The sequence below is a fragment of the Gallaecimonas kandeliae genome (assembly GCF_030450055.1).
Classification (GTDB): Bacteria; Pseudomonadota; Gammaproteobacteria; order Enterobacterales; family Gallaecimonadaceae; genus Gallaecimonas; species Gallaecimonas kandeliae.
This window is the reverse complement of record NZ_CP118480.1, coordinates 1506991-1619546: the sequence shown is the minus strand read 5'-3', so window position 1 is coordinate 1619546 and position 112556 is coordinate 1506991. Positions and strand designations below refer to the sequence as shown.

Sequence of the window (112556 nt, the reverse complement as noted above, 5' to 3'; positions counted from 1 at the left end):
CCAGCGGCGCAGGGAAGGAAAAGCAGAAACCAGGGCGGCAACTAGGCCCAACGCCAAGGACGCCACCAGCAGGGAGGCCCCCAGGCCCAGCAACAGCTCAGCCATGGTCATCCTTCTTGAGCAGCCGTTCCAGCTCCGCCAGCTCCGCCTCGTCCAGCAGCTGGCTGCCGGCGAAGAAGCTGGCCGGCAGCGGCGATTCCATCTCCAAGACCCGCTTGGCGAAGTCGCGGGCGAAGGTGGCAAGGGTCTCGACCTTGGCCACCTTGACTTCGAACACCTTGAGACCGTGCACATCCAGCACCGCCAGCAAGCCCTTTTCCTGCATGCGTTCCAAGGTCTTGCGGGTGGAGGAATAGGACCAGTCCAGCTGGGCCTGGATCCGCTGGTGGATCTCACGGCCACTCAAGGGGGACTGTTGCCAGAGGGCCTTGAGGATGGCCAGCTCCGAGGCTGAGGGTTGGGGCGTCATGGGCTTTCATCCTTGTGACAGATGACACCATCACGCGACAAGTGTCACATGATGACAAGCCGGCGCCCTTCACGGGCTCAGGTCAGGGGCCAGCCCAGCAGCAGGACGGTGACAGTGGTCAGCCCCACCAGCAGGTTCATGGGGATCCCGACCTTGAGGAAGTCGTTGAAGCGATAGCCCCCCGGCCCCAGCACCATCAGGTTGGTCTGGTAACCGAGCGGCGTGGCGAAGCTGGCCGAGGCCGCGATCATCAGGGCGAACACGAAGGGGGTGGGGTCGAGGCCGGCCTTGCCGGTCACTTCCAGCACTATGGGCAGCATCACCAGGGCGGCGGCGTTGTTGGTGACCAGCTCGGTGAGCAGGGATACCGCCACGTAGACCAGGATCAGCAGCAACCAGGCCTTGCCGCCGGACAGCCCCAGCAGTTGCTGGGCCAGCCAGGTCGCCACCCCCGTCTTCTGCATGGCCGCTCCCAGGGCAAAGGAAGAGGCGATGGTGATGATAAGAGGCAAGTCCAGGCTCTTTTCCGCCTGCCCCACCGACATGCAGCCGGTGACGAGCATCAGGGCGGCGCCGGCCAGGGCGGCGTTGAGCATGCTGATGAGGCCAAAGCCCGCCGCCCCCACCAGGCCCAGCAGTATGGCCCAGGCCAGCAGCGCCTTCTTGTGCCGAGGCGGCTCCACATCCAGGTCATTGACCAGCAGGAAATCCTTGTTGTAACGCTGTCGGCTGACAAAAGCGGGCCGCGCCTCCAGCAGCAAGGTGTCCCCAGCCTCGAGGCGGATCGAGCCCAGGTTGCCCTTGATGCGCTCGGCGCCCCTGGCCACCGCCAGCACTATGGCGCCGTAGCGGGCCCGAAAGCGCGCGTCCCTGATGGTCTGGCCCACGGCCGCGCAGTGGGGCGAGACCACCACTTCCACCAGGCGGCGCCCGTCCCTGGGCTGGCGCAGATCCTCGATGCTGTGGTGCTCGGCCGAGGCCACTATGCCGTTGATGCGCAACAGCTCCGAAATGGCCTCGGTGTCGCCGGCGAAGACCAGGCGGTCACCGCCCTTGAGCCGCTCTTCCGGCGCCACCGCCGTCATCATCTGGCCGCTCCGCTCTATCTCCACCAGGAAGACCCTTTTCAGCTCCCTCAGGCCCGCCTCACGGATGCTCTTGCCCACCAGAGGACCGTCCGGGGCCACGGCCACCTCCAGGGTGAATTCGCGCAGGTTCTCAAAAGGGGTGTCGTCGGAGCGGTTCGGCAGCAACCGCGGAAAGGCCAGCCAGATAAAGGCGATGCCCACCAGCGCCACGGGCAGCCCCACCAGGCTGATGGAGAAAAGGCTGAAACCGGCCTGGCCGGTCAGGCTCTGGTACTGGCCGTTGACGATGAGGTTGGTGCTGGTGCCGATCAGGGTCAGGGTACCGCCGAGAATGGCGCTGTAGGAAAGGGGGATCATCAGCTTGGACGGTGCCAGCCCCAGCTTGCGGGACCAGCCGTGGATGGCCGGGATGAAGGTGGCCACCACAGGGGTGTTGTTGAGGAAGGCGCTGAGCACCAGCACAGGCGCCATCAGCTTGCCGAGAGCACCGCGCAGGCCCTGGGGGCGGCCCAGCAGCTTGTGCACCAGGTAGTCGACACCGCCGCTGGCGTTGAGGCCCCCGGCCACCACCAGCATGGCCGCCACCGTGATAAGGCCGGCGTTGCTGAAGCCAGCCAGGGCCTCGGGGCCGGACAGCACGCCGAACAGGCTCAGCAGCACCAGCACCCCCGCCATCACCAGATGGGGTGCCAGCCGGGTAAAGACCATCAACAGCAGGGCCGTTATCGTCAGCCCCAATACCAAGCAGCCCTGCCAATCCATCTATACGTCTATCCGGCCAAAACATGATTGACTGGCATTCTGCCTCGGCCCTTATAGAACGTATAAGACTGTTTAAGCATTTTAATATGCTTATTGGATATGGTGCTGCGGCCACCTTACTTGCGGGTCCAGGCCCCGAACCCACGCTTTTGCCTGTGCGCTAGCGGCATGACGCCCGGTATTGGCTGGCCGTCAGGCCCGTCCATTGCTTGAAGGAGCGCAGGAAGGCGGTGTTGTCGGCAAAGCCCAGCAGGAAGGCGATCTCCTGGAGACTGAGGCTGGAGGCTTCCAGGTAATGACGGGCCAGGCGCTCGCGGGTATGGCTGAGCTCGGCCTGGAAATGGGTGCCGGCCTCGGCCAATTGGCGCTGCAAGGTGCGCTTGCTGATGGCCAGGCCCTTGGCGGCCTGCTCAAGCTGGGCGCTGCCGCTCGGCAGCAGCTCCAGCAGCAGCGCCCGCAGCCGCTCCACCAGGCCGGCGCTGTCCGACAGCTCGGCCAGGCGCCGCTTCAGCTCGGGCTCGAAGAAGTCCCACATGGCGCTGTCGTGGGTCAGGAAGGGCCGGCGGGCATCCTGGGCGCTGAAAAGGAGGCTGGGCACCTCGCCTTTGACGGGAAGGACCCCAAAATAATCGTGGTAAGGCGCCAGATCCGCCGGCAACTGCGGCAGCGAGACGGCCAAGGGCTCGACACGGTGGCGGGTGGCCAGCCGCGCCAACTGGGTGAAGAAGACCATCTCCGCCGCCCCCAGGCCGCCGGGTATGGGCAGGCCCAGGGCGTCGCAGTGCAGGGATATGGCGGTGCCCTGCTCCCCCACCTCAAGCTCCAGGTGCATGGGGCAGATCAGCGGCTTGTATCTCTGCAATCGTTGCAGGGCCTGGTTGAGATCCCGGCTGCAAAGGCTGGCGAAGATGGGCGGCGCGAAGCTCTCGGTGGAAATGGCCTGGCCCAGGCGCAGTGGCGCCTGGGGGCCGGCCAGGGCTTCCACCGTCTGCCACAGGCGGAAGTATTCGGCCACCCCCAGGCTGGCGCCGGGCCTGCTGAAGAGATCCGCCGGCAGGCCGGCCTGACGGAGTACCACCTCGCTCTCCAGCCCCATGTCGGCCAACATCAACCGCCAGCCGGGCTGCACCCAGAACCCCTTCATGACGCTCACGCCTTCTTGAACTGGCCGCTGTCGCGCATCTGCACGAAGAAGTCTTCCAGGGTCTCGGCCAGGGGCCTGTAGTGCATGCCAAGGGCCTGGACGCTCTTGCTGTTGTCGGCATGCCAGGGGTGGCCGACGTTGCGCGACACCATGGCGCGGGTCATGGCCTTGTTGGTCAGGGGCCCGGCCAGCCACACCAGCCATTTGGGCAAGGTGTTCCTGGGCAGCGGGAAGTCCTTGCCGAAGCGCGGCGCCAGTACCTTGGCCATGCCCATGAAGCTGGTGTCGTGGCCACTGATGATGTGGCGGCCCTCGGCGTCCGGCAGGAAGGCGGCACGCAGGTGCGCCTCCGCCAAGTCGCGCACGTCCACCACGCCGATGGGCCAGTCCGGCACCCCGGCCTTCATGGTGCCGTCCCCCAGTTGGCGCATCAGGCTAAAGCTCTCGGAGGTGGCGAAGGGGCTTATTCCAGGGCCCATCACCAGGGAGGGGTTGACCACCACCAGCTGCCAGCGCTCCTGTTGCTTGGCCAGGGCCCAGGCGGCCTGCTCGGCCACCGTCTTGGAGTAGCTGTAGGCCTGGTGCTTCAAGCTGGAGCTGGTGTTCCAAACCGACTCGTCGAGGGCCGCCAGGCCCTTTTCCTTGAGGTCGAGGTTGTCGCCGTAGATGGCGGCGCAGCTGCTGGTCAGCACCACCCGCCTTACCGACGCCGTCCTGTTGACGGCCTCCAGCACGTTGCGGGTGCCTTCCAGGGCCGGGCGCACCAGGTCGCGCTCCGGATCTTGGATCTTGGAGGTGAAGGGGGAAGCGGTATGGAAGACGACGGCACAGCCGGCCATGGCCTCGTCGAAGCTACCCTGGTCCAGGAGATCGGCCTTGAAGAATGTCAGGGTGCCTGGGGCCTCGGCCGCGGCGGCGTCCAGGTAGCGGAGCCTGTCCTTGTCGGCCGGGTTACGGACAGTGGCGTGGACCCTCAGGCCCTCTTCGAGCAGGCGTTTCACCAGCCAGCCGGCCACGTAACCGGTGGCGCCAGTGACCATGACGGGCTGGGACTTGTCTATCTCGAACATGGGCGACCTCGCTGCAGGGTGTTATTGAACAGGGTTCATCTTGCCCCGCTTTGAGCAGGCGCGCACTGACAATTGGCGCCATAGGGTTTGCGGATAGCGCCACTCAGCTTAACGCAGCGACAAAAAAGCCGCCCTTGGGCGGCTTTTTCTTACTCGGGATCGTAGCCGAGGATGGGGGCCAGCCATTTCTCGGCCTCGGCCACACTCCAGCCCTTGCGGCGGGCGTAGTCCGCCACCTGGTCGCGGTCGATGTCGGAGACGCCGAAGTAGCGGGCTTCGGTGTTGGCGAAGTACCAGCCGGAGACGGCGGCCGTGGGGTACATGGCGAAGCTCTCGGTGATGTTTAGATCGATACGCTGGTCGGGCCTCAGGATCTGCCAGAGCAGGCCCTTCTCGGTGTGGTCCGGGCAGGCCGGGTAGCCCGGCGCCGGGCGTATGCCCTTGTAGCGCTCGCGGATGAGGTCTTCGTTGTCCAGCTGCTCGTCGGCGGCGTAGCCCCAGAACTCCTTGCGCACCCGCTCGTGCATGCGCTCGGCGAAGGCCTCGGCCAGGCGGTCGGCCAGGGCCTTGAGCATGATGGCGGAATAGTCGTCCCCTGCCCGTTCGAAGGCCTCGATATGGGGCTCTATGCCGATCCCCGCCGTGACGGCGAAGGCGCCCATGTAGTCCTGCACAGTGCCCTTGGGGGCCACGAAGTCGGCCAGGGCGAAATTGTGGTTGCCGGCCCGCGCCATCTGCTGGCGAAGGTGATGCAGCCGCACCAGGCCCTCTTCGGTCGCCACCTCGATGTCGTCATGGTCGACGCTGTTGGCCGGGAAGAGGCCGATGACGGCGCGGGCGGTCAGCCATTTCTCATCCAGGATGCGCCCCAGCATGGCCTGGGCGTTGTCGAACAGCTCCTGGGCCTCGGCGCCGACTGTGGGGTTCTTGAGGATGTCCGGGTAACGGCCGTGCAGCTCCCAGCTCCGGAAGAAGGGCGTCCAGTCGATGCGCTCGATAAGATCGCTCAAGGGGTAGTCGTCGAACACCTGGATGCCGAGCCGTTTGGGCACGGCCGGCCGGTAGCTGGCCCAGTCGCTGGCGGCGCGGTTGGCGCGTGCATCAGCAAGGCTCACCAGCTCCTTGCGCCGGCCCTGGCTGAGGCGCTTCTCGCGCATCTGGGCGTAGTCGCGGTACTCGAGGTCGATAAGGGCCTGCCAGCCCTCCCCTACCAGCTTGCTGACCACAGGCACGGTGCGGGAGGCGTCCGCCACGTAGAGGGCGCCGTGCTCATAATGGGGGGCTATCTTCACCGCCGTGTGGATCTTGGAGGTGGTGGCGCCGCCGATGATGACAGGCAGGGAAAGGCCCGCCTTCTTGAAGGCCTTGACGTTGTGGATCATCTCGTCAAGCGACGGGGTGATGAGGCCGGACATGCCGATGACGTCCGCCTGGTGCTCTTTGGCCGCCGCTATGATTTTTTCCACCGGCACCATGACCCCGAGGTCTATGACCTCGAAGCCGTTGCACTGCAGCACCACACCGACGATGTTCTTGCCGATGTCGTGGACGTCGCCCTTGACGGTGGCCATCACCACCCGGCCGTTGGACTTGCCGGGCTCCTTCTGGGCTTCGATGTAGGGGGTGAGGTAGGCCACGGCCTTCTTCATCACCCGCGCCGATTTCACCACCTGGGGTAGGAACATCTTGCCGGCGCCGAAGAGATCCCCCACCACGTTCATGCCGTCCATCAGGGGCCCTTCGATGACGTCCAGGGGCCGGCTGGACTGCTGGCGCGCCTCCTCGGTGTCGGCGTCGATATGGTCGGTAATGCCCTTGACCAGGGCGTACTCGAGGCGCTTGGCCACGGGCCATTCGCGCCAGGCCTGGACCTCGGCCTCCTTCTCGGCGCCGTCGCTGTTGTAATCCCCGGCGATGGCCAGCAGCCGCTCTGTGGCGTCCGGCCTGCGGTTAAGCACCACGTCCTCCACCGCCTCGCGCAGCTTGGCGTCTATGTCGTCATAGATGGCCAGTTGGCCGGCGTTGACGATGCCCATGCCGAGCCCGGCCTGGATGGCGTGGTAGAGGAAGGCGGCGTGGATGGCCTCGCGCACCGGGTTGTTGCCGCGAAAAGAGAAACTGACGTTGGACACGCCGCCTGAGAAACGGGCATGGGGCAAGGTCCTGCTCAGGGTCCGGCAGGCCTCGATGAAGGCGACGCCGTAACCGTTGTGCTCCTCGATGCCGGTGGCGATGGCGAAGATGTTGGGGTCGAAGATGATGTCTTCCGGCGGGAAGCCCACCTCGTCCACCAGGATGCGGTAGGCCCTGGTGCAGATCTCCACCTTGCGCTCGTAGCTGTCGGCCTGGCCGTCCTCGTCGAAGGCCATCACCACAACGGAGGCGCCATAGCGGCGCACCAGCCGGGCCTGGCGGCGGAAGGCCTCTTCCCCCTCCTTCATGGAGATGGAGTTGACTATGCCCTTGCCCTGGATGCACTTGAGCCCCGCCTCTATCACCTCCCACTTGCTGGAGTCGATCATCACCGGCACCCGGCTGATGTCGGGTTCGGAGGCGATGAGGTTCAGAAAGCGCACCATGGCGGCCTGGGCATCCAGCATGCCCTCGTCCATGTTGATGTCGATGACCTGGGCGCCGGCCTCCACCTGCTGGCGGGCCACTTCCAGGGCCGTCTCGAAATCCCCACCCTTGATGAGCTTCAAGAAGCGGGCCGAGCCGGTGACGTTGGTTCGCTCGCCGACGTTGACGAAGAGGCTGTCGTCGAAGATGTTGCAGGGCTCGAGGCCGGAAAGCCGCGTCGCCACAGGTATCTCGGGGATGGCCCGGGGCCTGACCCCTTTGACCGTCTCCGCTATGGCCTGGATATGGGCAGGGGTGGTGCCGCAGCAGCCCCCCACCAGGTTGAGCCAGCCGTCCCGGGCCCAGCGGCCTATGGTTTCGGCCATCTGGCCCGGGGTCTCGTCGTAGCCGCCGAACTCGTTGGGCAGGCCGGCATTGGGGTGGGCCGAGACGAAACAATCGGCGATGCGCGCCAGCTCTTCCACGTAGGGGGCCAGTTCGGTGGGGCCCAGGGCGCAGTTGAGGCCCATGGCCAGCGGCCTGATGTGGCGCAGCGAGTTGTAAAAGGCCTCCGTGGTCTGGCCGGTCAGGGTACGGCCGGAGGCATCGGTGATGGTGCCGGAGATCATCACCGGCCAGGTCCTGCCCCGGCGCTCGAAGAGGGCGTCGATGGCGAAGAGCGCCGCCTTGGCGTTCAGGGTATCGAAGATGGTCTCCACCAGTATCAGGTCGGCCCCCCCTTCCAGCAGGGCTTCGGCCGATTCGGTGTAGGCCGCCACCAGATCGTCGAAATGGATGTTGCGAAAGCCGGGATCGTTGACGTCCGGGCTGATGGAGCAGGTGCGGTTGGTGGGGCCCAGGACGCCGGCAACAAAACGGGGCACGCCGGTCTCAAGGGCCACCTCGTCGGCCGCCTCCCTGGCCAGGCGCGCCGAGGCCAGGTTGATCTCCCTGGACAGGGCCTGCATCTCGTAGTCGGCCATGGCCACAGGGGTGGCGTTGAAGCTGTTGGTCTCGATGATGTCGGCGCCGGCCAGCAGGTACTGGCGGTGTATGCCTTTGATGATCCCTGGCTGGGTCAACACCAGCAAGTCATTGTTTCCCTTGAGATCGCTGGGCCAATGGGCGAACCTGTCGCCGCGGTAGTCCGACTCAATCAGCCCATAACCCTGGATCATGGTGCCCATGCCCCCGTCGATGACGAGGATGCGGTCTTTAAGGGCGGTCTGGAGAGCGTGGGACATCGGACACCGTTGGACGTTTATACGTTTGGACGTCCATAATAGCCAAAAGAACCCAAAACAGGTAGCCCTAATGTCACACCAGCAGCGCCAGCAGAAGTTGAAGGAAAAGGTAGACGCCCGCATCGAGGCGGCCCGGGAGGAAAAAGGCCTCCTGCTGGTGCTGACCGGCAACGGCAAAGGCAAGAGCACGGCCGCCTTCGGCACCGTCTGCCGGGCCGTCGGCCACGGCCTCAAGGCCGCCGTGGCCCAGTTCATCAAGGGCAGCTGGGATTGCGGCGAGCGCAACTTGCTGGCCGGCCATGGCGTGCCCTTCGCGGTGATGGCCACCGGCTTTACCTGGGAGACCCAGAGCCGCGAGCTGGACACGGCGGCGGCGCAAACAGTCTGGCACCAGGCCAAGGCCTGGCTGCACGATCCCGGCATCGATCTGGTCGTACTGGACGAGCTCACCTACATGCTGAGCTACGACTACCTGGACTTGGATGAGGTGCTAAACGCCATCAGACAGCGCCCCGCCCGCCAGCACGTCATAGTCACGGGCCGCGGCGCCCACCGGCGGCTTCTGGAGCTGGCCGACACCGTCTCGGAAGTGCGCAGCGTCAAGCACGCCTTCGACGCCGGCATCAAGGCCCAGAAGGGTCTGGATTACTGAGCCGGCTTCCGACTGAGGTTTAAAGTGGGGGGATGGGAGAGGGTCTGGAAGACGACGCAGTAACGTTCTGTGAGGCGCAGCAACGTCGCGATTTCTTCATCGGTGGCGTCGGTGTCGAGCTGCACTTTCAGGCGGATCGCCTGGAAACCGACGGGCGCCGTCTTGTCGACCCCCAGGGTGCCGCGAAAGTCGAGATCCCCTTCGGCCTCGAGCCTGGCGTCCTTCAAGGTGATGCCGAGGGCCGTGGCCACGGCGTTCAGGGTAACGCCAGCGCAGGCCACCAACGCTTCGAGCAGCATGTCGCCTGAGCAGGCGGCAAGGCCGGTTCCGCCTGTGGCAGGGTGGAGGCCGGCTTCCACCAGGGCCTTGCCCGTCTCAATCTTGCAGCTGACGCCCTCCCCCAGGCTGCCGGCGGCGCGCAAGGTGATGAGGGCGGCTTCTGGCTGCTGGCGGTAACGATCCTTGAGGGGGTTCTGGAGGTGGCGCAGCTCGTCGGCGTTCATGGCTCGGCTCTCGGTGTGACTGATGAGTACAGTCTAGGCCGGGTCTTCAGAGCCGCAGCTGCCAGTAGCCGACATCCACCCAGCGGCCCTGCTTGAAACCCACCTCCTTGAGTTCCCCAACCTGGGTGAACCCCAGGCGCTCGTGCAGCGCTATGCTGGCCGGGTTGGGCAGGGCTATGCCGGCCAGCACCGTATGGCAATGACGGGCCCGGAGCTGGTCCAGCAAGGCGCCGTAGAGGCCCTTGCCCACGCCCTTGCCGGCGTGCAGCGGGTCCAGGTAGATGGTGCTTTCCAGGGAAAAACGGTAGGCGGAGCGGCTCTTCCAGGGGGTGGCGTAGGCGTAGCCCAGCAGGCCCTCTACCCCTTCGGCCACCAGCCAGGGCAGGTTCTGCCCCATTACCTCGGCCAGCCGCGCCGCCATCTGGGTCGGCGTCACCTCCTTTTCCTCGAAGGTGATGACGCTGTCCCTGACATAGCCGTTGTAGATGTCGGCCATGGCCTCGCAATCATAGGCAGTGGCGGGTCGGATCTTCAGGTTTTGCATGGCGGCACCCTCGGCTGTCTTTCTTCAAGCTTGTCGCCAGATGGCCAGGCTGGCAACCCTCAGCAGGCGCTCATTGCCGCAAGCCCCCGGCTTCAGTTGGCCACGCAGGCCAATACCAGCGTCACCTCCAAATCGGGCCAGCCCCCCTGGTTCTGGGTAGCCAGGCACTGGGGCCGCTGCAAGGCGGCTGGGTCCAGGGGTGAAAGGCTGGCTTGCCAACGGCCCGTCAACTTGCCGTTCAGCAGCTCAGTACTCTCCCCCGGCGCCAGGGTCACGGGGCCGCGCAGGGGATCGCCGCCGCTCAGCACCAGGCTGTGGCCGCTGCTGTTGCGGGCCAGGACGATGCGGACGTGTTCGGACGCCAAGGCGTTCAAGTCCACCGCCTGCCAGCCCGGCGTGGCACCGTTGCAACCGAACAGGAAGTGCAGCACCTGGGTATCGGCGCCGGGCTGGATCAAAGTGGCGCTTTGGCTCCGTTCAAAGGGCTCAGCCCCCAGTTGCGCCAGGTGCAACAGGAAGTGGGTGGTGCTGTCGGGGGTAACACTGATCTCACCCTGGATATGTTGATCGCCGTCCACCAATGGCCTGGCCGAGGTGTCGCTGGTGATACTGAGGTTGAAGGGTGGGTAGCAGCCGGCAGCGGTGGGACAGGCTCCTTGGTTGTCGCTGAACACCTCGCCTGGGCAGCAGTAGCCGTCCAGGCAGGTCCCGCCGCTTGGGCAGCTACGGTCGTCGGCACAGGCGACGGGTCTGCGGTAATCCCGGCCCAACAGGGCGCAAAGGCCAGGGGAGCGCGCCATGCTCCTGGCATCCCAGGAAACCGTCAGGCTGTCGCCTGGACAGAACAGCGAGGGGGAGACATGCAAGGTGGCGGGCGGGATGATGGGCGTCCTATCCAGCGTGCAGGCGGCAATGCTTAAGGCGGCCGCCAACAGGGCTATACGGCTGAGCAGTTCCATAGGTCCTCCCTGGACTCAAGGTGCTCACACCAGTATAGGGTCCCTGCCCTTGGCCGCCAGGATGGGGGCGACGATCAGGGCAGCGCCGGGTTTTGCTGCTGCGCCTTGAGGGCCTGCAACAGCGCTTCCCAGCGCTCGGTGGCTTTCTTCTGGTAGGCGGCGGCCATCTTGCCCTGGGTCAGGGCCGCCTTGTGGGCCTCGAGGCGGGTGTAATGGAGGGCCACCACGGCGTAGTCCTTGCTGTCCTCAAAGGCCGCTTCCACGTCCTTGACGTTCTGGTTGGTGTCGTCGATGAACACCACCTGCTTGATGGGCGCAGCCCCGGCCTGGCCGTTGTAGCTGTCCAGCATGCATTTCAGCACTGTGCCCTTGTTCTGGCCGGCCAGGTACATGACGCCCTGGCGGTAGCTGATGGGCCTGGTGCCGCTGGTGCAGGGCTGGTAGGGGCCGGCCAGGCTGGCAAGGCCGTTGAAGGTCAGGCTATGGCCGCTGACCAGCCCCAGCAGGGTCTGGGACTTGCCAGCCGGCAGCGCCGAGAACTGGTGCTCGGTGGCGGATAGATTGCTGTCGCCGCGGGCCGTTTCTACCAGCAGCCGCACCCCTTTGCCGCTGAGATCGCCCAGCACGGTCGGGATGGCCGGGTCCGTGTAGGGCATGTCGTTGGTCGCCAGCAGCAGCGCCGAGACCGTCAGCAGATCATTGAAGCTGTTGGCGACCCTGGGCTGGGCCATGGCATTGAGCTGGTCCTGCTGCCAGGAGAACCAAGCCGGGCCGCCCAGGTACTGGCAGGTCTCAAGGTCGTCCTGGTTGGGGCAGCTCATCATGGTCAGGGTGTCGTCATCGTCCATCACCACCAGCGTAGCGGCGGGATCCTTGGCCTTGGCCACCCACTGCTGCATCTCTTTGAAACTGGCGACGGTGTGATATTCGGACTTGGCCTGGCCGGCCAGGGGCGACAGGGCCAGGGCGCACAGCAGGGCGGAAAGGGGTTTGTTCACGTTGACTGTCCTTATGCCATTGGTGCCGGCAAGCCACCGGCGAAGAGGGGTTCAGGCCTGGGTCGGCAGTGGCAAGACCAGGCCGGTGGCGGCGCTGATGGCGCCGTTGATGGCACCCCAGATGGCCCCCACCATGGCGTTCCAGAGCTTTTCGATGGTCACCACCACCAACCCTTCCAGGGTGGCGAGGAAGTTCTTGACCATGTCCTTGAGACTGTTCAAGAAAAAGTCGCGGGTGGCTTCCGTTATCTGGCCGGTGGTGATGCCTTCTGCCACTGTGATGGCCTGCTGGCCTATGTCTTTGAGTTGGCGGTCGGAAAAGCCCTTGATGGTGGCGATATCCTGGTTCAACACCTGGTTGGTGGCGGTCTTGATGCTGGTCAGCAGCTGGTTGATGTCGATGGCGGCCATGGGTCTCTCCCTGGGTTAGCGTTTGAGGGCGGCTTCGTAGGTCAGGGCCTGGTCCAGGTAGATCACCACCTGGCCCCGGAAGGCCTTCACCTCCAAGGGGGTCAAGCCCTGGGCCTTGTCGGTATCGCGCATCATGGCGAAGGTCCTGGCCAGCTTGTTAAGGGCGGTGGCACTGGGAATGGCGGGGGCCTGACCTGTTTTGTCCCCGGCAATCTTGCGCACATCGGCCAGTACGTCATTGCTCGGCACCGGCCTGGCCGCCGACTGCAAGGACAAGGCGTCGAAGCGCCCGATCAGCTGGTTGTAGCCGGGCTCCCGGGTGCCGAAGCCGGCCTTGTCGGTGCCCCCTTCGGCGCTGGCCAGCAGCTCCATGGCGCTGCTGTTGACCGCCGTCAGACCGTCCATCAGCGCCTTGTCGTACAGGGGGGCCAGTTGGGTGGCGCAGCCGCTCAACAGCAGCAGCACCAGGCCCAGTACAGAGCCCTTGCCTGTGAGGCATTTCAAGATACCCATGCTTATCCTCCTTCCTTGGTCGGCCCTTTGGCCGCCAGGCATTGGGACCTCAGCCGAGGTCGGCTTTTTCCCGGTTTTTCAGTTCCACCAGCAGATCCCAGGAGCTGGCCGTGACCAGCGCCAGGTTCCAGATCACCAGCCCCACCACCAGGTAGAGGGCGCGGGTCTCCCCCAAGAGCAGCAGCAGGGCTACCACCATGAACATCACGTAGGTGAGCAGGGAGAGCAGGTAGATCTTGCGGGCGCCGCGCACCCGCACCTGGTCGGCACCCTCCTCCTTGGCGTCTTCCACCCAGATCCTGGCCGTGGTGCCCAGGGCATAGAGGGCCACCGCCAGCAGCGGCACGGCCACGCCCAGGGCTCCCGCTTCCGGGATCAGCAAGATCAGGGAGAAGATCACCAGGAACAGGAAGGCCTTGAAGGTGTGGCGGGCCAGCCGCTTGACGGCCCCGAAGCCTTCCTGGTTGAGCAGGGCATAGCGCAGGGACAGGCTGACAAACAGGAGTCCGGCGAAGGTGGCACTGACCTGGGACAACACCGTATAGAAACCGGCCCAATGGGCCAACACAGTACCAAAATCTTCCACTGATCTATCCTCGTTCCCTGCCCGGTTTCATCTTAGGTGCGGGTTGTTCGGCGCTTCTTCGAAGGTAATGGGCTTGGGCTTGTACCCCGACTTCCCCCTCCTTGCCGTAGTGCAGTTCCCCACACCTTGCCCAGGAGGTCCCTTCGTCCATGTCGCCGTAATCGGCAAATACATATCCAGCAGAGCCTAATGCATCGGAATAGGGCGCCGCAAGCGGCCCGCCACGACTCCGAGGGGTCAACAACGGCCGACGCCATCGGCAAGTTCACTGCCGAGCCGCTGGATCTGCCCAATGATGTCGACCAACTGCCGACCTGACGGCGTCAAGGCATACTGGGTGCGCGGCGGCACCTCGGCAAAGATCTGTTTCTGCAACAGGCCGTAATGGGTCAGCTTCTTCAGCCGCTCCGAGAGCACTTTGGCGGAAATACCGGCGATATGGCGCTCCAGTTCACCTGGCCTGATGACACCTTCATTGATGGCCAGCAGCACTGAAACAGACCACTTGCAACCCACGACGTCTTCGAGCTTACGGTCGTTGTTAATTTTTTTCTCCTTAGCTTTCGACAAGTTACACCAAAAAGTGCCTACCCCACCAAATTGTACCCGCTTTTTGGGGCCCGCCTATGACGCTAGCTTGGCGGGGTGCGCACACCAACGAAGATACCAATACTGGAGAGAAAGGATGAACACCAAAGCCATTTTTTACCATGCCGGATGCCCTGTCTGCGTCGCTGCGGAAGACAGCTTGGCCAAAGCCATAGACAGTTCCCGTTACCATCTGGAGGTGGTGCATCTGGGCAGTGACAGGGCCAGGATCGCCGAGGCCGAAGCAGCAGGAGTCAGGTCGGTTCCGGCCCTGGTCCTCGACGGCATGCCCTTCCACATCAACTTCGGCGCCAAGCTGTCGGACCTCTAAAGTCGTCAACGCCTCCCCATCGCGGGGGGCGTTGTTCCCAGCCAACGCCACAGCCGTTGCAGGACCTTTAGTAAAAGGCTAAGGGATGCCGATAGGGCCTCATCACCCTGGCGCCCCTGTGCCTCCATCACCTGTACGGGGGCGACAAGCCTGTAACCCCGCTTGGGGATAGTCTCGATGACCAGGGCAACAGCAGGGTTCATGGAAAGTTGATCTTTAACCGCGGAAAAGATGAAGGCGGCCAAGTCATTCAGGTGGAAGGGCAAATGACCCATAGCCGCCCGAGGCCGGCTCAGTCCTTGGCCCGGATCACCCTGTACATGTACCAGACCACGGCCAGGTTTATAGCCAGGACGGCGGCACTGAGCAGGTTGGCCTTAGTCACCAGTTCATAGAGTTCGAAAGGCAGGTAGAGGCCGCCGCTGATAAGGGCGAACCACTCGGTCCAGACCAGGGCATGCCAGAGGCCGTAGGCCTCGACTAAGCGCACGCCGGCATAGAGGCCGCAGCCGGCCAGCACCCACTGCAGGTTGGAGGGGGTGACCATGGCCGCTTCGTCAAAGGCCTTATGGACCAGGTGGTTGGCGGGGTTCAAATGCAGCTGGCCGGCAGCCATCTCGAGGAAATGCTGGAGGTTGTGTCCGACCAGCTTATGCAGGCCGAAACAGACCAGCAGTGCGATCAAACCCTTGGACGCCTCCAAGAGCGCCACCAGTTTCAGCCCTTTTTTTACCGATGCCATAACCACCTTTGATGCGGACAACAGAGATCCCGCCCGGACAGAGGCAGAGCATGCCGCAAAAGGGCGGCAGGGGAAAGTGGCCAGCTTTGCCTCGTTTCTTTCGGCGTCATAAAAAAGGCGCCTAAAGGCGCCTTTTTCGAGTCACGAGACGGGTTGTCACTTGCCGGCAGGGGCCGCGGCCTCGGCCTGGGTGTGCTTGGCCATCCAGGCCAGCACTTCCTTGTACCAGACCTTCTGGTTCTCGGGGTGCAGCACCCAGTGGTTCTCGTTGGGGAAGACCACCAGGCGCGAATCGATGCCTTGGCGCTGCAGGGCTGTGAAGCTGCCCAGACCCTGGCCGATGGGTACCCTGAAGTCCTTCTCGCCGTGGATCACCAGCATGGGGGTCTTCCAGTTCTTGACGAAGTTGGCCGGGTTCCAGCGGTCATACATCTCGCCGTTGTCCCAGGGGGTGCCCTGCATGTCGTGCTCGGGGAACCAGAGTTCCTCGGTGGTGTAGTACATGGACTTGAGGTCGAAGAGGCCGTCGTGGTCCACCAGGCACTTGAACTTGGAGGGCCAGTTGCCGGCGATCCAGTTGATCATGTAGCCGCCGTAGCTGCCGCCGAGGGCGCAGGCGTTGTCGGCGTCGATCCAGGGCTCCTGCTTGGCGATGAAGTCCAGGCCCTTTTGCAGATCCTCGAAAGGCCTGTCGCCATAGTGGCCGGTGATGGCGTCGGTGAAGGCCTGGCCGTAACCGGTGGAGCCGTGGAAGTCCACCATCACCACGGCATAGCCGGCGGCGGCCCAGAGTTCGGCATTCCAGCGGCCGTGCCAATGGTTGGAGAAGCTGCCCTGGGGGCCACCGTGGATGAGGAAGGCGACGGGGTATTTTTTACCTTCCTGATAGCCCACCGGCTTGATCCAGTAGCCGTAGACGGTCTCGTTGTTCCAGCCGGGAAAGCTGAACTGGGCGAAGTCGCCCATGTCGAGATCCTTGAGCTTGGCTTCGTTGGCGTGGGTGAGCTGCTTGAGGCCGAAACCGTCCTTGTCCACCACGTAGAGGTCGCTGGGGGCGTTGAGGGCGTCACGGGAGAAGAGTACCCGCCCTGCCCCTTCGCTGACGGAGCCGACGGTGCCGTCACGGCTCAGCACCTTCATGTCGCCGAAATCGACGTTGAAGGCGTAGAGGCCGTGCTGGCCTGTGTCCTGGGCCGTGACCAGCAGGGTCTTGGCGTCGGAGGCGAAGCGGATGGAGTCGGCACTGCGGTCCCACTGGGGGGCCAGCTCACGGACCTGGTTGGTGCGCAGATCTTTGAGCATGATGCGGTAGCGGTCGGACTCGTAGCCGGGGGTGGACATGGCCAGCCAGGCCATGTAGCGGCCATCGCTGCTGAAGGCGGGCTGGGCGTCCCAGGCCTTGTTGTCGCCGGTCAGATCCGTGGTCTGGCCGCTGGCGACATCGTAGGCGTAGAGGTCGAAATTGGTGGACCAGGAATGGTCCTTGCCCGGCGCCTTGGCGGAATACACCAGTTGGCTGCCGTCGTTGTTGAAGCTCACTTCTTCCATGCCGGAGAAGGGCTTGGCGGGGCTGTCGGTATCCAGGCCCTGCATGATGTCCTTGACGTCACCGGCCTTGCCGTCTTTGACCTCGGCCAGGAACAAATGGTTGACGAAATGGTTGTCCCAGGTGTCCCAGTGACGCACGAACAGCTTGTCGAAGGTCATGTCGGTGGACTTCTTGGCCTTGAGCTCGGCCATCTTGTCCTGGGTGCATTTGAGGTTGTCGCAGCCCGGCCAGACGGACAGTTCCACCACCAGCTTGTCGCCCTTGGGGCTCAGCTTGTAGCCCTGCACGTCCAGGGGCAGGCTGGTGACGGAGCGGGCTTCGCCGCCGGTGAGGTCCAATTCAAAGACCTGGCTGCCGTTGCCACGGTCGGCCAGGAAGAAAATGGCCTTGCCGTCGCTGCTGAAGGTGACGTCGCTCTCTGTGCCCTTGGCGCTGGTGAGCTGGCGGGTGGTGCCGCTGTTGAGATCCTGCCAGTAGAGGTCGGACTCGCCGTCCTTCTTGAGGCCGTAGACCATGGCCTGGCCGTCGGGGCTGATGACGGCGTCATGGACCTTGTTCATATTGATGACGTCGTCGATGGTCAGGGGCTTGGCCAGGGCCTGCCCACTCAGGGCCAGGGCGCTCAATGCCCAGATGCGTTTTTTCATTCTTATCTCCCTTCAATAAACAAAAAGGGCCAGGCAAGCGGCTGACCCTTTTTCCCAAAGTGCTTAGGCCTTGGCGGCTTCCTGGATGCGCACTTTCCATTCGGCCGGGCCCTGGTCGTGGGCGTTGTTGCCCAGGCTATCCACGGCCACCGTCACCGGCATGTCTTCCACCTCGAACTCGTAGATGGCTTCCATACCCAGGTCGGCAAAGCCCTTGACCTCGGCCTTCTTGATGGCCTTGGCCACCAGGTAGGCGGCGCCGCCCACGGCCATCAGGTAGACGGCCTGGTGGTTGCGGATGGACTCCACGGCGGCCGGGCCGCGCTCGGCCTTGCCGATCATGCCGATGAGGCCGGTCTGCTCCAGCATCATGTCGGTGAACTTGTCCATGCGGGTGGAGGTGGTGGGACCGGCCGGCCCAACCACTTCGTCGCGCACAGCGTCGACTGGGCCGACGTAGTAGATGAAGCGGTTCTTGAAGTCCACCGGCAACTCTTCGCCGTTTTTGAGCATCTCCTGGATGCGCTTGTGGGCGGCGTCGCGGCCGGTCAGCATCTTGCCGGACAGCAGTACTGTCTCACCCATCTTCCAGCTGGCTACCTCTTCCTTGGTGACGGTGTCGAGGTTGACGCGGCGCACGTTCTGGCCCACTTCCCAGGTGACTTCAGGCCAGTCAGACAGCTTGGGCGGGGTCAGTTCGGCCGGGCCATTGCCATCCAGGTGGAAGTGCACGTGGCGGGTGGCGGCGCAGTTGGGGATCATCACCACCGGCTTGGAGGCCGCATGGGTGGGGGCGGACTTGATCTTGATGTCCAGCACAGTGGTGAGGCCGCCGAGGCCCTGGGCGCCGATGCCCAGCTGGTTGGCCTTCTCGAAGATCTCCAGGCGCAGCTTTTCTTCGGTGGTTTCGGCGCCACGGGCTTTCAGCTCATGGATGTCCACCGGATCCATCAGGGATTCCTTGGCCAGCACGGCGGCTTTCTCGGCGGTGCCGCCGATACCGATACCGAGCATGCCCGGGGGGCACCAGCCGGCGCCCATGGTGGGCAGGGTCTTGAGCACCCACTCAGTGATGTCGTCGGAGGGGTTGAGCATGGCCATCTTGGACTTGTTCTCGGAGCCGCCGCCCTTGGCGGCGATGGCCACTTCCACGTGGTGGCCGGGCACCATGTCGATGTGCACCACGGCCGGGGCGTTGTCCTTGGTGTTCTTGCGGGCGCCGGCCGGGTCAGCGACGATGCTGGCGCGCAGCGGGTTGTCCGGGTTCATGTAGGCGCGGCGCACCCCTTCGTCCACCATCTCCTGGACCGTCAGGTCGGAGTCCCACTGCACCTGCATGCCTATTTTGACGAAGCAGGTGACGATGCCGGTGTCCTGGCACAGGGGGCGGTGGCCTTCGGCGGCCATGCGGGAGTTGATCAGGATCTGGGCTATGGCGTCCTTGGCGGCCTTGGACTCTTCGCGGTCGTAGGCTTCCTTCATGGCCTGGACAAAGTCCAGGGGATGGTAGTAGGAAATGTACTGGAGGGCGCTTTCGACGCTCTCGATAAAGTCTTCTTTACGGATCACGGTCATTTGCTCACCTGGACTGGCGTCCTTATCGGTATAATGTGCCGCTAATGATACTAAGCCCCGGCCACGGAAACCAAGCCTGATGGAACTCAAAAGCCTGGCCCTGCCCTATCTGGACAGAGACGCCCTCGCCGCCCGCTTCGCCCCCCTGAGCGCCAGGCCCTGGGCGGTACTGCTGGACTCCGCCGCCCCTGCCCATCCCCACAGCGGCCTGAGCCTCTTCAGCGCCGAGCCGCGCCACCGGCTCACCGCCAGCGGTGAAAAGGTGTTCAAAGACGGCGAACCGCAGCCAGGCATATCGCCCCTGGCTGCCCTGCAGGCCATGGTGGCGGACTGGCCCAAGGTCGAGACGGAGCTACCCTTCGCCACCGGCGCCATCGGCGCCTTCGCCTACGACCTCGGCCGGACCCTGGAAAAGCTGCCCCGCCTCGCCGAACACGACATCGCCCTGCCCGACATGGCGGTGGGCTTCTACGACTGGGCCGTCCTTTCCGACCACGACAAGGGTGAGAGCTATCTGGTGAGCCTGGACGACCCCTATGAGCGCCTGGCCTGGCTGGAGCGCCAGCATGCCGAGGCGCTGCCGGACTTTCACCTCACCGGCCCCTGGCAGTCCAACATGAGCCGCGAGCAGTACGGCGAGAAATTCCAGCAGGTCCAGGCCTACATCCAGAGCGGGGACTGTTACCAGATTAACCTGGCCCAGCGCTTTGCCGCGCCCTATGAGGGTGACGAATGGCAGGCTTATCTCAAGCTGCGCGGCCAGAACGCCGCCCCCTTCTCCGCCTTCCTGCGCCTGGAAGACGGCGCCCTGCTGTCCATCTCCCCCGAGCGCTTCTTGAAGGTCGATGGCAGGGCCGTGGAGACCAAGCCCATCAAGGGCACAATGCCCCGTGACCCGGATCCGGCAAAAGACGCGGCCAACGCCGAGCGCCTGCGCCACAGCCCCAAGGACAGGGCCGAGAACGTGATGATCGTGGATCTGCTGCGCAACGACCTCGGCCGGGTGGCGGCGCCGGGCTCGGTCAAGGTGCCGGCGCTGTTCGAGATAGAATCCTTCCCGGCCGTGCACCACCTGGTGTCCACCGTCACCTGTGAGCTGGCAGGCAGCAAGACGGCCGTCGATCTCCTGGCCGCCGCCTTCCCCGGCGGCTCCATCACAGGCGCCCCCAAGGTGCGGGCCATGGCGATCATCGAGGAGCTGGAGCCCCAGCGGCGCAGCTTCTATTGCGGCTCCGTCGGCTACCTCGACGCCGCCGGGCGCATGGACAGCTCCATCACCATCCGCACTTTGGTGGCCTGGCAAGGCAAGCTCTACTGCTGGGCCGGCGGCGGCCTGGTGGCCGACTCCGATGAGGAAGCCGAGTACCAGGAGACTCTGGCCAAGGTGTCCCGCATCCTGCCGCTGCTATGAGAAGAAGTTTCACCACCGACTTCCTGCTGCGCCCCCTGGAGCCCAGGGCCCCAGGCCTGCAGCTGGCCACGCCCCGCGAAGCGGCGGTGCTGATCGCGGTGTTGGACAAGCCAGAGCCCAGCATCCTCCTGACCCGCCGCACCAGCACCTTGCGCCACCACGGCGGCCAGGTGGCCCTGCCCGGCGGCAGGGTGGATGCCACCGACCCCGACCACGCCGCCGCCGCCCTGCGCGAGGCCTGGGAGGAAGTGGGGCTGCCACCGTCCGAGGTGCAGCCCCTCGGCCGGCTCAACCCCTACCACACCGTCTCCCGCTACCGCATCACCCCCGTCGTCGGCCTGGCGCCGGCCGATTTCCCCTGGCAGCTCAGCACGGAGGAAGTGGACGCCGTCTTCGAGGTGCCTCTGTCGGTGGTGCTGGATCTCAACGCCTACCAGGTGCTGACCATTCCCCGCCTTGGCCAGAGCCACGACGTCTATTTCCTGCCCTGGAACGGCTGGCTGATCTGGGGCGCCACCGCCGCCATCTTCCAGGATCTGGCCCTGCACCTCCGATGAGACAAAAGTTGACGTTTTGGTAAGCTGGGTTGCCTTGTCAAAATTGACGTACAGGTTCACACTCAGCCCCCAAATCAAGGACCCAGCAGGTTTTTTGCCATGATCTCCGTATTCGACATGTTCAAGGTGGGCATAGGCCCCTCTTCTTCCCACACCGTCGGCCCCATGAAGGCGGCCAAGAAGTTCACGGAGATCCTGGAAGAACAAGGCCTGCTGGACGGCGCCACCGAAGTGCAGGTGGAGCTCTACGGCTCCCTGGGCCAGACCGGCATAGGCCACGGCACCGGCAAGGCGGTGATCCTGGGCCTCTGGGGTGAAGATCCGGACAGCGTCGACGTGGACAGCATCCCCGCCATCCTCGCCGCCACCGAGAAGGAAGAGAAGCTGAGCCTGCTGGGCAAACACGAGGTGGCCTTCCCCAAGAAGGGCGCCATCGTCTTCCACCACCGCAAGACCCTCAAGAAGCACTCCAATGCCATGAAGCTGGTGGCCTTCAAGGGTGAGGAAGAGCTGCTCAGCAAGATCTACTACAGCATCGGCGGCGGCTTCATCGTCGCCGACGAGGACTTCGACGCCGAGAAGGAAGCGGCCATAGTGGCGGCCGACGCCACCCGCGAGCCCTACCCCTTCGATTCCTGCGACCAGCTGATGGCCAAGTGCAAGGAGCATGGCCTGTCCATCTCCAGCCTGGTGATGCAGAACGAACTGGCGCTGCGCTCCAAATCCGAAGTGGAAGACGGCCTCTGGAGCATCTGGGAAGTGATGAAGGCCTGTATCGACCGCGGCTGCAAGACAGAAGGCATTCTGCCCGGCGGTCTCAAGGTCAAGCGCCGCGCCCCTGGCCTCTACCGCAAGCTGGTGGCCGAGGGTGACCGCAATGTCGACCCCCTCAACACCGTCGACTGGGTCAACCTCTTCGCCCTGGCGGTGAACGAGGAAAACGCCGCCGGCGGCCGGGTAGTGACGGCCCCCACCAACGGCGCCGCCGGCATCATCCCGGCCGTGCTGGCCTACTACGACAAGTTCATCCAGAAGGTGGACCGCGAAATCGCCACCCGTTACCTGCTTACCGCCGCCGCCATCGGCAGCCTCTACAAGAAGAACGCCTCTATCAGCGGCGCCGAAGTAGGCTGCCAGGGTGAGGTAGGCGTGGCCTGCTCCATGGCCGCCGGGGCCCTTGCCGAGATCCTCGGCGCCAACGCCGGCCTGGTGGAGAACGCCGCCGAAATAGGCATGGAACACAACCTGGGCCTGACCTGTGACCCTGTCGGCGGCCTGGTGCAGGTGCCCTGCATAGAGCGCAACGCCATGGGCGCCGTCAAGGCCATCAACGCCGCCCGCCTGGCCCTGCGCGGCAGCGGCGAGCACAAGGTCAGCCTGGACAAGGTCATCAAGACCATGTTCGACACCGGCAAGGACATGAAGGCCAAGTACAAGGAAACGGCCCGGGGCGGGCTTGCCGTCAACATCATCGAGTGCTGATCAGCCAGCACTGCTACTTACTAAAGTAAAAAACCACCTTCTTAGAAGGTGGCTTTGCAAAAAGGCCCCCTAGAAGGGGGCTTTCGTATTTATGAGATCTTCTAGGACTTTGATTGCTGCTGCACTCATCAACAGGTCTTGCCAGACCCTGCCTCTCTCAGCTGGAGCCCTCGTATTACCTCGGTTAAAAGACAACTTCGTCTTCTTACGAGACAGAGAGAAAAAGTTACATGGTGTCTAGCGACGGCTCTCTACGGGCATAGCCCCGACTTGATGATCACCACCTCCATAGGAGGTGGTTTAACGCTGAAAACAAGAAGGGGCCAGAGGGCGCCTTTTTTAGTCGTTGAATACGGCCACACAGCCCCGGCCGGCCTGCTTGGCCTTGTACATGGCAAGGTCGGCATCGCGGATGAGGGTCTCGGGATCCAGCCGCTCGAGGCCCAGCAGCCGGATACCGATGCTGGCCCCCACCACCAGGGCCTTGCCGTTGAAGGTCAGGGGCTCTTGGATGGCGGCGATGAGCTTGATCGCCACCAGCCGTGCCTTGTCCTGGGCCCGCTGCCGGTCCGTGTCCGAGCACTGCATGAAGACCACGAACTCGTCGCCCCCCAGGCGGCTGACCACGTCTTCACTGCGGACAGAGGCCAGCAATCGCTGGGCTACCGCCACCAGCACGGCATCACCGGCGTCGTGGCCATGGTCGTCGTTGATGGGCTTGAAGTCGTCAAGGTCGATGAGCAGCAGCGCCTTGTGCAGGCTGTGGCCGGCGCTGCTGGCCATATCCCGCTCCAGGCATTTGGCCAGCAGGCGCCGGTTCGCCAATTGGGTCAGGGGGTCGACATGGGCCAGGTGGCTTACCTTGGCCAGCGCCTCGTCACGGGCCTGCACGAAGGGCCGGATCACCCAGAGGTAGATAAGGGGGCTGGACAGCAGCGCCAGCCAGGTGACATCGAGCGCCGCCTCCAGGTAGATCCCCAGCTTGTGAGGAACCAGGCCCAAGACCAACATGATGGTCAGTTCCACCGAGGCGATGATGGCGGTGATCCTGAGCACCACCTGTGCGGGCGTGAGTAGCTTGATCATGCTGCTGGCGACACCGAGGCAAGACTGACTCCTTATAAATTAACACGCTTTGCCGCCGTACAGGCCCTGCCACTCAGGTAGCGCCGGCAATATCGCCTCGAAGAAGAAGCGCCCTTTGGGAAAAGTCGGCGCCAATTGCCCGAAGGCTTCGGGCGTCACCCAGCGGGCCTCGGCCACCTCGGCAGCGGCCGGTCGCAACTTGCCTCCCACAGCTTCAGCCAGCCACCAGTGGAGCTCATAGTCGGCGCCGTCCGCCACACATTGCCAGACTTCGCGCAGCGGTTGCACAACAAGGCCCAGCTCCTCCCGCACTTCCCTCACCAGGGCCTCGGCCTGCGTTTCCCCGGGCTCCAGCTTGCCCGCCGGGGGCGTCCAATACCCCGCCCCCGGCACCTGGCCGGCGCGCTTGATCGCCAATACCCGGCCCTCATTGATGATGACGGCCACCACCGCCCTGCCCTGTCTGCTCTTCATCCCATGCGCTCCTTATCGCTGAGCCCGCCGGCGCTCCCGGCTGGCCCCAAAGCCAAGCATGGGCCAGGCCGGGATCACTTCGCCAAGGGGGAGTCGAGGAAGGCAGCCACCATCGCCGCCAAGGCGCCGTGGCTCGTCACCTGCATATGGTTCGTACCGGGCAGTATGGCCAGTTGTGCCTGGGGAAGGCGCCGGAAGCTCTCCACGGCATGCTCGGGGCGGATCACGTCGCTGTCGCCGATCACCACCAGGGTCGGCGCCCTGACGGCGCGGACGGTATCGGCCGGGATGTCCTTGAAGTCGCGCACGCGCTGGGCCGCCTTGTCGTGCATCAGCCGCAGGTTACCGGGCTCGGGGGCCACGGCCAGGTAGGCCTGCTGCAGCTCCTTTGGCATGTTCTCCAGCCTGGCGTTGTCCATCGCCTCCCAGAGCCAGGGGTAGGCGCCGTCACGGCTGAGGAGCGCCGAAAGAAGCACCAGCTTGCGTACCCGATGCGGATACCGGCTCGCCACCAGCAAGGCGATGGTGCCGCCGTTGCTGAACCCCAGCAGATCGGCCTGCTCGACGTGCAGGTAGTCGAGCAGCGCCGCCGTATCGTCCGTGGACTGTTCGAAGCTGAAGGGCCGCTCCTTGATGTCCGCCGTATGGCCATAGCCCTGCTGCTCGAAGGCGATCATCTGCCGTTGCCGGGCCAACGCCGGCAGCAGCTGGCCGAAGGAGGTCTGGATGGTGTCGCCACCGCCGTGCAGCAGCACCAGCGGCGGCTGGGTTGAGCTGGCGGCGCCGTGGATCTCGAAATAGAGCCGCAGGCCGTTGACGGGGGCGTAGCCGGTGCGGACAGGCTGTTGTTTCTGTTCCATCTGATATTGCTCCAGGCTCGGTGCTGCCCTTGCCAGGGCTATCCCCAAAATAAAGAGAAGTGCCGCTGCGACCAGCGGCAGTTTGGAGGCGACACTGCGCCCTTTTCCCACTGTCAAAGCCATGAGGCTCTCCTGTCGTCCGGGCCAGGGCGCCGTTTCGCCATGGCCTACTACAGCTGGTCGAACGGGGAGCACCGGGATCGACAGCCGCCGAAAAAAAGCCAAAAAAAGGGCACCCTGGGGCGCCCTTCTTGGCTCAGCCTTCTACCGATACCGGCTGGGGAGGCGCCGGCTGGCTGCTCAAGCGCTCCAGGGCCGGATCCAGGCAGGCCCAGCTGGGCGCACTGTCAGACCAGATGTTGGCGCCGGGTTTGATGGAGGAGGGCTCGTCCAGGTTACCGGCGCGGACAACCCTGAACTGGGGCCGGGCCGACGACTGGGCAAAGAGGTGGCAGCCGCAGCCTGGGCAAAACTGGCGGGTGATGGTGTTGCCGCTATCTGCCGTGCTGCTGTACTCGGCAAGCGTCCCTGAAACGGCCAGGCTTTCCGCGGGAACCACCAGGTTCACAGTACCATTGGCCGCTATGTGCTGGCAGTCACGACACCAGCATACCCTGGCCGCCAGGGGCTCGGCGGCCAGCCTGAAATGCACAGCCCCACAAAGGCAACGCCCTGTTCTTTCCGTCATTTTCCCTTCCCTCTTGGTGTTGATGCAGCCCAAGACCGGGCTGCCCTGCATTAGCGACGAACGTACACTTCCTGCCAAAGGGTTATCAGCCCCCTGTCATCAAACTTCAGCAGCAGCATGGCTTCAAAGGCGTCCAGGTAACCGGCCAGCCTGCGGACCTTGGCCCCCATCACTATGACCACCCTGTCCTCGTCACAGAGGTATTCCTGCACCTGGTAATCAATAGCGGCGATGGTCGACTTGAAGCCGTTGAGAAAGGTCAGGTAGGTGGCGCGGTCGGCCTCGTATTCCCGCCCATTGGCCTTCACCACGAAGGACTCGGCAAAGCATTGCGCTATGTCTTGCTCCGATATCGCCACCGTCGCCACCAGGTGCCGGCGGTTCCACGCCAGCAGCCGCTCTGCCAGTTGTTGGGTCCTGCTCAATTACAGCTTCCTTTTCCTTCAATCTTGTTAAGGCCGGCTCCGTCACCCGGCTTAAAGGGCGGCCGCACCGGCCGCCGCCACTTGCAGATCCTGCTCCGGCAACATGCCCGCCACCCCTATGGCACCTATGATCTTGCCGTCCCGGACCAGTGGAATACCGCCCGCTATGGGCGTGGCATCCCCAATCGCCAACAGCCGCAGGTGGACGCCCCCTTGCGAAAGGGCCCCCTCGAAAACCTGGGTGGGCCTCTTGAACTTGACGGCCGCCTCGGCCTTGGCTGTCGCCACCGCTATGCTGCCGAACTGGGCATGGTCCAGCCGGTGCAGGGCAACCAGTTGGGCGGCGCTGTCGACGATGGCGATGATGACCGCAAGGCCATTGGCCACCGCCTCTTCTTCGGCGGCGGCCAGCACCCGCTTGGCCTCATTCAGCAGTATGGGATTGCCATATTCGATAACCTTTGCCGATGTCATCTGGGATCTCCTTATTCGAAGTGGCGCCGGTGGCTAAAGACTGCCTGCCATGACCATCCGGGCGCGGTGGAATTTCGTGGCCTCTGGAGCCAGGCAGCCCCCAAAGACAGTCAAGATGGGGCCAAGGCCCCGTCTGGTACTAAAGAATCGCATGCACCCATCGGCATGCCGTTGTCAGTCCCTTGGGTTCGCGGTCAGGCCTCATCCGGGTCCGGCCAGACATTGGCGTTTTCCTCGAAATCGGCCCGCTGGGGCCGCACCACGCAGAACCGCTGGCCCGTAGGCGCCTCCATGATCCACCAGGTCTTCAGCTTCTGGACACGCTTGGCCCCCAGCTTTTCTAGCCGGCATGCCTCCGCTTCGACGTCGTCGGTCTCGATATCCAGGTGCACCCGGCTTTCATGCCGCACCGCCTGGACCAGGATCTTCATCTCCTGGGGCGGTCCTTCAAGCAGCCGGTAGGGCTCGGCCGGATCCGCATCGGCTTCGGCCGTCCGCCCTATGGCCGCCGCCCAAAAGCGGGCTGCGGCGTCGATGTCATCGGTCTGGCAATCGATGATGATGTTGCTCAAGCGACTCTTATGCATGATGGCTCCCTGAGACGAGTGGTGTTCCGGTGCCATGACGCCGTCAGCGGCTGTGGTGGCATACCGCTTCGAGATTGCGTCCGTCCAGACCAACGACGAAGGCGGCGTAGTAGTTGGCGTGGTAGTGGGGACGGAGCCCGGGCGCGCCATTGTCCCGGCCCCCCGCCGCCAGCGCGGCCCGGTACAAGGCGTCCACCTGCTCCCGTGTCTCGGCAACGAAAGCGACATGGAGCGGCGCCGGTTGTACTGTGGCCTGGTAGAGGCAAAGCGACGCATCGCCCCTGCCACACAGCTCCATGCCGTAGGCCGGAACCCCTCCGCCCCGGCCTCGACGCCCAGGGGCGCCAGCGCCTTTAGAAAAAAGCCCTTGACCGCACCGTGATCGCTGACACCGAATTTGACGTGATCAAACATGCCACCTCCGTTTCGGGTTGCCATCAGGCATCAGGCCACAGCAATGCCGGGCCTGGGGCGCTCTAAAAAAACCTGTCACCCCGGATAATCCAGCGCCCCCTGGTAGTAGTTTGAAAACACCTCGTTGACCTGGGCATAGAGGTTGCCCGGCATGAACTTCACCCTGGTGATAAAAAGATAGAAACAGTTTAGGGGCTGGTCGGCGGGGCCCAGCTTGCAAAGCTGGGTGCCAAAATCATCAAGCAACGTCTGCCCGACCAAAGGTCCGAAATTGCTGTAAAGATTGTCCCGCTCAAAGCCATTGACGAAATTTTCCATCGCCGTCAGCATCGCCATGCTGTCGATTGGTGATGATCCCATTCTCGCTTTCACCTCTTCAGTTTCATAATCAACATCAAGGGCAACAAGGCCAGGCAGCGCCGCCCCAAAGTGGTCAGGAGGCGTCGCCGGGTAAAGGCCTAGTCGCCGGCCTCGGTCCAATAGTCATTCATGAGCGCCTTGGACCACTCGGACTGACGAAGCTCCTCCCGGGTAATAAATCGGGGGTTTTTGGCATAAGCGTTATTGGGTGCCGGTAGTGACGTAGCGCACTATCTGGTCCGCATGATCTTCAATCAAACCTCTGGATGTAAAGAGGGCCGAGGGATTTTTGGACTCAACCGTAAAGGTACCCAGGACAGTGTCCTTCTTGCCATCATGGATGGTGACGGTGCTTTGCATGTTGTCCGAGCCGGCCATGGCGCCAACCAGGGCCCGGGCGGCACCAGGGCGCATGTAATAGTGCGTTATCACGATGTCGATGGTGCGGGCCGGATGCTGGCCATCGGCCAGCTGGCCGCTGGCGCCAAGCTTGGCATTCAGGCGGTCTTTGAAAATGCCCAGCGCCTTTTCAGGCATCTGCCCGCTCGCTTCCACCTGATAGGAAATGCTTGCAGTCGGATCAGCGGTATAGGGGCCTTGCGCATGCATCCTTGTGCCTGCACATCCGGCAAGCAAAAAAAGCACAGAGAAGAGAGAGGACTGAATAATACGCTTCACGATAAGAAATCCTTTTGAAATGGTTTACCCATGCCGCTTGAGGTCAAAATAGCGCTGTCTGGCATCGCCTCTAGCCGTTGACGGCCCCCCCAGAGGGCAGGCATCTTTGTTAAAAGAAGGTACCTGAAAAAGAAGCCGGTGAATAGGACGCGGCCTCAAAAGACTCGATAAAGAAGATGATTCATACGGACAGCGCTTTGAGTCCAGGTGAAAGGAAAATAAAGCCAACGCAAACCCGATAAAAGGTCCTACGCCGGCCACTTTCTTTCTCGCGGATATTTTCACAAGATTTTAATCGGCACGGTCAAAGCGACACACATCCGAGCTAAAAACCACCTAAAGCACCAAACGTTTCGGCTAAACCATAAAAAGCGTCAATTCACTCTCACCTTACTTGAATATCTTTGAAAATGTCTGGCTGATAAACCTTGACATGTTGTCTTTTTGGTAGTCCTCCATTGTGGCATAAAAAACCAAGCCACCGATGACCAAAGCCGCGACGACATACAGGGATACTTTCCTGGCCTTACTGTTCATTGGGTATTCCTCTCAGTGAGTGAGGCGTGTCCGTTAAAGCGGGTGAGGTCCAAAAGGCAACAACACCGCCTTGTTAGGTGACGACATTCGCAAACTCCTTCTCCCCAAGTGGAAAAATTCGGTTATTGAAGTCTTTTGGTGACAGCACTTTTGAAGCCACTTGCTGTGCACCCTGATCACCCTCCCAACAAAGAAACACTTGGAGTTTGCCACCCTCAGTAAGAATGTTACCTAAGTATGACGAGAGTTCTTGAATACTTTTATCACGGGCTTCTTTTTCAATGCGCCCATCTTTCTCTGTGGACATGAAGCCACAGCTGCAACCTTGATGAGAGCCAAGATACATGACGTATGGCAGAGAGAACTGCGCCTTCACCGGCGCCTCTTCAGGGGTCAATTCCTGGGTGTTGAATGAGGGGTTTTCTTCGTCCCAAAACACACGGTAAAGTTCTTTGTCTGAAGCAAGATAGAGTGCCCAGCACATAAATCACCTAACGACCAGTTACACGGTGCAAACGAAGCGTAGAAAAGTTTGCGTCCGAACGAGCACCTTGTTATGTTATTTATTCATTCGGAAACTGAAAATCATTGGACACTCTCTCTGTTGTATATTTATTCCCGGAGCTATAGTTCTCGTATTCAAATACCTTTTTGTCCAGTTTAATTATTTTATACGCATCATAATTATATGGTTCTGCGGGGTTCGACGGAAAAAATTTATTACCCTCAACAAAACCACGAAATATGGTGAAGTAGACTGGACCCGAAACCCCCCACTGTCCAGCTTCGGTTTGTTCTTTAATTTTTCCGTCTTTGTCGTGAATACGAAAAATGGTCTTGTAGGTTCCTTGAGGAAACCTTTCGACTATCTCCTGTTTCTTACCCCCATCCTTGGTCGGTTGGCTCCCATACCATTTACCGATCATAAGGTTCCAGGTTTCTTCCTGCGATACCGTGAGTGACGGTTTTTCTGATGTTACTGGCGCAGAGGATGTATTGGCGATAGCACATCCTGTAGCTATGAGCGTAATAAAGGCAGTGAAGCCGCTTGCGATTCTCATGATTCTCCTTTCACATAACGCCCTGTTAAAAGGCTAAATATAGTTATCCAAAATTAGCGACAAAGAAGCAAAAAGCCAACTGAATTTTGCCCCTTTTTTAACAGTTTGTTATATTTTAAACTCCACCGTTTCTTCTCGGTATACCTTTACTGTTTTACCGTTTAAAAGTGCAGGTTTATAAACCCATTTACAAAAAGCCCTTTTGGCTTCTGTTTCAAATACACCTTTTGGTTGAGAATCAATAACTTTAATTTCTGTTACTTTACCATTTTCAGTTATAACGGCTGACATTTTTACCCAACCTTCTACTTTTTCTTCAAGCGCTTTTTTAGGGTAAATGGGAGAGATATGAATAATCCACTTCGAGGGAGCATCTACTTGCTCAAGTTGATACACATTTGGATCAGTATTTTGAACTGCCTGATTAGAGGCACAGCCAATTAAATTAAAACAGAGTAGTATAGTTAGAAATTTACGCACGAATCATCCTTAAAATATAACGCCGCCAACAGCGGCCGAGCGTAGCGAGGTCCAGCCCCGCAGGGGCGATGCTGATTGGCCTTGTTAGTGGCCTACGCAACTTGAACCTCTTTAAAATTGGGATTTTCCTCGAACAGCTCTTTGAAGAACAAAAAGCAGCCATCAGATGCACTCATTTTGTTTTTTCCAAATAGCTTTTCTTTGAAACTTCGCTGTTTATCAACTTGAAATACCCACTCCAATTCGTGATTCGGATCATCACCTTCTTCAAAATAGGCGCATGAACCAATTAGGTAGTTATTACCCTCATACGATAGTTCGCAATACCAACCCCAATCTTCTGCATCTGGCTCGGTAATCTCAAGATTCCCTTTAAGTTCGTTTCGCAACCATTCCAATAACGATAGGCCATATATTGGATTGATAGGATTCTCTCTTTCCTTAGAAACATCAAACATTGACGTCTTGAAATGTATTGTCTGGTTCATATCTATCCTAAGCCACTAACGCCGCCAGCAGCGGCCGAGTGAAACGAGGTCCAGCGACCAACGGGAGCGCTGCTGGCTGGCCTTGTTAACTGTTGAACTCCTCAACCCATTCTTTGTGCTGCTCGATAAAGTTTTTCCAGTAACATTTTTCACCTGATATCTCATTCAGCTTTTTCTCAATGGCTGAAAGCTCTTTAGTATCTGTGATTGTATTTTCATCTGGGTCTATGCGTGCGGACTCTTGTTTGCTAAGGCAGCTTAAGTAGGAAAGAGTTTCGAGGAATGAAGGCAACGAAGCAGAAACTAGCTCCGCGCTCCACTCACCCATGCCGTGCATTGAAGTATAAACGGGTAGCAATGGTTGGTTTGTATCTACGAAGAACGGATCTCCAACTACTGTGTCCGTTCCGATAACAATCCAACCCTTTTTCCAATCACCTTCGTTTGAGCCAGTTAAATCAGTACCGTCTGGATGTAAGCTAAAGCCTAGCTGAAGGTCATTAATACTGTTCTCATCCGCAATACTGAAACCATTGGCGCCAAAGTAAACCTCTTTGAGGCCACTCAATTTTATTGCGTCAATAATTTTTTGCACCGAAATCTCCTAGAGCAGTTAACGCCTAAAGCAATCGCGCGCGCTTTTTTGCGCGTCGGTTTGCCTTTACTTGTTAGTACTTTTACCACCATTTTTCGAAATTCCCTAATCTCTCTGCTATTTCAGATAACTCTGTAGAATAGCCATTTACCTTTAATGAGATTCGACCAAGATCAGACGAGTCTTGTGTAAAAATTTGTGTAATGAATTCATTTCCAGACTTGGTAAAGATAACAACCGGGTTATAACTCAAATCTGACAGCGTTGCGGTACCATTCTCTAGGCTCACCAAAGTCTTAAGTTCTGAATGAAAATCATCTATAGCTGAACACTCAAACCAACACTCTAATATTTCAATGCTTGCCTTTTGAAAGGGCATGTTCCATGTAACACCTATATTAAAAGCTACGGATGGGAGATGATCATCTACGCCCGAAACATTAAGAGTTACTTCCAGCTCAGAATTTCTTATTAGATGGAACATATTTTCCTTGAGTACTAACGCTCAGTTAAAACGAGTGTGCTTTTCTGCACTTCGTTTTTCAACGACTTGTTAACTACTTTGGGGGATATTAAATGATTTTTCAAAGCCATTACCTTTTACTCTGATGATTCCATCATTCTCATTCCATAAGGCGGATTCAACTAGCCCGATAAAAGTATCTGTTACCCAAAGCTTCTCGTTACTTTCCGCGTAGACAAAGTAAAGATTGCCCGTTGGTGCATCTTGTATAAGAGCTAATTTACCTGAAGAAGCAACAGACATAAAACCGCATTGACCTAAATCTAATTCGTCATAGAAGCAATGTTGAAAATGGCCAATAGACTCAAAACTCGAAGCACTCGGCTTGGAAATGATGTATTGATGGAACCCTGCACCAGCGCTGCATCCACTAAGTGTCAAAGTTAATAGCAAAGGCCAATTATGTCGCATATGTAGTTAACGCCACACATCAGACGACTGAAAACCGCGCAGCGGCTTTTGGGTCGGCTGAATGTGATTGTTATACCTTTTCATGACTCAGCTTTGGCTTGAGGTATTTTTCAATTTCCTCGATCGCCCTAATAAGATCTTGTTTGTATTCATCGGGCTCCTCGCTCAAATTGTCGTACATAATGTCGCGAGCTTTCTTATCTATGTTTCTTATGGCCCCTTTTGACGCTTCATCGGTATCGGGGTTTATGAGTTCAACGTAATGGCGAATTCGCGTAAATAATTCATGCTCGAGACCGAATACCCCTTTAAACAGTTCTTTAAGCTCCGTGCCCCAAATGGCTTCCGCTTCAAGTAGGTCAGCATATAGCGTTGTTCTTTCAGCTTGAACTTTGTCCCATCTTGCTTGATAAGCCTTCGAAGTGCCGTAGAAACGTATTTGTTCGCGGGACATTGTTTTAGCTTCTTCCTCTGGCGGAGAAGGCATTTCGTGCGCCCACATTGCAGGATGACGAACACCATTAATCGCGTCTCTGTATTTGAATACAGACACCAATATTCGGCGCGAAAGCTCGTATTCAGATTGCCCCTTCAATTGGCGCTGCCAAGTACCTAGGCCTTTCACGGCCACAACCGCGCCAGTAATTGCAGCACCAGAAAGCACAAGATCCTTTAGCAATGTGACTATTTCAGTGCAGGTCACCTGATTCTCCTTAGGTATAACGCCCGCAGCACGCGCGGCTTTGTAGTGAAGGCGAAGCCGCAACGGAAAAGCCGTCGCTGTGACTGCGATTGTTATGCATTTTTGTCATCGAACACTTCTTTCCTAAGGTCCTCTTTGACCTCTTGAGGTTCGAAGGCGTGGCGCAATATGTCCGCCGGGTAGATTTTCCCAGCCTTACGAGCCTGGATAATTTTCTCTATATCAGCGGGGGATGTGTTTTGGTTTGCTAGCGCTACCGAGACACTTGATATTTCCGCACGCCTAACCATGAACACGTGCATTTTCTCAACACTCAGTCCGGCGTAATACCCAGCGGCGATACATGAGGCCATATCCCTTGGGAATGCGCCTTCAAATTCAGCCGCCAGGGTCTTTCTGTACTCTTCGAAATATTCATCGAGTTTCAATGCTTACTCCTGATGCATAACGCCTTTGTTTAATTGTGAGGGGCTTTTTCCGAGTCAATTACAACAACTTGTTAGTTTTCATTTATACGGCCAGTACTACTCAAGGTTTGAATTAACTCTTTAAAGGCATTCGCGCACCTTACATGCGAAGATGCATTGTATGAATTTTCATATTCTCGACCATCTAGCAAAAATAAGTGCATGTTATTCCGCATATCCCAAACCCAATTTAAATCATCATGCAATGTTTGCGTAATAAGATCGTTTTCTAAAAGGTATTCAGTTCTTTTCTTAAAAGAACGCTGCCTACCGACAACACCTGAAAGGTAATCGGAAAGGATACCCTCAATCAATGCCCCTCCAAGGAATATAAAGACCTTTATTAACATGTCTTTCGCTGTTGCAGCTATATCCGTTCTGACCAGTAACCAAAGAATGCTATCCGTTAAAATTAAGGTGTACGATAAATTCGATTTTAGATCTTGAGATTGAACGAACTCTAGCCGACTACGCTGCTCACTAGCAGTCCTAAGATAGCCACGAGGAAAGCGAACCTTTGCGTCTTGCCGATTTTCGCGACCACAATAATCTTGAATTTCTTGAAGGATTTGACCAGCCTTTCTGACAGCAACGGCAAGTTCTTCATCTGTTTCAATAGGCATCCATATTTCCCGAAAACTAACAGCGTAATAGTGCGCATGCGCGCTTTGTCTCATTGGACCAGTGCCTATAAGGTTGTACAAGGCGCTGATCCCCCTATGTATTTCACCAGTGTCATAATATGTCCAAGGATGAAAACGAGCATGCGCGTTATCATTCCAGCCCTGGCTCGACTATCTACTCATCGGATCACGATAAAACCCGCCCCATCAACCACTTACTACTGGTTGGAGGTGAAAAACGCGCATTGGCCGGGGAGGATAGTGCGCATCTGTCTGCGTCCAATGCCGTTCATACTGTATGCCCATCCAGAAAACTGAACGACGCAGGCCATCCTTTCACACCCAGCCAAACCTGCAGATAAGGCCCCGGAGCCCCTTTTAAGTGGAGCGCCTTACTGCCGGGAGTGAAAGGCCAGCCGAGACAGGACGTCGAGGCAGGCGAATACGTGCCGGGAGCGCGTATGAGCCGGTGGCCTCCGAGCGACCAGAGGTAAGGACATCGCGTAACGTCAGGGGCGGTGCCTTTGGATACTTTGTGCGAAAACAAAGTATCACGCCCGCCGGTGCGGGAACCGGCATGTAAAGCAACTCGCAGTTACAAAGGAAATTCAATAAATACAATGAACTAAGACGGGAATCTGTCTTTCGAAGAGCCAAGCTACCGCCCCTGGAATGCACTAATCCAGTCATCCGTGACTCGTTGTATTCTTCCTAAACAGTCCCCCCTTAGGAAACCGTCCCTGGCGGGGCACCCGGCTCGTACATCCTGTGTACTCGCGTTCGCCTGCGTCAAAGCAGCACTTTGACTTCGAGGCTCCCCACCCTTGAGTCACAGCTCCCAATTGCTGATCGCTTCCCTATCATCAGTCTTGCTTTGAGGCGCCATCTGATGATCCCCCCTTGGGACACCGTCCCTGGCGGGGCACCCGGCTCGTACATCCTGTGTACTCGCGTTCGCCTGCGTCAAAGCAGTGCTTTGACTTCGAGGCTCACCCACCCTTGAGTCACAGCTCTCAATTGCTGATAGCATCCCTGTCATCAGTTTCGCCAATAGGCTCCCCTAATGAGGTCCCGACTCCCGACCCATCCCTGGTGGGCCTTCCAGCTCGGCCATCCGGTGATACTCAGACCTTCCTTGGTCTTCGCCCTGCGGGCCATCGTCGCTAGCTCCAATGTTCAAGCCTCGGCGGCCCCAACCGTTCCCAACGATTTTGTCGCGTAAAACTGCGTCAAAGCGGTGCTTCAACTTCGAGTTTTACCTAACTCCCGACGCTAACAGAGGGTTAACTATCTGTAAAGCAAGGCATCAGGGTAGAAGCGCTAAGCGGCCACCACACAGTTGCGGCCTTTCTTCTTGGCCTGGTAGAGGGCCTGGTCGGCGGCCTTGATCAGCACCTCGGGCTGGCCCTGACCTTTTTGCTTCTCGGCGACGCCGATGCTGACGGTGATCTGCACCTGCTTCCGGCCCTTGGCTCCCCTGCCCCGCTGCTCGGCACTGCCCTGCTTGCGCTTGGCTTTGTCGCGGATGATGAAAGGGGTATTGGCGATCAGCTCCCGCACTTCCTCGAGGTATTGGACGGCGCTGTCACGGCTACGGCCGGGGAAGATCAGGGTGAACTCCTCGCCGCCGTAACGGAACACCTCACCGCCACCACCGACCTGGGCAATCTTGGCGGCCACCATGGCCAGGACGTCGTCCCCCACGTCGTGGCCATAGCTGTCGTTGAAACTCTTGAAGTGGTCGATGTCGAGCATAGCCAGGCTGTAGTGGCGGGACAGGCCTGCCAGCCGTTCGAAGAGCTTGCGGCGGCCGTTGAGGCCGGTCAGGGCGTCACGGTAGGCGAGATCATGGGAGGTCTTGATGCCGGTCACCAGGGCTATGGTCAGGGCGGCACTGGCAAAAAGGCTGGAGACGAAGGGCCAGTCCAGAAAATAGAGGGGCAATAGATTGGCCAGCATGACGAACAGCAGGCCGGCGCCGAGGGTGTCTTTCCTGCGCAGAAAATGCACAGCACCGGCCAGCAGCGCCAGGGCGCCGAAGACCAGGGCGGCCAGGCTGACCACCAGCCCGTCAAAGGCATGGAGGGCAAAATGCTGGTCCAGCCAGGTGACCAGGACGGTGCCAGCCAAGGGGTAGGCGGCGACCGCCAGCAGCAAGGCCAGCACCACCAGGCAGTAGAGTAATAAGGCCTGGGGGTGGCCCAGGCCCCGCTCGCTCAGCAGCTGGTTACAGAGCAATGCCAGGGGTAGCCCCAGGCTCAACAGATCGTAGCTGTAACGCACCAAGGGGTCACTGATGGGGGCCTGCAACAGGCCCTGGATCAAGCCATAACCCAGCAACGTCAGGGCCACGCTCAGCAGCAACTGGCGCTTGGCAAACTGCAAGGCCAGCCAGAGCCCCACTGCCCCCAGGGCATAGGGCAGCCAGGCCAGGGCCGGCAACCATTGGCCGGGGATCCGGTCGCCATAAAGGGTGGCGGCAGTGGCCAGCACCAGTATGACCAGGGGCGTGGTGAGGGTAGCGAAGAGCGGGCGCTGCGCCATCAGGATTGTCCTTCAACTGCGGTTGCTGGGGCGACGGTAACCTTGCCAGAAAAAGGCGACCATAACCTGTCGCTAATGAAGGGGCCAGGGAAGACAAGGCGGCTTCGCCTTGCCTATCCCTGCTCAGTTGGCAAAGAGCTTGAGCTCGGCGTCCGCCCCCGGAGGCAGCACCCTGCCCTGCTCGGCGAGGCCCAGCTTGCGCAGCAGCCTGCCCGAGGCCTGGTTGTCTTCGGTGGTGATGGCCAGCACCTTGGTGATGCCCTGGGCGCGGCCCTGGGCCATGACGGCCTGGGCCGCTTCCAGGGCATAGCCCTGGCCCCAGTGGTCGCTATGGAGGGCAAAACCGATGTCAGGATGGTCCAGGTAGTCGCGCTGCAGGAAGCCGCAGAGGCCGAGAGGGGTACCATCGTGAAGGCTGATCAGGTAGAGACCAAAGCCGTGCTGTTGGTAGCTGGTGCGGGGGCCGTCCTGAATATAGGCCTCGGCGCCCTTGAGATCCCGGATCCCCCGGTCACCGATGAAACGGATCCAGGCCGGCTGGTTGAGCATCTCGAGCACGAAGGGGGCGTCATCGAGGTTCAGCTCACGCAGCGCCAGCCGCGCCGTCTTCAGCTTGGCCCGCCTATCCGCCAGCCAGGTGCCGGCCGCCTTGGCTTCGGCCTCGTGGCCGGGTTCGCGCCAAGTCTCCAGCAGGGCGGCCTGCTCCCATTCCTGCATGGCGGGCAGGGCCAACAGCCGCTGCACATAGGCCTCGGCCTGGGGGCTCAAGGCAATGCCGTAACCGCAAAAGCGGAAAGCGACGGGGGCGAAGAAGGCGTCGACGGCGCTGAAGGCCGGGCCAGCAAGGTAAGGGCCGCCGAAGCGCTCCAGGCCTTCCAACCAGAGCTCTTCGATACGCTTTATTTCGGCGTCCAACGCCGGGCTGCGCTCAAAAAGCTGTACCCTCAGGCCGCAGTTCATGGTGCAGATGTTACGGAGGTTGGAAAAGCCCGAGTGCATCTCGGCACTGGCCGAACGGGCAAAGGCGCGGGCGGCTTTATCCGCCGGCCAGACGCCGTCGAACTGCTCGGCCAGGTATTCGGCGATGGCCAGGCTGTCCCAGACGGCCAGGCCGCCGTCCACCAGGCAGGGGACCTTGCCGTTGGGAGAGAAGCTGCGGAACTGCTCGAAGTTGTCCCCCTCGCAGAAGGGCACCAGTATTTCCTCGAAGGGAATATCCAGCACCTTCAGCAGCAGCCAGGGGCGCAGCGACCAGGAGGAATAGTTCTTGTTGGCGATATAGAGCTGGACCATGACGACTCCCTTTGGCTGTGGAGCCGCCACGTTAACGCGGTGATAAGCGCCTGTAAAGCCGGGTTATTCGTCGGCCCAAGGCATTTCAGGGAGCATCGCCAGGTGGCTGTTCCCGTAAAGAGCTGGGCCAGGCCCGCCTCGGATCACGGCGCTTTTTTATTCTTCGGCCCAGGGCATTTCCGGGAGCATGGCCAGGTGGCCGTCCCCGTAAAGAGCAGGGCCAGGCCCACCTCGGATCACGGCGCTTTTTTACTCTTCGGCCCAGGGCATCTCGGGCAGCATCGCCAGATGGCCGTTCCCGTAAAGAGCAGGGCCAGGCCCGCCTGGCGTCAGAGCGCTGTTTTTACTCTTCGGCCCAGGGCATCTCGGGCAGCATGGCCAGGTGGCCGTCCCCGTAAAGAGCAGGGCCAGGCCCACCTCGGATCACGGCGCTTTTTTATTCTTCGGCCCAGGGCATCTCGGGCAGCATGGCCAGGTGGCGGCCGTAACGGGCCTCGTCGAAGGCACCGCCCTCTTCCACCACGGCCTGGATCTCCAGGGCCAGGGCGCAGGCGATGTACTGGACGGCCTCTTCGCGGTCCATGCCGGTCATGGTCAGGCGCAGCAGGGTTTCCTTGACCTTGATGGGGTGGTTGTCGGCCAGCTGGTTCTCGACTATCTCGATCAGTTCCTGCTCGCTGAAGCTGTCTGGGTTGCTCATGGGCGTCTCTTGGCAAAACAAAAGCGCCTATGATGCGCCAGTTTCCCCTTCCCGGCCCAGGCATTTTTGCAGCAGCGCCGCCAGCTGCGCCTTTTCCTGAACCCCCAGGGGCGCGAAGAGGGCACCGTAGGCCTGGCGGCGGGCACTGTTGACCTGGGCGGCCCGGCGCTCCCCTTCGGCATTGAGATGGAGGCACTGGCAGCGCTGGTCGGCCGCATCGACGCGCCTTTCAAGGAAAGGCTCCAGGCTGGCCAGCAGCCGGGTAATGGTGGCCTTGTCCCGGCCCGTCTTTTCGGCCAGTTGGCGGCCATTGATGCCGGGTTCCTGGCCTATCAGGGTCAGCAGCTGGGCCTGGGGCGGGCTAAGCTCAAGCCCCTGGGCGGCCAAGGCCTGGTTGAACTGCTGGCGCATCTGGCTCATCAAGGCGCTGAGCCGGGTTTCGAGGTGGAGGTTGTCTGTCATGGCATCACTAAATTAGTTGAACTAATCAACCATCTCTTTTAAGGTGGCCCTTGTCAACAAGGGAGTCATGATGACAGAGCACAAACCCATCCCCGGCTTCGCCCTCTTCCTGGCCATGACCATGGCCCTGGGGCCGCTCGCCATAGACACTTACCTGCCCGCCTTCCCTGTGCTGGCCCAGGCGCTGGGCAGTGAAGTGCACGCCATTTCCCTGTCCATCTCCCTCTACGTCTTCGTGCTGTCCTTCGGCCAGCTGGTGGGCGGGCCTTTGTCCGACCGCTGGGGCCGGGCGCCGGTGATGCTGAGCGGCCTCGCCATCTTCGCCGGCGCCAGCTTCTTCATCAGCCAGGTCACCAGCCTGGAAGGCCTGCTGGCCTGGCGCGCCGTGCAGGCCTTCGGCGGCGGCTGGGCCGTGGTCTGCGTGCCGGCCCTGGTGCGGGACAGGCTCTCGGGCCGGGAAGCGGCCAAGCTGTTCAGCCTCATCGGCCTCATCATGGCGGCGGCCCCGGCCTTTGCCCCCAGCCTCGGCAGCCTGCTGCTGACCGCCTTCGGCTGGCAAAGCATCTTCGGGTTCCTCGGGCTCTACGGCGCCCTGATGGTGCTGGTGCTCAAGGCCAGCCTGTTCCGCGGCCGCCAGCAAAAACCCAAGGCCCAGGCCATCAGCGCCTGGCGCCGCTACGGCGCCGTGCTGGCCACCCGCCCTGCCCTGCGCTACCTCTTTATCCAGGCCATGGCCTTCTCGGTGATGCTGCTCTTCATCACCCATTCCTCCTTCATCTATCAGCAGCACTTCGGGGTCAGCCCCGGCACCTTCGCCATGCTGTTTGGCGCCAACATCGGCATGATGCTGGTGATGAACCTGACAAACCGCCGCCTGCTGGGCCACTTCGATCCCCACCCCATACTGCGGGTCGGCCTGCTGCTCCAGGCCCTTGGCATAGGGGCCCTGCTGCTGGTGCTGAGCTTCGCCCCCAGCTTGAGCCTCTTCCTGCCGGCCATGATGCTGACGGTGGGGGCCATGGGTGCCATCAGCCCCAACAACCAGGCCTGCTACATGGAGTATTTTGCCGAGCACGGCGGCACGGCAGCAGCCCTGATGGGCGCCCTGGCCTTCAGTCTGGCCGGGGTGGTGTCGGCGCTGTCGGCGCTGCTGCCCGGGACAGTGACCGCCATAGTGCTGGCCCAGGCCGCCTGTTCGGCCCTCGGCCTGTTGCTGGCCTGGTGGCCAAGAGCCAGGGAAGCGGAAAAAGAAGCGGCGGCCTGATGGCCGCCTTTTTTTGGCCTTTTCACATTCACCATTCCATATATAATGATTGCCATATGTGAAAAGGAGCCGCCATGGATCCCCTGACTTTCTACAAATGCCTGGCCGACGACACCCGGCTGCGCTGCCTGCTGATGCTGGCCGCCAAGGGCGAACTCTGCGTCTGCGAGCTGACCGAAGCCCTGGCCCTCAGCCAGCCCAAGGTGTCCCGCCACCTGGCGCAGCTGCGCGAAGCAGGACTCTTGTCGGCCCGCCGGGACGGCAAGTGGGTCTTCTACCGCCTGGCCCACGAGCTGCCGGCCTGGGCCAGCCAGGTACTGGCCCTGAGCCTCGAGGGCAACGGCCCCTTCCTGGCCCCCCAGCTCAGCAAGCTGCCCTGCGCCATGCAGGGCCCCCAGGGCGCCAGCCGCTGCTGCTAAGTTTTTACCTGAAATTCCATATGCGGCCCAAAGGCCAAAGGAGCAAGTGATGAGCATCAAGATAGGGATCAACGGCTTTGGCCGCATGGGCAGGCTGGCGCTGAGGGCCGCCTGGAACTGGCCGGACTTCGAGTTCGTGCAGATAAACGACCCGGCCGGGGACGCCGCCACCCTGGCCCACCTCCTGACCTTCGATTCGGTCCACGGCCGCTGGCAGCATGAGGCCACCAGCGAGGAAGACGCGATCCTCATAGGCGGCAAACGCATCCGCTGCACGGCCAACAAGGCCATAGCCGACACCGACTGGTCGGGCTGTGACGTCGTCATCGAGGCCAGCGGCAAGATGAAGAGCAAGGCGCTGCTGCAAGCCTACCTTGACCAGGGCGTCAAACGCGTGGTGGTGACGGCCCCGGTCAAGGAAGAAGGGGTGCTGAACGTGGTGATGGGAGTCAACGACCACCTCTATGATCCGGCCAAACACCCCATAGTGACGGCCGCCTCTTGCACCACCAACTGCCTGGCCCCCGTGGTCAAGGTGATCCACGAGCAGCTCGGCATCCGTCACGGCTCCATGACCACCATCCACGATCTCACCAACACCCAGTCCATCCTGGATACCCCCCACAAGGATCTGCGCCGGGCCCGCGCCAGCGGCATCAGCCTCATTCCCACCACCACAGGCTCGGCCACCGCCATCACCCACATCTTCCCCGACCTCAAGGGCAAGCTGAACGGCCATGCGGTGCGGGTGCCCCTGGCCAACGCCTCCCTGACCGACTGCGTCTTCGAGGTGGAGCGGGAAACCAGCGCCGAAGAAGTGAACGCCCTCTTGAAGGCCGCAGCAGAAGGCCCCTTGAAAGGCATCTTGGGCTATGAGGAGCGGCCCCTGGTGTCGGTGGATTACAAGACGGATCCCCACTCCAGCGTCATCGACGCCCTCTCCACCCTGGTGGTGAACGGCACCCAGGTGAAGATCTACGCCTGGTACGACAACGAATGGGGCTACGTGAACCGCACCATGGAGCTGGCCCGCCTGGTGGGCGGTCTTTGATGCTGGCCAGCCTCAGCCCCATGGTGCGCCAGTACCTGCTGGTCACCGGCAACTACTGGGCCTTTACTCTCACCGACGGGGCCTTGCGGATGCTGGTGGTGCTGCACTTTGCGCACCTCGGCTACAGCCCCCTGGCCATCGCCATGCTGTTCCTCTTCTACGAGTTCTTCGGGGTGGTGACCAACCTGGTGGGGGGCTGGCTGGGGGCGCGCCTCGGCCTCAACAACACCATGAACCTGGGGCTGGGGCTGCAGGTGCTGGCCCTTTGCATGCTGCTGCCGCCCTCCTGGCTGACGGTGCCCTGGGTGATGGCGGCCCAGGCGCTGTCCGGTATCGCCAAGGATCTCAACAAGATGAGCGCCAAGAGCAGCATCAAGCTGCTGGCCGGCGGCAACAGCCTCTACCACTGGGTGGCGGTGCTGACCGGCTCCAAGAATGCCCTCAAGGGCGTCGGTTTCTTCCTGGGGGCGGCGCTGCTGGCGCTCTTGGGCTTTCAGGGCGCTATCGCGGCCATGGCGGCGGTGCTGGCCCTGGTGTGGCTGGCCAGCCTGGTCTTCTTGAGAGCAGACCTTGGCCGCGCCAAGAACAAGCCCAAGTTCACCGACATATTCTCCAAGAGCCGGTCTGTGAACCTGCTGTCGGCGGCCCGCTTCTTCCTGTTCGGGGCCCGGGATCTCTGGTTCGTGGTGGCGCTGCCGGTATTCCTGGCCGACCGCCTCGGCTGGAACAACTGGCAGGTGGGCAGCTTCCTGGCCCTTTGGGTGATGGGCTACGGCGCCGTCCAGGCCCTGGCCCCCAAGGTGACGGGAGCAACGGCCCAAGGCGCTGCCCGCTGGGCGGCGCCTCTCACCCTGGTGCCTGTGGCCATAGCCCTGGAGCTGGACGCCGGCTGGCCGCCGGGCACAGTACTGGTGGCGGGGCTGGCCTTGTTCGGGGTGCTCTTTGCGCTGAACTCGGCGCTGCACAGCTTCTTGATAGTGCATCTGGCCGAAGAGGACGGTGTGTCCCTGGACGTGGGTTTTTACTACATGGCCAACGCCATGGGCCGGCTGGTGGGCACAGTGCTGTCCGGCGCCCTCTACCAATGGGCAGGACTTGAGGCCTGCCTCTGGTTCTCGGCCGCCTTCCTGTTGGCGGCGACCCTCGTCTCCACCGCCCTGCCCCGCCATTGAAAAATGGCCGGCAATGCCAGTTCGTTGAGAGAGGCCCCGCAGTTTTCCCAGCGGGCTGGCATTAAAGATAGGATGGCAGAGCGTGACGCCAGCTCCCCTTTTATCTCAGGCCCTTCCACAACTAGAAGCTGCTTTACATGCCGGGTCCCGCCCCGGCGGGCGGGTTACTTTCTCTCTGTGCAAGAGAAAGTAACCAAAGAGTGCACCCCCTCGTTTCGCTCAATCCGCGCTGAAAGCCGCTTGCCGGGCACCGGTTCGTACGCGTGTCCCGACGAATACTCACCTGCTTCGCCATCCTTGGCTCAGCGGCCCTCTCGCGGCCTTCATCCCGGCGCTGCACTAAAGGGGGCCTTGAATTCTTGCTCCGGTACCCATGCCCCTTGCTTCCGTCCATAAAAAGAAAGGGGCTTTAAGCCCCCTTGTTACATCAGCCGCAACCGGCCTTTTTTAGTTGTCCAGAAAGTCCTTCAACACCTTGGCCTGGGTCTGGATGCTGACCAGGCCGTCCAGGTGGCCCCAGGGGCCGGTGATCTCCTGGTACTGGCTGTCCTTGCCCAGCTTTTTCAGCGTCTCGTAGGTGGTGCGGGCCATCTGCGGCACCAGCAGCCGGTCATGGGTGGAGGGCATGAACAGGGTCTTGGCGGTAACCCGTTTGAGGTTGTCCTCCAGTTGGCCGCTGTAGCCGGCGACGAAGATCTGCGAGGCCCGCACCAGGTAGAGGATGGCGTTGGCGTCCTGGTAGTGGGCGCGGATGGCGGCGTGGCCCATCAGCTCGTCCACCGATTTGAAACCGGCATGGATGTCCAGCTTGGGCGCCTCGTCCGTGGGGGGCGTGTAGCGGCTGTTGAAGCCGTCCGGGTAGGTGGCGTCGTAGATGATATAGGCCAGCGCCCTGTCGAGGCCGGCCTTGGGCTCGCCCTTGGCGTAGTAGTCGCCGCCGTTCCAGGCCGGATCGGCCTTGATGGCGTCCGCCCAGCGCTCCAGGCCGAACACTGTCCAGGGGTCCATCTGGCCGGCGCCGATGACGCTGACCATCCGCTCCACCTCGTCCGGGTAGGCCACGGCCCAGTCAAGGGCCTGGAAGGAGCCCATGGAGGCCCCCACCACGGCATGCAGCTTCTTGATGCCGAGCTTGTCCAGCAGCGCCTTCTGCACATTGACGAAGTCGCGGATGGACACCACCGGGAAGGACAGGCCGTAAGGCTTGCCGGTGTCCGGGTTGATGCTGGCGGGCCCTGTGGTGATGACGTGGGGGTCGAAGGCATTGGCGTTGGCCAGGGTGTCGACGCTCAGCACATAGTACTTGTCGGTGTCGATGGCCTTGCCGGGGCCTATAATGGCGTCCCAGTAGCCCGGCAGGGGGTCGCTGTCGCTGTACTTGCCTGCGGCGTGGGAATTGCCGCTGAAGAAATGGGTGATGAGGATGGCGTTGGACTTGTCGGCATTGAGCTTGCCGTAGGCCTCCCAGCCCACCGCCACCTGTTTGAGGGTGGCGCCGGACTGGGTGGTAAAGCTGGGCAGCTCGAAGCGCTGTTTTTCAACGAGCGGCAGGGCCTGGGCCCCAAGGGCCCAGCACCAGGCCAGGCAGGCGATGAAATAACGCATAGGTCTCTCCTTAGAACCAGCAGAACAGGGCTATGGCCAGGGCTGTACCGATAAGCGGCACCACCACCGTCAGGGCCGCCAGGGGCCAGTAGGCGTCCTGGTGGCGCTCGCCGCAGATGGCGCGCACCGTCGTCACCACATAGCCGTTATGGGGCAGCGAATCCAAGGCCCCGGACGAGATGGCCACCACCCGGTGCAGGGCAGAAGGGTCCACCCCCAGGGCCAGGTAGTGGGGGGCTATGCTCGGCAGGGCTATGGCCTGGCCGCCGGAGGCCGAGCCGGTCAGGCCCGCTATCACCGACACCGCCACAGAGGCGCCCACCAGCTCGTTGCCGGGCAGGCCGGTCATGGCATCCACCACCATGGCAAAGGCCGGCGACAGCTTGGCCACGGCCCCGAAACCCACCACGGCCGAGGTGTTGCCTATGGCCACCAGGGCCCCTGTAGTGGCCTGGCCCACGGCCTGGTGCTGGTCACGAAAATGTTTGAAGTTCAGCAGCCAGAGGCTGAACACGCCGCCGGCCAGGGCCACGATCAGCGCCGCCTGGGCCAGCTGCTCGTGCAGCAAGAAGGCCAGCACCAGCACCACCAGCAGCGGCACCAGGCCGCTCCAGGCCGGCGGCAGGGCCCGTTCGTCCAGGGTCAGGTCCCCGGCCCGCTCGTCAAAGCGCTCGCCCCTGGCCACCGCCTTGGCCAGCATGTGGCGCAGCCAGAAATAGCCCATGACGGCCATCACCAGGCCCACCACCAGGGACACCTGCCAGCCGGCGTAGGGGCTGGTGTGCAGGTACTTGATGGGGATCCAGTTCTGGATCTCCGGCGAGCCGGCCGAGGTCATGGTGAAGGTCACGGAGCCGAAGGCCAGGGTGGCCGGTATGAAGCGGCGTGGCAGGTTGGCGTCCTTGAACAACGACAGGGCCATGGGGTAGACCGAGAAGGCCACCACGAACACGGAGACGCCGCCGTAGGTGAGTACGGCGCAGGCCAGCACCACCGCCAGGGCCGCGTGCTGGGGCCCGAGCTTGCGTACTATGGCCCGGGCCAGGCTCTCGGCGGCGCCGGTGTCCTCCATGAACTTGCCGAACAGGGAGCCCAGCAGGAACATCAGGAACCAGGCGGAGATGAAGCCGCCGAAGCCATTCATGTAACCGCTGACGAAGTCCCCCTTGCCCCCGCTCCAGAAGGGTACGCCGCCGGTGAAGGCCACCAGCAGGGCGCAAAGCGGGGCGGAGAGGAAGAGGCTCATGCCCCTCATGGTCAGCCAGATCAGCCCCCCCAGGCCGAGCAGCAATCCGAACAGGCTCAACATCGGTTTTTTCCTTCTTATGATGTGGTGTAGTCAGTCTGATGGTCACCTAAGTCCTTGACCATAGTACTAAGGTACAGCGTTAACTTTTTGCGTTTGCCCTTATTGTTAACACCGAAATAACAAAAACATTGGGGGAAAACGCATGTCAACCGCAGCAAAGAATGCCCGCTGGGCGCCCGGCAAGCTGGCCCTGGCCGTCTGCCTGGGCCTGGCCGCCACGGCCCAGGCCGCCGAAGAAAAAGCCGCCAAGGCCAAGGACGATCCCAGCCTGGAGGTCATCGAGGTCACGGCCCGGCGCACAGTCGAGAACCTGCAGACGGTGCCGGTGGCCGTCACCAGCCTCTCCGCCGAACAGATGAGCCAGCGCGGCGTCGAGGATCTGGCCGACGTCCAGTGGTACTCGCCCAACACCACCTTGCAGGTGAGCCGCGGTACCAACAGCACCCTCACCGCCTATATCCGCGGCATAGGCCAGCAGGATCCGCTCTGGGGCTTCGAACCCGGGGTGGGGATCTACATCGATGACGTCTACGTCGCCAGGCCCCAGGGGGCCGTGATGGACATACTGGACGTGCAGCGCATCGAGGTGCTGCGCGGGCCCCAGGGCACCCTCTACGGGCGCAACACCATTGGGGGCGCCGTCAAGTACGTGACCAAGAAGCTGTCCGGTGACCCAGAATTCAACGTCCAGGGCACCCTGGGCTCCTACAAACAGCACGACCTCAAGCTGTCCGGCCAGATGCCGCTCAGCGACAATTTCTACGCCGGCTTCGCCTTCGGCACCTTCAACCGCGACGGCTTCGGCAAGTTCAAGAACACCGGCGCCGACAACTACAACAAGGACATAAAAGCCGGCCGCCTTTCCCTGGCCTGGTACCCCAGCGAGGCGCTCAGCGTCCAGTTCATGGCCGACCGCACCTGGGACGACTCCAACGCCAAGGGAGGCTACCGCCTGACCCCCTCCCTGATCACGGGCCAGCAGCCCTACGACAGCGTCTACGACTCCGACACCTCCATGCCCACCGACAACAGCGTGGAAACCGGGGGCGAGGCCCTGACCCTCAGCTACGGCATCAACAGCGACTGGACCTTCAAGTCCATCACCGCCCACCGCGACGGCGACACCGACACCAACATCGACTTCGACTCCACCAAGGAGCCGGCCCTGGACATACCGGCCCTCTACCACGATCGCCAGTTCACCCAGGAATTCCAGCTCAACGTCAACAGCGGCGACTGGCAGGGCGTGGGCGGCCTCTATTACCTGGACGGCAAGGCCTGCGGCGTCTTCGAAACGGTGCTGGGCCTGGCCGGCATGACCCTGGAGAATGGCGGCTGCGTCAACACCAAGAGCTACGCCGCCTACGCCCAGGGCAGCTACCACCTGAGCCCCAAGCTGTCCATGACCCTCGGCGGCCGCTACACCCAGGACAAGAAGGACGCCAACGTCTACCGCCTGCTCTACCTCGGTATCCGCTATCCCCACGACGCCCCGGCCACGCCGCTGCTGGTGCAGTCCGACTTCCAGGACTCGGCCACTTTCCACCGCTTCTCGCCCCGGGCCGGCCTCGAATACCAGCTCAGCGACGACATCATGGTCTACGGCTCCTACACCAACGGCTTCAAGTCCGGAGGCTTTGACATGCGGGCCAACAAGTCGGTCAACCCCGACGCCGACAAGCCCTACGATCCGGAGATCGTCGACACCTATGAGCTGGGCCTCAAGGCCGAGTGGCTGGACAGGCGGCTGCGCACCAACATCGCCACCTTCTACTCGGATTACAAGGACATGCAGATCACGGTGCAGCGGGCCGTGAACAACAACACCGACGTGGCCTCCCAGGTGCTGAACGCCGGCAAGTCCAGCATCAAGGGCGTGGAACTGGAAGCGACCCTGGCCGCCACCGACGCCCTGCAGCTGAACGCCAACCTCGGCTATGTCGACGCCAAATTCAAGCGGGTGGATTTCTTCGACCCCAACCAGGGCAGGGTGATAGACGTCTCCGACCAGTGGCGCTTCGCCAATACCCCCAAGTGGACCGGCAGCCTGCTGGCCCAATACAACCTGGCGGCCTTCGGCGGCGATCTGGTGCTGACCGGCGGCCTGAGCTACCGCTCCAAGGTGCAGATCTTCGAGACCCCCTCCATGCTGGATACAGGCTCGGTGACGCTGCTCAACGCCGGGGCCAGCTGGTACAAGGGCAACTGGGAAGTGCAGCTGATGGGCCGTAACCTCACCGACCGCGAATACCGCCTGGCCGGCTACAACTTCGCGGCGCCGCGGGACGGCAGCGGCAACATCACGGGGCCGGGCCTCGGCGGCGAAGACACCATAGTGGGCTACTACGGCGATCCCAGGACCGTCAGCCTGTCAGTGGGTTACCGCTTCTAAGGGGCTGTACCGGGCCGCCAGGCCCGGTACACTGGACCCAACCGCCACCCACCCCAATGCAGACAGTGCGCGCCATCATCGCCGACGACCACCCCCTCTTCCGGGGCGCCCTCAAGCAGGCCGCCACCGCTCTTCTCGACGGCGGCGCCGTGCTGGAGGCCGCCAGCATGGATGAGGTCTGGGCCCTGCTCAACCAACACCCCGGCACCGAGCTGGTGTTCCTGGATCTGATGATGCCGGGGGCCGACGGCTTTGCCGGCCTCTCGGCCCTGCGGGCCCACTACCCCGACGTCACCGTGATCATGATCTCCGCCCACGAGGACAGCGCCACCATAGGCCGGGCCATGGCCCTGGGGGCCAGCGCCTTCGTGCCCAAGTCGGCGCCCCTGGCCACCTTGTCGGAGGCCATCGCCGCCGTGCTTTGCGGGGACAACTGGCTGCCCGAGGGCATGGAGCCCCAGGACGACGAGGACATAGGCCGGCTGCGGCTGCTGTCCCGCCTCACCCCCCAGCAGCTGCGGGTACTGAAGATGATCGCCGACGGCCTGCTCAACAAGCAGATCGCCTTCGAAATGCAGGTCCAGGAAACCACCGTCAAGCAGCACGTCTCGGCCATCTTGCGAAAGCTCGAGGTCTACAACCGCACCCAGGCCGGGCTCCTCTACCAGAGCCTGCAACAGCCCTAGGCCAGCAGGCGGCGCATCAGCTGCTTGAGGGGCATGGGCTTGACCGGCTTGAGCAGGAAGTGGAAACCGGCGTCGATGACGGCGCCGCGAATGGCCTGGTCCTGGTCCGCCGAATGCACCACGCAGGGCAGCTCGCCCCAGCGCTGCTGGAGCCGCGCCGCCACCTCCACCCCCAGGGCGCCGTCGTCCAGGTGGTAATCCAGCAGCAGCAGCGCCGGGGTTTCCTCCAGATGCAATGCCTCGGCCTCGTCCCGCACCGCCGCCACCCTGGCCCCCCAACTTTCCAAAAGCGCCCTCAAGGCCTCGCGGACATTGTCGTCGTTATCCATCACCAGTATCGGCAGCCTGGGCAGCCACTGCTGGGTCTCGCGGCCAAGGGCCTTGGGTTTGGCGGCCTGGCCCTGGGCGGCCCTTGGCAGGGTCACGGCAAAGGCGGCGCCCCTGCCCTCCCGCGAATTCAGAGTCAGGCCGTGATCCAGCAGGCGGCAGAGCCGGTCCGTGATGGCGAGGCCCAGGCCCAGCCCCTGGCCTTGGCCCTGGCTCAGCTGCTGGAACTCGGCGAAGATCCGCTGCTGGTCCGCCGCGGCTATGCCGGGGCCGGTGTCACGCACCCAGAGCTGCACCGCCCCGCCTTTGCGCCTGATCCCCAGCAGCACCTTGCCCTGATTTGTGTAACGCACGGCGTTGGCCAGCAGGTTCTGGAGGATGCGCCGCAGCAGCTTCTTGTCCGACTGCACCCAGAGCCTTGTCGGCACCAGCCTCAGCTCCAGGCCTTTGGCGCCGGCCAGGGCCTTGAACTCCCGGGCCAGGGGCTCCAGCAGTTCCTGCAGGGCAAAGGGCGCCGGCTCGGGGCGCACAGCCCCCGCCTCTATCTTGGTGAGCTCCAAGATGGCCCCCAGCAGCCCTTCGGCCGATTGCAAGGAGCCCTGCACATTGCCGGCCAGGGACTTGAGTTCCCCGGGGGGCGCCTTTTCCTGCAAGAGGGCAGCGAAGAGGATGGCGGCGTTGAAGGGTTGCAAGAGGTCGTGGCCGGCGGCGGCGAAGAAGCGGGTCTTGACGGCCGTGGCCTCCTCCACTGCCTTCTTGGCCGCCAGCAGCTCGCCGTTCAGGGTCTGCAATTCGCGGGTGCGCTCCGCCACCCGCGCCTCCAGCTCCTCGTTGAGGCCGCTGAGGCGCTGCTGGGCGCGGATGAACTCGGTGATGTCGGTGTAGCTGGTGACGAAGCCGCCTCCCGGCAGGGGGTGGCCTTCCATCTCGATGACGGTGCCGTCGTCCTGGTGGCGCTGATAGCGGTAGCGCGAGCCGGAGCGCAGGTGGTTGAGGCGTTTCTCCACCTCGGCCTGGGGATCGCCTGCCAGCAGGCCCCGCTCGGCGTTGAAACGGATAAGGTCGGCCACGGGCCGGCCCACAGTCACCAGATCGGCCGGGTAGTCGAACAGCTCCAGGTAGCGGTGGTTCCAGGCGATGATGCGCAGATCCCGGTCCACCACGCTGATCCCCTGGGAGATGTTTTCCAGGGTGGCGGTCAGCAGCTGCTGGTTGAAGCGCAGCACCTGGGAAGCCTCTTCCACGAAGCTGGCCACCCTGGGCAGGGCCTTCTCGGCCTTGAGGGTGTCCATCACCAGCCGCATGGAGGCGCCCCCCAGCACGGCGGAGAGGTGCTTTTCCACCTGCTGCACCAGGGCCGGCGGCGCCGGTTGGCGGTTGGAGAGGCTCTCCTGATGCTGGCGCACCAGGCTGCGGGCCGCCGCTTCCCCGCCGAAACGGCGCACCAGCTGGAAGCAATCGGCCACCGTCAGCACGGCGCCGGGCCTGGCCAGGGGTTGGCGCAGGAAGCTGTCGGCCTGCAGCTGCTCCGAGACAGAAGTGCTGGACAGCAAAGACACCAGCACGAAGGCCAGCAGGTTGCCCCCCAGGCTGACCAATGTGCCGAAGCTGATAGCGTCCATCGCCGCCGGCAGGCCGGGCAGCGCCACCCCGAAGCCGAGCGGCAGCAGCAGGCAGTAGGCCCAGAGGGCCGCCCCTACCGCCAGGCCGGCACGAGCCCCCTGGGAGTTGGCCGGGCGCCACAAGAGCCCCAGCGCCAGGGCCGGGAACAGCTGGGCCACCAGCACGAAGGCCATGAGCCCCATCTGCGACAAGGTACCGCTGGTAGCGCTGGCCCGGTAATAGAAAAAACCCGCCAGCACCACCAGCAGCATGGCCAGGCGCCGAAGCCACAGCAGCCAGCTGCCCTGCCCCGTCTCGGGCAGGCCTCTAAGGCGCAGCAGCAGCGGCGCCGTCAGGTCGTTGGTGACCATGATCGACAGCACCACAGTCGCCACCACCACCATGGCGGTGGAGGCGGAGAGGCCGCCGAGAAAAGCCAGCAGCGTCAGCCACTGTGAGCCCAGGGCCAGGGGCAGCTGCAGCACGTAGAGATCGGGGCTGACACCGGGGCCCAGCAGCAGGGCCCCGGCCAGGCCCAGGGGTAAGGTAAAGGCGCCCATGGCCAGCAGGTAGGCCGGGAACAGCCAGCGGGTGCGGCGCAAAAACGGCAGCCGCGGGTTTTCCACGAAGGCCAGGTGGAAGAGCCGCGGCAGGCAGAGGGTGGCGGCCAGGCCCAGCAGGGTGTGGACCCAGTAGACATAGCCGGGGGCGGCGCCGGCCTGGAGACTGGCCACCCTGGGGCTGGCCTCGGCCGCCGCCAGCAAGGGCCCCAGGCCGCCGAATTCCTGGTAGATCACCACCAGCGCCAGCAGCCAGAAGGCCAGCAACTTCACCACCGACTCGAAGGCCAGGGCCGTCATCAGGCCGGCGTTGTGGGCCTGGGCCTGGGTGCGGCGCGAGGCGAAGAGCATGGCGAAAAGGGCCATGGCCAGGGCCACCCCCAGGGCCGTGTCCTGCCACCAATGGCCGCTCTGGTGCCCGGTCAGCACATTGATGGTCTCGGCCACGGCCCGCAGCTGCAGGGCGATGTAGGGAATGACGGCGGCCACCGCCACCAGGGTGGCCGCCACAGCCAGGGCGCGGGAGCGGCCGAAGCGGCTGGCGATGAAGTCGGCGATGGAGGTGATGTTGTTGCGCCGCACATGGATGGCCAGGCGCTTGAGGCCGGGAAAGGCCAGCAGGTAGAGCAGCAGGGTGCCGAGGTAGGTGGGGGGCAGCCACCAGTGGTTGTGGGCCGCCTGGCCCGCCACCCCGAAGAAGGCCCAGGAGGTGCAGTAGACCCCCAGGGACAGCCCCGCCGTCCAGCCGGACAGTTTGCGCCTGGCCCAGCTCCCCTCCCCCCAGTAGGCGATGGCGAACAGCAGGGCGATGTAGCAGAGGGAGACGGTGGTGACGGGCCCCCAGCCGAGGGGCGTCATAGGGTGTTCCTCGGGCGGGCAAAGAGGGGGCGGCTCAAATCAGGGATCCTTGCTGTGCTGCGGCAAAGCCCAATAAGACACATTGCGTTAACAGGCTGTCAACTGGCCTTTGGTACCAAAGGCCATGAAAAAAGGCCGCAAAAGCGGCCTTTTTTCATGGCATTAGCCTCAGCGGGCCGTCCAGCCGCCGTCCAGCACCAGGGTCTGGGCCGTGATGTTGCGGGCGGCGGGGCTGATCAGGAAGGCGGCAGTGCCGGCTATCTCGTCGATGCCGATAAAGGCCTTCTTGGGCATGGGCGCCAGCATGATGTTGTTGACCACATCAAGTTCGCTGATGCCGTTTTCACGGGCCTGATCGGCTATCTGCTTCTCCACCAGGGGCGTCTTCACATAGGCCGGGCAGATGGTGTTGACCGTGATGTCCGCCTCGCCGAGCTCCAGGGCCAATGTCTTGGCGAAACCCAGCAGGCCGTGTTTGGCGGCCACGTAGGCGGATTTGAAGGGGGACGCCACCAAGGCGTGGATGGAGCCGATGTTGATGATGCGACCGAAGTTCTGCGCGCGCATGGCGGGCAGGAAGGCCTTGGTCATCACCATGGGCCCCACCAGCATGATGTCGATGAGCAGCCGCCATTTGTCGGCGGGAAAGTCCTCGAGCCGGGACACGTGCTGGATGCCGGCGTTGTTGACCAGCACATCCAGGGTGCCCAGCTCGGCCGCCAGGGCCTCGGCCGCGGCGGCGTCGGTGACATTGAGGGCGACGCCGCGGGCCCGGGGCAGCTTGGCCGCCGCCTCCTTGGCCTTGGCGCCGTCCAGATCGGCGATGATCACTTCATGGCCGGCCTTGGCGAAGTGTTCGGCGATGCCGAAACCGATGCCGGAAGCCCCTCCAGTCACCAGGACTTTCATGCTCAGATCTCCATTTGTGGGGTGTCGTCGGCGGCGATCAGCTTGCCGGCCGTCTTTTCACGAATTTCCTCGACGCTGACCCCGGGGGCCCGCTCCTTGAGGATGAAGGCGCCGTCTTCTATTTCGAAATAACCGAGATCGGTCAGTACCTTCTTGATGCAGCCGGCGCCGGTCAGGGGCAGCTCGCACTGGGGCAGCAGCTTGGAGTTGCCGTACTTGTCGGCGTGCATCATGGTGACGATGATGTTGTCGGCACCGGCCACCAGATCCATGGCGCCCCCCATGCCCTTGACCAGCTTGCCGGGGATCATCCAACTGGCGATGTTGCCCTGGACGTCCACTTCGAAGGCGCCCAGCACGGTGAGATCCACATGGCCGCCACGGATCATGGCGAAGGAGTCGGCGGAGCTGAAGAAACTGGCGCCCGGGGCCGTGGTGACCGTCTGTTTGCCGGCGTTGATGAGATCGGCGTCCACCTCATCCTCTGTGGGGAAAGGCCCCATGCCCAGCAGGCCGTTCTCGGACTGGAGCATCACTTCGATGCCGGCGGGAATGTAGTTGGCCACCAGGGTGGGGATGCCGATGCCGAGGTTGACGTAGTAGCCGTCTTTGAGTTCCTTGGCGACGCGGGCCGCCATCTGTTCGCGAGAAAGTGCCATGGCCTCAGCTCCTTACCGTGCGCTGTTCGATGCGTTTTTCAAACTGCCCTTTGATCACCCTGTCAACGTAGATGCCGGGGGTGTGGATGAAGTTGGGGTCCAGCTCGTCGACGATCTCTTCGACTTCCACCACTGTGATCTTGCCGGCGGTGGCCATCATGGGGTTGAAGTTCATGGCGGTCTTGCGGAACACCAGGTTGCCGAACTTGTCGGCCTTCCAGGCGCGGACCAGGGCGAAGTCGGCGGTCAGGCTGGGCTCGAGCACATAGTGGCGGCCGTCGATTTCGCGGGTTTCCTTGCCCTCGGCGACGGGGGTGCCGTAGCCGGTGGCGGTGAAGAAGGCGGGGATGCCGGCGCCGCCGGCGCGGATCTTCTCGGCCAGGGTGCCCTGGGGGGTCAGTTCCACTTCCAGTTCACCGGACAGCATCTGGCGCATGAACTCGGCGTTCTCGCCCACGTAGGAGGCGACCATCTTCTTGATCTGCTTGGTCTGCAACAGCAGGCCCAGGCCGAAGTCGTCGACGCCGGCGTTGTTGGAGATGCAGGTGAGATCCTTGGCGCCGCTGTCGCGCAGCGCATTGATGAGGCCCTCGGGGATGCCGCACAGGCCGAAACCGCCGACCATCAGGGTCATGTCGTCCTTGATGCCGGCGAGCGCGTCTTGGTAGCTGCTGACTATCTTATTGAAACCAGACATTAAAGGCTCCTTGTTGTTTTGGGGCATGCTAGCGCCCCGCCCTTCCCGGCCGCCAGCCTACTTTGGTACTAGGGGGCGGCCCGGACTGTTCAGTATTGCTGACAGCTCTGTCAAATTCCCAGCCGGGTCAAGAGCGCCCTGGCGGCCAGGCCCACTTTCTCGCCCAGCTTGCGCCGCAGCTGGTACTTGACGGCGATGATGCGGTGGCTGTGCAGCTTGTTGGTGACATAGGTATCAGAGGTAAGGATGTCGTCCACCAGGCCCAGCTCCTTGGCATCGATCCCCAGCCAGACCTCGCCGGTGGCCACCTTGTCGAGATCCAGGTTCGGCCGGAAATGGCCCACGTGGCCACGGAAATGGCCATGGATGGTGTTGAGGTCGGCGATGAACTTCTCACGGCCTTCCTCGGTGTTTTCCCCCAGCACCGACAATGTGCGCTTGTACTTGCCGGCCGTGTGCTGCTCATAGTCGATGTCGTGCTTCTTGAGCACCTTGTGCAGGTTGGGGATGCCGGCGATGACGCCGATGGAGCCCAACATGGCGAAGGGCGCGGCGAGGATGCGGTCGGCCACACAGGCCATCATGTAGCCGCCGCTGGCCGCCACCTTGTCCACCGCCACCGTCAGCGGCACGCCTGCGTCACGGACCCTGGCCAGCTGGCTGGCCGCCAGGCCATAGCCATGGACGACACCGCCTGGGGATTCGAGGCGCAGCAGCAGTTCGTCCGAACCTTTGGCCACGGCCAGTACGGCGGTCACTTCCTCACGCAGGGCATCCACCTCGTGGGCGTCCATGGAGCCCTTGAAGTCCAGTACGAAGAGGTGGGGCTTGCCGTCGTCCTTCTGGCCCTTGAGTTCCTTGAGCCTGGCCTTGAGGGCCTTCTTGTCGAGGAGTTCTGACTCCAGTTTGTGGCCGTAGCTTTTGAGGCGTTTGCCGAGATCGGTGACCGTCAGCTCCCCTTTCTGGCGCTGCTTGCGGGTGGAAAGGGCCGCCATGATGACCAGCAACGCCCCTATGGCGATGACCAGGGTCAGGGTCTTGGCCAGGAAGAGGCCATAGTCGGTGAGAAAGTCCAATTTCACTACTCCATGACTTTAAAGCCCTGAGTGTAAAACAAAACACCCGGCCAGTGGCCGGGTGTTTTTCATGGTCGGATGCCTTAGTTGGCGCCGATGAGGACACTGCTGTCCTGTACCAGTATGGTCAGGCCTTTGCTGGCCAGGAAGCTGGCCACTTCAGACTGCATCTCGGTGGTCACGGCCGCGCTGCTGACAGGGTCCAGTCCTTCTGGCGCAGGGTTCAACAACGAGGTGTGAGCGCCGGCGTTGAAGCGGGCCACGCCGCTCACCTCGGTGGTGCCGTCCGGGGTCATGACGCTGGCCGTGATGGGGCTCAGACCCATGGTGGCGATCAGCGGCTCGGTGCCGGACAACGGCAGGCCGTGGGTGGCGTTGCTGTTGGGGATCACCTGGTCACCGGGGTTGTCGGCGGTGCCGCCGCCCACCACTTCGTGAACCAGCAGGCCAGGGGTGTTAGCGGCCAGGGTCGCGCCGTAGGCGATGGGGTCGGCAGAATCCACGGTGGTCTGGGCCGCGAACAGGAACTGCTGCATGAAACCGGCGTAGACGGTGGCGACCAGTTGGTCGTAACCGGCGTCACCGGGCTGCAGGTTACTGGTGTTGGCGGCGGCCAGGGTAGCCTGGAAGGTGGCACTGGCTTTCAGGCCGGCTTCCACGGTGGGACCGAAGGCCGGAGAGAAGGCGAAGATGCCCGCCACGCCAGCGCCCGGTACCGACAGGACGGCACGCTTGAACTGGAAGAGGCTGGAGTAATCGGCGTTGGTACGGGGATCCTTGGTGTCGGTGTTACCCATGGCCACGGCCTGGGCACCGACGATGGAGCCAAGGGAGATACCCACGAAGCTGACGTTGGTGCCGTCCAGCATGCCGCCAGGGGCGGTCTGGGCGGACAGCGCCAGGCGCAGGGACAGGTCGTCCGCGACGCTCTCACGCAGGTTGTCGCGCACAGTGCCAAGGCTGGCCAGGTTGGTGTAGATACCGACGTTGTCACCGGCGTTGACGTCTTCGATGCCGTCACCTGTGTAGTCGACACCACGGGTACCGTGCAGCGGCAGATCGATGGCGATCATCGCCTGACCGTTCAGGGCCAGGGTGCCGGCGGCAGCCAGGCCCGTTTCCTTGTAGGAGGTGATGCCGTGACCGTAGATCACGGTGGGCCAGCCGGCGGGGCCAACGGCCACGTCGGTGCTCATGCCCAGGTTGCCACGGATGGTGTTGACGGTGGCGGCATCAGGGATGGTAACCAGTACGTCGATGGTCTTGACCGAACGGGCCATGGGCACAGGGTTGTACTGGGTCAGGAACTGGTTGGGATCGATGTCGTCGCCAGCGTCGTTGGTGAAATGGGCACCGACCAGCAGGGTCGGGTTTTCCATGGCGGCGGCCGGGTCGATGCTCTGGGCCGTAGCCTGGGTAATGAAGTTGGCCTGGCTCAGGGTGCCGTTTTTCAGGGCCAGCAGCACGGCGGCCGGGCTGTCGCCATTGGCAACCCAGCGAGAGGACAGCTTGGCGCACTTGGTCAGGTCGCCGGTGGAGATGTCGCAATCACCGGAGGCGAAATCGGCCGCAGTGGGCTTGTCCAGGAAGTAAGGCAGTTTCAGGGTCGTCTTGTAGACCTTGGCGGCACTGGCCAGAATGGCGGCCTGGGAACCAGGCTGCACCAGGCCTTTGGCCAGCAGGATGTCTGCGGCGGTCATGCCGGTATCGGTGAGGCTGGACAGGGCCAGGTTGCCACCGTTCAGGGCACCGAGCAGGGCCAGCTTGGTGTAGGAGGCGACATCCAGGGTGCTCTGGGTGGTGAAGAGCGCGGAGTAGGTGACGCTGTCCTTGTCGACGCCGGCGGCGGCCAGCACGCCCTCATAGGAGTTGACGGCGCCTTGCAGCAGCTTCTGGTCGTCACTGCCCAGGGGCGAGGTGGCCAGGTCCTGCTTGAGCAGGTTGTAGGTGGCAGAGCCGGCAACGGAACGGCCATCGGAGTCGGTGACCAGGCTGGTGGTGGCCACCAGGTAAGAAGTCTTGGCCTTCAGGGGCTTAAGCGGGATGATGGCGATGTTGCTGCCGGAGGCCTTGGTGATGAAGTCGGTACCGTAGCTCAGGGCAGTGACCAGCTGGCAGGCGTCGATGGGAGAAGCGTCGGCACAATCGGTGCTGCCGCCGGCAGTCACTTGCAGCAGCACCACGGCGCCGGGTTGCTCGACGGAGGCGGCATTCAGGGTGACGCCGGTCGGCAGGGTGACACCGATGCTGAAGGGGGTGCTGACGGACCAGCCGTCCAGGCTGGACAGTACCGCCTGGGGATCATAAGGGTCGGCCTGGGCAGTGGTAGATAGGCCGAGGTTCAGGGTGCCGTCTGTGGTCTTGGCCTTGACGATGTCGTTAGGCACGGGAATGACGGGAGTAGCGGCGCCGGGATCGAAGGCGATGCGGGCCAAGGGAACGGCCGGATCCGCGTTGCCAGGCTGTTCGCTATGAGAGTCGTTTTTACCACAGGCACTCAGGCCGATTGCTGCCAGTATTGCGATACTGAGAATTTTCTTATCCATGATTCTCCCCAAAAATGGTTGTTTTTTATTTAGTTGACCATTGGCCGATTACGTTATCTTACTGGTCGGACTTTTCCAAACATTTCGTGAAAATTCTGTCACAAGCCCGCTTTGGCGAATAAATTGTGGCTTGGTCACATTTTCCCACGGCAAAGCCTAAAAGGACCCTTATGCTCGACTACCAGCCCAGTCCCCACCTCCTCGACGGCCGGGTGATCCTGGTCACAGGTGCCAGCAAAGGCATAGGCAGGGAGGCCGCCCTGCAATACGCAAAACATGGCGCCACCCTGATACTGCTGGGCCGCAACGTGCCGGCCCTGGAAAGCCTCTACGATGAGATTGAAGCGGCAGGCTGCCCCCAGCCGGCCATCATTCCCCTGGACATGCTGGGGGCCACGGACCAGCACTACCGCGACATGGCCGCCACCATCGAAAACCAGTTCGGGCACCTGGACGGCGCCCTGATGAACGCAGGGGATCTGGGGGTGCTGGGGCCTTTCGAGCAGATCGAAGACAAGTGCTGGGACAGGGTGATGAAGATCAATGTGGACGCCACCTTCCACATGACCCGCGCCCTGCTGCCGCTGCTGAAGGCAAGCGAAGACGGCCGGCTGATCTTCACCAGCTCCGGGGTGGGCAAGAAGGGCCGCGCTTACTGGGGCGCCTATGCGGTGTCAAAGTTCGCAACCGAAGGCATGATGCAGGTTCTGGCCGACGAGAACAGCAAGGGGCCGCTGCGGGTCAACTGCATCAACCCCGGCGGTACCCGCACCGCCATGCGCGCCCAGGCCTTCCCCGGCGAAGATCCCATGACCTTGAAGACGCCGGCCGACCTCATGCCCCTCTACCTCTACCTGATGGGCCCTGACAGCAAGAACGTCAACGGCCAGAGCATCGACGCCCAGCCCAAGTAAGCACAAAGCCGGCAATCGCCGGCTTTGTCTTTTCTTCAGCCCGGCCAGCGGCTTTCCGTCAGCTCCCGCTGGTCGACCTCGAGGGCGCCTGCCAGTTCGTTTGCGGTGAGCAGCCGGTTCTTGGCACCCTGATAGGCCAGCACCGACTCGGCGTTGCACATGCCGCCCCTGACCGCTGCCGCCAGCCCCTCCCCTTTGGCAAGGCTCGCCACCAGACCGCTGGCGAAGGCGTCCCCTGCCCCCGTGGTTTCCACTATGGCAAGGTTCGCCCTGGGCTTGGCTCCCACCCTCTTGACCCTGTCGGTGGCCAGCACCCCCTGGTTGCCATCGGTGATGGCGATGACCGGCACCGCCAGCCTGGCGGCCAGGGCCTTGAGCAGCTCGGCCATGTCCTGCTGCTCGTGTTCGTCGAGGCCCAGCAACATGGCGCTCTCCTCCTTGTTCAGCACCAGCACTTCCAGGTGGTCAAGGATGGGCTGGAGGGCGGCTATGCCCTGGCGGGCCAGGTAGCTGGAGGGGTTGAAGGCCACTTTTGCCTGGGCAGTCGCCACCACGGCCTTGAGGGTGTCCAGGCTCTCGCCCAGCATGGCCGAACAGTAGAGCCAGCGGCTCTCTGGCAGCTTGGCCTCGTCCAGGCTCAGGTGGTCGTTGGCGCCCTTGAAGGCAAGGATGGTCCTGTCGTCATGGATGGAATCGAGGATCACCGACAGCCCTGTCTGGCCACCCCTTGCCCCGATGAAATCCACCCCTTCCCTTTGCAACTCGTCCAACACCTGCTGGCCCTGGGCGTCATCTCCCAGCTTGCCGAGGTAAGCGGTCTTGAGCCCCTGGCGGGCGAAGGCCACGGCCGTATTGGTGCCACCGCCCCCTATGGTGACGTTGAGGTGCTTGACCAGGATCTTGCCCCCAAGGGGATAAGCGATGAGCTTTTCCAGGCTGTGGCTGGTTTCGATCTGCACCAGTTCTGAATCGGTATCGGCGAACAGATCCACTGTCGCCGAGCCCAGGGTGACCATGTCGTACATGAATGCCTTCTCCTTTTTGCCTTAGCTTGGCATCTCTTGGCAGGGAGCGCCTTGACCCAGTGCAAAACAGCCGCCAAGATCGGCGCCCCCGCCTTCAAGGATGTTGTCATGACCCTCCCCCCTTCGCGCTGGTTGTCGCTGTTCTACGTGCATTTTTTCCTGGGTTGGGGGATCTACCTGCCGTTCTGGTCGCTCTGGCTCAAGGGCCAGAACCTCACCCCCGCCATCATCGGCCTGCTGCTGGGCGTCGCCCAAGGCACCCGGGCCCTGGGTTCTTTGTTCATCACCACCCGCATCAAGCGCTCCGAGCAGCTGCTGCCGGCCAGCCGGCTGCTGGCCCTTAGCACCCTGCTCATCTTCTGCGGCTTCCTGTTGCCCCAGAGCCTGCCGCTGCTGCTGGGGCTGACCCTGCTCGGTTCCCTGCTCTACTCGCCGCTGGTGCCGATCAGTGACGCCATGGCCACCCGGTTGGTGGCGCAGATCGGCATGGACTACGGCAAGGTCCGGCTCTGGGGTTCCATCGCCTTCGTGGTGATGTCCACCGCCATGGGCACCATCACCGGCCTCTGGGGCAGCGAGGCGGTGCTCTGGTGCCTGCTGGCCACCCAACTGCTGATGTTCCTCGGCACCCTGCCGGCCATGTCGGTGCCGCTCACCGACGGGCCCGCGGCCCAGGCCGCCAAGAGCTGGTGGGCCCTGCTCAAGAAGCCCATGGTGCGCCGCTTCGTGCTGATCACCATGTGTATCCAGGGCAGCCACGCCGCCTACTACGGCTTCTCGGCCCTCTACTGGCAGAAGCAGGGGATCAGCCCCGGCACCATTGGGGCCCTGTGGAGCTGGGGCGTGGTGGTGGAAGTGGCGGTCTTCTACTTCGCCAAGCGCCTCTTCGGCCGCCAGAGCGCCGCCTGGTTGCTGAGTTTGGGGGCCATCGCCGTCATGGTGCGCTGGACAGGCACCGCCTTTGCCGACCAGCTCTGGCAGCTGATACTGCTCCAGGCCCTGCACGGGGTGACCTTCACCCTCTCCCATCTGGGGGCGATCCGCTTTATATCCAAGGAGATCCCGGCCCATTATGGGGTCGGCACCCAGGCCCTCTACTCGGCCTTCGGCCTCAGCCTGGCGGTAGCGGCCATGATGCTGGTCACAGGCGCCCTCTATGAGGACTGGGGCGGCAAGGCCTTCCTGGCCATGGCCGTGCTGGGGGCCCCTGCGCTCTGGCTGTGCCGGGGCCTGAGACCCGTCAGCGAATAAGCAAAAGGCGCCTAGTGGCGCCTTTTTCGTTTACGGCTTTGCTCAGGCTTCCCTGGGCTTTCTTTGCCGTATCAAACCTTCCTGCTGGCTGGAGGCCACCAGCCGGCCCTCGCGGTCGAAGAACTGGCCCCGCACCAGGCCGCGGCCGCCGCTGGCGGTGGAGCTTTTCACCACGTACAGCAGCCAGTCGTCCATGCGAAAATCCCGGTGGAACCACATGGCGTGGTCGCATGAGAAAGGCGCCTAGTGGCGCCTTTTTCGTTTACGGCTTTGCTCAGGCTTCCCTGGGCTTTCTTTGCCGTATCAAACCTTCCTGCTGGCTGGAGGCCACCAGCCGGCCCTCGCGGTCGAAGAACTGGCCCCGCACCAGGCCACGGCCGCCGCTGGCGGTGGAGCTTTTCACCACGTACAGCAGCCAGTCGTCCATGCGAAAATCCCGGTGGAACCACATGGCGTGGTCGCATGAGAAAGGCGCCTAGTGGCGCCTTTTTCGTTTACGGCTTAGCTCAGGCTTCCCTGGGCTTTCTTTGTCGTATCAAACCTTCCTGCTGGCTGGAGGCAACCAGCCGGCCCTCGCGGTCGAAGAACTGGCCCCGCACCAGGCCGCGGCCGCCGCTGGCGGTGGAGCTTTTCACCACGTACAGCAGCCAGTCGTCCATGCGAAAATCCCGGTGGAACCACATGGCGTGGTCGATGGACGCCACCTGCAGGCTGGGATCCATGTAGGAACGGCCATGGGGCTGCAGGGCCGTGGGCAGGAAGTTGAAGTCGGAGGCATAGGCCAGCAGGTACTGGTGCACCCTGGGATCGTCCGGCATCAGGCCGTTGGCCTTGATCCAGACGTAACGTACCGGCTCGGCCGTCACCGGCGCCGTGGGGTCATGGAAGACCACGGGCCGCATCTCTATGGGCATCTCGGTGAGGAAGTTCTCGAGGATGCGCTTGGGCAGGCGCTCGGCCAAAGGCTCGGCCAGTTCCCGCTCGCTCTTGAGCCCCTCTGGGCCAGGCACCGCCGGCATCTCGTCCTGGTGTTCGAAGCCCACTTCAGGCACCTGGAAGGAGGCGGTCAGGGCGAAGATGGCCCGGCCGTGCTGCACCGCCTTGATGCGGCGGGTGGAGAAGGTACCGCCGTCGCGCAGGTTCTCCACCAGGTAGACCACGGGGCTCTTGGCGTCCCCGGCTTCCAGGAAATAGGCATGGAGGGAGTGGGCGATGCGCCCTTCCCCGACGGTGGCCTGGGCGGCGCTCATGGCCTGGCCCAGCACCTGGCCGCCAAACAGGGCCGGGAAGCCCAGATCCTGGCTCTGGCCGCGGAAGATGCCCTGTTCAACAGGCTCCAGTTCCAGCAAGGAGAGCAGTTCGTTCAGTACCTTAGACATAAGGGTTTTTCCTTAACCAAAACGGTGATCGGCCACGAAGGGATTGGAGCGGCGCTCCTCCCCCAGGGTCGACATGGGGCCATGCCCCGGCACAAAGCGTACCTCATCCCCCAGGGGGAAGACGCGGCTTCGGATGGCTTCCAGCAGCTGCTGCTGGTTACCCATGGGAAAATCGGTGCGGCCTATGGAGCCCTTGAAAATCACGTCCCCCACCTGTGCCCACTGATGTTGGCGGTTGAAGAACACCAGGTGGCCAGGGGTATGGCCAGGGCAATGGAGCACCTCGAACTCGAGCTTGCCAAGGGGCAGCTTGTCGCCCTGGTCGAGATAACGGTCCGGCTTGAACAAGGTGGGCTCGGGGAAACCGAACATCCTGGCCTGATCGCCAAGGCGGCTCAGCCAGAAGTCGTCTTCCTTCTGGGGGCCTATGATGGGCAGGCCCAGGCTGGCCTTGAGATCGCCGGCGGCGCCCACGTGGTCGAGATGGCCGTGGGTCAGCCAGATGGCCTCGAGGTTCAGGCCAAGCGCTTTGGCCTTGACCAGGATCTTGTCGGGCTCGCCGCCTGGATCTATGACGGCCGCCGCCTTTGTCTCGCTGCACCACACCAGGGTGCAGTTCTGGGCAAAGGGGGTCACGGGGATAACGATGAATTCCATGGGCATGTCGGTTATCTGAGTCTCAGCAGCGATGTTAACCCATCAAAGGGCCAAGACAACGCCTCAACGCTCTGTTTCACCCTGGCAGGCCTTGAGCCTGGCAAGGACCTGATCGGCCCTGGCGGCCAACCAGACAGGCAGGGCGGCGTCCACATGCATGATCTCTCTGTCATAGAGGCGGCCCGGCCATTTGGCCTTGCCGGCTTCGGTCAGGCAAAGGCCTACAGAGGGGAACAGATGGTGATACACCAGTCCCAGGCTTTCGATATCGGACCAGGGCAGCGTCGCCTTGCTGAACCAGTGGTGCAAGGTCAGCCCCTTATCGTCGGCGCCCAGCCACATGCAGCGCTTGAACAGCGCCAGGGCGAAGATGGCCCCGAGGCCGGCAAAGATCCCCAGCACCCAGATCCCATAGCCCTGGCCCACCTGCCAACGCCAGCCCCCTATGACGGCCAAGATCAGGCACAAAAAGACCGCAGCAAATACAAGGGCTTTATTAGCAGATTGGCTATAGTGATTCATGGGTCCTCCAGGCATTTGGACGGCCACATCATACGATCTTGATGGTGACTTGTCTTTGGAGTACCGGTTCAGAAATGAACGGTCAAACGGGGATGATGGCTGAAACCTCTGTATCACAACATCAAATTAAGGGGCTGAATACCTTTACCTTGCACTTCCAGGGCCGTGAGGCTGGGCTGGAACGTGCCTTCAGGGAAGCCTATTTCCACAGCACCCTGAGCCAGGCCAGGGTGGCCATCTGCTTCGGTATCATCTACTTTTGCCTCTTCGCCGCGCTGGACCTGCTGGTGCTGCCGGACAAGCTGTTCGAGGCCTGGGTTTGCCGCTTCGGCATCTTCCTGCCGGCGGGGCTGTCGGTGCTGGCCTTTTCCTACCATCGCCATTTCATGCCCTTTTACCAGACGTCCCTGGCCATACTCTTGATCCTGGGGGGCGTCTGCGTCATCTACCTCGCCACCTTGACCAAAAAGCCCGACTCCTACCCCTACTACGCCGGCCTGCTGCTGGTGTTCATGGTCGGCTATGGCCTGGCCAAACTGCGCTTTTCGGTGGCCAGTTTCTGCTGCTGGTCACTGGTGCTGCTTTACGAAATCATGGAGTTCATTATCCACGAGGCAAGCTTCAACATGGTGGTGGCCAACCAGATCTTTTTCATGGGGGCCAACGTCGTCGGCATGATGATCTGCTACCACCAGGAAAAGAGTGCCCGCCAGGCCTTCCTGCTGCAGGCCAAACTGGCCGAGCAGAATGCCCTCTTGTTGTGCCACAACGAAAGCCTGGCCAAGCTCAGCAACCTGGACGGCCTCACCAAGGTCGCCAACCGCCGCCACTTCAACCACTTTATCCATCAGACCTGGCGCCATTGCCAGCAGCACAAGTTGCCCCTGTCCGTCATCATCTGCGACATCGACCACTTCAAACAGTACAACGACCACTACGGCCACCTGGCCGGGGACGACTGCTTGATCAAGGTGGCCAGGACCCTGGCCCAGAGCGTGCGCAAGGACGACAGCCTGGTGGCCCGCTATGGCGGCGAGGAGTTCGCCGTGGTGCTGCCCGGCGTCTACATGGAAGAAGCCCTGACCATCGCCGAACGGATCCGAAGCAATGTGGAGGAGCTGGCGGTCCCCCATCACCTATCACCGCCGGCGGTGGTGACCCTGAGCCTGGGAGTGGCCGCCGTCATCCCCAGCAAGACCCTGACCCAGCGGGAATTCCTCCAGAGTGCCGACAAGGCCCTCTACCAGGCCAAACAGGGCGGCCGCAACCAGGTGCAGGCGGGCCGGCTCTTCGCCGGCAAGCCATAAAAAAACCGCCCCGAGGGGCGGTTTTTTTCAAAGCAACCTTGGCTTACCAGCCGGTTACTTCGCGCAGCGCCTTGCCGATGTCGGCCAGGGAACGCACGGTTTTGACACCGGCGTCTTCCAGGGCGGCAAACTTCTCGTCGGCAGTGCCGGCACCGCCGGAGATGATGGCGCCAGCGTGGCCCATGCGCTTGCCCGGAGGAGCAGTTACACCGGCGATGTAGGAAACGACCGGCTTGGTGACGTTGGCCTTGATGAAGGCAGCGGCCTCTTCTTCAGCGGTACCGCCGATCTCGCCGATCATGACGATAGCTTCGGTCTGCGGATCGTTCTGGAACATCTCCAGGATGTCGATGAAGTTGGAGCCCGGGATCGGGTCGCCACCGATACCCACGCAAGAGGACTGGCCGAAACCTTCGTCAGTGGTCTGCTTGACCGCTTCGTAGGTCAGGGTGCCGGAGCGGGAAACGATGCCCACTTTGCCCTTCTTGTGGATGTGGCCAGGCATGATGCCGATCTTGCACTCGTCCGGCGTGATAACGCCGGGGCAGTTCGGGCCGATCATGCGTACGCCGGTTTCCTGCAGCTTGACCTTGACGTCCAGCATGTCCAGGGTCGGGATGCCTTCGGTGATGGTGACGATCAGCTCGATGCCGGCGTCGATGGCTTCCAGGATGGCGTCCTTACAGAAGGGAGCCGGAACGTAGATCACGGTAGCGGTAGCGCCAGTGGCCTGTACGGCTTCGCGAACGGTGTTGAACACCGGCAGGCCCAGGTGAGTGGTGCCGCCTTTGCCCGGGGACACGCCGCCAACCATCTGAGTGCCGTAGGCGATGGCTTGTTCGGAGTGGAAAGTACCTTGACCGCCGGTGAAACCCTGGCAGATCACTTTGGTGTCTTTGTTAATCAGGACGCTCATTATTTACCCTCCGCGGCTTTAACAACCTGCTGGGCAGCGTCAGTCAGGCTGGTGGCGGCGATGATGTTCAGACCGCTTTCGGCCAGTTTCTTGGCACCGAGTTCGGCGTTGTTACCTTCGAGGCGAACGACGACGGGGACTTTGACGCCCACTTCTTCAACGGCACCGATGATGCCTTCGGCGATCATGTCGCAGCGCACGATACCACCGAAGATGTTGACCAGAACGGCCTTAACGGCATCGTCGGACAGGATGATCTTGAAGGCTTCGGAGACGCGCTCTTTGGTAGCGCCGCCACCTACGTCCAGGAAGTTGGCGGGCTGGCCACCGTGCAGCTTGACGATGTCCATGGTACCCATGGCCAGGCCGGCGCCGTTAACCATACAGCCGATGTTGCCTTCCAGGGCAACGTAGTTCAGTTCCCACTGGGCAGCGCGGGCTTCACGGGCGTCGTCCTGGGACGGGTCGTGCATTTCGCGCAGCTTGGGCTGACGGTACATGGCGTTGGAGTCGATGTTGATCTTGCAGTCCAGGCAGTGCAGGTTGCCCTTGTCGGTGATGACCAGCGGGTTGATTTCCAGCAGGGCCAGGTCCAGATCGGTGAACAACTTGCCCAGACCCATGAAGATCTTGACGAACTGCTTGATCTGGTCGCCTTCGAGGCCCAGTTGGAAGGCCAGCTCGCGGCCTTGGTAAGGCTGGGGGCCGACCAGGGGATCCAGGGCAGCTTTGAAGATCTTCTCAGGGGTCTCGTGAGCGACGGTCTCGATCTCCATACCGCCTTCGGTGGAGGCCATGAACACGACGCGACGGCTGGAGCGGTCCAGAACGGCGCCCAGGTAGAGTTCCTTGGCGATGTCGGTGCAGGACTCGACCAGGATCTTGTTGACCGGCTGGCCTTTCTCGTCAGTTTGGAAAGTCACCAGGTTCTTGCCCAGCCAGTGCTCGGCGAACTCGCGAACTTTTTCTTTGGTGTCAACGACCTTCACACCGCCCGCTTTACCGCGACCACCGGCGTGTACCTGACATTTAACGACCCACTGGTTGCCGCCGATGGAGGAAGCAGCTTCTACAGCAGCTTGCGGATTGTCTACCGCGTGGCCTTCGGACACGGGCAGCCCGTATTCGGCAAGCAGTTGTTTTGCCTGATACTCGTGCAAGTTCATGATACTAGTCTCTTTGCGTGTTTGTGGCAGCTAGGGGCTACCATCCCAAAGGGACCCGCAGGTCCCTCAGTCCAGATTTCGGGGGGCCTGGGCCCCCCGTTTGCCTGAAAGCTTAAACGTCCAGCAGCAGACGCGCCGGATCTTCCAGCATTTCCTTGATGGTCACCAGGCAGCCTACGGACTCGCGACCGTCGACGATGCGGTGGTCATAGGACAGGGCCAGGTACATCATCGGCAGGATTTCCACCTGGCCGTTCACCGCCATGGGGCGATCCTTGATGGCATGCATGCCGAGGATGGCGCTCTGGGGCGGGTTGATGATGGGGGTGGACAGCAGGGAGCCGAAGACACCACCGTTGGTGATGGTGAAGTTGCCGCCGGTCATGTCTTCCATGGTCAGCTTGCCGTCACGGGCCTTGATGGCCAGGTCACGGATGGCCTTCTCGATGTCGGCCAGGCTCATCTGGTCGGCGTCGCGCAGCACGGGGGTGACCAGGCCCTTGGGGGTGGACACGGCGATGCTGATGTCGAAGTAGTTGTGGTAGACGATGTCGTCGCCGTCGATGGAGGCGTTGACGTCGGGGTAGCGCTTGAGGGCTTCAACCACGGCTTTGACGTAGAAGGACATGAAGCCCAGCTTGATGCCGTGCTTCTTCTCGAACAGCTCCTGGTATTGCTTACGCAGGTTCATGATCGGCTTCATGTTGACTTCGTTGAAGGTGGTCAACATGGCGGTGCTGTTCTTGGCGTCCAGCAGGCGCTTGGCAATGGTCTTGCGCAGGCGGGTCATGGGCACGCGCTTCTCGGAGCGATCAGCCATGGCAGCCGGAGCGGCAGCGGCAGCAGGAGCCGCCTTGGCGCCGGACTTCATGTAGTTGTCCACGTCTTCCTTGGTGATGCGGCCACCCACGCCGGTGCCTTTGATGCCGTCAGGGCTCAGGCCCTTCTCGGCCAGGGCGCGGCGCACTGAGGGGCTCAGGGCGTCGTTGGACTCGTCGGAAGCGGCGGCAGCAGGAGCAGCGGCTTCAGCCTTGGGCGCCTCGGCAGCGGCCGGAGCGGCGGCAACGGCGCCGGCCTTGAGGATGGCGATGATCTGCTCGCCGGTGACGGTGGCACCTTCTTCGAACAGGATCTCACCCATGACGCCGTCTTCCGGGGCCGGTACTTCCAGCACAACCTTGTCGGTCTCGATATCAACCAGGTTCTCGTCACGAGAAACGGCGTCGCCGGGCTTCTTGTGCCAAGTGGCGATAGTGGCGTCCGCCACAGATTCCGGCAGGACGGGTACCTTGATTTCGATGCTCATTCTGTTGTTCCTTTTGCCTTAATCTTTTACTTCGAGGTTGAGCGCATCTGCGACCAGCGCCTGCTGTTGTTTGGCATGCACAGAGGCATAACCCACGGCCGGTGCCGCTGACGCCTTGCGGCCGGCATAACCCAGGGTGGCACCCTTGGGCAGCGCGTCGCGGATGTCGTGCTGGATGAAATACCAGGCACCTTGGTTCTTGGGCTCTTCCTGGCACCAGGCAAAATCAGTGACGTGGCTGTACTGGGCCAGCACCTGCTGCACTTCTTTGACCGGGAAGGGATAGAGCTGCTCGACGCGCACCAGGGCGATGTCGTCGATCTCGTTCTTACGGCGGGCATCCAGCAGATCGTAGTAGACCTTACCGGCACAGAACACCACCTTCTTGACCTTCTTGGCGTCCAGGGCGTCAACTTCTGGGATGACGTTCTGGAAGCTGTCGGCGGCCAGCTCGTCCAGGCTGCTGACGGCCAGCGGGTGGCGCAGCAGGGACTTGGGCGACATCACGATCAGCGGGCGGCGTACCGGACGCACGACTTGGCGGCGCAGCATGTGGAACACCTGAGCCGGGGTGGAGGGTACGCAGACCTGCATGTTGTCGTCGGCGCACAGCTGCAGGAAGCGCTCCAGACGGGCGCTGGAGTGCTCGGGGCCCTGGCCTTCGTAGCCGTGGGGCAGCAGCATGGTCAGGCCGCACAGACGGCCCCACTTCTGCTCGCCGGAGCTCAGGAACTGGTCGATGACCACCTGGGCGCCGTTGACGAAGTCACCGAACTGGGCTTCCCAGATGAAGAGGCCCTTAGGCTCGGCAGAGCTGTAGCCGTACTCGAAAGCCAGTACCGCTTCTTCGGACAGCACCGAGTCGTAGATGTCCAGCACACCCTGCTCTGCCTTGAGGTGTTTCAGGGGCAGGTACTCGGCGGCGGTGGCCTGGTCGTGCACCACGGCGTGGCGGTGGAAGAAGGTGCCACGGCCCACGTCTTGCCCTGTGATGCGGACATGGTTGCCCTCTTCCAGCAGGGTGGCGTAGGCCAGGGTCTCGCCCATGCCCCAGTCCAGGGCCTTCTCGCCCTTGGCCATCAGTAGGCGGTCTTCGTAGATCTTGGCGACCTGGCGCTGCAGCTTCACCTCGGCCGGCATGGTGGCCAGGGTCTCGCCCAGCTCGGCCAGCTTGGTGGTGGCGACACCGGACTTGTAAGCGGCGTCGAATTCTTTGCCGAGGAAGGGAGTCCAGTCGGAGCTGTGCTCGGTCATGGGACGCCATTCGTCCACCACGCACTCACCCTTGTCGAGGGCGTCGCGGTAGCCATCGGACAGGGCCTTGGCTTCCTCGGCGCTGACGCTGCCTTCGCCTGCCAGGCGCTCGGCGTAGATGGCGCGCGGGGTCGGGTGGCTCTTGATCTTCTGGTACATCAAGGGCTGGGTGGCATTGGGCTCGTCGGCCTCGTTGTGGCCATGGCGGCGGTAGCACACCAGGTCGATGACCACGTCGCGCTTGAAGGTATTGCGGTAGTCGACGGCCAGCTGGGACACGAACACCACGGCTTCCGGATCGTCACCGTTCACGTGGAAGATCGGCGCCTGCACCATCTTGGCGATGTCGGTGCAGTACTGGGTGGAACGGGTGTCTTCCTGCTTGGAGGTAGTGAAGCCCACTTGGTTGTTGACCACGATACGGATGGTGCCACCGACGCCGTAGGCGCGGGTCTGAGACATGTTGAAAGTCTCGGCCACCACGCCCTGGCCGGCGATGGCGGAGTCGCCATGGACGGTGATGGGCAGCACCTTGGAGCCGTCCTTGTCACCGCGGCGGTCCATACGGGCACGTACTGAGCCCATGACCACGGGGTTGACGATCTCCAGGTGGGAGGGGTTGAAGGCCAGGGCCAGGTGCAGGTTGCCACCGGGGGTGGCGAAGTCGGAGCTGAAGCCCATGTGGTACTTCACGTCACCGCTGCCCAGGGATTCCTTGTGCTTACCGGCGAACTCGTCGAAGAGATCCTGGGGCTTCTTGCCCAGCACGTTGACCAGCATGTTCAGACGGCCGCGGTGGGCCATGCCGATAACGGATTCCTTGACACCCTGCTCGCCAGCGCGGCGCAGCATTTCCTTGACCATGGGGATCAAGGCGTCACCGCCTTCGAGGGAGAAGCGCTTGGCACCGGGGAACTTGGCGCCCAGGTATTTTTCCAGGCCTTCGGCGGCGGTCAGGCTGTTGAGGATGCGGGTCTTGTCTTCCTTGGAGAAGCTGCCCTTGCCGGCGACGGCTTCGAGGCGGGACTGGATCCAGCGCTTCTCTTCGGTGTTGACGATGTGCATGTACTCGGCGCCGATGGAACCGCAGTAGGTTTTCTTGAGCAGGTCGGCCAGCTCGCCCAGCTTCATGGTCTCATCTTTGACCGCCAGGGAACCGACGTGGAAATTCTTGTTGAAATCGCTGCTATCGAGGTTGTGGAAGGCGGGGTCGAGTTCGGCGACACGCTCTTGCTGCCACAGACCCAGGGGGTCGAGATTGGCGTGCTGGTGACCACGGAAACGATAGGCGTTGATGAGTTGCAGGACTTTGACCTGCTTGGCGTCGACACCGTCACCGGCTACCACGGCCCGGCGGGGCTGACTGGCCATGATCCGGAACTCTTCGCGGATCTGGCTGAAATTGGCTTCGGGAGAGCCGTCCTTGACCTTGGGAAGCTTGTCGAATTCTTGCTTCCACTCGTCGGGTACCGAACCCGGGTCTTCCAGGTAGCTCTCGTAGAGCTCCTCAATGTAGCTGGCGTTGCCGCCCGCAAAGGGGGACGAGTCCAGCCACGCCTGCATTGTGCCTTCGTGCATAGTGATCCCTTGAACCTCGCGTGATCGCAGTTGGGATTGGCTTTTTACAACAGCTGCCGAAACAGCCACGATTTTCAAAAAAATAGCCACCCCTCGGAAGAGGCGTGGCTATTCAATTAGCGCTCGGCGCGCATTCTACCTTGTTGCGGCACGAGACTAAACAGCTCGCTTCAACAGCATGGACTTGATGTGGCCGATTGCCTTGGTGGGGTTCAACCCTTTGGGACAGACGTTCACACAGTTCATGATGCCGTGGCAGCGGAAGACGCTGAAGGGATCTTCAAGATCGCTCAGGCGCTCTTCGGTCGCGGTGTCGCGGCTGTCAGCCAGCCAACGGTAGGCGGCCAGCAGGCCGGCGGGGCCGATGAACTTGTCCGGGTTCCACCAGAAGGACGGGCAGGAGGTGGAGCAGCAGGCACAGAGGATACACTCGTACAGGCCGTCCAACTTCTCACGCTCTTCCGGAGATTGCAGGAACTCACGGGCAGGGGGCTGCTTGGCGTCGTTGAGCAGGAAGGGCTTGACCTTTTCCCACTGGGTGTAGAACTGACCCATGTCCACGACCAGGTCACGAACCACCGGCAGGCCGGGCAGCGGGCGGATCACGGCTTTGTTGCCCAGGGCAGACAAAGGGGTGATACAGGCCAGGCCGTTCTTGCCGTTCATGTTGACACCGTCGGAGCCACAAACACCTTCGCGGCAGGAGCGACGGAAGGACAGGGTCGGATCCTGCTCCTTGAGCAGGATCAGGGCGTCCAGCACCATCATGTCGGAACCTTCGGCCACGTCCAGCTCGTAATCCTGCATGCGCGGCTTGGTGTCGATGTCCGGGTTGTAGCGGTATACAGAAAACTTAACTTTCATCCCGTACTCCTTAGTAGGTCCGCGCCTTGGGCTTGAACTTCTCCAGCTCTTCGTCGGTCAGCATGGTCGGAGTCCTGTTGACTTCGCGCTTGCTGATCTCGCCGGTGACGGTGTCGAAGAGGCTGTGGCACAGCCACTGCTCGTCGTCACGATCCGGGAAGTCGAAACGGCTGTGGGCGCCGCGGGATTCGGTACGGAAGTTGGCGGCAACAGCGGTCGCGTAGGCGGTTTCCACCAGGTTGTCCAGCTCCAGGCATTCGATGCGCTGGGTGTTGAACTCCTTGGAGGTATCGTCCAGGCGGGCGTTCTTGACGCGCTCGCGGATCTGCTTGAGCTCTTCCAGGCCTTCGGCCATGGCGGCGCCTTCACGGAACACGGAGAAGTTACGCTGCATGCAGTTCTGCAGATCTTTTTTGATCTGAACCGGGTCTTCGCCAGTCTTGTTGCTTTCCCAGCGGTTGTAGCGTTCCAGGGCCTTCTCGATGTCGGCGTCGGTGACGCTGACTTCGGGGATCTCGTCCAGGGCTTTGCCCAGGTGCATACCGGCAGCGCGGCCGAAGACCACGAGATCCAGCAGGGAGTTACCGCCCAGGCGGTTGGCACCGTGTACGGATACGCAGGCGATTTCGCCAACGGCGAACAGGCCTACGACTTCCTCTTCCTTGCCGTCGACCTTCTTGATGGCCTGGCCGTGCACGTTGGTGGGGATACCGCCCATCATGTAGTGACAGGTGGGGATAACGGGGATCGGCTCTTTGGAAGTGTCCACGTGGGCGAAGGTCTTGGCCAGCTCGCCAACGCCAGGCAGGCGGGCGTCCAGCACTTCTTTACCCAGGTGATCCAGCTTCAGCTTGATGTGCGGCCCGTATTGGGGGTGGTCGCAACCACGGCCTTCACGGATCTCGATCATCATGGAACGGGCCACAACGTCACGGGACGCGAGGTCCTTGGCGTTGGGGGCATAACGCTCCATGAAGCGCTCGCCGTTCTTGTTCAGCAGGTAACCGCCTTCACCACGGCAGCCTTCGGTGACCAGTACACCGGCACCGGCGATACCGGTGGGGTGGAACTGCCACATTTCCATGTCCTGCAACGGCACGCCGGCACGGGCAGCCATACCGACGCCGTCACCGGTGTTGATATGGGCGTTGGTGGTGGACTGGAAGATACGACCGGCACCGCCGGTGGCGAGGACCACGGCCTTGGACTTGAAGTAGACAACCTCACCGCTTTCGATGTCGATAGCGGTACAGCCGACCACGTGGCCTTCGGCGTTCTTGACCAGATCCAGCGCATACCACTCGGAGAAAACGGTGGTGTGGTTCTTCACGTTCTGCTGATACAGGGTGTGCAGCAGGGCGTGGCCGGTACGGTCGGCAGCAGCGGCGGTACGAGCGCCTTGCTCGCCGCCGAAGTTCTTGGACTGGCCGCCGAAAGGACGCTGGTAGATCTTGCCGTTGTCCAGACGGGAGAAAGGCAGGCCCATGTGCTCGAGCTCGAGGATGGCCTCGGGACCGGTGTTACACATGTACTCGATGGCGTCCTGGTCACCGATATAGTCGGAGCCCTTGACGGTGTCGTACATGTGCCACTTCCAGTTGTCCGGGTGGGTGTTGCCCAGCGCCACGGTGATACCGCCCTGGGCGGATACGGTGTGGGAACGGGTCGGGAACACCTTGGACAGCAGAGCGCAGCTCTTGCCTTCTTTGGAGATCTGCAGTGCGGCACGCATGCCGGCACCGCCAGCGCCGATCACTACAGCATCGAATTCATATGTTGGAATAGTCACTTACACACCCCACAGAATTACGAAACCGCTGATCACATAAGCCATGGCGGCGAGATTCAGCACAAACTGAAGCCCCATGCGCAGGCCGGTCGGTTTGACGTAGTCGGTCAGCACCTGCCAGAGGCCGATCCAGGCGTGAACCAGCAGGCTCACCAGGGTCAGCAGGGTAAAGACCTTGACGCCCAGGTGGCCGAAGAAGCCTTTCCAGGTGGCGAAAGTCAGATCGGGGGTGACAACAAGGAAGCCCACCAGGAAGAACACATAGAGTGTCATCACGATGGCGGAGGCGCGCACCAGGACGAAGTCGTGAACACCAGTGCGGCCGAAGGTGCCTGCGTTAGTTACCATAGCCACACTCCTGCGAGAACGGAAAGGATCAGGGTGATGACAATGGCCGCTTGAGCGGAGGCATTGCCGCTGGGCAATTCTTCCCAGTAACCCATGTCCATGATCAGATGACGAATACCGCCTACCAGATGGTACGCCAGTGCAGTCAGGATCCCCCAGACGATGAACTTGGCAAAAAAGCCGCTCATCATGGCTTTGACGGCGTCAAAGCCAGCTTCAGACGACAGGGACTCTGCCAGCATCCACAGCAGGATGGCTACGGCAAAGAACATGATGACGCCGGAAACGCGATGGAGGATGGACGCAATAGCGGTGATTGGAAAGCGGATGGTCTGCAATTCTAAATTGACAGGTCTTTGCTTTTTCACGATGTCTGCCCACTCGGCTCTTAATGAGCCTTTGTTGTTGTATCACCAGCTAAACCGGATGGAGGCGCCCTTGGGCTTCGCTGGTCACATTCTTGGAGAAAGAATGCTGAACTGGGTGACTGTAGGAAGTCAGACAGCATCGGCAAAGCCGGCAAGGCCAACCCGCGGCCAAGTATAATGATGCAACAGGGCAATTTCAACGACTTGAACCCGGTCACACTTTGCCCAACAGGGCGCATAAGGATGCAGTTTTGACTAGGCTTTCAACTCGGCTCCGCTGAGCCGCCGTCAGTTGCCGTTCAGCTGTTGTTTGGCTCCGCCTGTACATTCGTCAAATTGACAAATCGGACCATTTGCGAGTACAAAGGGCGGCTGTTTACGAGAGCATTCTCGAGAAATTAACGACCAAAGGAGACATGTTGTATGGCGGAAAAAATTGCCAAGCTACTGGTGGAAGGCAAGGATGCTATTGAATTGCCTATCCTTTCTGGCACCGCCGGCCAGGACGTAATCGACGTCCGGACTTTGGGCAAACACGGTCTTTTCACTTTTGACCCTGGCTTCCTGGCTACTGCATCCTGCGAATCGGCTATTACCTTCATTGACGGCGGCAAAGGCGTACTGCTGCACCGGGGCTACCCCATCGATCAGCTGGCCGAGAAAGCCGAATACCTGGAAGTGTGCTACATCCTGCTCTACGGCGAAGCCCCTAATAAAGAGCAATACGACGCCTTCCGCGACACCGTCAAGACCCACACCATGCTCAACGAGCAACTGCGCAACTTCTTCAAGGGCTTCCGCCCTGACGCGCACCCCATGGCCGTCATGTGTGGCGTCGTAGGCGCCCTGTCCGCCTTCTACCACGACTCCCTGGACATCAGCAATCCGCGCCATCGCGAGATCGCGGCCTTCCGCCTGCTGTCCAAGATGCCGACCATCGCCGCCATGTGCTACAAGCACAGCATCGGCCAGCCTTATATCTACCCCCGCAACGAACTGTCCTATGCAGAGAACTTCCTGCACATGATGTTCGCCACCCCCTGCGAGGACTATAAGGTCAACCCGATCCTGGCTGACGCCATGGACAAGATCTTCATCCTCCACGCCGACCACGAGCAGAACGCTTCTACTTCTACCGTGCGTCTGGCCGGCTCCTCCGGTGCCAACCCCTTCGCCTGTATCGCGGCCGGTATCGCCTCCCTGTGGGGCCCTGCCCACGGCGGCGCCAACGAAGCCTGCCTGCGCATGCTCGAAGAGATCGGCTCTGTTGACCGCATCCCCGAGTTCGTGGCCCGCGCCAAGGACAAGGACGATCCCTTCCGCCTCATGGGCTTCGGCCACAGGGTCTACAAGAACTTCGACCCCCGCGCCAAGGTCATGCGTGAGACCTGCCACCAGGTACTGAAGGAACTGAACATCCAGGATCCGCTGCTGGACGTGGCCATGGAGCTCGAGCGCATCGCCCTGTCCGATCAATACTTCATCGAGAAGAAGCTCTACCCCAACGTCGACTTCTACTCCGGTATTATCCTCAAGGCCATCGGCATCCCCACTTCCATGTTCACCGTGATCTTCGCCATGTCCCGCACCATCGGCTGGATCGCCCACTGGAACGAGATGCACTCCGACCCCACCGCCAAGATCGGTCGCCCCCGTCAGCTGTACGTGGGCCAGACCCAGCGCGACTTCGCTTCCAAGAAGTAAGGTCATGACATTGGAAAAAGGGCGGTTTTACCGCCCTTTTTTTCGCCCAAACGTTAGTCCCGCGCCTTGAAGCGCAATCCCGCCCGGTTTTATCCCCCGCCCTTAAGGCGCATCCTAAAGGTGATTGGTCTATCTTGCTGTTTTGTAAGAGGCCTAAGGCCCGACACTCAGCACAAGGCCCACATTCAACCACCGGAGACCGCCGTCTTATGCAAGCTGCCAAACACCTGTTGCTGCTGTGCCTGGCCGCAACGCCCCTGCTGCCGCTCCAGGCCGCCGAGAAAGCCCCCGACGCCAAGGAGCAGGCCACCAAACCGGCCGAACCCCAGGAAAAGGCGGTGTCCACAGATCACCGCATCCGCCTCGGCGACACCAATATCAATTACCAGGCAACGGCAGGCAACCTGCTGATCCGCAATAAAAAAGGCGACGCCGACGCCACCGTCTTCTACGTCGCCTATACGGTCAAGGGCGACAAGCCGCGGCCTGTGACCTTCCTCTATAACGGCGGCCCCGGTTCCGCCAGCCTCTGGCTGCACATGGGCTCCTTCGGCCCCGTCAAGGTGGACACCGCCAACGGCAAGCCCACCATGCCGCCGCCCTACAAGGTGTCGGCCAACCCCGAAAGCCTGCTGGACAAGACCGATCTGGTGTTCATCGACGCCATCGGCACCGGCTTCTCCCGCGGCCTGCCGGGCAAAGACGCCAAGGACAAAAAGGACGATCCCTCCAAGCCCTTCTGGGGCGTGGACCAGGACGTGGACGGCTTCGCCCGCTTCATCGAGCGCTATGTCACCGTCAACAAGCGCTGGAACTCGCCCAAGTTCCTGCTCGGCGAATCCTACGGCACCACCCGCTCCGGCGCCCTGGTCAACCGCCTCCAGGATGACGGCATGACCATGAACGGCGTCATACTGGTGTCCAGCATCCTCAACTACGGCGCCCTGATGCCGGGCCTGGACCGCAGCTACATCAGCGATCTGCCGACCTTTGCCGCCATCGCCTGGTACCAGAACAAGCTCCCCAACAAGCCTGCGGCCCTGGCTCCCTTCCTGAATGAAGTGCGCGCCTTCGCCAGCGGTGACTACGCCCACGCCCTGTCCCAGGGCCAGAACCTGGGCGACCAGGAGCGTGATGCCATCGCCGAGAAGCTGCACCAGTACACCGGCCTGTCCGTGGCCTACATCAAGGAAGCCAACCTCAAGGTGGACGCCAGCCGCTTCCGCAAGGAGCTGCTCCGTGACGAGCGCCGTACCGTGGGCCGCTTCGACGGCCGCTTCCTCGGCATCGACCAGGACGCCGCCGGTGAGACCCCGGACACCGACGCCTCCGACACCGCCATCAGCGGTGCCTTCATCGCCGCCTTCAACAACTACCTGGACCAGGATCTGAAATTCGAGAGCAAGACGCCCTACCGCATCTTCGCCGACCAGGCCATCCGGACTTGGGACTGGCACCACAAGGCCCCCAACGGCCACTGGCCCATGCCGATGCCGGCGGTCAACGGCGATCTCGCCAACGCCATGCGCACCAACCCCTACCTCAAGGTGTTCAGCGCCAACGGCTATTTCGATCTGGCCACCCCCTTCTTCGGCACCGAGTACGATCTGGCCCACATGGACCTGCCGGCCGAACTGAAGAAGAACCTGGAATTCGGCTACTACCCCTCTGGGCACATGATTTACCTCAACCCCGAGGCCATCAAGACGCTGCACCAGGACCTGGCCCATTTCTACGACCAGGCCACCCACTCCTGACCACAAGGGCCCCGCGGGGCCCTTTTCATTTGGTCAAAATCCTTAACCCGCTCTTAGCACTTTCGCCACCTGTTGGTGAAAATCACCAAGACCTCAAATAAAGAAGTAAATATCTATCTGAAAATAAAGGAAAAATAAAAGTGGCACGACCTTGGCTATAAAGGGGTATCCCATGCGTCAAGGAACCACGCCATGAACAGAACAGTGATCGCCGTTGCCCTCGCCACCCTGCTGGCCGCCTGCTCCAACGGTGAAGCCAAAGTCGATGAGAAGAAGAAGGAGGAAGCGGTGCTGGTGCCCGTTTCCGTCGCCGCCGTCAAGGTTGCCCCCATGGCCGCCCACTTCGAGAGCCACGGCGTCCTCACCGCCGAGCACGAGGCCAAGGTCGTGGCCCGGGTCTCCGGCCTGGTGGAATCCCTGGATATAGAGGAAGGGGACGACGTCAAGGCCGGCCAGGTGCTGGCCAGCGTCGAGCCGGACCGCTACCAGTTGGAGCGGGACCGCATCAACGCCCAAACCCAGTCCGTGGCCCAGGAGCTGGAAAGGACCCAGAACCTCTATGGCAAGAAGCTGGTCAGCGCCGACACCCTGGACAAGCTCAAGCTGCAGCTGGCCGCCCTCAAGGCGCAGCTGGGCATGGCCGAGTTGGATCTCAAGTACGCCACCGTTAAGGCCCCCATCAGCGGCACCATCTCCCGCCGCTACATCAAGACCGGCAACCTGGTGAACCCGGACCAGCCGCTGTTCGACATAGTGCAGCACCAGGATCTGCGCCTGGACGTGCCTGTGCCTGAGCAGTACCTGGCCGCCCTCAAGCAGGCCCAAGGCGCCAACTGCAGTTTTGCCGCCCTGCCCGGCAAGACCTTCAAGGCCCGGATCACCCGCCTGAGCCCTGTGGTGGATCCGACCACAGGCACGGCCCGCCTGACCCTGAACCTGCCCAACGGCGACGGCCAGCTGATGCCCGGCATGTTCGCCAATGTGCAGATCAGCTACGACCTGCACCCCAGCGCCCACCTGATACCGCGCCAGGCGCTGATCAACCAGAGCGGCGGCTACAAGGTGTTCGTGATCCAGGACGGCATCGCCAAGCTCAAGCCCGTAACCCTGGGTAACGGCGACCGCGACTGGGTGGAAGTCAAAGGCCTGGATGCCGGCGAACAGGTGGTGACCCTGGGCCAGCACCATCTCAAGGATGAAGCCAAAGTCGAGGTCATTGCAGGATGAACAGCCTGGTCGCTTTTTCGGTCCGCCGTCCTGTGACGGTGGCCATGATGACACTGGCGGTGTTGCTGTTCGGCATGGTGGCCCTGGGCAAGCTGGCGGTGACCCTGCTGCCGGACCTGTCCTACCCGACCCTGACCATCCGCACCGACTATGACGGCGCCGCCCCCCTGGAGGTGGAGACCCTGATCTCCAAGCCCATCGAGGAATCGGTGGGGGTGGTCAAGGGCCTCAAGAGCCTCAAGTCCTACTCGCGGCCCGGCCGCTCCGACGTGGTGCTGGAGTTCGAATGGGGCACCGACATGGACTGGGCCAGCCTGGAAGTGCGGGAAAAGCTGGATCTGGTGCTGCTGCCCCTTGACGTCAAGGCCCCCATCATCCTGCGCTATAACCCCAACCTGGATCCGGTGCTGCGCCTGGCCCTGTCGGCCAAGGACGCCGACCTCAAGGCGCTGCGCAGCTTCGCCGACGACGACCTCAAGCAGCGCCTGGAAGGCATTGACGGCGTAGCCAGCGTCCGCCCCGGCGGCGGCCTGGAGCAGGAAGTGCAGATCCTGGTGGACGACGTCAAGGCGGCCCGCCTGGGCCTGACCCTGGACGACATTTCCAAGCGCCTGGCCCAGGAGAACATCAACCTGGCCGGCGGCCGTATCGAAGACGGCGGCCGCGAGCTGCTGGTCCGCACCCTCAACCAGTACCCGGACTTGGCCACCATGGGCAATACCTGGGTGGCGGACGGGGTCCGGCTCAAGGACATCGCCACCATCCGTGACGGCCACAAGCAACGCGAGGCCATCAGCAGGGTTAACGGCACCGAGATGATCGAGCTGGCCGTCTACAAGGAAGGGGACGCCAACACCGTGGCCATGGCCAAGGCGGTCAAGGCCGCCCTGCCCCGCCTCAACAAGATGCTGCCCCCCGGCGCCAAGCTGACCTTGCTCTACGACCAGTCCAGCTTCATCGAACACGCCATCGACGAGGTGATGAGCTCGGCCTGGCTCGGCGGCCTCCTGGCCATGCTGGTGCTCTACCTTTTCCTTAGGGATTTCAAGGCCACCGCCATCATCTCCCTGGCGATACCTGTGTCGGTCATCGCCACCTTCAACCTGATGCTGTCCCAGACCGTCAGCCTCAACATCATGTCCCTCGGCGGCTTGGCCCTGGCCGTGGGCATGCTGGTGGACAACGCCATAGTGGTGCTGGAGAACATCGCCCGCTACCGCGCCCAGGGGCTGAGCCCCTTGGAAGCGGCCCACAAGGGCGGCGTGGAAGTGGCCGGCGCCATCACCGCCTCCACCCTCACCTCCCTGGCGGTGTTCGTACCCCTGGTCTTCGTCGAGGGCATCGCCGGCCAGCTGTTCCGCGACCAGGCCCTGACCGTCACCTTCGCGCTGTCGATATCCCTGCTGGTGGCCCTTAGCCTCATTCCCATGCTGGCGGCCCGCGGCAAGGCCGAACAGGCCCGTGTAGAAGCGGCCCCCCTGCGTCGCCGCGCCCTGCCGCTGATGTGGCTGCTGGCGGCCTGTTACTGGTGCTGGCACCAGCTTGGCCGTGGTTTTGGGCTACTGCTCAAACCCGCCGCCTGGCTCTTCGGCAAGGGCTTTGGCGGCCTGCAAGGCAGCTACCAGCGGCTGCTGCCCAAGGCCCTGGCCAGGCCCTGGACCACCCTCGGCATCATGGTGCTGGTGGTGGCCGCATCCGGGCTGCTGGCCACCCGCCTGCCCATGACGCTGCTGCCGAACCTGGCCCAGGGGGAATTCTTCCTGGACGTCACCCTGCCCCCCGGCTCCCGCCTCGAGGAAACCGATCAGGCGCTGGACCAGCTGGCCAAGGCCATCAACCAGGATCCCCGGATTGCCCACGCCTACAGCCAGGCCGGCGGCGCCCTGCTGGCCAACCAGGGGGCGGCGGACAACAGGCCCAACCAAGGCCGCCTCAACATAGTGCTCAAGCACGCCAGCGACGAGATGGCCGTGACCGAGGTGCTGCGCCAGGCGCTGAAGAACCAGCCCGGCGTCGAGGGCCAGTTCCAGCGCCCGGCCCTGTTCACCTTCGACCAGGACCTAGAGGTGGAGATCAGCGGCCATAACCTGGACAGCCTGGCGACCGCCTCCCGCCTGGTGGCGGCCGGTCTGGAAAGCCGCCCCCGCTTTACCGACATCAAGGCCGGCTCGGGCAGCGGCCAGCCGGAGCTGACCGTGGACTTCGACCAGGCCCGCCTGGCGAGCCTCGGTCTCACCGCCCCCCAGGTGGGCAAACGCATCGCCAACAAGGTGCGTGGCACCCTGGCCTCCCGTTACCAGCTGGACGACCGCAAGATCGACATGCTGGTGCGCCTGGACGACGCCCACCGCGACGAGATAGCGGATCTCGCCGGCCTCTGGATCACCCCCAACCTGCCGCTGTCCGCCGTGGCCAAGGTCAAGGAGCGGATGGGGCCCTCTGAAATCACCCGCGTCGACCAGTCCCGCGTGGCCCTGGTGGATGCCGCCATCGCCTTTGGCGACCTCAAGGGCGCCGAGGCCGACGCCAAGGCCATGCTGGCCTCCCTCAAGCTGCCGCCGGACGTGCGGGTAGAACTGGCCGGCCAGAGCGGCGAACGGGAAGCGGCCTTCGGCTCCCTGGAAGTGGCGCTGCTGGTGGCCATTTTCCTGGTCTACCTGGTGATGGCCTCCCAGTTCGAGTCCTTCATCCAGCCGCTGCTGATCCTGGTGACTGTGCCGCTCGCCGGTGCCGGCGCCGTGCTGGGGCTCTGGCTGACCGGCACACCGCTGTCGGTGGTGGTCTTCATCGGCCTCATCATGCTGGCCGGCATAGTCGTCAACAACGCCATAGTCCTCATCGACAGGGTCAACCAGCTGCGGGCCGAGGGCCAGCACCTGCTGGACGCCATCGCCGAGTCGGCCGAGAGCCGCCTGAGGCCCATCGTCATGACGACCTTGACCACGGTGCTGGGCCTGCTGCCCATGGCTCTCGGCCTGGGTGAAGGGGCCGAAGTGCGGGCCCCCATGGCCATCGCCGTCATGTCCGGCCTGGTGTTCGCCACCTTGCTGACGTTGGTGGTGCTGCCGGTGCTGCTGAAGCTGACCGGAAGGGAGGCCGCCCATGAATAACGCCGCCGCCCGCCTGGCAAGGGCCTCCCTCAAGCGCCCCGTCACGGTACTGATGCTGAGCCTGTCCATGCTGGTGATGGGGGTGCTGGCCTCGCGCTGGTTGCAGTTGGAGATGTGGCCCGGCATCGAGATCCCCGAGATAACGATCCAGGTCCCCTACGCCAACGCCACCCCCCAGGAGGTGGAGGACAACATCACCAGACCCATAGAGGAAGCCCTGGCCACCCTGTCCGGGGTCAAGGAGATGCGTTCCTGGTCCAACAGCGACGGCGCCAACGTCGATCTGCAGTTCGACTGGGCCACCAACGTCAACGCCAAGAGCATCGAGGCCAGGGAGAAGCTGGACAGCATCCGTGACCTGCTGCCGCGGGACGTGCAAAGGGTCTTCGTGTTCCAGTTCTCCACCAACGACATGCCGGTGCTGACGCTGCGCCTGTCCGGCAAGACCGACTTCTCCACCGCCTACATGATGCTGGAGCGGGAGCTCAAGCGGCCCCTGGAGCGCCTGCCCGGCGTCTCCAAGGTCAACCTCTACGGCGTCGACAAGCCACAGCTGAAAATCGACCTGAGGGCCGAGCAGCTGATCGCCATGGGGCTGAGCCCGGCCAAGGTGGCCGAGAAACTCCAGGCCGCCAACTTCCAGCTGGCCGCCGGCAACATCTACGGCGCCACCCAGCAGTGGCTGGTGCACCCCAACGGCACCTGGACGGATCCGGCCGAAGTTGGCCGCCTCTACCTGACCCCGGCCGTACAGCTCAAGGACGTGGCCAACATCAGCGTCGGCGAGCCCGAGCGCCGTGAAGGCCGCCACTTCGACCAGACCTACGCCGTGGGCCTGGACGTCTTCAAGGAATCCAGCGCCAACCTGGTGGACGTGGCCAGCGAAGTGCTGAAGGTGGTGGACGAGGCCAAGACCAACCCGGCCCTCTCCGGCGTGCGCCTCTTCGTGATGGAAAACCAGGCCGAATCGGTACAGGACTCCCTGCACGGCCTGATGCAGTCCGGCCTTATCGGCGCCGCCCTCTCGGCCCTGGTGCTGTTCGCCTTCCTGCGCCGCTTCGCCATGACCGCCGTGGTGGTGCTGTCGGTGCCCTTCGCCATCTGCCTGACCCTGGCGGCCATGTACTTCCTGGGGCTCAGCCTCAACATCCTCTCCATGATGGGGCTGATGCTGGCGGTGGGCATGCTGGTGGACAACGCCGTGGTGGTGGTGGAATCCATCGCCACCGAGCGGGCCAACGGCCTGGCCGGTGAAGAGGCGGTGACCCAGGGCGTCAACAGGGTGGCCCTGGCCATGGCCGCCGGTACCCTGACCACCGCCATCGTCTTCCTGCCCAACCTGTTCGGGGCCAAGGTCGATATCACCGTCTTCCTCAAACACGTGGCGGTGGCCATCTGTATCTCCCTGGCCGCCTCCCTGCTGCTGGCCATCACCCTGATCCCCCTGCTCACCAAGCGCTTCTCGGGCCGGGCCCCGGCCAGCCCCGCCACCCCCAAGCGCTACATGAAGGCCCTTGGCTGGGTGCTGCAAAGGCCCGTCCGCGCCTGGGTCGGCTTCATACTGCTGGCCGCCAGCACCGCCCTGCCGCTGAGCCAGTTGCCGTCCGACGACAACTTCGACGGCAACGACGAACGGCTTTTCATCTCCATGCCCCTACCCGGCGAATTCCCCCTGGCCATGGTGGAATCGGAGGTGACCAAGATGGAGACCTACCTCTATGCCCATAAAAAAGAGCTGGGCATCACAGGGGTCTATTCCTACTACGCCCCCAACGAGGCTACCCTCACCTTGCTGCTGAAAAAGCCGGCCGTGTTGCCGAGGGACGAGCTCAAGAAACGCCTGCGTGAACACTGGCCCAAGACGGCCCTGGCCCGGCCCCAGTTCGGCTTCTCCGACGGCAAGAACGGCGGCGTCCAACTGACCTTGCAGGGCCCCTCCAGCGAGCGGCTGCGCATCCTGGCCGAGTCCCTGGTGCCGCAACTGGCCACCATCAAGGGGCTCAAGGACGTACGCGCCGATCAGGACGCCCTGGCCAGGGAAATTCGCATCCACCCCGACAGCGATCGCGCCCGCCAGCTGGGGCTGACCGCCTCCGACATCGCCGATCAGGTGGGCCTCGCCCTGCGCGGCCAGCCGGCCAGGACGCTGCGCAACGACGACGGTGAGACCGACGTCAGCCTCTACAGCGACCACGGCGCCCGCTACAACCTGGCCATGCTGAAAAGGCTGCCGGTCGGTGAAGCGGGCGGCCAACTGGTGCGCCTGGAGCAGGTGGCCCAGATAGAGGAAAGCCCCCAGGTCGGCGCCATCCAGCGCTACAACCGCCAGACCACAGTCACCATAGGGGCCAACCTCGAGAAGCTGCCGTTGTCGGAGGCCAGGGAAAAGATCACGGAAATGATGGACCAGGTGGCCCTGCCCGCTGGCTACCGCTGGAGCCTGGACGGCCGCTTCAAGACCCAGGACGAAGGCCAACAGGTGATGGCCACCAATATGCTGCTGGCCCTGGCCATGATCTACCTGGTGATGGCGGCCCTGTTCGAGTCGGTGTTGATGCCGCTGGCCATCGTCACCGCCATCGGCTACTCCATGACCGGCGCCTTCTGGGCCTTCTGGCTGACCCAGACCCCCATGTCGGTGATGGGCATGATAGGCCTGCTGATCCTGATGGGCATAGTGGTCAACAACGGCATAGTGCTGGTGGACCGCATCAACCAGCTGCAAGGCACAGGCCCGCTGCAAGAGGTGATCCTCAAGGCCTGCGGCGAGCGCCTGAGGCCCATCCTGATGACGGTGGCCACTACCGTGCTGGGCCTGGTGCCCCTAGCGCTCGGCAGCACCCGAGTCGGCGGCGGCGGCCCCAGCTATGCCCCCATGGCCATCGCCATCATCGGCGGCCTGCTGCTCTCCACCCTGGTCAGCCTCTTCCTTGTGCCGCTCTGCTACCAGAGCCTGACCGGCCTCAAGCGCCGCTGGCGCCAGGTAAGCCTGGCCGCCAAACTGCGGCTGGGGCTGGCCTGAGCCGGTATGACAACCGTAGCTTTGTGACAACCTTCTAATTTTGGCCCCCAATGCCGGGGGCCTGTTTTTTGCAAAACAGTGGTTGGCTTCCATACTTCGCACAGGGTCACGACAGGGACGCCAATGACAGCCTCCTCGCCACAGCTTGCCGCCCTTTGCTGGCAACCGGGTAACCGGCTTACCGCCATCTACCAGGACGGCAAGACCCTCCAATGCGGCACCCGGCACATGCTGCGCCAACTGTTCGGCAACCAGGCCCTGGCCAGGCTGAAGGAGCTTCGCCACAGCCTCAGCCACCAGGACAAGGCCGTGCTGGAACACCAGGGGCCGGACCGCCACCTCTGGCTGGTGGCCAGCCGGGACGGCGAGGAGGTGCGGATGCAGCTGCTGGAAGGGCAGCCGTCCCGCGACAGCACCCTGCTGCACCTGGTCGAAGACCTGGGGATAGGTTACTGGCACTGGCACCTGCCGACGGACCATTTCTTCTGGTCGCCCCAGGTGTTTCGCATCTTCGGCCTGCCCCGCAGCCACCCCACCTCCCTGGAAGACAGCCTGAGCCGCTTCCATTGCGACGATCAGCCCAAGCTGCGCGCCCTCATCAACGAGGCCCTGCAGGCCCCCACCCGCAAACGCCACCTGGGCAGCATACTTCGGGCCGACGGCCAGTGGCGCCAGATCAGCGTGCTGGGCATCAGCAGCGGCAAGGCCGGGGCCGTCACCGACCTCTTCGGCGTGGTCCAGGACGTCACAGAGCAGCAGCAGAGCCAGGCCCAGATAGAGCGACTGGCCATGGTCGCCGCCCAGGGCGGTATCGGGGCCTTCATCTGCAACGCCGAAGGCCACATCGCTTGGGGTAACCCGGCCTGCGAACGGCTGCTGGGCTACAAGCTGGACGAGATAAAGGGCAAGTCGCCCGCCACCATGCTGGGCAACGCCTGCCCCGAGGCTGCCGGCGCCATCCGCCGCGCCATGACCAGGGGCCAGCGCTTCGAAGGAGACCTCCATTACCCTCAAGGGGCCGGCTGCCCCTGGCTCCACCTCAATATCACCCCCCTATACCACCAGCTCAGCCATGACGGCTTCATCGGCATCCTCGACGACATCTCAGAGCGCAAGGCCAGCGAAGAAAGCCTCAAGCTGTACCAGGCCGCCTTCGACCAAGTGGAGGTGGGCATGCTGATCCTGGCGAAGGACAACCGCATCCATGAGGCCAACCCGGCCGCCTGCCGGCTGCTGGCCGAGCCGGGCCAAGCACTTAAGGGCCGCCAGTTTCCCGGCGGCTTCTTCCTGGCTTCGCCACAGCCGCGCAGCGGCGAAAGCAGCCAGGAGCTGAAACTGGCCGCCGATCCCGAACGCAGCATCTTCGTGCTGCGCTCCCCTGTCCAGGGGCCGGACGCCATCCCCTACCAGTTGGTGATGCTGAGGGAAACGACGGCCAGCCGCCGGGCCAACCGCCTGCTGCAGAGCAACCAGAAGATGGAGACCCTGGGCCAGCTGGTCTCGGGCCTGGCCCATGATTTCAACAACATCATCGGCATTATCCAGGGCAACCTGGAACTGCTGGACCTGCAACTGGAGGCCGAGCACAAGGGCCACAAGGCCATAGGCAACGCCCTCAAGGCCGCCCAGCGCGCCTCCGCCATCACCCGCCGCCTGTCCCAGTTCTCCCGCCAGGAGCCGGTGGCCAACCAGCCGGTGGCGGCCCACCAGGCGCTGCTGGATGCCGAAGAGCTGCTGTCGGCCAGCCTCGGCAAGGACATCCACCTGGAGGTGGAGCTGGACACCTGCTCTGGCACTGTCCGGGTGGACAAGGGCGACTTTGTCGACGCCCTGCTGAACCTCGCCTTCAACGCCCGTGACGCCTTGGGCCAAGAGGGAACCATACGCCTGTCCTGCCGCCCCGTGCTGCTGGGCAGCAAGATCCCCGGCCTGGATACCGAGACCCGGCCAGGCCCCTACACCGAATTCGTGGTGGCCGACAACGGCTGCGGCATAGCCCCAGAGCTGCACGACAAGGTGCTGGAGCCCTTCTTCACCACCAAGACCAGGGGCAAGGGCACCGGCCTTGGGCTGTCCATGGTCTACGGTTTCGTCAAGCGCTCCAAAGGCTACCTGGCGCTGCGCTCGGCCCCCGGTCAAGGCACCGCCGTCCATATCTGGCTGCCCCAGGCCTCCCAGGACAACCCCCTGGAGCCCGTCCTGGCCGAGGGAGACAGCGCCGTGCTGACCGGCAAGAAGCTGCTGCTGGTGGATGACGAAAAGGATCTGCTGGCGGTGATGGCGGCACTCCTGTCCCGCCTCGGCATGGTGGTGACCAGCTTCGACAATCCCTTCGACGCCAAGGCCGCCCTGGGCGGCGACTTCGACCTGCTGCTGTGCGACGTGGAGATGCCCGGCATGACGGGCTTCGACCTGGCCGAGGCCTTCGCCGGCCGCCAGGGCAAGCCGGTACTGCTGGTGTCGGGGCAGCTGTCCCAGGTACCGCAAGCCCTGGCCTCCCTGCCCCGCCTGGCCAAACCGGTAAGCCGCACCGATCTGCTGCGCGCCCTGGTCCAACTGCTACGCCCTAAGGAATGACATGGACAACCATATCCTCGTGATAGACGACGACCCCCAGTATCGGCAGCTCATTCAGGACTTGCTGGAAGGCCAGGTGGCCAAGCTGGGCCAGGCCGGCAGCAAGGCCGAAGCCCTGGCCTACTGCGAGCAGGAGCATCCCGACATACTGCTGCTGGACCTGGAGCTGCCGGATGGCGATGGCGTCCAGATAGCCGAGGAACTGGCGGCGGAAGACAGGGCCATCATCTTCGTCTCAGGGCACAACAGCCTGGAAGAACGGCTGCAGGCCTGGCAGGCAGGGGCCGCCGATTTCATCGCCAAGCCTTTCGCGTTGGCCGAGTTCCAGGCCCGCCTGGAGCACTGCAGCCAGTACCTGGCCAGCAAGCAGCAGCTTAGCGAACGGGAAGCCCGTTCCAGGGCCATGGCCTTCGCCTCCATGAAGGAGGCCTCCCAGTACGGCTTCATCACCCAGTTTTTCAAGAAATTGATGGCCTGCCAGGACGAGGAGCAGTTGGCGGATCTCTTCTTCGCCGCCGCCGACTTCTTCCAGTTCAAGGCCACCCTCTGCTTCCACCACCAGGGGCTGCACTTCTTCGGCCAGGGCCATCAGCCGGTCAGCCCTTTGGAGCAGAACATCTTCGACCTCCTGATAGGCCAGGGCCGGCTCTACCCTTTCGGCCAGCGGCTGATGGTCAACGACCAGCATGTCTCCTTCCTGGTCAAGGCCATGCCCCTAGAGGAAGCCGAGGCCGGCAAGCTGCGGGACGTGGTGGCGGTGCTGGTGGAAGGCATGGAGGCCAAGTGGCGGGATCTGCACCGCCAGCGCACCATGAAGCTGATGGTGGACGCTTTGCAGGGCTCCATGGGCGACCTGGCCAGCACCATACGCCAGTACGACGGCCGCCTCGATGCCCTGATCAGCAAGCTCAACAACGAGATCCGCCTGAGCTTCCATGTGCTGGAGCTCAACGAACAGCAGGAGGACTTCTTTACCCGCCTTATCGAGCAAGGGGCCGAAACCTTGAGGGAAACTGAAGGGGATCTGCGGGAACTGGAGGAAAGGCTCAAGACCATGTTGGCCCAGGTCCAGGCCGCCATGGCCATGGAAAAGGCGCCCGAGGTCCAGGCGCCGATGGACGAAGAGGAGGTGGAACTCTTCTAGGACGCCAGCAGCTTCATGGTCTCCATGGCCAGGGCGTCCAGCCCCAGCTTGCGCTGGGCCGCCCCGTTCTCCCAGGCGACCCTCGGCATCCCCCAGACCACGGCGCTCTCCTCGTCCTGCACCCAGGTCGTGGCGCCGCCCTCCGCCAAGGCCTTCATGCCGGCGGCCCCGTCCCGGCCCATGCCGGTCAGCAGCAGGGCCAGCATCTCCCCCGCCCCCGCCTGGGCAGCGGACTCGAACAAGACGTCCACCGCCGGCCTGTGGCGGCCGACCGGCTCACCGTCGAAAGCCTGGGCATAGAGGCGGCCGGCCCGCCGCACCAGGCGCATGTGCCTGTCTCCCGGCGCCACCCACACCTCTCCCGGCAGCAGGGGCTGCTCCTTCTCCAGCTCCTGCACCTTGAGCGGCGTCAGGCTGTCCAAGGTGCGGGTGAAGGCGCTGGAGAAGAAGGGCCTGATGTGCTGCACCACCAGGATCGGTGGCATGGTGGCCGGCCATTGGCAGAGCAACCGCTTGACGGCCTCTGTTCCGCCGGTACTGGCGCCGATGAGGATGGCCTCCAGGCGGCCGACGTTGACGCCCTGCACCCTCGGCGCCTTGGGGGCCCCCGGCTGCTGCAGCCGGGCCGAGGCCGCCACCTTCACCTTTTCCCTGAGCAACTCACCATAGGCCGCCAGGGCCCCTGTGGCGCTGGCGGGCTTGGGCACATAGTCCACGGCCCCCAGCTCCAGGGCCTGGAGCGTGACCTCGGCCCCGTGCTGGGTCAGGGTCGAGACCATCACCACCGGCAGGGGATGCAGGCGCATCAGGTTCTTGAGGAAGGCCAGGCCGTTCATCTTCGGCATCTCGATGTCCAGGGTCAGCACATCGGGTTTCAGTGCCTTGATGGCGTCGCGAGCCTCATAGGGGTCGGCGGCGCTGCCCACCACCTCCAGCTCCGGATCCCGGGCCAGCAGGTCGCTGATCAGGGCCCGCATCAACGGCGAGTCGTCCACCACCAGCACCCGGGTCATTTGAACAGCTCCACTCTGGTCTCCTGGGCTATGGCATTGGCCAGCCGCACCTCGCGCCGGATCAGGGTGTCGTTGGGCAGCTGTTTGAGCCGCTTGACCCAGGCCCGGCCGTCCTGGGGCTCGAACAGCACCTTGAGGGCCAGCTGGCCCCCCAGGCATTCCGACACCACCTGCAAGCCTTCCCTGGCCACGAAGCGGCGCACAAAATCGATGTTCATGTCCCCCACAGAGCCTTCACCGAAGACGCGGGCACCGCCAAAGAGCTTGGCCAGCAACCGGTCGCGGTGGGCCCCCAGGGCCAGCAGGCCGTTGATCAGGCTCTCCATGGCATGGGTGCCGTAGCGGTTGGCCTGGGACAGGGTGTCGGGATTGCCTTCTGGCAACATGAAATGGTTGAGGCCGCCGATGCGGGCCAGGGGATCCCAGACGCAGGCACAGACGCAGGAGCCCAGGGTGGTGGCCAGCAGCTCCTCGCCGCCGGTGACGAAATACTGCCCCGGCAGCACCTTGACCATGGTGCGCTCGCGGCTGGGGTCGAAGAAACGGTTGCAGGCCAGGCTCATACGGCTTCCCAGATGGTGTGGCCCAGGGAGCGGTAGCCCGGCTGGCCCTTGTCCATGCCCTCGGCATGGCCCAGCAGCAGGTAGCCGCCGGCTCGCAGATGTTGGCGAAAGCGCCCCAGCAGCTTGGACTGGGTCGCTTTATCAAAATAAATCATGACGTTGCGGCAGAATATGACGTCGAAAGGCTCGCGAAAGGGCCAGTCGTCCATCAGGTTGAGGCGCCGAAAGCTGACCAGCGCCCTGACCGCCTGGCGGGGTTTCATCCACCCGGCCTGGGCGCCTTTGCCCTTGAGGAAGCCGCTGTGGCGTATGGCTTGCGGTATGGCGGCGGCATCACCCAGGTCGTAAAGGCCGGCCTCTGCCGCTGCCAGCACCTGGGTGTTGAGATCCGTGGCCAGCACCTTGTCCTGGTGGCGCCCCAGGGCCACCAGCTGGGCGGCGATGGAATAGGGTTCTTCCCCCGTCGAGCAGGCGGCCGACCAGAGCCGCAGCGGCGCCGGGTGGCGCTCGGCCAGTTCGGCCAGGAAGGCAAAATGATGCTGTTCACGGAAGAACTGGGTCTTGTTGGTCGTCAAGGCGTTGACGAAGTGGGTCTGCTCCGCCGGCTGGCGCTCCAGCAGCTGGCAGTACTGGGCAAAGCTGTGCAGCCCCAGCTCGCGGATACGCCGGCTGAGGCGGCTGTAGACCAGCTTGTCCTTGTGGTCCAGCAAGCGGATCCCCGCCAGGGCGAAGATCCGTTGCCGGATAAAGGCAAAGTCGGCCGCCGTGAAGGCGAAGCCTTCGGGTGGGTTTAAAAGGACTCCCACTCTTCACCCTCGTCGGCCAGCCGGCCCTTGGCCTTGCGCGGGCTCTTGGCCTTGGCGGCCGGGGCTCTCTGCTGTTGCACCTCCTCGCCGTTGAAGAAGGCCATCAGCTGCACCAGCTGGCGCGCCTCGTCGAGGAGCGACTCTGAAGAGGCGGCCGCCTGCTCCACCAGGGCGGCGTTCTGCTGGGTCATCTCGTCCATCTGGGTGACGGCGCGGCTGACCTCGTCGATGCCGGTGGCCTGCTCCTGGCTGGCGACGTCGATCTGCTTCATCAGCTTGGTGACTTCTTCCACTGAGGCGACTATCTCGCTGAGGCGGGTGCCCGAATCCCCCACCAGCTTGGAGCCTTGGGAGACCTTGGCCACCGAGTCCTGGATCAGGGCCTTGATCTCCTTGGCGGCGCCGGCGCTGCGCTGGGCCAGGTTACGCACCTCAGAGGCCACCACCGCGAAGCCCCGGCCCTGCTCCCCGGCCCTGGCCGCTTCCACGGCGGCGTTCAGCGCCAGCAGGTTGGTCTGGAAGGCTATTTCGTCGATGACGCCGATGATGTCCGCTATCTTGCGGCTGGCGCTCTCGATCTCGGTCATGGCCTGCACCGCCTGGGTTACAACGGCGCCGCCGTCCTTGGCCCTGGTCATGGCCTCCTGGGCCTGGTTATTGGCCTGGCGGGCGTTGTCGGCGCTGGATTTGACCTGGGTCGCCAGGGCCTCCATGCTGGCCGCCGTTTGCTCCAGGCTGGACGCCTGCTCCTCGGTGCGCTGGGAGAGATCGTTGTTGCCCTGGGCTATCTCGGTGGAGGCGTTGGTGACCTTGGCGGCGGCGCCGTTGATCTGGGCCACCATGTCCTTAAGGTTGGCGATGCTGGTGTTGACGGCGTTGGCCAGGCGGCCGAACTCGCCGCCGAAGCTGTCCGACATGCTCTGGTTGAGGTCGCCGCTGGCCATGGCGCTCATCACCTGGATGCTTTCGCTCATGGGGCCGACCATGGCTTCCAGCAGGCTGTTGATGCCCTGGCCCAGGTTCCGCATGAAGCCCTGGTAACGGCTGACGTCGATGCGCTCGGCCAGTTCGCCGTCGGTGGCCTTGGCGATGAGGGCCGCCACCTGGCGCTGGGCGTCCTGCACTTCAGTGATATCCAGCCACTGCACTGCGGTGCCGATGTGGGTGCCTTTTTCATCCTTCATGGCGATGACGGTCAGTTCGAATTCCAGCTCCCCCACCGCGATATTGGCGCTGTGGGGCAGCTTGGACGGATCACCTATGATGCCCCGCTGGTGGCTGGGATCCTTGTGGAAGCGGTCTATGTTCTCGCCGATGAGCCTGTCCACGGCAAAGCCGGGGAAGGAGGCGGCCAGGGCCTGTTCGCGGCTCTTGAGCAGCCGGACCAGGGAGGGGTTCATGAAGACGATGCGGCCGTCGAGATCCGCCATCATCAGGTTGGTGGTCATGCCCTGTACCGCCGAGGCCAGGCGGCCCACCTCCAGCTGGCGGGTCCGTTCGTCGGTGACGTTACGCCATTCCAGGGTGTTGCCGATGTAGGTGCCGGCGCCGTCGCGGATCACCGAGACATTGAGCTCTATGGCGATGCCGTCGATCAGGATGTCGGTGCAGTAGGGCAGGTTGTCCGGGTTGGCCAGCAGCTGGCGCTGGTGTTCTGGCCTCCTGTGGAACTCGTCGATGCAGCGTCCCAGCAGCCAGGCTTCCTCGGCCTGGAAGTTGGGCCAGACCTTGCGAAAATGCCCCTGCTGCTCGCGGAACAAGGCCAGGGAGGACTCGTTGACGTAGGTGATCTTGAAGTCGCGGTCTATGGTGACGATGGCGGTCTGGGCCTGGTCGACGGTGGAGCGCAGCCGGGCGATATCCGCCTCCTGCTGGCGCTGGCCTGTGACGTCCGCCCACTCCAGGCTGGAGCCCACATGGCGGCCGTCACCATCCATGATGGCCCCCACCGTCAGCTGCAACTTGAGGTGCCCTATCTTGATGTCGGTCTGGTAGGGCAGGTTGCGGGGATCGCTCAGCAGTTGGCGCTGGTGGGCGGGGTTCTTGTGGAAGCCATCGATGCAGCGCCCCATCAGGTAGTCGTTGCTGGCCCTGAAGTCGGGCCAAATGGATTGGAACACCGCTTCGTGGGTCTTGAACAGCACCAGGCTCTGGTGGTTGAAGTAGGTGATCCTGAGATCGCGGTCGACGATCATCATGGCGGTCTGGGTGGCATCCAGGGCCGCCTTGAGGTGGGCCTTGCTGATCCCCTGGGTATCGTCAGACCTGGCTCCCAGACGGCCGCTCTGCCTGGAGAAGAACTGCCCCAACTTGCGCATTGGATTGGTCATGAGTGGCTCTCCTCCTTCGAGAAAGCGTTGTCTATCAGTGAGAAAACCTCTTCCAGATCAAAGAGGTGATTGACGTCCAGTAGCAGCAGCAGGCTGTCTTCCAGTTCCATCACCCCGCAAAGGAAACCCTGATCGAGGTGCCGGCCCATGGGCGGGGGCGCCTTGATCTGCCCTGTCTCCGGCTGCAGCACGTCGGCGACGGCATCCACCACCAGCCCCAGGGGCGAATCCCCCTGCTGCACCACTATCACTACTGTGGTGGGCTCGAGGCGGGTGGGACCCAGGCCCAGGCGGGCCCCCAGATCCAGCACCGGCATGGGCTGCTCGCGCAGCATCATCAACCCCAACAGCTGAGGTGGCGCGTCCGGCACCTTGCGCGGTTTCTGCCAGCCGCGGATCTCCCGCACCACTTCGATGGGCAGGGCAAAGAGCTGGTCGGCACATTGGAAGGTCAGGAGTTCAGGCCGCATCCTCGTCCTCCAGGCAGGGAACCCTGCCGATGTCCATCAGGGCATCCACGTCCAGAATCGCCACCACCTGCTGCTGGTGGCGCACCAGGGTATTGAGGAAGGGCAGCACGCTGCTGTGGGCATTGAGCTTGGCCGCCACCCCCTGCAGCTCGTCCAGGCTCAGCACGTCCGAGACGGCGTCCACCACCAGCCCCATCAGCCGCTCCTCGGCGTTGCCGAGGATCAGGGTGACGGTGTTGGCGTCGTACTGCTGGGCCCCGATACCGAAGCGCAGCCGCAGATCGAGGATGGGCACCACCATGCCGCGCAGGTTGATGACGCCGCTGACATAGTCAGGCACCGCCGGCAGCCGGGTCGGGGCCGACCAGACCCGGATCTCCCGCACCCGCAGTATGTCCACCGCGAAACGTTCTTTGCCCAGCAGGAAGGTCAGGCATTCCATGGCGTCTCCTAGGCGGCGCTGGCCGCGTCCGCATCGCTTTCCCGGCCCACGTGGCGGGCCACCAGGCCAGGGATGTCGAGGATGAGGCAGACCTTGCCGTCACCGAGTATGGTGGCCCCGGAGATCCCCGGCAGCCGCCGAAAATTCTGCTCCAAGGATTTGATCACCACCTGCTGCTGGGCCAGCAGGGCATCCACCACCAGCCCCAGCTTGCGCCCGGCCGCCTCCACCACGCACAAGAGCGGCATAGACCCTTCCTCGCCTTTGGTGCCCAGCAGTTCAGAGAGCCAGAGTACCGGCAAGGTCTGCTGGCGAAGCTGGTAGAAGACGACGCCGCCACCGGCCTTTTGCAGGCAATCCGGCTCCAGCTTCAAGGACTCGACGATGTTGATGAGGGGAATGACGAAGAGCTCTTCCCCCACCGCCACCAGTTGGCCGTCGAGTATGGCCATGGTCAGGGGCAGGCGGATGCGAAAAAGGGTGCCGCGCCCTGGCTGGGACTGGATCTCGACACTGCCGCCGAGGGCCAGGATGTTGCGCTTGACCACGTCCATGCCGACACCGCGGCCGGACAGATCCGAGACGGTGGCGGCGGTGGAAAAACCGGGGGCGAAGATGAGATCGAACAGCTGGGCGTCGGAAAAATCCTCCCGGCGGCGGCCCTGGATCAGGGGTAGCTGCTTCTCGCAGGCCTTTTCCCAGATCCGCCCCTTGTCGAGGCCGGCGCCGTCGTCCTGGATGTCGATGACCACGTTGCCCCCCTCGTGGCGGGCGGCCAGGGTCAGGGTGCCGCTGGCCGCCTTACCCTGTTGGCGGCGTTTGGCCGGGCTTTCGATGCCGTGATCCAGGGCATTGCGCACCATGTGCACCAAAGGATCGCTGATGCGCTCCAACACCGTCTTGTCCAGCTCTGTCTGCTGGCCGACCAGCTTGAGTTCCACTTCCTTGCCCAGCTGCTGGGCAAGGTCGCGCACCAGCCGCGGGAAGCGGTTGAAGGCGAAGCTGATGGGCAGCATGCGGATCCCCAGCACGCTTTCCTGCAGGGCCTTGGTGTTGCTCTTGAGCAGCGACAGGCCGCGGTCGAGGCGTTCCTGGATCTCGCCGCCCTCCCCTTCCAGGGCCGCCAGCATGGACTGGGTGATCACCAGTTCCCCCACCAGGTTGATGAGCTGGTCTATCTTGCGGATGTCGATACGGATGCTCTGTTCCAGCTGGCCCTGTCTGGCCTGGCCCTCGGCGGCGGCCTGTTCCTGGGGCTTGGCCTCGGTGGCCTGGCGTTGCAGCTCGATGTCGCACTCGTCCTCCACCCAGGAGAAGATCTCGCGGATCTCCTCCTCAGGCACGGCGGCCGGCCCATCCAGGGTCCAACTCAGGTAGCAGCTTTGGGGGTCGAAGTCCGGCTCGAAAAGGCGGCCCGTCTCGGTGGCCGTCACCGCAAAGCCCAGGGTCTTGAGCTCCCGCAGCAGCCGCAGCGGCTCGTTGCCGCTGGCAAGGATGCCCTCATGGGGCTTGAAGCTTAGGTGCCAGGGGCCTTCCCCAGCGATGGCCTCAAAGGCCGTCTCCGCCGGCTGTGCCTCCAGGGCCAGCAGCGCCGCCAGCTCGGCCTTGACCCTGGCCGCCGCCTCGCTTTGGCCAGGGCCGCCGGCCTGGGCATCGTCCCGCATCTGGCTGATGACGTCCGTCGCCTTGAGCATCAGGGCCGCCAGGGCCGGCGCGGCGCGGCGCTTGCCAGAGCGCAACTCGTCGAGCAGGGTTTCCAGCAGGTGGGTGAACTGGCTCATGGCCGAAAGGCCGAAGGTGCCGGCGCCGCCCTTGATGGAATGGGCGGCCCTGAACACCCTGTTGATCACTTCCTCGTCGGCCTTGCCCTGCTCCATCAGCAGCAGATCGGCCTCCAGCACGGCCAGGTTCTCGCTGCACTCTTCCAAGAAGATCTGGCGGAAACGATCCATGTCCAGTTCCATGAGGACCTCTAGATGACTTTGCCCAGGGTCTTGAGCAGGGTGTCCGGGTTGAAGGGTTTGACTATCCAGCCGGTGGCGCCTGCGGCCTTGCCTTCGGATTTCATTTCGGGGGAGCTTTCGGTGGTGAGGATGAGGATGGGGGTAAACTGGTAGTCGGGCAGGTCGCGAAGGGCTTTGGTGAGGCCTATGCCGTCGAGGTTCGGCATGTTGACGTCTGAGATCACCACATCGAATTTGCGCTCCCTCGCCAGGGCCAGGGCCTTGGCGCCGTCCTCGGCGCATTGGACCTGGTAACCTGCACTTTCCAGGGTAAACTGCACCATTTCCCGGATGGAAACGGAGTCATCCGCAGCCAGTATTGTCGTCATCGCATGTCCCTATTGGTTTTATCAAGGCAATGCAAGCAAGGTATCGACGCCTGCCAAGGAGGCGGCGTTCTTCAAAGGCTCACTGACCGCCAGCCATTGCAGGCTGTTGGCCGCACCCAGACGTAACAGCAGCTGCAAACCGGCGACGTCGACCTGCTCGACGCTGCCGCCGTCCAGTTGCAGTTGTTGCTGGCTCAGATCCCGCCATTGGCTCCAGAGGGAAGGGGCCTGGCCGACATCGAGGCGTTGCGGTAGTGTCAGCGGCGCCATGTTTAGCTTTTGTTAACATTTGACAATGCTAGTTATAGCAAGGCTGGTCAGCTTTGCCCGGGCTGCTACAAAAATAAGCCTAAAACCATGACGTAGAACGGCATCTTGCCGACGGAGCTCACTTGTCCACCCCATCCCGACTGCACAGAGACTACTGGCGCCGCGGCCCCGATTACCGCTTTGGCGAGGACAGGACCTTTGCCGAGGTGAGGGACCAGTTCGGCCTGGCCGGCGTCAGGGTGGGGGCCTGGGTCAGTGCCGAGGAACAGCAGCTGGCCGCCAACCTGGTCTTCGACGCCCTGGCCGACCTGGCCTGGGTGCTCAAGGTGCCGCCCTGGACCCTGGGCCTGCGCGGCCAGTTGCAGCTGGCCTTCGGCACCAGGGGCAGCCCAGGGGCCCAGGCCCACTACGAGCCGGCCACCCGCATCCTGGCCCTGGCCAAGAACGCCGGTGGCGGCGCCCTGGCCCACGAGTTCTGGCACGCCTTCGACCATCACGTCGCGGCCCATCTCTACCCCGGCTGCCCGCCAAGGGCCCTGGCCTCCCATCTCTGGCTCAAGCGCCCTTCGCTGCGTGCCCATCCCCTCAACCTGGCCCTGGCCGAGGTGTTCAAGCAGGCATTGCTCAGCGAGGACGGCCAGGCACCAAGCGACTATGTGCGCCGGGCCATCGCCCTCGACAAACAGCTCGGTCGCCCCTACTACAGCCAGCCCACCGAGCTGCTGGCCCGGGCCTTCGAGTCTTTCGTGCAGGACGACAGGGAGATCGCCAACCCCTATCTGGTGACCGGGACCCACAAAAGCGCGGCGGCCAAGGAAGGGGCCTACCCGCAAGGGCAGCACAGGCGCGCCCTGGGCCAGGCCTTTGGCCGCTACTTTGCGCTGCTGGGCCAGGCTCTGGCGCGCCAGGAGCAACCATGAAAAAGCCGCCCTTAGGCGGCTTTCTTATTGCTCCAGCAGGCGGTTGACCCGCTCGAGGTCGGCCGGGGTGTCGATGCCGGCCGGCGGCAGTTCGCAGGCGTCGGCGACGACGATGCGTTCGCCATGCCAGAGCACCCGCAGCTGCTCCAGGGCTTCGAGCTGCTCCAGGGGGCTGACGGCGAGGCCCGCGTAGCGGCGCAGGAAGCCGGCGCGGTAGGCATAGATCCCGAGGTGGCGGCGCAGCAGGCCGCCTTCCAGCTGCGGCGCTTCACCGGCCAGCAGGCGGGCCCGCTGGGCCGGTATCGAGGCGCGGCTGAAATAGAGCGCCAGGCCGTTCTTGTCGGTCACCACCTTGACGGCATTGGGATTGACCGCCTCGTCAAGGTCATGGATGGGGGTGGCCAGGGTCGCCACCGCCGCTTGTGGGTGGGCCTCGAGCAGCTCTGCCACCTGGCGGATCACGGCCGGCGGCACCAGAGGCTCGTCACCCTGGACGTTGACGACGATGGCGTCGTCAGCCAGGCCCAGGCGCTCGGCCACTTCCGCCAGGCGGTCGGTGCCGGACTCGTGGTCAGGGGAGGTCATCATCACCTGGCCGCCGGCCCCTTGGACCAGGGCCTCGATGCGCCCGTCATCGGTGGCGACCCAAACGTCGATGGCTCCGGCCGCCTTGGCCTTTTCCAGGACGTGCAGCACCATGGCCTTGCCCCCCACTTCCAGCAGGGGTTTGCCCGGCAGCCGGGTGGAGGCATGGCGGGCGGGGATCACCACCAGGAAGCTCAAGGCAGCACCTCGTCCAGCTCCAGCTTACGGGCTTCGTCGGGCAGCATCACGGGGATGTCGCCCCTGATGGGGTAAGCCAGCTTGTCAAAGCTGCACCAGAGCTCGTTCTTGTCTTCAACCAGTTTGACCTTACCCTTGCAGATGGGGCAGGCGATGATGTCCAGCAAACGCTTATCAAAGGCCATGACGGCTCCTTAAGATCTCGAGAAGGGCCTCGCCGAGGTTGGGCCCGAAGGCGGCCTCGACCGGCACATAATACCAAGAGTCGGCGGCGAAGGGCTGGCACTTGACCGCGTCTTTTTCGGTCATCAGCAGGGTCCCTTCGACACCGGCAAAATCCGCTGCGCTAAAGGCATGGTGGTCGGCGAAAGCGAGGCGCCGTTCCAGCTCGAGGCCGCGCTGGGCAAGGCTGGCAAAGAAGCGCCCCGGGTTGCCGATGCCGGCCGCCGCCTTGACCCTGGCAGGCAGCTGCTCCCAGGGCAGCTCCACATCGTCCGCCACCCGTTTGGGCAGGCCCTGGTTGAGGGTCATGGCGTACTGGCCAGGGCCGGCCATGCCGCCGTTGACCACCACGAAATCCACCTTGTCCAGCCGCCAAGCCCCCTCTCGCAAGGGTCCGGACGGCAGCAGCCAGCCGTTGCCGAGGCGCCGCTCGCCGTCCATCACCACTATCTCGATGTCCCTGGACAGGGCGTAATGCTGGAGGCCATCGTCGCTGATGATCACATCGACATCCTGGTCGGCCAGCAGCAACTCTATGGCGGCGCGCCTGTCGGGCCCCACCGCCATGGGAAGGCCGCTGCGCTTGGCCAGCAGCCGCGCCTCGTCACCAACCGCCGCCGCCGGGCTGTCCGCCTTAACCAGGGCCGGGAAAGGCCCCTTGGCGCCGTAGCCGCGGGCGATAAGGCCGGGTTTGAGGCCGGCTTCCTTGAGGCTTTCGGCCAGGGCCAGCACCACCGGGGTCTTGCCATTGCCCCCCACCGACAGGTTGCCGACGATGATGACCGGTACCGGCGCTCTGTAGACCTTTTTCAGGCCCAGGCGGAACAGCAGGCGGCGCAGGGCCGAGACCAGCCAGAAGAGGCCGGTCAGGGGCGACAGCAGCCAGGCCTGCCAGCCGGCCTTCTGGTACCAGAAGTCCATCAGTTGCCGAACTGCATCTTATAGAGGCCGGCGTAGGCACCGTCTTTGGCCAGCAGCTGCTCGTGGCTGCCCTGCTCTATGATGGCGCCCTGGTCCAGCACCAGGATCTGGTCGGCCTTCTCGATGGTGGAGAGCCGGTGGGCTATGACCAGGGAAGTGCGGTTCTGCTGCAAGGCTTCCAGGCCCGCCTGGATATGGCGCTCTGACTCGGTGTCGAGGGCCGAGGTGGCCTCGTCGAGGATAAGGAGCGGCGCGTCCCGCAAAAGGGCCCGGGCTATGGCGATGCGCTGGCGCTGGCCACCCGAGAGCATGACGCCGTTCTCGCCGATGACGGTGTCGAGGCCTTCTGGCATCCGCTCGATGAATTCCATGGCGTGGGCCCTGGTGGCGGCCTGGATGATGGCCTCGCGGCTCACCTCCCCTTCCATGCCGTAGGCGATGTTGGCGGCGATGCTGTCGTTGAAGAGGTAGACCTGCTGGCTGACCACGGCGAACTGGCGGCGCAGATCCCGCAGCCGGTAGTCGCGCAGATCCTCGCCGTCGAGGCGGATATGGCCGCTGTCGATGTCGTAGAAGCGGGTCAGCAGCGAGCTGATGGTGGTCTTGCCGGAGCCGGAACGGCCCACCAGGGCCACCGTCTTGCCGGCCGGCACCTGGAAGCTGATGTGTTTGAGGGCCGGTGCGTCCTTACCGGGGTAGCTGAACACCACGTCCTCGAAGCGGATGTCGCCCTTGGGCTTGTCCAAGGACAGGGTGCCTTGGTCCACTTCGGTGTCCTTGTCCAGTACCGTGAAGATGGAGTCGGCGGCGGCGATGCCCCGCTGCAGCTCGGCATTGACGTTGGTGAGCTGCTTGATGGGGGTCATCATGGCCAGCATGGCGGACACCAGGGACACGAAGTCGCCCATGGTCAGGCTGCCCTGGGCGGCCAGCTTGCCGGCCATGAACAGCACTATGGCAAGGCCCACACCGGCCAGCAGCTGGATGATGGCGTCAGAGCTGCCCTGGGTGGCCAGCACCTTCATGTTCTGTTGGCGGTTGTGGTTGTTGATGGCGTCGAACCGCTGGGACTCCATGGCCTCGGCGCCAAACAGCTTCATCACCTTGTTGCCGCTGACCATCTGTTCGGACTTGTCGGTCACCATGCCCATGGCGGCCTGGATCCGCAGGCCCAGCTTGCGAAAGCGGGAAGAGACCTTTTTCACGGCGAAGGCGATGGGGGGAATGACCAAGAAGAACACCATGGTCAGCTCCCAGCTGTAGCTGAACATGGTGTAGAGCAGGAAGAGCACCAGGGCCCCCTGTCGGACCACGGTCAGCAGCGAATTGGTGACGGAATTGGCCACCAGCTCAACGTCGAAGGTGATCTTGGAGATGAGGCTGCCGGAGCTGGCCTTGTCGAACTCCTGGATGGGGAAGCGGATCATCTTCTCGAACAGTTCCTGGCGCAGGGCGCGCACCACGTGCCGCCCGACCCAGGCCAGGCCGTAGCGGGCCATGAAGGAGCTCAGGCCCCTGGCCACGAAGAGGCCTATGACCACCAAAGGCGCCAGCATGAAGAGATCGTTGGCGGGGTTGGTGAGCAGGCCGGCGCTGTCGACACTGGGTTTGCCGCTGAAGGACTTGTCCAGGAAGGGACCCATCAGGTAGAGGAAAGAGGCCTCGAAACCGGCGTTGGCCACCATGCCGACGATGGACAATACCAGGCCCATGCGAAAGGGCACGGCATACTTCAAAAGGCGTTTGTAGGTCCCAAGACGAGAGGACGAATGTTCAGACATGGAGTCGGCTCTTTAAATTCAAGGCCGCTAGTTTAGCTTCAGCGCCCCTCCAGGCCAACCACGGCGCCTTCCCACCAATAGTGGCGCAGGCCCTGGCAGCCACTTTTTGCGCAAAAAAGCGCCCCCTGGCTGGCGGTGTTCCAGGTGGCGGCCCCTTCCGCCCGGTAACGGGCCACGACGGCAGGCACCGGAAAGCCGAAGGGGTTGCCAAGGCCGGTGGAAAAGACGGCCACCTTGGGCCGCACCTGGTCGATAAAGGCCTGGCTGGAGGCGCTCTTGGAGCCGTGGTGGGGCACCGCCAGCCAGTCCGCCTGCGGCCAGGAGCGGCTGGCCTCCACCCTGGCGCTGGCATCCCCTGGCAACAGGAAAGAGTGCCCAGCCAAACGCCCGGCGAGGATGCAGGAGGCGTCGTTGTCCGGCCTCAGTCCCGGCCTTGGCGGCCAGAGGACATGCAACTCGCCGCCCGCCAAGGCAAGGGTTTGGCCGGCCAGGCACTGGCGCTGCCCCACCGCCGGTTGGCCCGCCAGTATGGGCGCATCGAAGGCGGCAGCACCGCCCACATGGTCCCTGTCGCTGTGGGACAGCACCAGGGTGTCGAGATGGCGGGAAGCGGCAAGGCTCCTGGCCCCGTCCATGGCCCAGAGCCCTGGGCCCGTATCCACCAACAGCATCTGCCGTCCGGCCACCAGGGCCGTACTGCTGCCCTGGCCCACGTCCAGGAACCAGACTCCATCCTCGGCCGGCGGCAGCAAGGCGACAAAGAGCAGCGCCGCCGCCCCCAAGGCCAGGCGGCTGGCCCTGCCAAGGGGCAGGAAGGCCAAAGGCAGCAGCACCAGCAACCAGAGCCACTGGCCAGGCAGGCTGCCTTGCAAGAGCCCAAGCAGCCAGAGCAGCGCGCCAAGGCCCTTGTCCGCCAACCACCAGGGCCCAGGCAGCAAGAGCCCGGCCAAGAGGGCCGGCATCACCACCAGCGTCACCAGTGGCACCGCCACCAGGTTGGCCAGCAGGCTCCAGGCCGGCACGGCGCCAAACAGCCACCACTGCAAGGGCCACATCAAGAGCACCAGGCCCCCCTGCAAGACCAGCAACAGCCGCCAGCCGCGCACCGGGAAGCGCCAGAGCAGCAGCAGGATCAGCCCAACGGCACAAAAGGACAGCCAGAGCCGGCTGTCCAGCAGCACCAGGGGATTGAGGGTGGCAAAGAGGCACAGGAGGCTCAGCCAGAGGCGCCCCGCCTGCAAGGGCCTTCGCCAGCCCAGCCAGAGCACCCAGGCGATGAGGGCCGTCAGCGCCCGCAAGGTGGGCGGGCCCAGCCCCGCCTGCCAGGCGTAGAGGCCGGCAAGCACCAGCCCGAGCCAGAGGCCCCAGCGGCGGCCGTTGCCAGGCAACAGGTGGCCGAGCCAAAGACCGATGGCGGCCACCAGGGCCACATGGAGGCCGGAGATGGCCAAAAGATGGGCCGTGCCTGAGCCCGCCAGCAGTTGCCGGGTAGCGGGGTCCAGTTGGCCGCGTTCACCGCTCAAAAGGGCCAGCATCAAGCCCCCTTGGGGGTAAGGCGCCAAGCGTCCCGCCAGGTACTGGTGCCAGCGGCCGCGCCAATCCGGCAGGCCTTGGATGGCGCCCACCGCCTCGACATAACCGAGGGCGGCCAATCCTTGGGCGGCGTCACGGCGGGCCGCCGCCCTGCTGCCGGGGTTGCGCCGCTGGTGGACGCCGCGCAGCCGAACCTTGGCGACAAGGGTCTGGCCGGGCTTGGCTCTGGGGCTGTCCAGGTACCAGCCGAGGCGGGCCAGCAGAGGGGAAATCGCCTTTCCATCCAAGGCGGTAATATGCACATATTGTGCAGCACTATCTGCCAGAACAACGGCTTCTATGCTATGGTCCTTGGCAAAGAGCGGCAGCCTGGTCAAGGATTGTCCAACAAGGCTGGTGTAACAGAGTCCCACCAGGAATACCGCCACGCGGCATTGCCCCAGCCCGACCAGGATAAGAGCCGATAGCATCAGCCAGACCAGGGTGCCTGCAGCGGGGAGCTGTTCCCAAAACAGCGGGGTCACGAGCCCCAACAGCCAGCTCAGCAAAGGCAAGACTTTCATCCCTAATGTGGTTCCCTGGAGTGAATAGACCTTCATGCCTAAGAAAACAATAAAGCGGTTCATGCCGGATCACGCCACGATCCGTAACCACAAACACCTGAAGATCTTCGGTAGCCTGGTCCATGAGCCCAACCTTTGGTGCCTCAACAGGCGCAGCGCCGCCGGCGCCTTCGCCGTCGGCCTCTTCTTCGCTTTCGTGCCCGTGCCCTTCCAGATGCTGCTGGCCGCCGGCGGCGCCATTTTGTTCAGGGTCAACCTGCCCCTGTCGGTGGCCCTGGTCTGGCTCACCAACCCCATCACAATGCCGCCCATCTTCTACGGGGTTTACCGGGTCGGCGCCTGGCTGATGGGCAAGCCCCCCACCAAGTTCGCTTTCGAAGCCAGCTGGGACTGGCTGATGAAGAGCCTCGAGTCCGTCGGCCCCGCCTTTCTGCTGGGCTGCGGCGTCTGCGCTTCGGTGGCGGCCATCATCGGCTACTTCGGCATTTCCTGGCTGTGGCGCTATTCGGTGGCAAGAAGCTGGCGCAAGCGCCGCCGCCCCCGCTGAACCCTATGGCAGCCCAATAAAAAAGCCCCTGTGAAGGGGCTTTTTTATTGTTCCTGCCTGCTAACTGCCGGACAGCACCCGCGCCGGCTGGAGCCTGGCGGCGTGGAGGGCCGGATAGAGGGTGGCGGCCAGGGAGACGAAGAGCGCCAGGCTAGCCGTCACCAGGGCGTCCCCCAGGCGAATTTGGGTGGGCAGGGTGTCGGTGAAATAGATGTCGCCGGCCAGCACAGTGCTGCCGGTCAGCCACTCCCAGCCGGACACCAGCTCAGGCAGGGCCATGGCCAGCAGCAGGCCAAGGCCTGTGCCCAGCAAGACGCCAAGCCCGCCCAGCATGCAGCCGCGCCACAGGAAGATGGCGCTGACGGTGCCCTGGCGGCAGCCGATGCTGCGCAGCATGGCGATCTGCGGCGCTTCCTCGCGCACCGTCACCATCAGCAGGGAAACGATGTTGAAGCTGGCCACCAGCATGATCAGGCCCACCACCAGGTAGATGATGACCCGCACCATCTGGATGTCCTGATAGAGATGGCCCTGGGTGCGGGTCCAGTTGTCCATGTAGAGGCCCTCATGGGCCCGGTAGCCGACGTCCCGCGCCACCTGGTCGGCGGCGAAGACGTCCTTGACCTTGAGCCGCAGGCCCTGGGCCTTTTGGCTGCCGTTCCACTGGTTGGCGGTGGCAAGGGGCATGTAGGCCAGGCTGTAGTCGAGCTGGCCCCCCACTTTCACCACCCCCACCAGGGTCAGGCGGTGGCGGCGCGGCGTGGAGAGGCCGCCGCTGCCGGGGGGCGCCACCAGCAGGCTGACCTCACTGCCCACCTTGGCCCCCAGCTTGTCGGCCAGGGCCGCGCCCAGAATAAGGCTGTTGGGTTCGGCCTCGAAGGCCTTGACCATCTGCGGCGTGATGAAGCTCTTAATCCCCGAGACCTGCATCTCTTTCTCGAGGTCGATACCGCGCAGTATGACGGCGTTGAGGTGCTCACCGCTCACTGCCAGGGCGTTGACGGCGCGAAAGGGCGCCACCGCCAGTACCCTGTCGTCGGCCTGGGCCAGGCTGGTCAGGCTCAATGGCCGCTGCAGCTCCCCGTTCACCGAGGTCAGCTCCACCTGGGGCACCAGGGACAGGAAGCGCTCCGTCAGCACCTGCTGGAAGCCGTTCATCACGCTCAGCACCAACACCAGCACCAGGCAGCCCAGGGCCACGCCGGCCACGGCGGCGGTGCGCAGGAAGCGTTGCAGGCGGTTGAGGTGGCCCTGGCGAAACTGCCGCCAGGCCAGGTGGAGGCTCAGCATCATGAGGCCTGCAACACTCCCTTCTTGAGGGCCAACACCCGGCCCATCTTGGCCGCCAGGCCGCGGTCGTGGGTCACCACCACGAAGGCGGTGCCGAACTCCTGGTTGAGCTCCTGCATCAGCTGGTAGACCTGCTCGCCGCTGGTTTCATCCAGGTTGCCGGTGGGCTCGTCCGCCAGCACCAGCCGGGGCGAGTTGACCAGGGCCCGGGCTATGGCGACCCGCTGGCGCTCGCCACCGGACAGGGCCGAGGGCCTGTGCTCCAGGCGGTGGCCAAGGCCCACCCTTTCCAGCAGCCTGCGCGCCCTGTCCATGGCCTTGACCGGGCTGTCGCCCTGGATAAGGGCCGGCATGGCGGCGTTTTCCAGGGCCGAGAATTCCGGCAGCAAATGGTGGAACTGGTATACGAAGCCGAGATGCTGGTTACGGAAGCGGCAGCGGCTGTCTTCGTCCCAGGCCAGCATGTCTTCCCCTTCGAAGAGCAGCTCGCCGCTGGACGGCTGGTCCAGGGTGCCCATCAGGTGCAACAAGGTGCTCTTGCCGGAGCCGGAGGAGCCCACTATGGCCAGGGTCTCCCCCGGCTCCACCTGCAGGTTCACCCCGGCCAGCACGGCGGTGTCCATGCCGTCGTCCTGGTAGGTCTTGGTCAGTTGATGGCAACTCAGCACAGTCAATTCCCCTTTGAGGCCGTCTCGGCGGCCTTGATTAATCCCGTTCGCTCAGCACCACGGCCGGGTCGACGCGGCTGGCCCTGTGGGCCGGCGCCAAGGTGGCCAGGACGCAGATCACCACCACCAGGCCGGCGATGACGGCCATCTGTATGGGCTCGCGCACCACAGGCAGGCCCTGGGGGCCATAGCCGAAGGCCATGCCGCCGAGGCCCACCAGATCCAGGAAGACGTTAAGGTGTTCGGTGGCCAGGAAGCCAAAGCTGATCCCAAGGGCCGAGCCCAAAACGCCGGTACCGACCCCCTGGGCCACGAAGATGCGTTTGAGCGCCCTTGGCGTCATGCCGAGGCCCGCCAGCACGGCGATATCGCGGCGTTTATCCGAGACCAGCATGGCCAGGGCGGCGAGGATATTAAAGGCCGCCACGGCGATGATCAGCACCAGCAGGGCCGACATGGTGCGCTTTTCCTGGGCCACGGCGGCGAAGAAATCCCCGTAACGCCCTCGCCAGTCCCAGAGCTGCTCGCCGGGCTGGGCCAGCTTGGCGAAGGCCTGGGTGGCGAAGGGATCGCTCAAGGTCACCCTCAGCCTGTCCACGCCCTCACCGCTCTTGCCGTAGAGGCGGCGCAGGTCGCCGTAGTCGGTGATGGCAAGCAAATCGTTGAGTTCGGAGGCGAAATCCACCACGTCCACGACGGTGAACTGGCGCTGGGCCGGCAGGCGCCCCAGGGGCGTATAGAGGCTGCGTCCGGGCAGGTAGACCCGCACCACATCCCCCACCACCAGGCCGAGTTTGCGGGCCAGGCCCACCCCCAGCACCAGCTGGTACTGGCCGGGCCTTGGCGAGCGGGCCAGATCCGGCAGCGGGCTGTCCGGCCAGCGGCCCTGGAGCCAGCCGCCCTGCAGGCCCTGGGCGCTTTGCATCATCACCTCGCCGTCCACATAGGGGTAGGCCGCCGTCACTTGCGGGTTGGCCTTGAGCTGCGTTGCGCGCTGCTGCCAGTCGTCATAGCCCTTGGGGTTGGTCAGCAGCAGGTGCGGCACCCTGTCCAAAAGCCGGGTCTTGAGCTGGGCCTCGAAACCGTTCATCACGCTCAACACCACCACCAGCGCCATGACCCCCAGGGTCACGCCGAACAGGGCAAAAAGATTGACGAAGTTGGCGAAGCCGCCCCGTTGGCCGCGCAGCAGGTAACGGGTGGCGATGAAGAGCGAGGCAGGTCGGAACATCCCGGTTATTAGAGGTTTTATTTAGCGAGGAAGTCAGGGGATAATACGGGACTTATTTCTGGATGAACAGCGACCTGCCATGGCCGACCGCCTTTTCGACGACTACTTCAGTGTCCAGTTGGCCTGTGAGGTGCGCCTGGACTGGTTGCCACAGGGCAGCAGCGTTCCCGACCAGCGCAGCCTGGCGGAGAAGCTGCCGCCCCTGCGCCGCCAGCTCGACGCCCTGGAAGCCCAGCAGCAACAGCTGTGGTCGGAACTGAAGGAAGATCGCCAGTCCCCCCTGGTGCGGCTGCTGGAGCTGATGCAGCACCAGATAGCCCTGCTGGGCGAACAGCTGCTCAGCCTGGACGCCGGCGAAGGCCAATGGCTGCGAACGGTGCATTTCAGCGCCGGCGGTTTTTCCCTGGAAAAAGCCGCCGTCGACGTCGAGCCTGGCCGGCTCTGCCAGATCAGCCTCAAGCTGCCGGTGGGCCTGGTGCGCGGCTTTGCCCGCCTCGACCACCAGGACGAGGCGCTGGCCTATCTCAGTTTCGTCAGCCTGCTGGAGTCGGACCGGGAAAAACTGGTGCGCCTGGCGCTGCAAACCCAAAGCGATCAATTGCGGGCCCGCCGTGCCCGAGAGGAGAAGTAACCAAGTGCAACGCCTGCTTGCCGAATGGGAAGGCCTGGATGGAGTCCTGCTCACCTGGCCCCACAAGAACACCGACTGGGCCCCCGTCCTGGACAAGGTGATCCCCCTCTACGAGGCCCTGGCCTACGTCATCAGCGACTACGCCGACGTGCTGATCGCCGCCCCCGAAGACGAGGTGGAGGCCATCAAGGAAAGGCTGCTGGCCCTTGGCATCGGCGACGACGCCTTCATGGTCTACGGCGTCGCCAGCAACGACAGCTGGGCCCGTGACCACGGCCCCCTGACGGTGGAGACCGAAGACGGCCTCAAGCTCCTCGACTACCAGTTCACCGGCTGGGGCAACAAGTTCGAGGCGAGCCTCGACAACCAGTTAAGCCGCAAGCTCCACGACCTGGGCGCCTTCGCCGTGCCCATGGAAACCAAGGAACTGGTGCTGGAAGGCGGCGGCATCGAGACCGACGGCGCCGGCACCCTGCTGGTCACCGCCGAGTGCCTCTTGAACCCCAACCGCAACCCGAACCTGTCCAAGGAAGAGATCGAGGCCCAGCTCAAGCGCGACTTCGGCGTCACCAAGATCAACTGGCTCAACCACGGCTACCTGGCCGGTGACGACACCGACAGCCACATCGACACCCTGGCCCGCCTCTGCCCCAACAACGTCATCGCCTACGTCAAGTGCGACGACCCGGAGGACGAACACTTCGACGCCTTCCAGAAGATGGAAGAAGAACTCGAAGCCATGACCGACGCCGACGGCAAGCCCTACAAGCTGGTACCCCTGCCCTGGCCCTTCGAGGTCTATGACGACGAAGGCCAGCGCCTGCCGGCCACCTACGCCAACTTCTTGATCTGCAACGGTGCCGTGCTGGTGCCCGTCTACAACGACGATCGCGACGAGGAAGCCCTGGCTGCCATCAGCGAGGCCTTCCCGGGCTTCGACGTGGTGGGCCTCAACTGCCTGCCCCTTATCGAGCAACACGGCAGCCTGCACTGCGTGACCATGCAGCTGCCCCAGGGCACCCTGAGCCTGCTGCCCCCCGGAGTGGAACTATGAGCATCCTGAATGTGGGCCTGGTGCAGCACGCCTGCACTGGCGACCTCGAAGCCAACCTCGCCAAGACCATCGAAGGCATTACGGACGCCGCCGAAAACGGCGCCAAGCTGGTGGTGCTGCAGGAGCTGCACCGCAGCCTCTACTTCTGCCAGGTGGAAAGCACCGACCTCTTCGACTTGGCCGAGCCCATCCCCGGCCCCAGCACCGAGCTGTTCGGTGCCCTGGCCAAAGAGCTGGGTATCGTCATCGTCGCCAGCCTTTTCGAGAAGCGCGCCCCCGGCCTCTACCACAACACCGCCGTGGTGCTGGAGAGCGACGGCAGCATCGCCGGCAAGTACCGCAAGATGCACATCCCGGACGATCCCGGCTTTTTTGAAAAGTTCTACTTCACCCCGGGCGATCTCGGCTTTGAACCCATCCAGACTTCGGTGGGCAAGCTGGGCGTACTGGTGTGCTGGGACCAGTGGTTCCCGGAAGCTGCCCGCCTGATGGCCATGAGTGGCGCCGAGCTGCTCATCTACCCCACCGCCATCGGCTGGAACCCCGATGACGACGAGGCCGAGCAGAACCGCCAACGGGACGCCTGGGTCACCATACAGCGCGCCCACGCCGTGGCCAACGGCGTGCCCGTGGTGTCGGTGAACCGGGTCGGCCACGAGTCCGACCCCGCCGGTGGCCCCGGCACCGAATTCTGGGGCACCAGCTTCGTGGCCGGCCCCCAGGGCGAGTTCCTGTTCGAGGCCGACACCGGATCCGAGCTGAGCGTGGTGGTGCCCGTCGATCTGGGCCGCTCCGAGTCGGTACGGCGCTGGTGGCCTTACCTGCGTGACAGGCGCATCGACCACTACGGCGATCTCTTGAAGATCTACCGCGACTGACAATCAAAGCCGGTGGCCCTCACCGGCTTTGCCCTTTTTGGCGACTAAGACAGACGGAACAGGATGAAGGCGCTGGAACTACTGGAACTGCCCTCCAAGGGCGGCGACCGTCAACACTGGATCAACCTGGCCGGGGACGCACAGATCCTGGCCATCATGGAAGCCTGCCACCGCCACGGCGGTTTCAACCTGCTGGTGACGAGCGACAGCCCCACCGCCAACCGCCTGGTGGAAGCCCTCTCCAGCCTGATGGAGGGCGTGCAGCTCTTCCCCGACTGGGAAACCCTGCCTTTCGACACCTTCTCGCCGCACCAGGACATCATCTCGGAACGCCTCACCGCCCTCTACCAGCTGCCCTACAAGACGGGCGGCCTGATGGTGCTGCCGGTCACCACCCTGCTGGGCCGCCTGGCTCCCCGTGGCTACGTGGACGGCGCCACATTGCTGCTGAAAAAGGGCGAAGTCAGGCCCCTGGAGCGGCTGCGCGACCAGCTCGCAGGCGCCGGCTACCGGCTGGTGGACCAGGTGATGGAGCACGGCGAGTTCGCCGTGCGCGGCGGCCTCATCGACCTCTACCCCATGGGGGAATCCAGCCCCTACCGGGTGGATTTCTTCGACGATGAAATCGAGACGCTGCGCCGTTTCGACCCCGAGTCCCAGCGCTCCACCGGCGAGGTGGAGGAGATCCGGCTGCTGCCGGGCCACGAGTTCCCCATGACGGCGGCCGGCATAGAGCGTTTTCGCAAGAACTACCGCCACCGTTTCGACGCCCCGACGGCCCCCGAATCCCTCTACCAGCAGGTCTCCAAGGGCCAGCAGGTGCCGGGCATCGAGTATTACCTGCCGCTCTTCTTCGACGACACCGCCAGCCTCTTCGACTACCTGCCGGCCGGCACCCAGCTGCTGTCGGTGGGGGATCTGGAAAGCGCCATGGCCGCCTTCTGGCGCGACCTGGAATACCGCTTCGAAGAGCGCCGCCACGACCGGCTGAGGCCCATCCTTGCCCCCCGCGAGCTCTTCGTCGAGACCGGCGACTGCTTCGCGGCCCTGAACCAATACCCGCGCCTGGCCCTGCACCAGGGCGGCGAAGTGGAAGGCAAGGGCGGCGTCCAAGACGCCGGCGCCCTGCCCCTGCCTGAACTGGCTATCGACGCCAAGGGCGAACAGCCGCTCAAGAAGCTGCTCGACTGGCTGGCACAGGACCCTGAGCCGGCGCTCTTCGTCGCCGAGTCCGAGGGCCGCCGCGAGGCCCTGCTGGCGTTGCTGGGCAAGGCCGGCCTGCACCCGGCGCGCATCAAGCGCCTGGCCGATTGGCTGGCCGCCCCCCAGGCCCAGCACGGCGTGCTGGTGGCCCCCCTGGAAGCGGGCTGCGTCGCCCGCTACCAAGGCCAGGGCCTGAAATTGGTGCCGGAAGCGGCCCTCACCGGCCCCAGGGTGGTGCAGCGCAAGAAGCGCAAGAAAGAAGACGGCATCAACACCGATGCCATCATCCGCAGCCTCGCCGAGCTCTCCATCGGCCAGCCGGTGGTGCACCGCGAGCACGGGGTGGGCCGCTACCAGGGGCTCACCACCCTGGGGGCCGGCGGCATCGACACCGAATACCTGATGCTCGAATACGCCAAGGGTGACAAGCTCTATGTGCCTGTCGCCTCCTTGCACCTCATCAGCCGCTAT

General features: G+C 63.1%; 103 protein-coding genes and 5 pseudogenes (2 of these 108 only partly in view). 27 read left to right on the top strand and 81 right to left on the bottom strand.

Annotation, left to right across the window (positions count from 1 at the left end; translation table 11 throughout):
• From PVT67_RS07850 to metH, 6 genes are all read right to left on the bottom strand, one after another.
• Nucleotides 1-105, bottom strand: the 5' portion of a protein-coding gene (locus tag PVT67_RS07850) for a M48 family metalloprotease (protein WP_301499349.1). The gene continues 522 nt to the left of window position 1, outside the view; the window shows 105 of its 627 coding nt (coding positions 1-105); it begins with the start codon at nt 103-105; its stop codon lies beyond the left edge, outside the window.
• Complete coding sequence (locus tag PVT67_RS07845; protein WP_301499348.1) at nt 98-469, bottom strand: BlaI/MecI/CopY family transcriptional regulator; 372 nt, start codon at nt 467-469, stop codon at nt 98-100. Before PVT67_RS07845 ends, PVT67_RS07850 begins: the two co-directional genes overlap by 8 nt.
• Nucleotides 470-546: 77 nt before the next feature.
• Nucleotides 547-2319 (bottom strand): SLC13 family permease, encoded by a 1773-nt coding sequence (locus PVT67_RS07840; RefSeq protein ID WP_301499347.1) that lies wholly within the window; start codon nt 2317-2319, stop codon nt 547-549.
• Between the two features lie 160 nt (nt 2320-2479).
• Nucleotides 2480-3463, bottom strand: a complete 984-nt coding sequence (locus PVT67_RS07835) for an AraC family transcriptional regulator (RefSeq protein ID WP_301499346.1) — start codon at nt 3461-3463, stop codon at nt 2480-2482.
• A 5-nt stretch (nt 3464-3468) separates the two neighbouring features.
• Nucleotides 3469-4533: an SDR family oxidoreductase gene (locus PVT67_RS07830; RefSeq protein ID WP_301499345.1), complete on the bottom strand. Its 1065-nt coding sequence runs from the start codon at nt 4531-4533 to the stop codon at nt 3469-3471.
• A 149-nt stretch (nt 4534-4682) separates the two neighbouring features.
• A complete protein-coding gene (metH, locus tag PVT67_RS07825) occupies nt 4683-8336 on the bottom strand; it encodes a methionine synthase (RefSeq protein WP_301499344.1) in 3654 nt (1217 codons plus the stop codon).
• A 70-nt stretch (nt 8337-8406) separates the two neighbouring features.
• On the opposite strand from metH, the gene cobO reads away from it, so the two are divergent.
• Nucleotides 8407-8988 (top strand): cob(I)yrinic acid a,c-diamide adenosyltransferase, encoded by a 582-nt coding sequence (gene cobO / locus PVT67_RS07820; RefSeq protein WP_301499343.1) that lies wholly within the window; start codon nt 8407-8409, stop codon nt 8986-8988.
• Here the strand turns inward: cobO and PVT67_RS07815 are convergent.
• The 8 genes from PVT67_RS07815 to PVT67_RS07780 form a co-directional block, all read right to left on the bottom strand.
• On the bottom strand, nt 8982-9491 hold the full coding sequence (locus tag PVT67_RS07815) for an OsmC family protein (RefSeq protein WP_301499342.1): 510 nt from the start codon (nt 9489-9491) through the stop codon (nt 8982-8984). The two genes, cobO and PVT67_RS07815, sit on opposite strands and share 7 nt — an antisense overlap.
• 46 nt (nt 9492-9537) lie before the next feature.
• Nucleotides 9538-10035: a GNAT family N-acetyltransferase gene (locus PVT67_RS07810; protein ID WP_301499341.1), complete on the bottom strand. Its 498-nt coding sequence runs from the start codon at nt 10033-10035 to the stop codon at nt 9538-9540.
• 92 nt (nt 10036-10127) lie between these two features.
• On the bottom strand, nt 10128-10994 hold the full coding sequence (locus PVT67_RS07805) for a hypothetical protein (RefSeq protein ID WP_301499340.1): 867 nt from the start codon (nt 10992-10994) through the stop codon (nt 10128-10130).
• A gap of 74 nt (nt 10995-11068) precedes the next feature.
• Nucleotides 11069-11992 (bottom strand): DUF2608 domain-containing protein, encoded by a 924-nt coding sequence (locus PVT67_RS07800; protein ID WP_301499339.1) that lies wholly within the window; start codon nt 11990-11992, stop codon nt 11069-11071.
• Nucleotides 11993-12043: 51 nt separating this feature from the next.
• Nucleotides 12044-12403 carry a hypothetical protein gene (locus PVT67_RS07795; RefSeq protein WP_301499338.1) on the bottom strand — a complete coding sequence of 120 codons (360 nt, stop codon included), beginning with the start codon at nt 12401-12403 and terminating at the stop codon, nt 12044-12046.
• A 15-nt stretch (nt 12404-12418) separates the two neighbouring features.
• Complete coding sequence (locus PVT67_RS07790) at nt 12419-12916, bottom strand: hypothetical protein (RefSeq protein ID WP_301499337.1); 498 nt, start codon at nt 12914-12916, stop codon at nt 12419-12421.
• A gap of 49 nt (nt 12917-12965) precedes the next feature.
• Complete coding sequence (locus PVT67_RS07785) at nt 12966-13502, bottom strand: hypothetical protein (protein WP_301499336.1); 537 nt, start codon at nt 13500-13502, stop codon at nt 12966-12968.
• A 237-nt stretch (nt 13503-13739) separates the two neighbouring features.
• Nucleotides 13740-14072 carry a winged helix-turn-helix transcriptional regulator gene (locus PVT67_RS07780; protein ID WP_301499335.1) on the bottom strand — a complete coding sequence of 111 codons (333 nt, stop codon included), beginning with the start codon at nt 14070-14072 and terminating at the stop codon, nt 13740-13742.
• Between the two features lie 115 nt (nt 14073-14187).
• On the opposite strand from PVT67_RS07780, the gene PVT67_RS07775 reads away from it, so the two are divergent.
• Nucleotides 14188-14421: a thioredoxin family protein gene (locus PVT67_RS07775; RefSeq protein ID WP_301499334.1), complete on the top strand. Its 234-nt coding sequence runs from the start codon at nt 14188-14190 to the stop codon at nt 14419-14421.
• A gap of 292 nt (nt 14422-14713) precedes the next feature.
• Here PVT67_RS07775 and PVT67_RS07770 read toward each other — a convergent pair whose 3' ends face one another.
• The 3 genes from PVT67_RS07770 to PVT67_RS07760 all read right to left on the bottom strand — a co-directional run bounded on the left by PVT67_RS07770 (nt 14714) and on the right by PVT67_RS07760 (nt 18934).
• Nucleotides 14714-15163 (bottom strand): DUF2127 domain-containing protein, encoded by a 450-nt coding sequence (locus PVT67_RS07770; protein WP_301499333.1) that lies wholly within the window; start codon nt 15161-15163, stop codon nt 14714-14716.
• 156 nt (nt 15164-15319) lie between these two features.
• Nucleotides 15320-17359 (bottom strand): dipeptidyl-peptidase 5, encoded by a 2040-nt coding sequence (locus tag PVT67_RS07765; protein ID WP_301499332.1) that lies wholly within the window; start codon nt 17357-17359, stop codon nt 15320-15322.
• 63 nt (nt 17360-17422) lie between these two features.
• The gene (locus tag PVT67_RS07760) at nt 17423-18934 is read right to left on the bottom strand and encodes a fumarate hydratase (protein ID WP_301499331.1); all 1512 of its coding nucleotides are present in this window, start codon (nt 18932-18934) and stop codon (nt 17423-17425) included.
• A gap of 76 nt (nt 18935-19010) precedes the next feature.
• On the opposite strand from PVT67_RS07760, the gene pabB reads away from it, so the two are divergent.
• The 3 genes from pabB to PVT67_RS07745 all read left to right on the top strand — a co-directional run bounded on the left by pabB (nt 19011) and on the right by PVT67_RS07745 (nt 22384).
• Nucleotides 19011-20345, top strand: coding sequence for an aminodeoxychorismate synthase component I (gene pabB, locus PVT67_RS07755; protein ID WP_419181034.1), 1335 nt, complete (start codon nt 19011-19013; stop codon nt 20343-20345).
• Nucleotides 20342-20902, top strand: a complete 561-nt coding sequence (locus tag PVT67_RS07750) for a CoA pyrophosphatase (protein WP_301499329.1) — start codon at nt 20342-20344, stop codon at nt 20900-20902. Before pabB ends, PVT67_RS07750 begins: the two co-directional genes overlap by 4 nt.
• A 99-nt stretch (nt 20903-21001) precedes the next feature.
• A complete protein-coding gene (locus tag PVT67_RS07745) occupies nt 21002-22384 on the top strand; it encodes an L-serine ammonia-lyase (RefSeq protein ID WP_301499328.1) in 1383 nt (460 codons plus the stop codon).
• 339 nt (nt 22385-22723) lie between these two features.
• Here PVT67_RS07745 and PVT67_RS07740 read toward each other — a convergent pair whose 3' ends face one another.
• The 25 genes and pseudogenes from PVT67_RS07740 to PVT67_RS07620 form a co-directional block, all read right to left on the bottom strand.
• Nucleotides 22724-23470: a GGDEF domain-containing protein gene (locus PVT67_RS07740; protein ID WP_301499327.1), complete on the bottom strand. Its 747-nt coding sequence runs from the start codon at nt 23468-23470 to the stop codon at nt 22724-22726.
• A 39-nt stretch (nt 23471-23509) separates the two neighbouring features.
• Complete coding sequence (locus PVT67_RS07735; RefSeq protein WP_301499326.1) at nt 23510-23944, bottom strand: NUDIX hydrolase; 435 nt, start codon at nt 23942-23944, stop codon at nt 23510-23512.
• A 74-nt stretch (nt 23945-24018) separates the two neighbouring features.
• Nucleotides 24019-24927, bottom strand: coding sequence for an alpha/beta fold hydrolase (locus tag PVT67_RS07730; RefSeq protein WP_301499325.1), 909 nt, complete (start codon nt 24925-24927; stop codon nt 24019-24021).
• A gap of 133 nt (nt 24928-25060) precedes the next feature.
• Nucleotides 25061-25492 carry a GFA family protein gene (locus PVT67_RS07725; RefSeq protein WP_301499324.1) on the bottom strand — a complete coding sequence of 144 codons (432 nt, stop codon included), beginning with the start codon at nt 25490-25492 and terminating at the stop codon, nt 25061-25063.
• A gap of 50 nt (nt 25493-25542) precedes the next feature.
• Nucleotides 25543-25917 carry a hypothetical protein gene (locus PVT67_RS07720; protein WP_301499323.1) on the bottom strand — a complete coding sequence of 125 codons (375 nt, stop codon included), beginning with the start codon at nt 25915-25917 and terminating at the stop codon, nt 25543-25545.
• A gap of 51 nt (nt 25918-25968) precedes the next feature.
• Nucleotides 25969-26391 (bottom strand): GlcG/HbpS family heme-binding protein, encoded by a 423-nt coding sequence (locus PVT67_RS07715; RefSeq protein WP_301499322.1) that lies wholly within the window; start codon nt 26389-26391, stop codon nt 25969-25971.
• 194 nt (nt 26392-26585) lie between these two features.
• Nucleotides 26586-26978, bottom strand: a complete 393-nt coding sequence (locus PVT67_RS07710) for a VOC family protein (RefSeq protein WP_301499321.1) — start codon at nt 26976-26978, stop codon at nt 26586-26588.
• Nucleotides 26979-27021: 43 nt separating this feature from the next.
• Nucleotides 27022-27392 (bottom strand): annotated as a pseudogene (locus PVT67_RS07705) (VOC family protein).
• A gap of 75 nt (nt 27393-27467) precedes the next feature.
• Nucleotides 27468-27728: a hypothetical protein gene (locus PVT67_RS07700; RefSeq protein WP_301499320.1), complete on the bottom strand. Its 261-nt coding sequence runs from the start codon at nt 27726-27728 to the stop codon at nt 27468-27470.
• A gap of 225 nt (nt 27729-27953) precedes the next feature.
• Nucleotides 27954-28430 carry a DUF4410 domain-containing protein gene (locus tag PVT67_RS07695; RefSeq protein WP_301499319.1) on the bottom strand — a complete coding sequence of 159 codons (477 nt, stop codon included), beginning with the start codon at nt 28428-28430 and terminating at the stop codon, nt 27954-27956.
• A gap of 610 nt (nt 28431-29040) precedes the next feature.
• Nucleotides 29041-29451, bottom strand: a complete 411-nt coding sequence (locus PVT67_RS07690; RefSeq protein WP_301499318.1) for a hypothetical protein — start codon at nt 29449-29451, stop codon at nt 29041-29043.
• Between the two features lie 79 nt (nt 29452-29530).
• Nucleotides 29531-30028: a hypothetical protein gene (locus tag PVT67_RS07685; protein ID WP_301499317.1), complete on the bottom strand. Its 498-nt coding sequence runs from the start codon at nt 30026-30028 to the stop codon at nt 29531-29533.
• 108 nt (nt 30029-30136) lie between these two features.
• Entirely contained in the window at nt 30137-30508 is a 372-nt protein-coding gene (locus PVT67_RS07680; RefSeq protein WP_301499316.1) for an energy transducer TonB, read from the bottom strand.
• Between the two features lie 92 nt (nt 30509-30600).
• A complete protein-coding gene (locus PVT67_RS07675; protein ID WP_301499315.1) occupies nt 30601-30996 on the bottom strand; it encodes a hypothetical protein in 396 nt (131 codons plus the stop codon).
• 85 nt (nt 30997-31081) lie between these two features.
• Complete coding sequence (locus tag PVT67_RS07670; protein ID WP_301499314.1) at nt 31082-31591, bottom strand: hypothetical protein; 510 nt, start codon at nt 31589-31591, stop codon at nt 31082-31084.
• Nucleotides 31592-31673: 82 nt separating this feature from the next.
• On the bottom strand, nt 31674-32075 hold the full coding sequence (locus PVT67_RS07665; protein WP_301499313.1) for a hypothetical protein: 402 nt from the start codon (nt 32073-32075) through the stop codon (nt 31674-31676).
• A 69-nt stretch (nt 32076-32144) separates the two neighbouring features.
• Nucleotides 32145-32525 (bottom strand): hypothetical protein, encoded by a 381-nt coding sequence (locus tag PVT67_RS07660; RefSeq protein WP_301499312.1) that lies wholly within the window; start codon nt 32523-32525, stop codon nt 32145-32147.
• A 70-nt stretch (nt 32526-32595) separates the two neighbouring features.
• A complete protein-coding gene (locus PVT67_RS07655) occupies nt 32596-33228 on the bottom strand; it encodes a hypothetical protein (protein ID WP_301499311.1) in 633 nt (210 codons plus the stop codon).
• A 92-nt stretch (nt 33229-33320) separates the two neighbouring features.
• Nucleotides 33321-33656 carry a hypothetical protein gene (locus PVT67_RS07650; protein ID WP_301499310.1) on the bottom strand — a complete coding sequence of 112 codons (336 nt, stop codon included), beginning with the start codon at nt 33654-33656 and terminating at the stop codon, nt 33321-33323.
• A 71-nt stretch (nt 33657-33727) separates the two neighbouring features.
• Entirely contained in the window at nt 33728-34318 is a 591-nt protein-coding gene (locus tag PVT67_RS07645; RefSeq protein ID WP_301499309.1) for a hypothetical protein, read from the bottom strand.
• A 1320-nt stretch (nt 34319-35638) separates the two neighbouring features.
• Complete coding sequence (locus PVT67_RS07640) at nt 35639-36862, bottom strand: GGDEF domain-containing protein (protein ID WP_301499308.1); 1224 nt, start codon at nt 36860-36862, stop codon at nt 35639-35641.
• A gap of 123 nt (nt 36863-36985) precedes the next feature.
• A pseudogene (locus tag PVT67_RS07635) lies at nt 36986-37402 on the bottom strand (GNAT family N-acetyltransferase); the annotation flags it as partial.
• A gap of 75 nt (nt 37403-37477) precedes the next feature.
• Nucleotides 37478-38155 (bottom strand): annotated as a pseudogene (locus PVT67_RS07630) (glutathione S-transferase family protein); the annotation flags it as partial.
• Between the two features lie 436 nt (nt 38156-38591).
• Nucleotides 38592-38855 (bottom strand): hypothetical protein, encoded by a 264-nt coding sequence (locus PVT67_RS07625; RefSeq protein WP_301499307.1) that lies wholly within the window; start codon nt 38853-38855, stop codon nt 38592-38594.
• A 27-nt stretch (nt 38856-38882) separates the two neighbouring features.
• Entirely contained in the window at nt 38883-39317 is a 435-nt protein-coding gene (locus PVT67_RS07620; protein ID WP_301499306.1) for a MarR family winged helix-turn-helix transcriptional regulator, read from the bottom strand.
• Nucleotides 39318-39387: 70 nt separating this feature from the next.
• Between PVT67_RS07620 and PVT67_RS07615 the strand changes: the two genes are divergently transcribed.
• The 4 genes from PVT67_RS07615 to arsJ all read left to right on the top strand — a co-directional run bounded on the left by PVT67_RS07615 (nt 39388) and on the right by arsJ (nt 43223).
• Nucleotides 39388-40581 carry a multidrug effflux MFS transporter gene (locus PVT67_RS07615; RefSeq protein ID WP_301499305.1) on the top strand — a complete coding sequence of 398 codons (1194 nt, stop codon included), beginning with the start codon at nt 39388-39390 and terminating at the stop codon, nt 40579-40581.
• A 74-nt stretch (nt 40582-40655) separates the two neighbouring features.
• Complete coding sequence (locus PVT67_RS07610) at nt 40656-41000, top strand: metalloregulator ArsR/SmtB family transcription factor (protein ID WP_301499304.1); 345 nt, start codon at nt 40656-40658, stop codon at nt 40998-41000.
• 49 nt (nt 41001-41049) lie between these two features.
• A complete protein-coding gene (locus PVT67_RS07605) occupies nt 41050-42051 on the top strand; it encodes an ArsJ-associated glyceraldehyde-3-phosphate dehydrogenase (protein ID WP_301499303.1) in 1002 nt (333 codons plus the stop codon).
• Entirely contained in the window at nt 42051-43223 is a 1173-nt protein-coding gene (arsJ, locus tag PVT67_RS07600) for an organoarsenical effux MFS transporter ArsJ (RefSeq protein WP_301499302.1), read from the top strand. Before PVT67_RS07605 ends, arsJ begins: the two co-directional genes overlap by 1 nt.
• 447 nt (nt 43224-43670) lie before the next feature.
• On the opposite strand, the gene PVT67_RS07595 is transcribed toward arsJ, so the two are convergent.
• Nucleotides 43671-44828, bottom strand: coding sequence for an E22 family MetX-like putative esterase (locus tag PVT67_RS07595; protein WP_301499301.1), 1158 nt, complete (start codon nt 44826-44828; stop codon nt 43671-43673).
• A 10-nt stretch (nt 44829-44838) separates the two neighbouring features.
• The gene (locus tag PVT67_RS07590; protein ID WP_301499300.1) at nt 44839-46137 is read right to left on the bottom strand and encodes a GntP family permease; all 1299 of its coding nucleotides are present in this window, start codon (nt 46135-46137) and stop codon (nt 44839-44841) included.
• Nucleotides 46138-46279: 142 nt separating this feature from the next.
• On the opposite strand from PVT67_RS07590, the gene PVT67_RS07585 reads away from it, so the two are divergent.
• Together PVT67_RS07585 and PVT67_RS07580 are read left to right on the top strand one after the other, a co-directional pair.
• Entirely contained in the window at nt 46280-48529 is a 2250-nt protein-coding gene (locus PVT67_RS07585; RefSeq protein WP_301499299.1) for a TonB-dependent receptor, read from the top strand.
• A gap of 56 nt (nt 48530-48585) precedes the next feature.
• Nucleotides 48586-49215, top strand: a complete 630-nt coding sequence (locus PVT67_RS07580; protein ID WP_301499298.1) for a response regulator transcription factor — start codon at nt 48586-48588, stop codon at nt 49213-49215.
• On the opposite strand, the gene PVT67_RS07575 is transcribed toward PVT67_RS07580, so the two are convergent.
• From PVT67_RS07575 to PVT67_RS07550, 6 genes are all read right to left on the bottom strand, one after another.
• Nucleotides 49212-52562, bottom strand: a complete 3351-nt coding sequence (locus tag PVT67_RS07575) for a hybrid sensor histidine kinase/response regulator (protein WP_301499297.1) — start codon at nt 52560-52562, stop codon at nt 49212-49214. The genes PVT67_RS07580 and PVT67_RS07575 overlap by 4 nt on opposite strands.
• A 168-nt stretch (nt 52563-52730) precedes the next feature.
• Entirely contained in the window at nt 52731-53471 is a 741-nt protein-coding gene (locus PVT67_RS07570) for a 3-hydroxybutyrate dehydrogenase (RefSeq protein ID WP_301499296.1), read from the bottom strand.
• 2 nt (nt 53472-53473) lie between these two features.
• Complete coding sequence (locus PVT67_RS07565; RefSeq protein WP_301499295.1) at nt 53474-54130, bottom strand: CoA transferase subunit B; 657 nt, start codon at nt 54128-54130, stop codon at nt 53474-53476.
• 4 nt (nt 54131-54134) lie between these two features.
• Nucleotides 54135-54827 carry a CoA transferase subunit A gene (locus PVT67_RS07560; RefSeq protein ID WP_301499294.1) on the bottom strand — a complete coding sequence of 231 codons (693 nt, stop codon included), beginning with the start codon at nt 54825-54827 and terminating at the stop codon, nt 54135-54137.
• Between the two features lie 110 nt (nt 54828-54937).
• Complete coding sequence (sohB, locus tag PVT67_RS07555; RefSeq protein WP_301499668.1) at nt 54938-55903, bottom strand: protease SohB; 966 nt, start codon at nt 55901-55903, stop codon at nt 54938-54940.
• An 83-nt stretch (nt 55904-55986) separates the two neighbouring features.
• On the bottom strand, nt 55987-58449 hold the full coding sequence (locus PVT67_RS07550; RefSeq protein WP_301499293.1) for a VolA/Pla-1 family phospholipase: 2463 nt from the start codon (nt 58447-58449) through the stop codon (nt 55987-55989).
• 170 nt (nt 58450-58619) lie between these two features.
• Here PVT67_RS07550 and PVT67_RS07545 point away from each other — a divergent pair, with 170 nt between their 5' ends.
• Entirely contained in the window at nt 58620-59363 is a 744-nt protein-coding gene (locus PVT67_RS07545; RefSeq protein ID WP_301499292.1) for a YciK family oxidoreductase, read from the top strand.
• Between the two features lie 35 nt (nt 59364-59398).
• Here PVT67_RS07545 and PVT67_RS07540 read toward each other — a convergent pair whose 3' ends face one another.
• Complete coding sequence (locus PVT67_RS07540; protein ID WP_301499291.1) at nt 59399-60388, bottom strand: carbohydrate kinase family protein; 990 nt, start codon at nt 60386-60388, stop codon at nt 59399-59401.
• Between the two features lie 108 nt (nt 60389-60496).
• Between PVT67_RS07540 and PVT67_RS07535 the strand changes: the two genes are divergently transcribed.
• Nucleotides 60497-61639, top strand: a complete 1143-nt coding sequence (locus PVT67_RS07535) for a 3-phenylpropionate MFS transporter (RefSeq protein ID WP_301499290.1) — start codon at nt 60497-60499, stop codon at nt 61637-61639.
• Nucleotides 61640-61681: 42 nt separating this feature from the next.
• Here the strand turns inward: PVT67_RS07535 and PVT67_RS07530 are convergent.
• From PVT67_RS07530 to PVT67_RS07510, 5 genes and pseudogenes are all read right to left on the bottom strand, one after another.
• Nucleotides 61682-61867 (bottom strand): annotated as a pseudogene (locus tag PVT67_RS07530) (acyl-CoA thioesterase); the annotation flags it as partial.
• A 46-nt stretch (nt 61868-61913) separates the two neighbouring features.
• Nucleotides 61914-62099 (bottom strand): annotated as a pseudogene (locus PVT67_RS07525) (acyl-CoA thioesterase); the annotation flags it as partial.
• 46 nt (nt 62100-62145) lie between these two features.
• A complete protein-coding gene (tesB, locus tag PVT67_RS07520; RefSeq protein WP_301499289.1) occupies nt 62146-63018 on the bottom strand; it encodes an acyl-CoA thioesterase II in 873 nt (290 codons plus the stop codon).
• 12 nt (nt 63019-63030) lie between these two features.
• Nucleotides 63031-63675, bottom strand: coding sequence for an MBL fold metallo-hydrolase (locus PVT67_RS07515; RefSeq protein WP_301499288.1), 645 nt, complete (start codon nt 63673-63675; stop codon nt 63031-63033).
• Between the two features lie 63 nt (nt 63676-63738).
• Nucleotides 63739-64143 carry a hypothetical protein gene (locus PVT67_RS07510; RefSeq protein ID WP_301499287.1) on the bottom strand — a complete coding sequence of 135 codons (405 nt, stop codon included), beginning with the start codon at nt 64141-64143 and terminating at the stop codon, nt 63739-63741.
• A gap of 146 nt (nt 64144-64289) precedes the next feature.
• Here PVT67_RS07510 and PVT67_RS07505 point away from each other — a divergent pair, with 146 nt between their 5' ends.
• Nucleotides 64290-65504: a diguanylate cyclase gene (locus PVT67_RS07505; RefSeq protein ID WP_301499286.1), complete on the top strand. Its 1215-nt coding sequence runs from the start codon at nt 64290-64292 to the stop codon at nt 65502-65504.
• Nucleotides 65505-65547: 43 nt separating this feature from the next.
• On the opposite strand, the gene sucD is transcribed toward PVT67_RS07505, so the two are convergent.
• The 8 genes from sucD to sdhC all read right to left on the bottom strand — a co-directional run bounded on the left by sucD (nt 65548) and on the right by sdhC (nt 75096).
• Entirely contained in the window at nt 65548-66420 is an 873-nt protein-coding gene (gene sucD / locus PVT67_RS07500; RefSeq protein WP_301499285.1) for a succinate--CoA ligase subunit alpha, read from the bottom strand.
• Complete coding sequence (sucC, locus tag PVT67_RS07495) at nt 66420-67586, bottom strand: ADP-forming succinate--CoA ligase subunit beta (protein WP_301499284.1); 1167 nt, start codon at nt 67584-67586, stop codon at nt 66420-66422. The genes sucD and sucC overlap by 1 nt, the downstream gene beginning before the upstream one ends.
• Nucleotides 67587-67698: 112 nt before the next feature.
• Nucleotides 67699-68892 carry a 2-oxoglutarate dehydrogenase complex dihydrolipoyllysine-residue succinyltransferase gene (gene odhB, locus PVT67_RS07490; RefSeq protein ID WP_301499283.1) on the bottom strand — a complete coding sequence of 398 codons (1194 nt, stop codon included), beginning with the start codon at nt 68890-68892 and terminating at the stop codon, nt 67699-67701.
• Nucleotides 68893-68910: 18 nt separating this feature from the next.
• Nucleotides 68911-71724, bottom strand: a complete 2814-nt coding sequence (locus PVT67_RS07485; protein ID WP_301499282.1) for a 2-oxoglutarate dehydrogenase E1 component — start codon at nt 71722-71724, stop codon at nt 68911-68913.
• A 156-nt stretch (nt 71725-71880) separates the two neighbouring features.
• Nucleotides 71881-72588, bottom strand: coding sequence for a succinate dehydrogenase iron-sulfur subunit (locus PVT67_RS07480; RefSeq protein WP_301499281.1), 708 nt, complete (start codon nt 72586-72588; stop codon nt 71881-71883).
• 10 nt (nt 72589-72598) lie between these two features.
• Nucleotides 72599-74320, bottom strand: coding sequence for a succinate dehydrogenase flavoprotein subunit (sdhA, locus tag PVT67_RS07475; protein ID WP_419181033.1), 1722 nt, complete (start codon nt 74318-74320; stop codon nt 72599-72601).
• Between the two features lie 57 nt (nt 74321-74377).
• A complete protein-coding gene (sdhD, locus tag PVT67_RS07470) occupies nt 74378-74725 on the bottom strand; it encodes a succinate dehydrogenase, hydrophobic membrane anchor protein (protein WP_301499279.1) in 348 nt (115 codons plus the stop codon).
• Nucleotides 74719-75096, bottom strand: a complete 378-nt coding sequence (gene sdhC / locus PVT67_RS07465; protein WP_301499667.1) for a succinate dehydrogenase cytochrome b556 subunit — start codon at nt 75094-75096, stop codon at nt 74719-74721. The genes sdhD and sdhC overlap by 7 nt, the downstream gene beginning before the upstream one ends.
• A gap of 420 nt (nt 75097-75516) precedes the next feature.
• On the opposite strand from sdhC, the gene PVT67_RS07460 reads away from it, so the two are divergent.
• From PVT67_RS07460 to PVT67_RS07430, 7 genes are all read left to right on the top strand, one after another.
• The gene (locus tag PVT67_RS07460) at nt 75517-76797 is read left to right on the top strand and encodes a citrate synthase (protein ID WP_301499278.1); all 1281 of its coding nucleotides are present in this window, start codon (nt 75517-75519) and stop codon (nt 76795-76797) included.
• 209 nt (nt 76798-77006) lie between these two features.
• The gene (locus tag PVT67_RS07455; protein WP_301499277.1) at nt 77007-78554 is read left to right on the top strand and encodes a S10 family peptidase; all 1548 of its coding nucleotides are present in this window, start codon (nt 77007-77009) and stop codon (nt 78552-78554) included.
• Nucleotides 78555-78746: 192 nt separating this feature from the next.
• Nucleotides 78747-79781 carry an efflux RND transporter periplasmic adaptor subunit gene (locus tag PVT67_RS07450; protein WP_301499276.1) on the top strand — a complete coding sequence of 345 codons (1035 nt, stop codon included), beginning with the start codon at nt 78747-78749 and terminating at the stop codon, nt 79779-79781.
• Nucleotides 79778-82891 (top strand): efflux RND transporter permease subunit, encoded by a 3114-nt coding sequence (locus PVT67_RS07445; protein ID WP_301499275.1) that lies wholly within the window; start codon nt 79778-79780, stop codon nt 82889-82891. Before PVT67_RS07450 ends, PVT67_RS07445 begins: the two co-directional genes overlap by 4 nt.
• The gene (locus PVT67_RS07440; RefSeq protein WP_301499274.1) at nt 82884-85913 is read left to right on the top strand and encodes an efflux RND transporter permease subunit; all 3030 of its coding nucleotides are present in this window, start codon (nt 82884-82886) and stop codon (nt 85911-85913) included. The genes PVT67_RS07445 and PVT67_RS07440 overlap by 8 nt, the downstream gene beginning before the upstream one ends.
• A 123-nt stretch (nt 85914-86036) precedes the next feature.
• Complete coding sequence (locus tag PVT67_RS07435) at nt 86037-88490, top strand: PAS domain-containing hybrid sensor histidine kinase/response regulator (RefSeq protein ID WP_301499273.1); 2454 nt, start codon at nt 86037-86039, stop codon at nt 88488-88490.
• Between the two features lies 1 nt (nt 88491).
• Complete coding sequence (locus tag PVT67_RS07430) at nt 88492-89634, top strand: response regulator (protein WP_301499272.1); 1143 nt, start codon at nt 88492-88494, stop codon at nt 89632-89634.
• Here the strand turns inward: PVT67_RS07430 and PVT67_RS07425 are convergent.
• Genes PVT67_RS07425 through PVT67_RS07385 form a run of 9 tightly spaced genes read right to left on the bottom strand, consistent with a single transcriptional unit; the run spans nt 89631 to nt 97860 of the window.
• A complete protein-coding gene (locus tag PVT67_RS07425; RefSeq protein WP_301499271.1) occupies nt 89631-90647 on the bottom strand; it encodes a protein-glutamate methylesterase/protein-glutamine glutaminase in 1017 nt (338 codons plus the stop codon). The two genes, PVT67_RS07430 and PVT67_RS07425, sit on opposite strands and share 4 nt — an antisense overlap.
• Nucleotides 90644-91210 (bottom strand): hypothetical protein, encoded by a 567-nt coding sequence (locus tag PVT67_RS07420; RefSeq protein ID WP_301499270.1) that lies wholly within the window; start codon nt 91208-91210, stop codon nt 90644-90646. Before PVT67_RS07420 ends, PVT67_RS07425 begins: the two co-directional genes overlap by 4 nt.
• Nucleotides 91207-92016, bottom strand: a complete 810-nt coding sequence (locus PVT67_RS07415; RefSeq protein ID WP_301499269.1) for a CheR family methyltransferase — start codon at nt 92014-92016, stop codon at nt 91207-91209. The genes PVT67_RS07420 and PVT67_RS07415 overlap by 4 nt, the downstream gene beginning before the upstream one ends.
• Nucleotides 92001-94346 (bottom strand): methyl-accepting chemotaxis protein, encoded by a 2346-nt coding sequence (locus PVT67_RS07410; RefSeq protein ID WP_336407821.1) that lies wholly within the window; start codon nt 94344-94346, stop codon nt 92001-92003. The genes PVT67_RS07415 and PVT67_RS07410 overlap by 16 nt, the downstream gene beginning before the upstream one ends.
• Complete coding sequence (locus PVT67_RS07405) at nt 94343-94816, bottom strand: chemotaxis protein CheW (protein ID WP_301499268.1); 474 nt, start codon at nt 94814-94816, stop codon at nt 94343-94345. The genes PVT67_RS07410 and PVT67_RS07405 overlap by 4 nt, the downstream gene beginning before the upstream one ends.
• On the bottom strand, nt 94806-95258 hold the full coding sequence (locus tag PVT67_RS07400) for a chemotaxis protein CheW (protein ID WP_301499267.1): 453 nt from the start codon (nt 95256-95258) through the stop codon (nt 94806-94808). Before PVT67_RS07400 ends, PVT67_RS07405 begins: the two co-directional genes overlap by 11 nt.
• 8 nt (nt 95259-95266) lie before the next feature.
• A complete protein-coding gene (locus PVT67_RS07395; RefSeq protein ID WP_336407820.1) occupies nt 95267-97210 on the bottom strand; it encodes a chemotaxis protein CheA in 1944 nt (647 codons plus the stop codon).
• Nucleotides 97211-97230: 20 nt separating this feature from the next.
• Nucleotides 97231-97590 carry a response regulator gene (locus tag PVT67_RS07390; RefSeq protein ID WP_301499265.1) on the bottom strand — a complete coding sequence of 120 codons (360 nt, stop codon included), beginning with the start codon at nt 97588-97590 and terminating at the stop codon, nt 97231-97233.
• Between the two features lie 21 nt (nt 97591-97611).
• Nucleotides 97612-97860, bottom strand: coding sequence for an STAS domain-containing protein (locus tag PVT67_RS07385; protein WP_301499264.1), 249 nt, complete (start codon nt 97858-97860; stop codon nt 97612-97614).
• Between the two features lie 122 nt (nt 97861-97982).
• On the opposite strand from PVT67_RS07385, the gene PVT67_RS07380 reads away from it, so the two are divergent.
• Nucleotides 97983-98780 carry a CLCA_X family protein gene (locus PVT67_RS07380; protein WP_301499263.1) on the top strand — a complete coding sequence of 266 codons (798 nt, stop codon included), beginning with the start codon at nt 97983-97985 and terminating at the stop codon, nt 98778-98780.
• Between the two features lie 24 nt (nt 98781-98804).
• Here PVT67_RS07380 and kdsB read toward each other — a convergent pair whose 3' ends face one another.
• Genes kdsB through PVT67_RS07355 form a run of 5 tightly spaced genes read right to left on the bottom strand, consistent with a single transcriptional unit; the run spans nt 98805 to nt 104583 of the window.
• The gene (kdsB, locus tag PVT67_RS07375) at nt 98805-99563 is read right to left on the bottom strand and encodes a 3-deoxy-manno-octulosonate cytidylyltransferase (protein WP_301499262.1); all 759 of its coding nucleotides are present in this window, start codon (nt 99561-99563) and stop codon (nt 98805-98807) included.
• The gene (locus PVT67_RS07370) at nt 99560-99748 is read right to left on the bottom strand and encodes a Trm112 family protein (protein WP_301499261.1); all 189 of its coding nucleotides are present in this window, start codon (nt 99746-99748) and stop codon (nt 99560-99562) included. The genes kdsB and PVT67_RS07370 overlap by 4 nt, the downstream gene beginning before the upstream one ends.
• Nucleotides 99738-100706 carry a tetraacyldisaccharide 4'-kinase gene (lpxK, locus tag PVT67_RS07365; protein WP_301499260.1) on the bottom strand — a complete coding sequence of 323 codons (969 nt, stop codon included), beginning with the start codon at nt 100704-100706 and terminating at the stop codon, nt 99738-99740. The genes PVT67_RS07370 and lpxK overlap by 11 nt, the downstream gene beginning before the upstream one ends.
• Entirely contained in the window at nt 100706-102487 is a 1782-nt protein-coding gene (gene msbA / locus PVT67_RS07360; RefSeq protein WP_301499259.1) for a lipid A export permease/ATP-binding protein MsbA, read from the bottom strand. The genes lpxK and msbA overlap by 1 nt, the downstream gene beginning before the upstream one ends.
• A 38-nt stretch (nt 102488-102525) precedes the next feature.
• Nucleotides 102526-104583, bottom strand: coding sequence for a DNA internalization-related competence protein ComEC/Rec2 (locus PVT67_RS07355; RefSeq protein ID WP_301499258.1), 2058 nt, complete (start codon nt 104581-104583; stop codon nt 102526-102528).
• Nucleotides 104584-104644: 61 nt separating this feature from the next.
• On the opposite strand from PVT67_RS07355, the gene PVT67_RS07350 reads away from it, so the two are divergent.
• Nucleotides 104645-105130 carry a DUF2062 domain-containing protein gene (locus PVT67_RS07350; protein WP_336407819.1) on the top strand — a complete coding sequence of 162 codons (486 nt, stop codon included), beginning with the start codon at nt 104645-104647 and terminating at the stop codon, nt 105128-105130.
• 60 nt (nt 105131-105190) lie between these two features.
• On the opposite strand, the gene PVT67_RS07345 is transcribed toward PVT67_RS07350, so the two are convergent.
• From PVT67_RS07345 to PVT67_RS07335, 3 genes are all read right to left on the bottom strand, one after another.
• On the bottom strand, nt 105191-106423 hold the full coding sequence (locus PVT67_RS07345; protein WP_301499256.1) for an ABC transporter permease: 1233 nt from the start codon (nt 106421-106423) through the stop codon (nt 105191-105193).
• Nucleotides 106420-107043, bottom strand: a complete 624-nt coding sequence (locus tag PVT67_RS07340) for an ABC transporter ATP-binding protein (protein WP_336407842.1) — start codon at nt 107041-107043, stop codon at nt 106420-106422. The genes PVT67_RS07345 and PVT67_RS07340 overlap by 4 nt, the downstream gene beginning before the upstream one ends.
• 82 nt (nt 107044-107125) lie before the next feature.
• Nucleotides 107126-108319 carry an ABC transporter permease gene (locus PVT67_RS07335; protein WP_301499254.1) on the bottom strand — a complete coding sequence of 398 codons (1194 nt, stop codon included), beginning with the start codon at nt 108317-108319 and terminating at the stop codon, nt 107126-107128.
• A gap of 79 nt (nt 108320-108398) precedes the next feature.
• Between PVT67_RS07335 and PVT67_RS07330 the strand changes: the two genes are divergently transcribed.
• From PVT67_RS07330 to mfd, 4 genes are all read left to right on the top strand, one after another.
• Nucleotides 108399-108950: a hypothetical protein gene (locus PVT67_RS07330; RefSeq protein ID WP_301499253.1), complete on the top strand. Its 552-nt coding sequence runs from the start codon at nt 108399-108401 to the stop codon at nt 108948-108950.
• A 4-nt stretch (nt 108951-108954) separates the two neighbouring features.
• Nucleotides 108955-110004: an agmatine deiminase family protein gene (locus PVT67_RS07325; RefSeq protein ID WP_301499252.1), complete on the top strand. Its 1050-nt coding sequence runs from the start codon at nt 108955-108957 to the stop codon at nt 110002-110004.
• Nucleotides 110001-110882: a carbon-nitrogen hydrolase gene (locus PVT67_RS07320; protein WP_301499251.1), complete on the top strand. Its 882-nt coding sequence runs from the start codon at nt 110001-110003 to the stop codon at nt 110880-110882. Before PVT67_RS07325 ends, PVT67_RS07320 begins: the two co-directional genes overlap by 4 nt.
• 63 nt (nt 110883-110945) lie before the next feature.
• Nucleotides 110946-112556, top strand: partial view of a transcription-repair coupling factor gene (gene mfd, locus PVT67_RS07315; RefSeq protein ID WP_301499250.1) — the start only. Its footprint extends 1848 nt past the window's final position; the window shows 1611 of its 3459 coding nt (coding positions 1-1611); its start codon is at nt 110946-110948; its stop codon lies beyond the right edge, outside the window.

What these genes read in the sequence shown, in the direction of transcription:
- PVT67_RS07845 (WP_301499348.1), bottom strand. Translation starts at nt 469, where the DNA reads ATGACGCCCCAACCCTCAGCCTCGGAGCTGGCCATCCTCAAGGCCCTC.
- PVT67_RS07840 (WP_301499347.1), bottom strand. Translation starts at nt 2,319, where the DNA reads ATGGATTGGCAGGGCTGCTTGGTATTGGGGCTGACGATAACGGCCCTG.
- PVT67_RS07835 (WP_301499346.1), bottom strand. Translation starts at nt 3,463, where the DNA reads ATGAAGGGGTTCTGGGTGCAGCCCGGCTGGCGGTTGATGTTGGCCGAC.
- PVT67_RS07830 (WP_301499345.1), bottom strand. Translation starts at nt 4,533, where the DNA reads ATGTTCGAGATAGACAAGTCCCAGCCCGTCATGGTCACTGGCGCCACC.
- metH (WP_301499344.1), bottom strand. Translation starts at nt 8,336, where the DNA reads ATGTCCCACGCTCTCCAGACCGCCCTTAAAGACCGCATCCTCGTCATC.
- cobO (WP_301499343.1), top strand. Translation starts at nt 8,407, where the DNA reads ATGTCACACCAGCAGCGCCAGCAGAAGTTGAAGGAAAAGGTAGACGCC.
- PVT67_RS07815 (WP_301499342.1), bottom strand. Translation starts at nt 9,491, where the DNA reads ATGAACGCCGACGAGCTGCGCCACCTCCAGAACCCCCTCAAGGATCGT.
- PVT67_RS07810 (WP_301499341.1), bottom strand. Translation starts at nt 10,035, where the DNA reads ATGCAAAACCTGAAGATCCGACCCGCCACTGCCTATGATTGCGAGGCC.
- PVT67_RS07805 (WP_301499340.1), bottom strand. Translation starts at nt 10,994, where the DNA reads ATGGAACTGCTCAGCCGTATAGCCCTGTTGGCGGCCGCCTTAAGCATT.
- PVT67_RS07795 (WP_301499338.1), bottom strand. Translation starts at nt 12,403, where the DNA reads ATGGCCGCCATCGACATCAACCAGCTGCTGACCAGCATCAAGACCGCC.
- PVT67_RS07790 (WP_301499337.1), bottom strand. Translation starts at nt 12,916, where the DNA reads ATGGGTATCTTGAAATGCCTCACAGGCAAGGGCTCTGTACTGGGCCTG.
- PVT67_RS07775 (WP_301499334.1), top strand. Translation starts at nt 14,188, where the DNA reads ATGAACACCAAAGCCATTTTTTACCATGCCGGATGCCCTGTCTGCGTC.
- PVT67_RS07770 (WP_301499333.1), bottom strand. Translation starts at nt 15,163, where the DNA reads ATGGCATCGGTAAAAAAAGGGCTGAAACTGGTGGCGCTCTTGGAGGCG.
- PVT67_RS07765 (WP_301499332.1), bottom strand. Translation starts at nt 17,359, where the DNA reads ATGAAAAAACGCATCTGGGCATTGAGCGCCCTGGCCCTGAGTGGGCAG.
- PVT67_RS07760 (WP_301499331.1), bottom strand. Translation starts at nt 18,934, where the DNA reads ATGACCGTGATCCGTAAAGAAGACTTTATCGAGAGCGTCGAAAGCGCC.
- PVT67_RS07750 (WP_301499329.1), top strand. Translation starts at nt 20,342, where the DNA reads ATGAGAAGAAGTTTCACCACCGACTTCCTGCTGCGCCCCCTGGAGCCC.
- PVT67_RS07745 (WP_301499328.1), top strand. Translation starts at nt 21,002, where the DNA reads ATGATCTCCGTATTCGACATGTTCAAGGTGGGCATAGGCCCCTCTTCT.
- PVT67_RS07740 (WP_301499327.1), bottom strand. Translation starts at nt 23,470, where the DNA reads ATGATCAAGCTACTCACGCCCGCACAGGTGGTGCTCAGGATCACCGCC.
- PVT67_RS07735 (WP_301499326.1), bottom strand. Translation starts at nt 23,944, where the DNA reads ATGAAGAGCAGACAGGGCAGGGCGGTGGTGGCCGTCATCATCAATGAG.
- PVT67_RS07730 (WP_301499325.1), bottom strand. Translation starts at nt 24,927, where the DNA reads ATGGCTTTGACAGTGGGAAAAGGGCGCAGTGTCGCCTCCAAACTGCCG.
- PVT67_RS07725 (WP_301499324.1), bottom strand. Translation starts at nt 25,492, where the DNA reads ATGACGGAAAGAACAGGGCGTTGCCTTTGTGGGGCTGTGCATTTCAGG.
- PVT67_RS07715 (WP_301499322.1), bottom strand. Translation starts at nt 26,391, where the DNA reads ATGACATCGGCAAAGGTTATCGAATATGGCAATCCCATACTGCTGAAT.
- PVT67_RS07710 (WP_301499321.1), bottom strand. Translation starts at nt 26,978, where the DNA reads ATGCATAAGAGTCGCTTGAGCAACATCATCATCGATTGCCAGACCGAT.
- PVT67_RS07700 (WP_301499320.1), bottom strand. Translation starts at nt 27,728, where the DNA reads ATGGCGATGCTGACGGCGATGGAAAATTTCGTCAATGGCTTTGAGCGG.
- PVT67_RS07690 (WP_301499318.1), bottom strand. Translation starts at nt 29,451, where the DNA reads ATGTGCTGGGCACTCTATCTTGCTTCAGACAAAGAACTTTACCGTGTG.
- PVT67_RS07685 (WP_301499317.1), bottom strand. Translation starts at nt 30,028, where the DNA reads ATGAGAATCGCAAGCGGCTTCACTGCCTTTATTACGCTCATAGCTACA.
- PVT67_RS07675 (WP_301499315.1), bottom strand. Translation starts at nt 30,996, where the DNA reads ATGAACCAGACAATACATTTCAAGACGTCAATGTTTGATGTTTCTAAG.
- PVT67_RS07665 (WP_301499313.1), bottom strand. Translation starts at nt 32,075, where the DNA reads ATGTTCCATCTAATAAGAAATTCTGAGCTGGAAGTAACTCTTAATGTT.
- PVT67_RS07660 (WP_301499312.1), bottom strand. Translation starts at nt 32,525, where the DNA reads ATGCGACATAATTGGCCTTTGCTATTAACTTTGACACTTAGTGGATGC.
- PVT67_RS07645 (WP_301499309.1), bottom strand. Translation starts at nt 34,318, where the DNA reads ATGCCTATTGAAACAGATGAAGAACTTGCCGTTGCTGTCAGAAAGGCT.
- PVT67_RS07640 (WP_301499308.1), bottom strand. Translation starts at nt 36,862, where the DNA reads ATGGCGCAGCGCCCGCTCTTCGCTACCCTCACCACGCCCCTGGTCATA.
- PVT67_RS07625 (WP_301499307.1), bottom strand. Translation starts at nt 38,855, where the DNA reads ATGAGCAACCCAGACAGCTTCAGCGAGCAGGAACTGATCGAGATAGTC.
- PVT67_RS07620 (WP_301499306.1), bottom strand. Translation starts at nt 39,317, where the DNA reads ATGACAGACAACCTCCACCTCGAAACCCGGCTCAGCGCCTTGATGAGC.
- PVT67_RS07615 (WP_301499305.1), top strand. Translation starts at nt 39,388, where the DNA reads ATGACAGAGCACAAACCCATCCCCGGCTTCGCCCTCTTCCTGGCCATG.
- PVT67_RS07610 (WP_301499304.1), top strand. Translation starts at nt 40,656, where the DNA reads ATGGATCCCCTGACTTTCTACAAATGCCTGGCCGACGACACCCGGCTG.
- PVT67_RS07605 (WP_301499303.1), top strand. Translation starts at nt 41,050, where the DNA reads ATGAGCATCAAGATAGGGATCAACGGCTTTGGCCGCATGGGCAGGCTG.
- arsJ (WP_301499302.1), top strand. Translation starts at nt 42,051, where the DNA reads ATGCTGGCCAGCCTCAGCCCCATGGTGCGCCAGTACCTGCTGGTCACC.
- PVT67_RS07595 (WP_301499301.1), bottom strand. Translation starts at nt 44,828, where the DNA reads ATGCGTTATTTCATCGCCTGCCTGGCCTGGTGCTGGGCCCTTGGGGCC.
- PVT67_RS07590 (WP_301499300.1), bottom strand. Translation starts at nt 46,137, where the DNA reads ATGTTGAGCCTGTTCGGATTGCTGCTCGGCCTGGGGGGGCTGATCTGG.
- PVT67_RS07585 (WP_301499299.1), top strand. Translation starts at nt 46,280, where the DNA reads ATGTCAACCGCAGCAAAGAATGCCCGCTGGGCGCCCGGCAAGCTGGCC.
- PVT67_RS07580 (WP_301499298.1), top strand. Translation starts at nt 48,586, where the DNA reads ATGCAGACAGTGCGCGCCATCATCGCCGACGACCACCCCCTCTTCCGG.
- PVT67_RS07575 (WP_301499297.1), bottom strand. Translation starts at nt 52,562, where the DNA reads ATGACGCCCCTCGGCTGGGGGCCCGTCACCACCGTCTCCCTCTGCTAC.
- PVT67_RS07570 (WP_301499296.1), bottom strand. Translation starts at nt 53,471, where the DNA reads ATGAAAGTCCTGGTGACTGGAGGGGCTTCCGGCATCGGTTTCGGCATC.
- PVT67_RS07565 (WP_301499295.1), bottom strand. Translation starts at nt 54,130, where the DNA reads ATGGCACTTTCTCGCGAACAGATGGCGGCCCGCGTCGCCAAGGAACTC.
- PVT67_RS07560 (WP_301499294.1), bottom strand. Translation starts at nt 54,827, where the DNA reads ATGTCTGGTTTCAATAAGATAGTCAGCAGCTACCAAGACGCGCTCGCC.
- PVT67_RS07550 (WP_301499293.1), bottom strand. Translation starts at nt 58,449, where the DNA reads ATGGATAAGAAAATTCTCAGTATCGCAATACTGGCAGCAATCGGCCTG.
- PVT67_RS07545 (WP_301499292.1), top strand. Translation starts at nt 58,620, where the DNA reads ATGCTCGACTACCAGCCCAGTCCCCACCTCCTCGACGGCCGGGTGATC.
- PVT67_RS07540 (WP_301499291.1), bottom strand. Translation starts at nt 60,388, where the DNA reads ATGTACGACATGGTCACCCTGGGCTCGGCGACAGTGGATCTGTTCGCC.
- PVT67_RS07535 (WP_301499290.1), top strand. Translation starts at nt 60,497, where the DNA reads ATGACCCTCCCCCCTTCGCGCTGGTTGTCGCTGTTCTACGTGCATTTT.
- tesB (WP_301499289.1), bottom strand. Translation starts at nt 63,018, where the DNA reads ATGTCTAAGGTACTGAACGAACTGCTCTCCTTGCTGGAACTGGAGCCT.
- PVT67_RS07515 (WP_301499288.1), bottom strand. Translation starts at nt 63,675, where the DNA reads ATGGAATTCATCGTTATCCCCGTGACCCCCTTTGCCCAGAACTGCACC.
- PVT67_RS07505 (WP_301499286.1), top strand. Translation starts at nt 64,290, where the DNA reads ATGATGGCTGAAACCTCTGTATCACAACATCAAATTAAGGGGCTGAAT.
- sucD (WP_301499285.1), bottom strand. Translation starts at nt 66,420, where the DNA reads ATGAGCGTCCTGATTAACAAAGACACCAAAGTGATCTGCCAGGGTTTC.
- sucC (WP_301499284.1), bottom strand. Translation starts at nt 67,586, where the DNA reads ATGAACTTGCACGAGTATCAGGCAAAACAACTGCTTGCCGAATACGGG.
- odhB (WP_301499283.1), bottom strand. Translation starts at nt 68,892, where the DNA reads ATGAGCATCGAAATCAAGGTACCCGTCCTGCCGGAATCTGTGGCGGAC.
- PVT67_RS07485 (WP_301499282.1), bottom strand. Translation starts at nt 71,724, where the DNA reads ATGCACGAAGGCACAATGCAGGCGTGGCTGGACTCGTCCCCCTTTGCG.
- PVT67_RS07480 (WP_301499281.1), bottom strand. Translation starts at nt 72,588, where the DNA reads ATGAAAGTTAAGTTTTCTGTATACCGCTACAACCCGGACATCGACACC.
- sdhA (WP_419181033.1), bottom strand. Translation starts at nt 74,320, where the DNA reads ATGCGTGCCGCACTGCAGATCTCCAAAGAAGGCAAGAGCTGCGCTCTG.
- sdhD (WP_301499279.1), bottom strand. Translation starts at nt 74,725, where the DNA reads ATGGTAACTAACGCAGGCACCTTCGGCCGCACTGGTGTTCACGACTTC.
- PVT67_RS07460 (WP_301499278.1), top strand. Translation starts at nt 75,517, where the DNA reads ATGGCGGAAAAAATTGCCAAGCTACTGGTGGAAGGCAAGGATGCTATT.
- PVT67_RS07455 (WP_301499277.1), top strand. Translation starts at nt 77,007, where the DNA reads ATGCAAGCTGCCAAACACCTGTTGCTGCTGTGCCTGGCCGCAACGCCC.
- PVT67_RS07450 (WP_301499276.1), top strand. Translation starts at nt 78,747, where the DNA reads ATGAACAGAACAGTGATCGCCGTTGCCCTCGCCACCCTGCTGGCCGCC.
- PVT67_RS07445 (WP_301499275.1), top strand. Translation starts at nt 79,778, where the DNA reads ATGAACAGCCTGGTCGCTTTTTCGGTCCGCCGTCCTGTGACGGTGGCC.
- PVT67_RS07440 (WP_301499274.1), top strand. Translation starts at nt 82,884, where the DNA reads ATGAATAACGCCGCCGCCCGCCTGGCAAGGGCCTCCCTCAAGCGCCCC.
- PVT67_RS07435 (WP_301499273.1), top strand. Translation starts at nt 86,037, where the DNA reads ATGACAGCCTCCTCGCCACAGCTTGCCGCCCTTTGCTGGCAACCGGGT.
- PVT67_RS07430 (WP_301499272.1), top strand. Translation starts at nt 88,492, where the DNA reads ATGGACAACCATATCCTCGTGATAGACGACGACCCCCAGTATCGGCAG.
- PVT67_RS07425 (WP_301499271.1), bottom strand. Translation starts at nt 90,647, where the DNA reads ATGACCCGGGTGCTGGTGGTGGACGACTCGCCGTTGATGCGGGCCCTG.
- PVT67_RS07420 (WP_301499270.1), bottom strand. Translation starts at nt 91,210, where the DNA reads ATGAGCCTGGCCTGCAACCGTTTCTTCGACCCCAGCCGCGAGCGCACC.
- PVT67_RS07410 (WP_336407821.1), bottom strand. Translation starts at nt 94,346, where the DNA reads ATGACCAATCCAATGCGCAAGTTGGGGCAGTTCTTCTCCAGGCAGAGC.
- PVT67_RS07405 (WP_301499268.1), bottom strand. Translation starts at nt 94,816, where the DNA reads ATGCGGCCTGAACTCCTGACCTTCCAATGTGCCGACCAGCTCTTTGCC.
- PVT67_RS07400 (WP_301499267.1), bottom strand. Translation starts at nt 95,258, where the DNA reads ATGGAATGCCTGACCTTCCTGCTGGGCAAAGAACGTTTCGCGGTGGAC.
- PVT67_RS07395 (WP_336407820.1), bottom strand. Translation starts at nt 97,210, where the DNA reads ATGGATCGTTTCCGCCAGATCTTCTTGGAAGAGTGCAGCGAGAACCTG.
- PVT67_RS07390 (WP_301499265.1), bottom strand. Translation starts at nt 97,590, where the DNA reads ATGACGACAATACTGGCTGCGGATGACTCCGTTTCCATCCGGGAAATG.
- PVT67_RS07385 (WP_301499264.1), bottom strand. Translation starts at nt 97,860, where the DNA reads ATGGCGCCGCTGACACTACCGCAACGCCTCGATGTCGGCCAGGCCCCT.
- PVT67_RS07370 (WP_301499261.1), bottom strand. Translation starts at nt 99,748, where the DNA reads ATGGCCTTTGATAAGCGTTTGCTGGACATCATCGCCTGCCCCATCTGC.
- lpxK (WP_301499260.1), bottom strand. Translation starts at nt 100,706, where the DNA reads ATGGACTTCTGGTACCAGAAGGCCGGCTGGCAGGCCTGGCTGCTGTCG.
- msbA (WP_301499259.1), bottom strand. Translation starts at nt 102,487, where the DNA reads ATGTCTGAACATTCGTCCTCTCGTCTTGGGACCTACAAACGCCTTTTG.
- PVT67_RS07355 (WP_301499258.1), bottom strand. Translation starts at nt 104,583, where the DNA reads ATGAAAGTCTTGCCTTTGCTGAGCTGGCTGTTGGGGCTCGTGACCCCG.
- PVT67_RS07350 (WP_336407819.1), top strand. Translation starts at nt 104,645, where the DNA reads ATGCCGGATCACGCCACGATCCGTAACCACAAACACCTGAAGATCTTC.
- PVT67_RS07345 (WP_301499256.1), bottom strand. Translation starts at nt 106,423, where the DNA reads ATGATGCTGAGCCTCCACCTGGCCTGGCGGCAGTTTCGCCAGGGCCAC.
- PVT67_RS07340 (WP_336407842.1), bottom strand. Translation starts at nt 107,043, where the DNA reads ATGGACACCGCCGTGCTGGCCGGGGTGAACCTGCAGGTGGAGCCGGGG.
- PVT67_RS07335 (WP_301499254.1), bottom strand. Translation starts at nt 108,319, where the DNA reads ATGTTCCGACCTGCCTCGCTCTTCATCGCCACCCGTTACCTGCTGCGC.
- PVT67_RS07330 (WP_301499253.1), top strand. Translation starts at nt 108,399, where the DNA reads ATGGCCGACCGCCTTTTCGACGACTACTTCAGTGTCCAGTTGGCCTGT.
- PVT67_RS07320 (WP_301499251.1), top strand. Translation starts at nt 110,001, where the DNA reads ATGAGCATCCTGAATGTGGGCCTGGTGCAGCACGCCTGCACTGGCGAC.